Annotated in this window: 102 protein-coding genes, 3 tRNA genes and 1 pseudogene (1 of these 106 running past the window's edge); 56 read left to right on the forward strand and 50 right to left on the reverse strand. The window is 71.4% G+C overall.

Features of this window, described 5'->3' with window-relative positions; translation table 11 throughout:
* Positions 1-275: 275 nt before the first annotated feature.
* Positions 276-1,463, forward strand: coding sequence for a 4-hydroxybenzoate 3-monooxygenase (locus tag ACZ4XX_RS04030; RefSeq protein ID WP_468506414.1), 1,188 nt, complete (start codon positions 276-278; stop codon positions 1,461-1,463).
* A gap of 194 nt (positions 1,464-1,657) precedes the next feature.
* A complete protein-coding gene (locus ACZ4XX_RS04035; protein WP_468506415.1) occupies positions 1,658-3,397 on the forward strand; it encodes a methyltransferase in 1,740 nt (579 codons plus the stop codon).
* Positions 3,398-3,420: 23 nt separating this feature from the next.
* Here the strand turns inward: ACZ4XX_RS04035 and ACZ4XX_RS04040 are convergent, their stop codons facing one another.
* Both ACZ4XX_RS04040 and ACZ4XX_RS04045 read right to left on the reverse strand, forming a co-directional pair.
* Complete coding sequence (locus ACZ4XX_RS04040; RefSeq protein WP_468506416.1) at positions 3,421-4,515, reverse strand: HAMP domain-containing sensor histidine kinase; 1,095 nt, start codon at positions 4,513-4,515, stop codon at positions 3,421-3,423.
* Entirely contained in the window at positions 4,512-5,168 is a 657-nt protein-coding gene (locus ACZ4XX_RS04045) for a response regulator transcription factor (RefSeq protein WP_468506417.1), read from the reverse strand. The genes ACZ4XX_RS04040 and ACZ4XX_RS04045 overlap by 4 nt, the downstream gene beginning before the upstream one ends.
* 88 nt (positions 5,169-5,256) lie before the next feature.
* On the opposite strand from ACZ4XX_RS04045, the gene metG reads away from it, so the two are divergent.
* Positions 5,257-6,864 carry a methionine--tRNA ligase gene (metG, locus tag ACZ4XX_RS04050; protein ID WP_468506418.1) on the forward strand — a complete coding sequence of 536 codons (1,608 nt, stop codon included), beginning with the start codon at positions 5,257-5,259 and terminating at the stop codon, positions 6,862-6,864.
* A 75-nt stretch (positions 6,865-6,939) separates the two neighbouring features.
* Here the strand turns inward: metG and ACZ4XX_RS04055 are convergent, their stop codons facing one another.
* The 3 genes from ACZ4XX_RS04055 to ACZ4XX_RS04065 form a co-directional block, all read right to left on the reverse strand.
* Complete coding sequence (locus ACZ4XX_RS04055; RefSeq protein ID WP_468506419.1) at positions 6,940-7,293, reverse strand: DoxX family protein; 354 nt, start codon at positions 7,291-7,293, stop codon at positions 6,940-6,942.
* A 222-nt stretch (positions 7,294-7,515) separates the two neighbouring features.
* Complete coding sequence (locus ACZ4XX_RS04060; protein WP_468506420.1) at positions 7,516-7,725, reverse strand: DUF397 domain-containing protein; 210 nt, start codon at positions 7,723-7,725, stop codon at positions 7,516-7,518.
* Complete coding sequence (locus ACZ4XX_RS04065) at positions 7,722-8,597, reverse strand: helix-turn-helix domain-containing protein (RefSeq protein WP_468506421.1); 876 nt, start codon at positions 8,595-8,597, stop codon at positions 7,722-7,724. Before ACZ4XX_RS04065 ends, ACZ4XX_RS04060 begins: the two co-directional genes overlap by 4 nt.
* Positions 8,598-8,751: 154 nt before the next feature.
* Here ACZ4XX_RS04065 and ACZ4XX_RS04070 point away from each other — a divergent pair, with 154 nt between their 5' ends.
* From ACZ4XX_RS04070 to ACZ4XX_RS04110, 9 genes are all read left to right on the forward strand, one after another.
* Positions 8,752-9,183, forward strand: coding sequence for an ATP-binding protein (locus tag ACZ4XX_RS04070; RefSeq protein ID WP_468506422.1), 432 nt, complete (start codon positions 8,752-8,754; stop codon positions 9,181-9,183).
* Positions 9,184-9,476: 293 nt separating this feature from the next.
* Positions 9,477-10,346 (forward strand): helix-turn-helix domain-containing protein, encoded by an 870-nt coding sequence (locus ACZ4XX_RS04075; RefSeq protein ID WP_468506423.1) that lies wholly within the window; start codon positions 9,477-9,479, stop codon positions 10,344-10,346.
* A gap of 18 nt (positions 10,347-10,364) precedes the next feature.
* On the forward strand, positions 10,365-10,928 hold the full coding sequence (locus ACZ4XX_RS04080) for an SseB family protein (protein ID WP_468506424.1): 564 nt from the start codon (positions 10,365-10,367) through the stop codon (positions 10,926-10,928).
* Positions 10,925-11,572: a hypothetical protein gene (locus tag ACZ4XX_RS04085; RefSeq protein WP_468506425.1), complete on the forward strand. Its 648-nt coding sequence runs from the start codon at positions 10,925-10,927 to the stop codon at positions 11,570-11,572. Before ACZ4XX_RS04080 ends, ACZ4XX_RS04085 begins: the two co-directional genes overlap by 4 nt.
* On the forward strand, positions 11,572-16,215 hold the full coding sequence (locus ACZ4XX_RS04090) for a putative T7SS-secreted protein (RefSeq protein WP_468506426.1): 4,644 nt from the start codon (positions 11,572-11,574) through the stop codon (positions 16,213-16,215). Before ACZ4XX_RS04085 ends, ACZ4XX_RS04090 begins: the two co-directional genes overlap by 1 nt.
* Positions 16,205-16,948 carry a hypothetical protein gene (locus tag ACZ4XX_RS04095; RefSeq protein ID WP_468506427.1) on the forward strand — a complete coding sequence of 248 codons (744 nt, stop codon included), beginning with the start codon at positions 16,205-16,207 and terminating at the stop codon, positions 16,946-16,948. The genes ACZ4XX_RS04090 and ACZ4XX_RS04095 overlap by 11 nt, the downstream gene beginning before the upstream one ends.
* A 299-nt stretch (positions 16,949-17,247) precedes the next feature.
* Entirely contained in the window at positions 17,248-17,751 is a 504-nt protein-coding gene (locus ACZ4XX_RS04100; RefSeq protein WP_468506428.1) for a hypothetical protein, read from the forward strand.
* Between the two features lie 80 nt (positions 17,752-17,831).
* Positions 17,832-18,152: a hypothetical protein gene (locus tag ACZ4XX_RS04105; RefSeq protein WP_468506429.1), complete on the forward strand. Its 321-nt coding sequence runs from the start codon at positions 17,832-17,834 to the stop codon at positions 18,150-18,152.
* Between the two features lie 84 nt (positions 18,153-18,236).
* The gene (locus ACZ4XX_RS04110) at positions 18,237-18,770 is read left to right on the forward strand and encodes an SMI1/KNR4 family protein (protein ID WP_468506430.1); all 534 of its coding nucleotides are present in this window, start codon (positions 18,237-18,239) and stop codon (positions 18,768-18,770) included.
* A gap of 53 nt (positions 18,771-18,823) precedes the next feature.
* On the opposite strand, the gene aspS is transcribed toward ACZ4XX_RS04110, so the two are convergent.
* Positions 18,824-20,632: an aspartate--tRNA ligase gene (gene aspS, locus ACZ4XX_RS04115; protein WP_468506431.1), complete on the reverse strand. Its 1,809-nt coding sequence runs from the start codon at positions 20,630-20,632 to the stop codon at positions 18,824-18,826.
* Between the two features lie 172 nt (positions 20,633-20,804).
* Between aspS and ACZ4XX_RS04120 the strand changes: the two genes are divergently transcribed.
* Together ACZ4XX_RS04120 and ACZ4XX_RS04125 are read left to right on the forward strand one after the other, a co-directional pair.
* Positions 20,805-22,925, forward strand: a complete 2,121-nt coding sequence (locus tag ACZ4XX_RS04120; RefSeq protein WP_468506432.1) for a SpoIIE family protein phosphatase — start codon at positions 20,805-20,807, stop codon at positions 22,923-22,925.
* 272 nt (positions 22,926-23,197) lie between these two features.
* Positions 23,198-24,013 carry an MBL fold metallo-hydrolase gene (locus ACZ4XX_RS04125; RefSeq protein ID WP_468506433.1) on the forward strand — a complete coding sequence of 272 codons (816 nt, stop codon included), beginning with the start codon at positions 23,198-23,200 and terminating at the stop codon, positions 24,011-24,013.
* A 39-nt stretch (positions 24,014-24,052) separates the two neighbouring features.
* Here ACZ4XX_RS04125 and ACZ4XX_RS04130 read toward each other — a convergent pair whose 3' ends face one another.
* From ACZ4XX_RS04130 to ACZ4XX_RS04140, 3 genes are all read right to left on the reverse strand, one after another.
* The gene (locus tag ACZ4XX_RS04130) at positions 24,053-25,129 is read right to left on the reverse strand and encodes an AI-2E family transporter (RefSeq protein ID WP_468506434.1); all 1,077 of its coding nucleotides are present in this window, start codon (positions 25,127-25,129) and stop codon (positions 24,053-24,055) included.
* A 195-nt stretch (positions 25,130-25,324) separates the two neighbouring features.
* Positions 25,325-26,287, reverse strand: coding sequence for a pirin family protein (locus tag ACZ4XX_RS04135; RefSeq protein WP_468506435.1), 963 nt, complete (start codon positions 26,285-26,287; stop codon positions 25,325-25,327).
* 138 nt (positions 26,288-26,425) lie between these two features.
* A complete protein-coding gene (locus ACZ4XX_RS04140; protein WP_468506436.1) occupies positions 26,426-26,929 on the reverse strand; it encodes an SseB family protein in 504 nt (167 codons plus the stop codon).
* Positions 26,930-27,336: 407 nt separating this feature from the next.
* On the opposite strand from ACZ4XX_RS04140, the gene ACZ4XX_RS04145 reads away from it, so the two are divergent.
* A complete protein-coding gene (locus ACZ4XX_RS04145) occupies positions 27,337-29,175 on the forward strand; it encodes an acyl-CoA dehydrogenase (protein WP_468506437.1) in 1,839 nt (612 codons plus the stop codon).
* A gap of 122 nt (positions 29,176-29,297) precedes the next feature.
* Here ACZ4XX_RS04145 and ACZ4XX_RS04150 read toward each other — a convergent pair whose 3' ends face one another.
* Positions 29,298-29,921, reverse strand: coding sequence for a YciI family protein (locus ACZ4XX_RS04150; protein ID WP_468506438.1), 624 nt, complete (start codon positions 29,919-29,921; stop codon positions 29,298-29,300).
* Between the two features lie 89 nt (positions 29,922-30,010).
* On the opposite strand from ACZ4XX_RS04150, the gene ACZ4XX_RS04155 reads away from it, so the two are divergent.
* Both ACZ4XX_RS04155 and ACZ4XX_RS04160 read left to right on the forward strand, forming a co-directional pair.
* Positions 30,011-31,318, forward strand: a complete 1,308-nt coding sequence (locus ACZ4XX_RS04155) for a M18 family aminopeptidase (protein ID WP_468506439.1) — start codon at positions 30,011-30,013, stop codon at positions 31,316-31,318.
* 76 nt (positions 31,319-31,394) lie between these two features.
* Complete coding sequence (locus tag ACZ4XX_RS04160; protein WP_468506440.1) at positions 31,395-31,739, forward strand: hypothetical protein; 345 nt, start codon at positions 31,395-31,397, stop codon at positions 31,737-31,739.
* A 7-nt stretch (positions 31,740-31,746) separates the two neighbouring features.
* Here ACZ4XX_RS04160 and ACZ4XX_RS04165 read toward each other — a convergent pair whose 3' ends face one another.
* Entirely contained in the window at positions 31,747-33,555 is a 1,809-nt protein-coding gene (locus ACZ4XX_RS04165) for a thioredoxin-like domain-containing protein (RefSeq protein WP_468506441.1), read from the reverse strand.
* A gap of 131 nt (positions 33,556-33,686) precedes the next feature.
* Here ACZ4XX_RS04165 and ACZ4XX_RS04170 point away from each other — a divergent pair, with 131 nt between their 5' ends.
* Together ACZ4XX_RS04170 and ACZ4XX_RS04175 are read left to right on the forward strand one after the other, a co-directional pair.
* Complete coding sequence (locus tag ACZ4XX_RS04170; RefSeq protein ID WP_468506442.1) at positions 33,687-34,343, forward strand: hypothetical protein; 657 nt, start codon at positions 33,687-33,689, stop codon at positions 34,341-34,343.
* Between the two features lie 171 nt (positions 34,344-34,514).
* Positions 34,515-35,006, forward strand: a complete 492-nt coding sequence (locus tag ACZ4XX_RS04175; protein WP_468506443.1) for an LURP-one-related/scramblase family protein — start codon at positions 34,515-34,517, stop codon at positions 35,004-35,006.
* A 79-nt stretch (positions 35,007-35,085) separates the two neighbouring features.
* Here ACZ4XX_RS04175 and ACZ4XX_RS04180 read toward each other — a convergent pair whose 3' ends face one another.
* On the reverse strand, positions 35,086-36,420 hold the full coding sequence (locus ACZ4XX_RS04180) for a trans-sulfuration enzyme family protein (RefSeq protein ID WP_468506444.1): 1,335 nt from the start codon (positions 36,418-36,420) through the stop codon (positions 35,086-35,088).
* A gap of 63 nt (positions 36,421-36,483) precedes the next feature.
* On the opposite strand from ACZ4XX_RS04180, the gene ACZ4XX_RS04185 reads away from it, so the two are divergent.
* From ACZ4XX_RS04185 to ACZ4XX_RS04205, 5 genes are all read left to right on the forward strand, one after another.
* Positions 36,484-38,118 carry an aminotransferase-like domain-containing protein gene (locus ACZ4XX_RS04185; protein ID WP_468506445.1) on the forward strand — a complete coding sequence of 545 codons (1,635 nt, stop codon included), beginning with the start codon at positions 36,484-36,486 and terminating at the stop codon, positions 38,116-38,118.
* A 140-nt stretch (positions 38,119-38,258) separates the two neighbouring features.
* Complete coding sequence (locus tag ACZ4XX_RS04190) at positions 38,259-38,663, forward strand: hypothetical protein (RefSeq protein ID WP_468506446.1); 405 nt, start codon at positions 38,259-38,261, stop codon at positions 38,661-38,663.
* A gap of 14 nt (positions 38,664-38,677) precedes the next feature.
* On the forward strand, positions 38,678-40,135 hold the full coding sequence (locus ACZ4XX_RS04195) for a hypothetical protein (protein ID WP_468506447.1): 1,458 nt from the start codon (positions 38,678-38,680) through the stop codon (positions 40,133-40,135).
* A gap of 49 nt (positions 40,136-40,184) precedes the next feature.
* The gene (locus tag ACZ4XX_RS04200; RefSeq protein WP_468506448.1) at positions 40,185-40,793 is read left to right on the forward strand and encodes a hypothetical protein; all 609 of its coding nucleotides are present in this window, start codon (positions 40,185-40,187) and stop codon (positions 40,791-40,793) included.
* A gap of 88 nt (positions 40,794-40,881) precedes the next feature.
* Positions 40,882-41,733: a histidine kinase gene (locus ACZ4XX_RS04205; RefSeq protein WP_468506449.1), complete on the forward strand. Its 852-nt coding sequence runs from the start codon at positions 40,882-40,884 to the stop codon at positions 41,731-41,733.
* Positions 41,734-41,953: 220 nt separating this feature from the next.
* Here the strand turns inward: ACZ4XX_RS04205 and ACZ4XX_RS04210 are convergent, their stop codons facing one another.
* A complete protein-coding gene (locus ACZ4XX_RS04210; RefSeq protein WP_468506450.1) occupies positions 41,954-42,751 on the reverse strand; it encodes a carbon-nitrogen family hydrolase in 798 nt (265 codons plus the stop codon).
* A gap of 155 nt (positions 42,752-42,906) precedes the next feature.
* Here ACZ4XX_RS04210 and ACZ4XX_RS04215 point away from each other — a divergent pair, with 155 nt between their 5' ends.
* Complete coding sequence (locus ACZ4XX_RS04215) at positions 42,907-43,734, forward strand: maleylpyruvate isomerase family mycothiol-dependent enzyme (protein WP_468506451.1); 828 nt, start codon at positions 42,907-42,909, stop codon at positions 43,732-43,734.
* A gap of 36 nt (positions 43,735-43,770) precedes the next feature.
* Here the strand turns inward: ACZ4XX_RS04215 and ACZ4XX_RS04220 are convergent, their stop codons facing one another.
* From ACZ4XX_RS04220 to pdhA (ACZ4XX_RS04240), 5 genes are all read right to left on the reverse strand, one after another.
* Positions 43,771-45,087: an MFS transporter gene (locus ACZ4XX_RS04220; protein ID WP_468506452.1), complete on the reverse strand. Its 1,317-nt coding sequence runs from the start codon at positions 45,085-45,087 to the stop codon at positions 43,771-43,773.
* The gene (locus ACZ4XX_RS04225) at positions 45,084-45,725 is read right to left on the reverse strand and encodes a GntR family transcriptional regulator (protein ID WP_468506453.1); all 642 of its coding nucleotides are present in this window, start codon (positions 45,723-45,725) and stop codon (positions 45,084-45,086) included. The genes ACZ4XX_RS04220 and ACZ4XX_RS04225 overlap by 4 nt, the downstream gene beginning before the upstream one ends.
* Positions 45,726-45,929: 204 nt before the next feature.
* On the reverse strand, positions 45,930-47,360 hold the full coding sequence (locus tag ACZ4XX_RS04230) for a dihydrolipoamide acetyltransferase family protein (RefSeq protein WP_468506596.1): 1,431 nt from the start codon (positions 47,358-47,360) through the stop codon (positions 45,930-45,932).
* Positions 47,361-47,391: 31 nt separating this feature from the next.
* Positions 47,392-48,372 (reverse strand): alpha-ketoacid dehydrogenase subunit beta, encoded by a 981-nt coding sequence (locus tag ACZ4XX_RS04235; protein WP_189833063.1) that lies wholly within the window; start codon positions 48,370-48,372, stop codon positions 47,392-47,394.
* 2 nt (positions 48,373-48,374) lie between these two features.
* Positions 48,375-49,553 carry a pyruvate dehydrogenase (acetyl-transferring) E1 component subunit alpha gene (gene pdhA, locus ACZ4XX_RS04240; RefSeq protein ID WP_468506454.1) on the reverse strand — a complete coding sequence of 393 codons (1,179 nt, stop codon included), beginning with the start codon at positions 49,551-49,553 and terminating at the stop codon, positions 48,375-48,377.
* Between the two features lie 338 nt (positions 49,554-49,891).
* On the opposite strand from pdhA (ACZ4XX_RS04240), the gene ACZ4XX_RS04245 reads away from it, so the two are divergent.
* From ACZ4XX_RS04245 to ACZ4XX_RS04255, 3 genes are all read left to right on the forward strand, one after another.
* Positions 49,892-50,551 carry a response regulator gene (locus ACZ4XX_RS04245; RefSeq protein WP_468506455.1) on the forward strand — a complete coding sequence of 220 codons (660 nt, stop codon included), beginning with the start codon at positions 49,892-49,894 and terminating at the stop codon, positions 50,549-50,551.
* Positions 50,552-50,760: 209 nt separating this feature from the next.
* The gene (locus ACZ4XX_RS04250; protein WP_468506456.1) at positions 50,761-51,213 is read left to right on the forward strand and encodes a pyridoxamine 5'-phosphate oxidase family protein; all 453 of its coding nucleotides are present in this window, start codon (positions 50,761-50,763) and stop codon (positions 51,211-51,213) included.
* Between the two features lie 132 nt (positions 51,214-51,345).
* Positions 51,346-52,344, forward strand: a complete 999-nt coding sequence (locus ACZ4XX_RS04255; RefSeq protein WP_468506597.1) for a phosphotransferase — start codon at positions 51,346-51,348, stop codon at positions 52,342-52,344.
* Positions 52,345-52,378: 34 nt separating this feature from the next.
* Here ACZ4XX_RS04255 and ACZ4XX_RS04260 read toward each other — a convergent pair whose 3' ends face one another.
* A complete protein-coding gene (locus ACZ4XX_RS04260; protein ID WP_468506457.1) occupies positions 52,379-53,998 on the reverse strand; it encodes a protein kinase domain-containing protein in 1,620 nt (539 codons plus the stop codon).
* A gap of 275 nt (positions 53,999-54,273) precedes the next feature.
* Here ACZ4XX_RS04260 and ACZ4XX_RS04265 point away from each other — a divergent pair, with 275 nt between their 5' ends.
* Positions 54,274-55,944, forward strand: coding sequence for a protein kinase domain-containing protein (locus tag ACZ4XX_RS04265; protein WP_468506458.1), 1,671 nt, complete (start codon positions 54,274-54,276; stop codon positions 55,942-55,944).
* 162 nt (positions 55,945-56,106) lie between these two features.
* On the opposite strand, the gene ACZ4XX_RS04270 is transcribed toward ACZ4XX_RS04265, so the two are convergent.
* Entirely contained in the window at positions 56,107-56,586 is a 480-nt protein-coding gene (locus ACZ4XX_RS04270) for a hypothetical protein (protein ID WP_468506459.1), read from the reverse strand.
* A 157-nt stretch (positions 56,587-56,743) separates the two neighbouring features.
* Between ACZ4XX_RS04270 and ACZ4XX_RS04275 the strand changes: the two genes are divergently transcribed.
* The 5 genes and pseudogenes from ACZ4XX_RS04275 to ACZ4XX_RS04295 all read left to right on the forward strand — a co-directional run bounded on the left by ACZ4XX_RS04275 (position 56,744) and on the right by ACZ4XX_RS04295 (position 62,126).
* Entirely contained in the window at positions 56,744-56,866 is a 123-nt protein-coding gene (locus tag ACZ4XX_RS04275) for a hypothetical protein (protein WP_468506460.1), read from the forward strand.
* A gap of 95 nt (positions 56,867-56,961) precedes the next feature.
* Positions 56,962-57,591 (forward strand): annotated as a pseudogene (locus tag ACZ4XX_RS04280) (PadR family transcriptional regulator); the annotation flags it as partial.
* A 290-nt stretch (positions 57,592-57,881) separates the two neighbouring features.
* Entirely contained in the window at positions 57,882-58,616 is a 735-nt protein-coding gene (locus ACZ4XX_RS04285; RefSeq protein WP_468506461.1) for an ABC transporter ATP-binding protein, read from the forward strand.
* Positions 58,613-61,480 (forward strand): ABC transporter permease, encoded by a 2,868-nt coding sequence (locus ACZ4XX_RS04290; protein WP_468506462.1) that lies wholly within the window; start codon positions 58,613-58,615, stop codon positions 61,478-61,480. The genes ACZ4XX_RS04285 and ACZ4XX_RS04290 overlap by 4 nt, the downstream gene beginning before the upstream one ends.
* 97 nt (positions 61,481-61,577) lie before the next feature.
* The gene (locus ACZ4XX_RS04295) at positions 61,578-62,126 is read left to right on the forward strand and encodes a bacterial proteasome activator family protein (protein WP_093875180.1); all 549 of its coding nucleotides are present in this window, start codon (positions 61,578-61,580) and stop codon (positions 62,124-62,126) included.
* A 165-nt stretch (positions 62,127-62,291) separates the two neighbouring features.
* Here ACZ4XX_RS04295 and ACZ4XX_RS04300 read toward each other — a convergent pair whose 3' ends face one another.
* The 7 genes from ACZ4XX_RS04300 to pdhA (ACZ4XX_RS04330) all read right to left on the reverse strand — a co-directional run bounded on the left by ACZ4XX_RS04300 (position 62,292) and on the right by pdhA (ACZ4XX_RS04330) (position 70,544).
* On the reverse strand, positions 62,292-63,278 hold the full coding sequence (locus ACZ4XX_RS04300) for an NAD(P)H-quinone oxidoreductase (RefSeq protein WP_468506463.1): 987 nt from the start codon (positions 63,276-63,278) through the stop codon (positions 62,292-62,294).
* A 48-nt stretch (positions 63,279-63,326) separates the two neighbouring features.
* Positions 63,327-64,412, reverse strand: coding sequence for a potassium channel family protein (locus tag ACZ4XX_RS04305; RefSeq protein ID WP_468506464.1), 1,086 nt, complete (start codon positions 64,410-64,412; stop codon positions 63,327-63,329).
* The gene (locus tag ACZ4XX_RS04310) at positions 64,409-65,824 is read right to left on the reverse strand and encodes a molybdopterin molybdotransferase MoeA (protein ID WP_468506465.1); all 1,416 of its coding nucleotides are present in this window, start codon (positions 65,822-65,824) and stop codon (positions 64,409-64,411) included. Before ACZ4XX_RS04310 ends, ACZ4XX_RS04305 begins: the two co-directional genes overlap by 4 nt.
* Positions 65,821-66,750, reverse strand: coding sequence for an NTP transferase domain-containing protein (locus tag ACZ4XX_RS04315; protein ID WP_468506466.1), 930 nt, complete (start codon positions 66,748-66,750; stop codon positions 65,821-65,823). The genes ACZ4XX_RS04310 and ACZ4XX_RS04315 overlap by 4 nt, the downstream gene beginning before the upstream one ends.
* A 163-nt stretch (positions 66,751-66,913) precedes the next feature.
* On the reverse strand, positions 66,914-68,323 hold the full coding sequence (locus tag ACZ4XX_RS04320; protein ID WP_468506467.1) for a dihydrolipoamide acetyltransferase family protein: 1,410 nt from the start codon (positions 68,321-68,323) through the stop codon (positions 66,914-66,916).
* Positions 68,323-69,384, reverse strand: a complete 1,062-nt coding sequence (locus tag ACZ4XX_RS04325) for an alpha-ketoacid dehydrogenase subunit beta (RefSeq protein WP_468506468.1) — start codon at positions 69,382-69,384, stop codon at positions 68,323-68,325. The genes ACZ4XX_RS04320 and ACZ4XX_RS04325 overlap by 1 nt, the downstream gene beginning before the upstream one ends.
* Positions 69,384-70,544: a pyruvate dehydrogenase (acetyl-transferring) E1 component subunit alpha gene (gene pdhA, locus ACZ4XX_RS04330; RefSeq protein ID WP_468506598.1), complete on the reverse strand. Its 1,161-nt coding sequence runs from the start codon at positions 70,542-70,544 to the stop codon at positions 69,384-69,386. Before pdhA (ACZ4XX_RS04330) ends, ACZ4XX_RS04325 begins: the two co-directional genes overlap by 1 nt.
* A gap of 177 nt (positions 70,545-70,721) precedes the next feature.
* On the opposite strand from pdhA (ACZ4XX_RS04330), the gene ACZ4XX_RS04335 reads away from it, so the two are divergent.
* The gene (locus ACZ4XX_RS04335) at positions 70,722-71,324 is read left to right on the forward strand and encodes an Lrp/AsnC family transcriptional regulator (RefSeq protein ID WP_106975873.1); all 603 of its coding nucleotides are present in this window, start codon (positions 70,722-70,724) and stop codon (positions 71,322-71,324) included.
* A gap of 256 nt (positions 71,325-71,580) precedes the next feature.
* Here ACZ4XX_RS04335 and ACZ4XX_RS04340 read toward each other — a convergent pair whose 3' ends face one another.
* Together ACZ4XX_RS04340 and ACZ4XX_RS04345 are read right to left on the reverse strand one after the other, a co-directional pair.
* Positions 71,581-72,174, reverse strand: a complete 594-nt coding sequence (locus ACZ4XX_RS04340) for a TetR/AcrR family transcriptional regulator (RefSeq protein WP_468506469.1) — start codon at positions 72,172-72,174, stop codon at positions 71,581-71,583.
* Entirely contained in the window at positions 72,171-73,775 is a 1,605-nt protein-coding gene (locus tag ACZ4XX_RS04345; RefSeq protein WP_468506470.1) for a 3-hydroxyacyl-CoA dehydrogenase, read from the reverse strand. Before ACZ4XX_RS04345 ends, ACZ4XX_RS04340 begins: the two co-directional genes overlap by 4 nt.
* Before the next feature lie 124 nt (positions 73,776-73,899).
* Between ACZ4XX_RS04345 and paaN the strand changes: the two genes are divergently transcribed.
* Positions 73,900-75,597, forward strand: a complete 1,698-nt coding sequence (paaN, locus tag ACZ4XX_RS04350) for a phenylacetic acid degradation protein PaaN (RefSeq protein ID WP_468506471.1) — start codon at positions 73,900-73,902, stop codon at positions 75,595-75,597.
* A 112-nt stretch (positions 75,598-75,709) separates the two neighbouring features.
* Here the strand turns inward: paaN and ACZ4XX_RS04355 are convergent, their stop codons facing one another.
* The 3 genes from ACZ4XX_RS04355 to ACZ4XX_RS04365 are packed head-to-tail and all read right to left on the reverse strand — an operon-like array spanning position 75,710 to position 78,566.
* Positions 75,710-76,387, reverse strand: a complete 678-nt coding sequence (locus ACZ4XX_RS04355; protein WP_468506472.1) for a TrmH family RNA methyltransferase — start codon at positions 76,385-76,387, stop codon at positions 75,710-75,712.
* The gene (locus tag ACZ4XX_RS04360; RefSeq protein ID WP_468506473.1) at positions 76,384-77,682 is read right to left on the reverse strand and encodes an HTTM domain-containing protein; all 1,299 of its coding nucleotides are present in this window, start codon (positions 77,680-77,682) and stop codon (positions 76,384-76,386) included. Before ACZ4XX_RS04360 ends, ACZ4XX_RS04355 begins: the two co-directional genes overlap by 4 nt.
* Positions 77,679-78,566 carry a DUF5819 family protein gene (locus tag ACZ4XX_RS04365; RefSeq protein ID WP_468506474.1) on the reverse strand — a complete coding sequence of 296 codons (888 nt, stop codon included), beginning with the start codon at positions 78,564-78,566 and terminating at the stop codon, positions 77,679-77,681. The genes ACZ4XX_RS04360 and ACZ4XX_RS04365 overlap by 4 nt, the downstream gene beginning before the upstream one ends.
* A gap of 112 nt (positions 78,567-78,678) precedes the next feature.
* Between ACZ4XX_RS04365 and paaA the strand changes: the two genes are divergently transcribed.
* The 6 genes from paaA to ACZ4XX_RS04395 all read left to right on the forward strand — a co-directional run bounded on the left by paaA (position 78,679) and on the right by ACZ4XX_RS04395 (position 83,602).
* On the forward strand, positions 78,679-79,731 hold the full coding sequence (gene paaA / locus ACZ4XX_RS04370; RefSeq protein WP_468506475.1) for a 1,2-phenylacetyl-CoA epoxidase subunit PaaA: 1,053 nt from the start codon (positions 78,679-78,681) through the stop codon (positions 79,729-79,731).
* Entirely contained in the window at positions 79,728-80,015 is a 288-nt protein-coding gene (gene paaB, locus ACZ4XX_RS04375; protein ID WP_055599070.1) for a 1,2-phenylacetyl-CoA epoxidase subunit PaaB, read from the forward strand. The genes paaA and paaB overlap by 4 nt, the downstream gene beginning before the upstream one ends.
* The gene (paaC, locus tag ACZ4XX_RS04380) at positions 80,012-80,752 is read left to right on the forward strand and encodes a 1,2-phenylacetyl-CoA epoxidase subunit PaaC (protein ID WP_468506476.1); all 741 of its coding nucleotides are present in this window, start codon (positions 80,012-80,014) and stop codon (positions 80,750-80,752) included. Before paaB ends, paaC begins: the two co-directional genes overlap by 4 nt.
* Positions 80,746-81,243, forward strand: coding sequence for a 1,2-phenylacetyl-CoA epoxidase subunit PaaD (gene paaD, locus ACZ4XX_RS04385; protein ID WP_468506477.1), 498 nt, complete (start codon positions 80,746-80,748; stop codon positions 81,241-81,243). The genes paaC and paaD overlap by 7 nt, the downstream gene beginning before the upstream one ends.
* Positions 81,244-82,347 carry a 2Fe-2S iron-sulfur cluster-binding protein gene (locus ACZ4XX_RS04390; RefSeq protein ID WP_468506478.1) on the forward strand — a complete coding sequence of 368 codons (1,104 nt, stop codon included), beginning with the start codon at positions 81,244-81,246 and terminating at the stop codon, positions 82,345-82,347.
* Positions 82,348-82,468: 121 nt separating this feature from the next.
* On the forward strand, positions 82,469-83,602 hold the full coding sequence (locus tag ACZ4XX_RS04395) for an acyl-CoA dehydrogenase family protein (protein ID WP_468506479.1): 1,134 nt from the start codon (positions 82,469-82,471) through the stop codon (positions 83,600-83,602).
* 82 nt (positions 83,603-83,684) lie between these two features.
* Here ACZ4XX_RS04395 and ACZ4XX_RS04400 read toward each other — a convergent pair whose 3' ends face one another.
* The 6 genes from ACZ4XX_RS04400 to ACZ4XX_RS04425 all read right to left on the reverse strand — a co-directional run bounded on the left by ACZ4XX_RS04400 (position 83,685) and on the right by ACZ4XX_RS04425 (position 90,170).
* The gene (locus tag ACZ4XX_RS04400; RefSeq protein ID WP_467711088.1) at positions 83,685-84,029 is read right to left on the reverse strand and encodes a rhodanese-like domain-containing protein; all 345 of its coding nucleotides are present in this window, start codon (positions 84,027-84,029) and stop codon (positions 83,685-83,687) included.
* A 57-nt stretch (positions 84,030-84,086) separates the two neighbouring features.
* Entirely contained in the window at positions 84,087-85,073 is a 987-nt protein-coding gene (locus ACZ4XX_RS04405) for a hypothetical protein (RefSeq protein ID WP_468506480.1), read from the reverse strand.
* Between the two features lie 261 nt (positions 85,074-85,334).
* The gene (locus ACZ4XX_RS04410) at positions 85,335-86,828 is read right to left on the reverse strand and encodes a DUF2252 domain-containing protein (RefSeq protein WP_468506481.1); all 1,494 of its coding nucleotides are present in this window, start codon (positions 86,826-86,828) and stop codon (positions 85,335-85,337) included.
* 208 nt (positions 86,829-87,036) lie between these two features.
* The gene (locus ACZ4XX_RS04415; protein WP_468506482.1) at positions 87,037-87,696 is read right to left on the reverse strand and encodes a response regulator transcription factor; all 660 of its coding nucleotides are present in this window, start codon (positions 87,694-87,696) and stop codon (positions 87,037-87,039) included.
* Between the two features lie 37 nt (positions 87,697-87,733).
* Entirely contained in the window at positions 87,734-89,512 is a 1,779-nt protein-coding gene (locus tag ACZ4XX_RS04420) for a sensor histidine kinase (protein WP_468506599.1), read from the reverse strand.
* Between the two features lie 208 nt (positions 89,513-89,720).
* Entirely contained in the window at positions 89,721-90,170 is a 450-nt protein-coding gene (locus ACZ4XX_RS04425; protein WP_468506483.1) for a MarR family winged helix-turn-helix transcriptional regulator, read from the reverse strand.
* Positions 90,171-90,408: 238 nt separating this feature from the next.
* Here ACZ4XX_RS04425 and ACZ4XX_RS04430 point away from each other — a divergent pair, with 238 nt between their 5' ends.
* From ACZ4XX_RS04430 to ACZ4XX_RS04440, 3 genes are all read left to right on the forward strand, one after another.
* Positions 90,409-91,371, forward strand: coding sequence for an aldo/keto reductase (locus tag ACZ4XX_RS04430; protein ID WP_468506484.1), 963 nt, complete (start codon positions 90,409-90,411; stop codon positions 91,369-91,371).
* Positions 91,372-91,508: 137 nt separating this feature from the next.
* On the forward strand, positions 91,509-92,156 hold the full coding sequence (locus tag ACZ4XX_RS04435) for an MBL fold metallo-hydrolase (RefSeq protein WP_468506485.1): 648 nt from the start codon (positions 91,509-91,511) through the stop codon (positions 92,154-92,156).
* A gap of 88 nt (positions 92,157-92,244) precedes the next feature.
* Positions 92,245-92,318, forward strand: a tRNA-Met gene (locus ACZ4XX_RS04440).
* Positions 92,319-92,648: 330 nt separating this feature from the next.
* On the opposite strand, the gene ACZ4XX_RS04445 is transcribed toward ACZ4XX_RS04440, so the two are convergent.
* Positions 92,649-92,735: transfer RNA gene (locus tag ACZ4XX_RS04445), tRNA-Leu, on the reverse strand.
* Between the two features lie 684 nt (positions 92,736-93,419).
* On the opposite strand from ACZ4XX_RS04445, the gene ACZ4XX_RS04450 reads away from it, so the two are divergent.
* The 6 genes from ACZ4XX_RS04450 to pknB all read left to right on the forward strand — a co-directional run bounded on the left by ACZ4XX_RS04450 (position 93,420) and on the right by pknB (position 101,585).
* Positions 93,420-94,289: an FhaA domain-containing protein gene (locus ACZ4XX_RS04450; RefSeq protein WP_468506486.1), complete on the forward strand. Its 870-nt coding sequence runs from the start codon at positions 93,420-93,422 to the stop codon at positions 94,287-94,289.
* Positions 94,290-94,299: 10 nt separating this feature from the next.
* Positions 94,300-94,827 (forward strand): FHA domain-containing protein FhaB/FipA, encoded by a 528-nt coding sequence (locus ACZ4XX_RS04455; protein ID WP_468506487.1) that lies wholly within the window; start codon positions 94,300-94,302, stop codon positions 94,825-94,827.
* 179 nt (positions 94,828-95,006) lie between these two features.
* Positions 95,007-96,500, forward strand: coding sequence for a Stp1/IreP family PP2C-type Ser/Thr phosphatase (locus tag ACZ4XX_RS04460; protein ID WP_468506488.1), 1,494 nt, complete (start codon positions 95,007-95,009; stop codon positions 96,498-96,500).
* 26 nt (positions 96,501-96,526) lie between these two features.
* Positions 96,527-97,948, forward strand: coding sequence for an FtsW/RodA/SpoVE family cell cycle protein (locus tag ACZ4XX_RS04465; protein WP_468506489.1), 1,422 nt, complete (start codon positions 96,527-96,529; stop codon positions 97,946-97,948).
* Positions 97,945-99,411 (forward strand): peptidoglycan D,D-transpeptidase FtsI family protein, encoded by a 1,467-nt coding sequence (locus tag ACZ4XX_RS04470; protein WP_468506490.1) that lies wholly within the window; start codon positions 97,945-97,947, stop codon positions 99,409-99,411. Before ACZ4XX_RS04465 ends, ACZ4XX_RS04470 begins: the two co-directional genes overlap by 4 nt.
* Positions 99,412-99,566: 155 nt before the next feature.
* A complete protein-coding gene (pknB, locus tag ACZ4XX_RS04475; protein WP_468506491.1) occupies positions 99,567-101,585 on the forward strand; it encodes a Stk1 family PASTA domain-containing Ser/Thr kinase in 2,019 nt (672 codons plus the stop codon).
* A 142-nt stretch (positions 101,586-101,727) separates the two neighbouring features.
* On the opposite strand, the gene ACZ4XX_RS04480 is transcribed toward pknB, so the two are convergent.
* The 6 genes from ACZ4XX_RS04480 to ACZ4XX_RS04505 form a co-directional block, all read right to left on the reverse strand.
* Positions 101,728-102,402 carry a class E sortase gene (locus ACZ4XX_RS04480; protein WP_468506492.1) on the reverse strand — a complete coding sequence of 225 codons (675 nt, stop codon included), beginning with the start codon at positions 102,400-102,402 and terminating at the stop codon, positions 101,728-101,730.
* Between the two features lie 37 nt (positions 102,403-102,439).
* Entirely contained in the window at positions 102,440-103,678 is a 1,239-nt protein-coding gene (locus ACZ4XX_RS04485) for a class E sortase (protein WP_468506493.1), read from the reverse strand.
* Positions 103,675-104,313 carry an aminodeoxychorismate/anthranilate synthase component II gene (locus ACZ4XX_RS04490; RefSeq protein WP_017240376.1) on the reverse strand — a complete coding sequence of 213 codons (639 nt, stop codon included), beginning with the start codon at positions 104,311-104,313 and terminating at the stop codon, positions 103,675-103,677. The genes ACZ4XX_RS04485 and ACZ4XX_RS04490 overlap by 4 nt, the downstream gene beginning before the upstream one ends.
* Entirely contained in the window at positions 104,310-104,471 is a 162-nt protein-coding gene (locus tag ACZ4XX_RS04495; protein ID WP_024760376.1) for a hypothetical protein, read from the reverse strand. The genes ACZ4XX_RS04490 and ACZ4XX_RS04495 overlap by 4 nt, the downstream gene beginning before the upstream one ends.
* A 64-nt stretch (positions 104,472-104,535) precedes the next feature.
* Positions 104,536-105,204 carry a class E sortase gene (locus tag ACZ4XX_RS04500; RefSeq protein WP_468506494.1) on the reverse strand — a complete coding sequence of 223 codons (669 nt, stop codon included), beginning with the start codon at positions 105,202-105,204 and terminating at the stop codon, positions 104,536-104,538.
* A gap of 54 nt (positions 105,205-105,258) precedes the next feature.
* Positions 105,259-106,026, reverse strand: coding sequence for a DUF881 domain-containing protein (locus ACZ4XX_RS04505; protein ID WP_468506495.1), 768 nt, complete (start codon positions 106,024-106,026; stop codon positions 105,259-105,261).
* 140 nt (positions 106,027-106,166) lie between these two features.
* Here ACZ4XX_RS04505 and crgA point away from each other — a divergent pair, with 140 nt between their 5' ends.
* Positions 106,167-106,421 (forward strand): cell division protein CrgA, encoded by a 255-nt coding sequence (crgA, locus tag ACZ4XX_RS04510; RefSeq protein WP_351894796.1) that lies wholly within the window; start codon positions 106,167-106,169, stop codon positions 106,419-106,421.
* 315 nt (positions 106,422-106,736) lie between these two features.
* On the opposite strand, the gene ACZ4XX_RS04515 is transcribed toward crgA, so the two are convergent.
* A complete protein-coding gene (locus tag ACZ4XX_RS04515) occupies positions 106,737-107,621 on the reverse strand; it encodes a rhomboid family intramembrane serine protease (RefSeq protein ID WP_468506496.1) in 885 nt (294 codons plus the stop codon).
* Between the two features lie 23 nt (positions 107,622-107,644).
* On the reverse strand, positions 107,645-108,172 hold the full coding sequence (locus ACZ4XX_RS04520; RefSeq protein WP_187621946.1) for a peptidylprolyl isomerase: 528 nt from the start codon (positions 108,170-108,172) through the stop codon (positions 107,645-107,647).
* Positions 108,173-108,348: 176 nt separating this feature from the next.
* Here ACZ4XX_RS04520 and ACZ4XX_RS04525 point away from each other — a divergent pair, with 176 nt between their 5' ends.
* Positions 108,349-109,059, forward strand: a complete 711-nt coding sequence (locus tag ACZ4XX_RS04525; RefSeq protein ID WP_468506497.1) for a DUF5324 family protein — start codon at positions 108,349-108,351, stop codon at positions 109,057-109,059.
* Between the two features lie 367 nt (positions 109,060-109,426).
* On the opposite strand, the gene ACZ4XX_RS04530 is transcribed toward ACZ4XX_RS04525, so the two are convergent.
* The gene (locus ACZ4XX_RS04530) at positions 109,427-109,813 is read right to left on the reverse strand and encodes a DUF6344 domain-containing protein (RefSeq protein ID WP_468506498.1); all 387 of its coding nucleotides are present in this window, start codon (positions 109,811-109,813) and stop codon (positions 109,427-109,429) included.
* Positions 109,814-109,938: 125 nt separating this feature from the next.
* On the opposite strand from ACZ4XX_RS04530, the gene ACZ4XX_RS04535 reads away from it, so the two are divergent.
* Positions 109,939-110,334 carry a hypothetical protein gene (locus tag ACZ4XX_RS04535; RefSeq protein WP_468506499.1) on the forward strand — a complete coding sequence of 132 codons (396 nt, stop codon included), beginning with the start codon at positions 109,939-109,941 and terminating at the stop codon, positions 110,332-110,334.
* Here the strand turns inward: ACZ4XX_RS04535 and ACZ4XX_RS04540 are convergent.
* Positions 110,308-110,380: transfer RNA gene (locus ACZ4XX_RS04540), tRNA-Ala, on the reverse strand. The genes ACZ4XX_RS04535 and ACZ4XX_RS04540 overlap by 27 nt on opposite strands.
* Positions 110,381-110,508: 128 nt before the next feature.
* Here ACZ4XX_RS04540 and ACZ4XX_RS04545 point away from each other — a divergent pair.
* Together ACZ4XX_RS04545 and ACZ4XX_RS04550 are read left to right on the forward strand one after the other, a co-directional pair.
* Positions 110,509-111,057, forward strand: a complete 549-nt coding sequence (locus ACZ4XX_RS04545) for a helix-turn-helix domain-containing protein (RefSeq protein ID WP_055601717.1) — start codon at positions 110,509-110,511, stop codon at positions 111,055-111,057.
* A gap of 61 nt (positions 111,058-111,118) precedes the next feature.
* Entirely contained in the window at positions 111,119-112,546 is a 1,428-nt protein-coding gene (locus tag ACZ4XX_RS04550; RefSeq protein WP_468506500.1) for a serine/threonine-protein kinase, read from the forward strand.
* Between the two features lie 48 nt (positions 112,547-112,594).
* Here ACZ4XX_RS04550 and ACZ4XX_RS04555 read toward each other — a convergent pair whose 3' ends face one another.
* Positions 112,595-113,031 carry the 3' end of a hypothetical protein gene (locus tag ACZ4XX_RS04555; RefSeq protein ID WP_468506501.1) on the reverse strand. The gene runs 850 nt beyond the window's last position, so only the last 437 of its 1,287 coding nucleotides appear in the window; its start codon lies beyond the right edge, outside the window — the gene reads right to left on this strand; the stop codon is at positions 112,595-112,597.

A 113,031-nucleotide genomic window follows, 5' to 3' on the forward strand; every position in this document is an offset into this window, starting at 1 on the left:
TTGGGGAGCCGCGCCAGGTGGGGGCCCCTGCAGTAGCCTTCCCCGTACGGTTTTCTCGTCGTTCTTCCTTTCGGACCCCCCGGGCACTTCTTTCTCCCTCGACTCCCCCCCCCTCTCCCCCCCCCCCCCCCCCCGCGCGCGTATGTGAGGATCTTCCTCGGCAGAATCCTTTTCTCCTGTGCGGCATTCGGGTGATATTCAGCATCCGCTGAGTTTCGCCACCCCTAAGATCCATTCTCGTGACAGAACGTCAAAGTCCTTTATCCGCACCGGACATGACCCGTTCCGCCGATGTGGTCATCCTCGGCGCGGGCCCCGCCGGGCTGGTGCTCGGGAACATCCTCCTGCGCAGCGGCGTCGACTGTGTCGTCCTGGAGCGGGCGAGCCGCGAGCACGTGCAGCAGCGGGCGCGGGCCGGTTTCCTCGCCCCTCACACCGCCCGGGTACTGGCGCGGCACGGCCTCGACGAGGGGCTGCGGAAGCGCGGGCAGGAGCACGGCGTCTGCGAGTTCCGCACCGAGGGCGGGCGGTTCCGGCTGGACTACGGCCGGCTCGGCAGGCGCGAGCCGCACACCGTCTATCCGCAGCACGATCTGGTCACCGATCTGATCCGGCTCTTCCTCGGGGCCGGCGGGCGGATCCGCTTCGACACCGAGGCCGTCGAGGTGACCGGCCTCGACGGGCCGCGCCCCTCGGTGGCCGTACGGGCGCCGGACGGCCGCACCGGGCACTGGCGGGCGCGGTACGTCGCCGCCTGCGACGGACGGTACGGAGCGGGGCGCCGCTCGCTGCCGCCCGGCGCGGTACGGCACCACCACCGCGACCACGGGGTCTCGTGGCTCGGACTCCTCGCCGAGGCGCCCCCGAGCCTCGACGCCGTCGGATACGCCACGCACGCCCGGGGATTCGCGGGCCACATGGCTCGCTCGCCCGAGGTCACCCGGTACTACCTCCAGTGCCCACGCGGAACCGTGCCGGACGACTGGCCCGACGAGCGGGTGTGGGACGAGCTCGACCTGCGGATGCGGGCCGGGGAGTTCGGGCCGCTGAGGCGGGGGAGCATCCTGCAACGGACGGTGGTCGACTTCGAGTCGGACGTCCTCGAACCACTCCGCCACGGCCCGCTGTTCCTCGTCGGCGACGCCGCGAGCCTGCTCAGCCCCTCCGCCGCGAAGGGGGCCAACCTCGCCGTGCTGGGGGCCGACCTCCTCGCGCGCGCCCTCGCCGACGATCTGCTGCACGGGGACTCCGCGGGACTCGACGCGTATGCGGCGCGCTGCCTGGCACACATCTGGCGCGCCCAGGAGTTCTCGCACTGGATGATCCAGCTCCTCCACCGCGTGCCCGGCGCCGACGGCGCCGCCTCCCCCTTCCAGGAGGGGCTGCGGCGCGCCCGTATGGAGGCGCTGCGGAACTCCCGTGCCCAACAGGACTGGTTCGCCGAGAACTACGTCGGCGTCTGACCGTCGGCCCTTCCGCCCGTCGGTCCTTCCGCCCGTCTTCCCGCTTTCCGCCCATCCGTCCTTCCGCCCTCCCTCCCGTCCTTCCTCCCTCCCGTACGACCACAGAGAGCCCCGGTCCCGCCCCACGGGCCGTGGCTCCGCCCTCCCCTGCCCGTATTCCGCCGTCCCTTCCCCTCCCCGAAGGAACCCCCGCGATGACGACCACCACCCCGGCCCCCACCACCGGCCGCCCGACACCCGCCGCCGACGCCGACGCCGCTCCCGCGTCCGACGTCGAGCGTCTGCGGGCCGCCGCCGATTTCGTACGGGAGCAGGAGACGCCCGACCTGTTGGCGCGCGTCCTGCCCGGACTCGACGGCCCCGAGCTGCGGGCGACGGCCGAACGGTGCCGGTTCGCGCACGCCGCGCTCCTCGTCTTCCCGCCCGACGAACAAGCCCTCCGTGCGGGGCTGGCCGCCGCCGGGCTGCCCGCGGACGGCGAGGCGCGGCCGAGCGTCGTGGTGCGGGAGCGGCTGGCAGCACGGCACGGACTGGGCGTCGGGGAGCTGGACGTACGGATCCTCCGTCCGGCGGTGCACGGGCCGGGCGGCGAGCGGCGTGCGGTGGAGGTGTTCGCGCTGACGGCCCCGGCGGGGTCGGCGGCGGCCGCGGTCGCCGCCGAGGAGCGGGCCGTGGACCGGGAGGCGCACGTGGCCTTCGACGTCGAGCGGCCGGACCCGCTGGTGCTGCGCGGGCTGCGGGCGGGCTTCCTTCGGCACGGCGCGGCGCCGGACGGGGGCGGTTACAACCCGCACGAGGACGGGACCGTCTTCTACTTCGCCGCGCCCGACGAGACGAAGACGCCCTACCGGCGGGTGGAGCTGTACGCGCGCGGTGACCACCGGGACGTCCTGGCCGAGCACCTCGCCGGGCGGCCGTCCGCGCAGCCGGCGGAAACGCTCCTCCGCCTGCTGACCGGGGCCTGGACGACGCAGGCGCTGGCGGCCTGCGCGGAGCTGCGGCTGCCGGAGGCGATGAGCCCGTCCACCGCGCGCGGGGCCGAGGCGCTGGCGCCGGTGGTGGGGGCCCGGCCGGAGAGCCTGGCGACGCTGCTGCGGTACCTCGCCATGGTGGATGTGGTGGCGGAGGAGCCCGGCGCGCGGGGCACGTTCCGGCTGACGGAGGCGGGGCTGCTGCTGCGCGAGGACGCCGAGGGGTCGGTGCGGGCGCTGGCGCTGATGTACGGGGGGCCGTTCTACGAGTCCTTCGCCCGGCTCGCGCACACCGTACGGACGGGACAGCCCGGGTTCGAGGACCGGTACGGCGAGAACCACTTCGACCACTTCGCGCGCGATCCCGAGCTGGCCGCCCGGTTCGACCGGTCCATGACGGCGAGCGCCCCGATGTTCGACCCGCTGCCGCGGCACCCGGTCGTCACGGCCGCGGCCGCCGCCCCCGGCGGCCGTACCGTCGTGGACATCGCCGGAGGCACCGGGGAGCTCCTCGGGCGTCTGCTCACCGCGCACCCCTCCCTGCGCGGGGTCCTCCTCGAACGCGCCCATGTGGTCGAGGCGGCGCGGGCCCGGCTCGGCGCGGTCGCGGAGCGGTGCTCCTTCCGGACCGGTGACTTCGCGGACGTGCCGCAGGGCGGGGACGTGTACGTGCTCTCCCGGGTCCTGCACGACTGGGACGACGAGCGGTGCCGGGCGATCCTGCGCCACTGCGCGGCCGCGATGCCGCCGGAGGCCGACCTGCTGATCGTGGAGCGCCTCCTGCCGGTGGACCCCTCGCCCTCGCTGGCGACGGCGTGGGACCTCCACATGATGTGCAACACGGGAGGGCGGGAGCGCACGGCCGCCGCGTACGGCCGGCTGCTCGCGGACGCCGGGCTCGACCTCGTGGGCCACAGCCCGCTGCCCCTGGAGGCGCACGTGCTGCACGCCCGTCGGCGGTAGGGGCGGGCCTGACCGACAGGGCTTCAGGCCGAGGAGGCGGCGGTGACCGGCAGGGTCACCGTCACCACCAGGCCGCCGCCCTCCCCCGCGCCGCGGGCCACCGCCCGCGCCCGCCCCCCGTGGGCCTCCGCGATCGACCGCACGATCGACAGTCCGAGTCCCGCGCCCGGCCCCATACGGTCCCGCCCCTCGCCGCGCCGGAAGGGTTCGAAGAGCCCGGCCGCCTCGTCGGGCGGGACGACCGGTCCCGTGTTGGTGACCGTGAGGACCCCGCCCTCGGCCCGTACGTCGACCGTGCCGTCCGGCACGTTGTAGGCGACCGCGTTCGCGACGAGATTCCGGACGAGCTGCCCGAGCAGCACACGGCTGCCCCGAACGACGCCGCCGTCGGCCACCACGTACGCGTCCGCCCACTCCTCCTCGGCGAGCTCCCCGAGCCGCACGTCCTCGCGTTCGGCGAGGCCCCGCTCGCTGCGGGCGAGCAGGAGCAGACCGTCGATGAGGCGTTCGCTGCGACGGTTGCTGTCGAGGAGGACCTGTCGCACGTCGCAGCTGTCGTCCAGACCCACCTGGATCGCGGCACGCTGAGTGGCGAGGGGGGTGCGCAGCTCGTGGGAGGCGTTGGCGATGAACCGGCGCTGGCTGTCGAAGGCGGTCTCCAGGCGGCCGAGGAGCGCGTCGATCGTGTCGCCGAGTTCCTTGAGCTCGTCGTCGGGCCCGGTGACGGCGATCCGGTCGTGCAGGTTGCGTTCGGAGAGGCGCCCGGCGCGGGCGGTCATCTCGTGCACGGGCCGGAGCACGCGGCCGGCGGTCCACCACCCCACGACGACGGCGCAGCAGGCCATGACGAGCAGGGCGAGGCTCGACCACATGAGCATCTGCTCGCCGGCGGCGCGGCTGATGTCGTCCCCCAGCTCGTACGCCTCCACGACAGCCACGCCGTCGGCGCGGGCGACGATCGCGTCGGTCTCGTCGTCCGTCCCGGCGAGGACGAGCAGGTTCACGACGAGCAGCAGCACCGTCCCGAGGACCAGGAAGGCACCGCCGTACACGAGCGCGATCCGCGTCCGGATCGTCGAGCCGGATCCCAGGTATCCCGCGTCACCACCCGGTTTCACAGCTGGTACCCCACGCCCTGCACCGTCCTGATCAGCGCGGGCTCGCCCAGCTTCGCGCGCAGCTTGCTCATGCAGACGCGTACGGCGCCGGTGAAGGGGTCGGTGTGGGCGTCCCAGGCGCGGTCGAGGAGCACCTCGGCGGAGACGGCCGCCCCGTCGGACTCCAGGAGGATCTGGAGGACGGAGAACTCCTTGGGGGAGAGATCGAGGTCCCGTCCGTCGCGGGTGGCGGTCCGCCGGACGGTGTCCACGCGGAGCCCGTACCGCTCCAGGAGCGGGGGCAGCGCCGCGCGGGCGGAGCGGCGCCGCAGGGCGCGGACGCGGGAGACCAGCTCGGGGAACTCGAAGGGCTTGCCGAGATAGTCGTCGGCGCCCAGGTCGAGGCCGGTGACACGGTCCTCGGTGGCGGTGGCGGCGGTCAGCATGAGGATGCGGGTCGGGGAGCCCTCGGCGACGAGGCGGCGGGCGACGTCGTCGCCGTGGACGCGCGGCAGGTCGCGGTCGAGGACGAGGACGTCGTACGGGTGGAGCCCGAGGTGGTCGAGGGCGGCGTCGCCGCTGTGGACGGTGTCGACGGCGAAGCCCGCGCGCCGCAGTCCGGTGGCGACGAGCTCGGCGAGGGGTCGTTCGTCCTCGGCTACCAGTACACGCATGCCCGCCATCCTCCCCGGGCCCGGCCCGTCGTCCGGCCCCGGGTTATCGATGTGAGTGGATCTTCGTACGACCGTTAGGATTTCGACCATGGCGGCCACTGGATCCGAGAAGCAGGGGGCGAAGGCGTTCTACGTCACGACCCCCATTTACTACGTCAACGACGCTCCTCACCTGGGCCACGCCTATACGACCGTCGCAGGCGACGTGCTCACGCGCTGGCACCGTCAGCGCGGCGAGAAGGTGTGGTTCCTCACCGGCACGGACGAGCACGGTCAGAAGATCATGCGCACGGCCGAGGCGAACGACGTCACGCCCCAGGCCTGGTGCGACAAGCTCGTCGAGGAGGCGTGGAAGCCCCTCTGGGAGCACCTGAACATCGCGAACGACGACTTCATCCGCACCACGCAGAAGCGTCACACCGACCGCGTCCAGGAGTTCGTGCAGGACCTGTACGACAAGGACGAGATCTACAAGGGCGGCTACGAGGGCCCGTACTGCGTGGGCTGTGAGGAGTACAAGCTCCCCGGCGACCTCATCGAGGCCGAGGACGGCACGAAGCTGTGCGCCGTCCACAAGAAGCCGGTGGAGATCCTCAAGGAGGAGAACTACTTCTTCAAGCTGAGCGAGTACGGCCCGAAGCTCCTGGAGTTCTACGAGGCGAACCCGGGCTTCATCCAGCCGGAGTCGGCCCGCAACGAGGTCGTGAACTTCGTCAAGCAGGGCCTGGAGGACCTCTCCATCTCGCGCTCGACGTTCGACTGGGGCGTCCCGGTGCCGTGGGACGAGAAGCACGTCATCTACGTGTGGATCGACGCGCTGCTCAACTACGCGACGGCCGTCGGCTACAACGAGAACCCGGAGAAGTTCGACGAGACCTTCCCGGCGAACGTCCACCTCATCGGCAAGGACATCCTGCGCTTCCACGCGGTGATCTGGCCGGCGATGCTGATGGCGCAGGGCCTGCCGGTCCCGGGCCGGGTCGCGGCCAACGGCTGGCTGATGGTCGGCGGCGAGAAGATGTCGAAGTCGAACCTGACCGGCATCAAGCCGCAGGACCTGACCTCGCACTTCGGCGTGGACGCGTACCGCTGGTACTTCCTGCGGGCGATCGCGTTCGGCCAGGACGGCTCGTTCTCGTGGGAGGACTTCTCCGCCCGCTACACGTCCGAGCTGGCCAACGACTACGGCAACCTCGCCTCGCGCGTCGCGGCCATGGTCGGCAAGTACTTCGACGGCGCGCTGCCGGCCTCGGCGGCCGACGGCGACGCGGAGAAGGCGATCCACGAGGGCCTGGCCAAGGCCGTCGCGACGGCCGACGCGAAGATCGGCGAGGAGCTGGACTTCCAGGCCGGCATCCTGGCGATCTTCGACTTCGTGAAGCAGGTCAACGGCTACATCACGGAGCAGGAGCCGTGGAAGGTCGCGAAGGACGACAGCGAGCAGGGTCGCGCCCGCCTCGCCACGATCCTGTACACGGCCGCCGAGTCCCTCCGCGCCGTCGCGGTCCTGCTGAACCCGATCATGCCGGAGACCTCGCAGGCGCTCTGGGAGTCCCTGGGCGCCGAGGCGTCCCTGGGCGCCCTGGCCACCCAGCCGGTCCAGTCCTCCGCCACGTGGGGCCAGCTCCCCGCGGGCGCGACGGTGACGAAGGGCGCGGTGCTGTTCCCGCGCCTGGAGGAGCCGAAGAAGGACTGACGTCCGACTACGTCCGACTACGTACGAAGAAGGCCGCCGTCCCTGCACACAGGGCGGCGGCCTTTTCCGTGCTCGTCACCAGGTCAGAGCGAGGGCGGCGACGGCGGGGGCCATGTAGACCAGCGGGAAGGGCACGTGGCGGTACGAGCGGGCCCGGAGGATGGTGATCACGGCGCCGGCGAAGTAAAGGATCAGCCCGATCGCGGCGAGGGTCCCGATCGCCGGCAGGTAGAACCCGACGACGAGCCCGACGGCCCCGGCGGCCTTGGCGGCCCCGAGCCGGTTCCACCAAGAGCGCGGCACGCCGTACTGGGCGAGGGGCTCGACGACGAACGCGGCCCGGAAGAAGATCGCCGCTGCGGAGAACCCGGCCATGAAGGCGGCGACGGCGGTGACGACGACAGCGGTGGTGGACATCTCGGTGAACATCGCGACGGCTCCTTCAGCCTCTCCCGTGTCCGCCTCGACCGAGCCGGACACAGCACTGACGGAGCCCGGACGGGATGTGTGACGGCACGCGCGAAGAAGGTTCAGCCCGCGCGGCCGGGTTCGTCGCTGTCGCCATGCCGACACCGTGGCATATGCCAAGAGCCCGGGATCGAGAGATCCAGGCTCTTCACACGTGTGGGTTACGGAGGCGGGGTGGCGGGATCAGCCGGCCGTCGCGTACGAGACGAAGCCCGCCCAGGCGCCGGGCACGAACGCGAGCTGCGGGCCGTCGAGGCACTTGGAGTCGCGGACGTGGACGGTGGCGGGGGTGGTGGCGATCTCGATGCAGGAGTCGCCCTCGCTGCCGCTGCTGTAGCTGCTCTTGAACCAGACCAGTTCGGAGGCGTCCCCGGCCGAGGTGTTGCGGATCATGTCTCTCCCAGCAGTTGCTCGATGAGGGCCGACGACTCACGAGGGGTGAGAGCCTGAGCCCGGATGATGCCATACCGCAACTCCAGGATATGGAGCTGTTTCCGCTCGGTCACCGGCCGACCGTTGGCCACCACCGGCGAGCGCCCGACCACCGATCCGTCATCGAACTTCAGCACCTCGATCCCGCCGTCCACTCCGGCGTGCTCCTCGCGGTCCATCGGCATCACCTGGAGCTCGACGTTCCGCAACCGTCCTACCTCCAGCAGCCGCTCCAGTTGGGGGCGCCGCAGGCTCCGCCCGCCCAGCGGGCGGCGAAGCGTCCACTCCTCCAGGACGAAACTGAGCTCAGGGGCAGGATCCCGCTGGAAGATGCTCTGCCTGGCCACACGACCGGCCGCCATCCGCTCCACCTCGTCCTGCGTGTACGCCGGTCGCCTCATCAACAGCAGCCCACGCGCGTACTCCGGCGTCTGCAAGAGGCCATGGATGTTGAGCGGGTCGTACAGCTGGATCTCCACCGCCTTCCCCTCCATCTTCGCCAACGCCCGCACCTTCTTCGGGTACCGGACCTTCGCCACGTCCTCCTTCATGGCCGAGAGCAGGCCACCCGCCCCCAGCACCTCGTCCGCCTTGTCCAGGAACTCGGGGCGCGGGATCCGCTTCCCGCTCTCGATCTTGTAGACGAGGTCCTCGCCGTAGCCGGTGGCCGTCCCGAGCTCGGCGGCCCGCATCCCCACCGACTCTCTCCGGAGCCTCAACTGCCGCCCCACGGTGGCGACCACGGCCACGCCCCAGTCGTCGTCCGGGTCGACCTCCCACCCCGGTTCGTCCGCCTCGGTCTTGAGCCGCTGTGCCGCACCATCCACCGACATTCCGCACCCTTCCCTCGCCCCTTCGTGGCGCGACGCCCCTACCCGTGAAGAGGGTCCGGACAGCCCGGACAGCAGTGGACAAGGTCCGGACAGTCACCCTACGCATCGACACCGTCACTGTTCACGGTAGGCATCGGCGGCCACGCTCGGTGACGTGAATCAGCAGAACACCACCCAAGTACCCCCGTCGACACGTCACTTCAGCGTGCTCCTGTCGCCCACGCGACGCGGGGCCCGGCTCGCCCGGCTGCTCGCCGTCGAGTGGATGCGGGATCACGAGGTGCCGTACGGCGCGAGGGAGGCCGCCACCCACGTCGTCGCCGAACTCGCCGCGAACGCCGCCACGCACGGCCGGGTAGCCGGCCGAAGCTTCCGGCTGGCGCTCCTGTCGCAGCCGGAGGTCCTTCGCATCGAGGTGACGGACACCCGGGGCGAGAGCCTCCCGCGCCTCCAACCGCCCTCCCCCGAGGGCGACTCCGGACGCGGGCTGCTCCTCGTCGAGGCGCTGGCCGACCGGTGGGGCGTCGTGCTCGGCCCCGTACCGAGGAAGACCGTATGGGCCGAACTCGACCTGCCATACCCCTGACCTGCACAGAGAGAGTGGTCACCGAAACCCGGAAATGCGAACTCCGGCGGGGCGGACGGTCTCCTCAAGGACGACCACTGAGAGAAAGAACCCCACCAAGCCCCACCCCTCCGCCCCGCTCGGGCCGGACTCACTCACTCGGGTGAAAAACCCCAAGTCGGCTGGCTTTGGACCGGGTTGCTTGATCTACGCTCGGCGCGACAGACCACATCACCGCTGACATGCGTCGGCCCCCGCCGGGACCGCAAATCCCAAAGGCGAGGGCCTGACCATCAAGGAAGTAGAGCTTCCCGATGGGTACCCAGAACACTAGCGCGCGCCCGCGCTCCCAGTCCCGTAACGACGGGAAAAACCACTCCTCCTCTCGTAGTGCCCGCAGGCACTACGGCGGCGGCGTCGTCCACGACAACGCCCGTCACACCAGCCGCTTCACGGTGGTCGGCAATCACCTCGCCCAGCACGACGCCCTGTCGCTGACGGCCATCGGCCTGGCCCTGCACATCCAGTCGCTCCCGACCGGCGCCCAGGTCGACATCGACAGCCTCGCCGGCCGCTTCCCCGAGGGAAAGACCCGGATCGCGGCCTCCCTCCGAGAACTCGAAACCCACGGCTATCTGCGACGTACCCGCGTACGTACCGACGGGGGCCGCATGGTCACCCGTACGGTCTCCTGCAACCAGCCGGGCAGGACGGGCGGCGCGGACGAACCGAGCCCCCGGCCCCGACGGGTCGCGGAGACACCACCGCGCCGCCGCGCCCTGCCCGCCGTACCGCAGCCCGTGTACCCCACCCCGGACCTGCTCCGGACCGCCCTCGGAGTCCTCTCCGGACTCCGCCGCGAGGACCCCCGGCTCCTGATCTCCGCCACCGATGCCGAACACCTCGTCCCGGGCGTCGCCGCCTGGCTGGAGCGGGATCTCACCCCCGAGGCCGTCCACCGCGCCCTGACCCACGGCCTGCCCCCGGAAACGCTGCACCGCCCGGCCGCACTCCTGGCCCACCGCCTCACGGCCCAACTCCCGCCCCTACCGCACTTCCGCACCCCCGGCGAGAGCCCGGCGGCCAGGCACCCCCTCCAGAACTGCGACACCTGCGACCGCGCCTACCGCGCCCCCGAACCGGGCGACTGCGGGTCCTGCGCGGCAGTGGCGGGATCGGACTGACGTTCGTTGCTCGTGTGAATGAACACGTGGCAGCATGCGCGGGTGAGTGAGAACGGGGACGACATACCGAGGTCTCGGCAGGTTTCGAGACTTACGGATCTGACGGACGCACCTGCCGAGGCGTCGGGTCGGGGTGGCGAAGCGACCCCGGGGGACCCGCCCGCACAGGCCGTGCCGCAGGCGGAGCAGGCCCACGGGATCGCCGAGGCCCGGCGGGAGTTTGCGCGGTTGCTGGGCGAATTCCGGCGTACGGCCGTGCTGGTGCCGTTCGATGACCAGGACAGTCTGTGGACCGCGGACTTCAACGGGGTGCGGTGGATCTGCGCGTTCTCGGACGAGGAGGCTTTGGGCAGGTTCGCGGCGGCCCGGGGAGAAGCCGGGCGGGAGTGGACGTACCGGACGATCCTGGGCGCTCGGCTCCTCGACGTGATGGTGCCGATGCTGCCCGGTCCGGGCGGAGTCGCGCTGGACGCGGGCAGTACGGACGGAACGCTCTTCCCGCCGGTGGCGGGGATCGTCCCGGACGAGGTGGCGGTGGACCTGGAAGACACAGTGGATCTCGGGGGAACGGGGACGCGATGAGTGGGGACAAGCCCGACCTGGCAGCGCCGGCGGCGGCGCTGTCGGAGATAGCGAAGGGCATCGACCTGGCGCATGCCGAGCTGAAGGAGCTCGGGATGATCGGTGAGGCGTCGACGGGCCGCGGCTTCTCCGATCTGGCGCTGTCCGGAATGGAGTTGGGGCACGGCGGCCTGACCTCGGAGTTCGACACCTTCTGCGGCCGGTGGGAGTGGGGCGTACGCGCGCTCACCCTGCGAGGGAACGGCTTCGCGCAGGCGGTCGGCCTGTCGGCCGGATCGTTCGCGGAGCAGGAGCAGTACATCAAGGACTCGATCAAGATCGGTGTGAACTCCCTCAACGGGAACCCGCACCTCTCCGAGGACGAGGTCAAGCAGAAGAGCTGGGACACCATCCGCGACCAGCACATGTGGGACGGCGCGGACTGGAGCGGGGAGTCGTTCAGCGACGCTCACGACGAGGTCAAGCAGACCTGGAAGAACACCGGTTACGACGTCATGGACGCACAGCTGGACTCGATGGAGCGCAGCGGAATGATCGACGCCGCGGTGCGTGACCGCCTGGACGGTCGGCTCAAGGAGGACCTCGACCCCGACAAGGCGACCATCGAGCAGGCCGAGCAGCCGCGCTGGGGGGAGAACCGCTGATGGTGGACTGGGGAGGCCTGGTCGACAAGGGCATCGACAAGATCGGTGACGGCGTCGACAAGGGCAAGGAACTGCTCGGCGAGGGCATCGACCACGCCACCGACAAGATCGGCCAGGGTCTGGAGAAGATCGGTGCGCACGAGATCGCGGACAAGGTCGAGGACTGGGGCGACGAGACCGCGTCCTCGCTCGGCGCGCAGGTCGGGGAGCAGCAGCTCGGGCAGACCGAGGAAGCGAACGAGCTGATCCACGGCAAGCCGGAGAAGATCGCCGAGGCGGTGAAGAACCTCCGGGACTTCCAGAAGGCATTCGACCTGGTCGGCAGCGGCATGCGGAAGCTGGACTCCGGTCACTGGAAGGGCGAGGCGGCCGACGCGTTCCGGGAGAAGTTCTCGACGCTGCCGACGGACTGGCTGCACGCGGCGGACGCCATGGAGAACGCGGCCAAGGCGCTGGAGACGTACTCCAAGGCGGTGGTGAGCGCGCAGGGCAAGGCGCGCGAGGCGATAGCCCTCTACAAGGAGGGCGACGGGGACTCCAAGGCGGCGGTCGACACGTACAACAAGAAGGTCGACGCCTACAACGCGGCTCGCACCGGGGACAGTCCGCTGCCGGACCCCGGGCCCTTCTCCGACCCCGGCAAGGCCAAGCGGCAGCGGGCCAAGGAGATCCTGAACGACGCGCGGAAGGCGCGCAACGAGGCCGGGGACACCGCGAAGGCCGCGGTCGGGGCCGCCCTCGCGCACGCGCCGAAGGAGCCGACGGGCCGCGAGCGGGCCAAGCTGGAACTGATGGACTACGGCCTCGGCCAGGGCATCGAACTGGCCCACTTCGGCGGCGGCATCGTCAAGGGCACGGCGGGCCTCCTCAACTTCGTCCGCTCGGTCAACCCGGTGGACCCGTACAACCTGACGCACCCGGCGGAGTACTACAAGGGCGTCAACATGACGCTCGCCGGCCTGGTCTCCACGGTGGCGAACCCGGACCGGGCGCTGAAGAACGCCTGGGACGCGGCGAAGGGCGACCCGTCGGAGTTCTTCGGCCGACTGGTGCCGGAACTGCTGGGCACGAAGGGCGCGGGGGTGATCCGGGGAGGGCTGCGCGCGGGCCTGAAAGACGCGACCAAGCACCTGCCGGACACGAAGAAGCCGGGCGGCAGCCGCGGGGACCAGGAGAAGGACCCGCCCAGCAACGGCAAGACGTGCGGCCAGACGGCCTGCAAGAACGACCCGATCGACATCGCGACGGGCCGCATGCTGCTGCCCCAGACCGACATCACGCTCCCCGGCTCTCTGCCCGTCGTCTTCCGGCGCACCTTCGACTCCTCGCGCCGGTCGGGCCGCTGGTTCGGACCGGCGTGGTCGTCGACGGTCGACCAGCGGCTCGAGATCGACTCGGAGGGCGTGGTCTTCAGCTGCGACGAGGGCAGCCTGCTCGCCTACCCGCACCCGGCACCCGGCGTCCCGGTCATGCCCACGCACGGCCGGCAGTGGCCACTCGACCGGGTCGAGGACGGCTACACGATCACCGACCCGGACAGCGGCACGGTCCGGCACTTCGCCAACCACGGCGACGAACTCGCGCTCCTGGCCCAGATCGACGACCGCAACGGCCGCTGGATCGCCTTCGAGCACGACGAGACGGGCGCCCCGACGGCGATCGTGCACCACGGCGGCTACCACCTGAAGCTCACGACGGACGAGGGCCGGGTGACGGCCCTCCACCTCGCGGGCGCGGCAGCGGACGGATCCGACCAGGAGATCCTGCGCTACGGCTACACCGCGGGCCACCTCACCGAGGTCACCAACTCCTCCGGGCGCCCGCTGCGCTTCGGCTGCGACGAGCACGGCCGCATCACCTCGTGGACGGACACGAACGGCAGCCGCTACGACTACGTCTACGACGACCGGGACCGCTGCACCTACCAGTCGGGTGCCAACGGCCACCTCGAAGCCACCTTCACCTGGGACGATATCGACCCGGCGACGGGCCTCCGGCTGACGACGTTCACCGACGGCCTGGGGAACACCGAGCGGCACCTGATCAACGACCGTGCGCAGGTCGTCGCGGAGATCGACGCACTGGGCGCGGTCACCCGCTACGCGTACGACCGCCGCAACCGGCTCCTGTCCCGGACGGACCCGCTGGGGTACGTCAGCCGCACCACCTACGACGAGCAGGGCCGCGCAACCGTTCTGGAACGCCCGGACGGACGGCAGGCCCGGGCCGAGTACGACGAGGGCGGGTTCCTGGTACGCATCGTCGGCATCGACGGCAATGTCACCCGCCAGACCTTCGACGAGCGCGGCAACCGCACGTCCGTCACCGATCCCGCAGGCCCCCGGACGGAGTTCGCCTACGACGAGGCGGGCCGACTCACCTCGGTGACGGACCCGCTCGGCGCCACCACCCACCTGGTTCTGGACAGTCGCGGCCTCCCCAGCGAGGTCACCGATCCGATGGGTGCCACCACCCGCTACGAGCGCGACGCCTTCGGACGTGCGATCCGGGTCACCGACCCCCTCGGCGCGGTCACGGAGCTGGCGTGGACGATCGAGGGCCGCCCGTTGCGGCGCATCGCACCCGACGGAACGGTGGAGACGTGGACGTACGACGGCGAGGGCAACTGCCTCAGCCACACGGACGCGATGGGCGGCACGGCCCACTTCACGTACGCCGACTTCGACCTGCTGACATCCCGCACGGGCCCGGACGGCGCACGGTACGAATTCGCCCACGACACGAACCTGCGACTGACGCGGGTGACCGACCCGCGGGGCCTGACGTGGGACTACGCCTATGATTCGGCGGGCCGGCTGGTCACCGAGTCGGACTTCGACGACCGGTCGGTGAACTACGGGCACGACGCGGCGGGCCGGCTCGCCTCCCGCGCGAACGGCCTTGGCCAGACAGTCCGGTTCGAGCGCGACAGCCTCGGACGGATCGTCCACAAGGATGCCGAAGGGGCGTCGAGCACCTACGAGTACGACGTCTTCGACCAACTGTCTTCGGCGACCGGCCCCGACGCGACACTGCAGCGCCTCCGGGACCGCTACGGCCGCCTCGTCTCCGAGACGGTGAACGGCAGGACGCTCTCGTTCAGGCACGACGCCGTGGGGCGGCGGACGGGTCGGACGACTCCAGGCGGCGCGACGAGCACGTGGTCGTACGACGCGGCGGGCCGCCGCACGGAACTGACATCGTCGGGCCGGACGCTGGCCTTCACCCACGATGCCCTCGGCCGTGAAACGGCGCGCCACATCGCCGACTTCGCCGTCCTGAACTCGTCGTTCGATGCGATGGGCCGACTCAGCGGTCAGGAGGTCACCGGCGGTTCGGGGCGCCGGCTCCAGCACCGGGCGTATACGTACCGCGCGGACGGCGGTCTCACAGGCGTCACCGACGCGCTCTCCGGCGCGCGCAGCTTCGACCTGGACGCGGCCGGCCGGGTCACGGCCGTCCAGGCACGGGGCTGGTCGGAGCGGTACGCATACGACGAGGCGGGCAACCAGATGGAGGCGTCCTGGCCGTCCACGCACCCGTCCCGGTCCGCAACGGGCAGGCGCGCCTACGAGGGCACCCGTATCACCGGAGCGGGCGCTGTCCGCTACGAACACGACGCCCAGGGCAGGATCGTCCTCCGCCAGAAGACCCGTCTGTCCCACAAGCCCGACACCTGGCGCTACGAGTGGGACGCGGAGGACCGCCTGACCTCGGTGACCACGCCGGACGGTGAGGTCTGGGGGTACGCGTACGACCCCTTGGGCCGCCGCATCTCCAAGCAATCCCCCCTGGAGACGGTCCACTTCACCTGGGACGGCGCGACCCTCTGCGAACAGACGACGTCCGACGTCACCCTCACCTGGGACCACGCGGGCTTGCGCCCCCTGGCCCAGACGGAACGCCGTACGGACCCGGGCTCCACGGACGAGCGCTTCTTCGCCATCATCACCGACCTGATCGGCACCCCGACGGAACTGGTGGACGAGTCGGGCGAACTGGCCTGGCGCACCCGCACGACAGTCTGGGGCACGACGACGTGGAACAGGTCGGCCACCGCGTACACCCCCCTGCGCTTCCCCGGCCAGTACTTCGACCCGGAATCGGGCCTCCACTACAACTACTTCCGCTACTACGACCCGGAAAACGCCCGCTACCTCTCCCCGGACCCCCTGGGCCTCGCCCCGGCACCGAACCCGGCGACGTACGTCCACAACCCGCACACGTGGAGCGACCCGCTGGGGCTGTCGCCCTGTCCGCCCGGCGGCCCCGAAAAACATCTCCCGCTCGATGCCGAGCGCGGCGACGTCCTGTTCCCGGACCATGACTCAGCCCTCGCCGAGGTCCTGCGCCGCTATGACATCGACGATCCCTCATACATTGCGAGAGTCGAACAGTGGGGCAAGAACCCGAACCTCTTCGGCCCCAAGGGGGAACCGTGGGAGCTGATACAGGGGATCGACTCCAAGGGGAATGAACTGGAGTTCCATCACCACGCGAACGGGCATTATTTCAAGAACAAGGATCCGGAGCTGGAGGAGTGGTCGCTACCCCATTACCACGGCCCCAAGGGCGAGCACATCTATTATGGCGACATGCAATCGGGATACGGGCTCAGAGGAGTACCGAGAAATGCTGGATGAGCGATACCTCATCGCGGGACAACCGCGTTGGGATCCGGAGGAGATCGGCTCCGTCGTCTCATCCTTGGACGGGCCGTTGGGCGATGTAGGGGCTGTGTGGGTCTTCTGCGACCCGAGCGAGGAGGGAAACGCCTGGGCCAACGCCCTGACCGCCCTCCACCAAGGCGGCATCTTCACGTGGTCGGCGAAGCTGCGCCCGGGGGGCTGGGAGCCTCCGGGCGAGAGGGACGAGCACTCCATTCTGTGGAGATCCGGGCAGCGGGCAGCAACCGAGCAGTTCCCGCGGCTTCCACGATTCGAGTCCAAGTACCAGGTTTTTCCGAACACGGAGCCGTTGGTGCGCGATGTCATCGGCGATCTGGGCGCCCGTAGCTCGGGATTCGCATGCGCCGTGGGAGACAGCGAAGAACCGAGGGATTCCTGGGTCCAGTCGGCACAGATCATGGAGACCCACTTCTCGCTCTCCAGAGACTTCAAGAACTCGGTGGACCTGGAGTCACGACGCAGAAGAATCGCCTCACTCTATGTGATGTTCTCCATCGAAGCAGGCTTCTATCCTGTCATTCCGCTCAACAAACATCCGCACGCGGGGCTGGTCCTCTTCTGCCCTGCGGAAAGATACCCGGATATTTTCCGAAGAATGGCAAGAGGCGTGACGGCCCTCGAAGGCAGCAAGGCGACAACGCAGATCAAGGACTTCCTCGGGCAGGGCGGAGATCTTGCCTACCTTTGAGCAATTCCCAGCGCGGCAGCCGAGGGGAGCACAGGAGCGAACCCGGCGTCCTCTGACAGTGCCCCGGGGGCACACGGCCGCACCGAAGGCCGTGTTTGGTGCACAGGCAGCTCGCTGGAGAGCCTGGAGCGGTTCCCGCTGGAGCCTGAGGCGAGATCCTGCCCGCCAGAGCGTTGGGAACAGCTGCGTGACCTCGCTGTCGGAGGTATGCAGCGCCGTGATCTGCCCGCCGAGGCCAGGTTGCGGTGGGGCCGGCTCGCGTGCGCGCGTACATGATCAAGGAAGTTGGTGCTCGGGCTGTGAGCGGCGTCGCTTTCCTCGCCTCTTTCCTCACCACCGGAGAGCTGCACGGCCTCCACATCGGCTCGACACTCGAAGAGGTCGACCGGACCCTCCGCCATCCCTTCGTCGATGTCGTCGACGAGGAGGGGGAATCGCTGCGGCGGGACTACGGACTCGTCGAGTTCGCCTTCAACCCGGAGCCGGAGTGGGTCATGGCCACCGCTTCGATCCAGTTGCACCGCCTCGCGCCGGACGACGACCTGGCTCGGACCTGGGCGCGGAGCACGGGTGTCGAGTTCTCCCGGTACACCTCCTGGAAGGAGGTGCACGACGAGCTCTCCCGTACCCACGGTGTCCCGGAGCTGAAGATCACCGACCAGGGCGGAATCCTCCAGTACCGGGCCGCGTCGTCGAACGTCTCCGTCCTCGTCGTGGACGGCGAGGACGAGGAGCGCGGTTACCGCGTCGGCAATGGCGACGTGTGGAGCCTCGATCTGTGGGCACCGTTCCGGGCGGGCTGACGACCGCCCCGCACCAGGTGGCCCTCCCTGAATCGAAGACGGAGGGTGGGATCCGCCCCCGCTGTCCTAAGGTGACCCGCGTGTCCATCTCCTCTTCCCAGCTTCTCGAATTCGTGCGAAGTCTTGCGGCCCCCGACTCGAAATCCCGCGAGCTGGCGGCAGATCTGGTCACCGATTCGGTGTCCAACTACTCGCCGGTCGACGGGAGAATCCTCACCGGCGTCCTCGTGGCAGCCGCAGTGAGCGAGAGCGACCCGAGCGCTCTGGAATCGCAGCTGAACGCGATCATCCAGCTCGGTTCCCTGGCCGAACCGGAGATGGTCGCAGGTTTGCGAGTTCTTGATGTCGAAAAGCTTCCCGGTGAACTCGGCGACTACGTGAGGGACATCCTGGAGGACTAGGCGCCTCGGCCGAGAAGCCTGGGGTCCGAGGCTCCCAGGCCTCCCTCCAGGTCTGTCCACGATCTCGGAGACAGGATCCTGACCATGACCAACGCCCTTCCACGTCTGCTTGAGATCTCCCCGGCGCCGAGCGAACCCCGGCGCACGGACTGGGAGGGAGTCGAGCGCAGCCTCGGGGTGGTGCTTCCCGCCGACTACAAGGAGCTCATTCACGTCTACGGGGGAGGCAACTGGGACGACTACCTGTACGTCCTGGAGCCCGGCTGCCCCAACGCGAGCTACGACCTGATCACTTGGGCGAAGCAGCAGGCCGAAGACCTGGAAGGCCTGTGGGAGTTCGAGAAGAAGCCGGCGGAACTGACCGTCGACGGGGCACGGGTCGTCCCGTGGGCGACCACGGACAACGGAGAGTGCCTCTACTGGCTCGCCCGACCCGGCTTCGGCGCGGACGAATGGACCGTCATGGTGAACGAGGCACGGGGCGACCGGTGGGAGCATTTCGCCGTGTCCTGCACGCAGTTCCTCGCGTCCGCCCTGGCCGGAGAACTGCGTTCGACCCTTCTCTCGTCCCGGTTCCCCCTCGCCACCCATGAGTTCCGCCGCATCGGTGTGGCATAGCCGAAGGGCCCGGAATCCGTGAGGATTCCGGGCCCTTCCGGGCGTTCCGACGACTACCGCGCCGCGTCCGGGTGGACCGCGTCCGCGATGTCGACCGTCTTCTTCTCGACCGGCTTGCGGAGCTGGATGTTCAGCTCGCGCAGGCGGGACTCGTCCAGCTCCGTCGGGGCGCCCATCAGGAGGTCCTGGGCGTTGCCGTTGAGCGGGAAGGCGATGGTCTCGCGGATGTTCGGCTCGTCGGCCAGGAGCATCACGATGCGGTCCACGCCCGGGGCGATGCCGCCGTGCGGCGGGGCGCCGTACTCGAAGGCGCGGAGCATGCCCGCGAACTCGTGCTCGACGGTCTCCTTCGAGTAGCCCGCGATCTCGAAGGCCTTGAACATGATCTCGGGCTCGTGGTTCCGGATGGCGCCGGAGGAGAGCTCGATGCCGTTGCAGACGATGTCGTACTGCCAGCCGAGGACGTCCAGCGGGTCCTGGGTCTCCAGGGCCTCCAGGCCGCCCTGCGGCATCGAGAACGGGTTGTGCGAGAAGTCGATCTTGCCGGTCTCCTCGTCCCGCTCGTACATCGGGAAGTCCACGATCCACGCGAAGCGGAAGACGTTCTCCTCGAACTGGCCGGCGCGCTTGGCGGCCTCGACCCGGACCGGGCCCATGATCTTGGAGACCTCGTCGAACTCGCCCGCGCCGAAGAAGATCGCGTGGCCGGGCTCCAGGCCGAGGCGCTCGGTGAGGACCTTGACGTTCTCCTCGGTGAGGAACTTGGCGATCGGGCCGGTGAGGGCGTTGCCCTCGCCGACGCGGACCCAGGCCAGGCCCTTCGCGCCGAGGGAGACCGCGAAGTCGCCGAGCTGGTCGAAGAACTTGCGCGGCTGGTCACCGGTGTTCGGGACGGCGAGCGCGCGGACGTGCTTGCCGGCGAACGCCTTGAACTCCGAGGCCTCGAAGACGTCGGAGATGTCGACGAGTTCGAGGGCCGTGCGCAGGTCGGGCTTGTCGTTGCCGTACTTCAGCATCGACTCGCGGAACGGGATCCGCGGGAACGGCGAGGTGACGTGGCGGCCGCCGCCGAACTCCTCGAAGAGCTCCGTCATGAGCTTCTCGATCGGCTGGAAGACGTCCTCCTGCTCGACGAAGCTCATCTCGACGTCGAGCTGGTAGAACTCGCCCGGCGAACGGTCCGCGCGGGCGTCCTCGTCGCGGAAGCAGGGCGCGATCTGGAAGTACCGGTCGAAGCCGGAGATCATCAGCAGCTGCTTGAACTGCTGCGGCGCCTGCGGCAGCGCGTAGAACTTGCCCGGGTTCAGACGGGACGGGACGACGAAGTCGCGGGCGCCCTCGGGGGAGGTCGCGGCGAGGATCGGGGTCGCCATCTCGTTGAAGCCGAGGGCCACCATCTTGGAGCGGATGGAGGCGATGACGGCGGACCGCAGCATGATGTTGCGGTGCATGCGCTCGCGGCGCAGGTCGAGGAAGCGGTACTCCAGGCGCCGCTCCTCGTTCACGCCGTCGTCGGTGTTGATGGTGAAGGGGATCTGCTTGGCGGCGCCCAGGACCTCGACCGTGACGGCCTCGATCTCGATCTCGCCGGTGCCGAGCTCCGGGTTGACGTTCTCCGCGCCACGCGAGACGACCTTGCCGTCGACGCGGACGACGGTCTCCTTCGTCAGCTTGTCGAGGACCTCGGCGGCGGCGGTGCCGGGCCGGGCGACGAGCTGCGTGATGCCGTAGTGGTCGCGCAGATCGATGAAGAGGATGCCGCCCAGGTCGCGCCGATTGTGCAGCCAGCCGCTCAGCCGGACGTCGGTGCCGACGTCAGAGGCGCGGAGCTCGCCGCAGGTGTGGGACCTGTACCGATGCATCGTCGTTTCATCCAGTCTTCGGGATCTGTGGTCGTGGAGCGCCGCCCTGTGGCCCCTGTCACAGATGTCACAGGACACGCGGGCAGACCCACCCAGAGTACCGGCCGGGCCAAGATCGGTTTTCGAATACGCTCAGTGGCGATCTGGTGTCCGATATTCATAAAGTGGGGCAATGCGCACCGAGGACGTCCTGGCCGCGATCGCGACCGGCCTGTGGCGCTGGGACAACGCGTCCGGGATCGTCTCGCTCGACGCCGAGGCCGCCCGGCTGCTCGGGCTGCCCGCGGAACCCGTTCGGCTCACCGAGGCGGCCGTGCGCTCGCGTTTCCACCCCGTCGACTGGAACGAGATCGACGGGGTCGTGAACCTCGCCGTCGCCGAGGGGACGCTCGCCGAGGCGCGGCTGCGGATCATGGACGTGCACGGCCGGGTGATCCGTACCGTACGGAGCAGGTCGAAGCCCCTCATCGAGGGGAACGACTACCAGCTGGTCGGCACCCTCCAGGAGGTCGCCGAGCAGGGGCCGGGGAGCGCCGCGCACACCCCCGTCACGGGTGACTGGCGCCGGTCCCGCGAGGCGTTCCTCCTCGACGCCGGGCGGGCGCTCGCGGAGGCCCGGTCGACGGCCGAGGTGCTGCGGGTGGCCGCCTCCCTGTCGATGCCCGGGTTCTCGCCGGACGGGCTCGCGGTCTTCGGGGTGGCGGGCGACCGACTGACCGTCATCGGGCACCACGGGCACAGCGAGGGCGACGAGGGGCCGTTCTCGTCGATGTCGCTCGACACCGACTACCCGGCGGCGGAGGTCGCGCGGACCGGCCGGGCGATCTATCTGCCGAGCCCCGACGAGTACCTGCGCCGCTTCCCCGTGACCTGGCCGCTCGCACAGCGCTTCGACCGCCGTTCCTGGGCCTTCGTGCCGCTGGTCGTCGCCGGCCGCACGATGGGGGCCTGGATGGCGGCCTTCAAGCACCCGGTGGCCTTCACCCCGGACGAGCGGTCGGTGCTGACGACGGTCGCCCGGATGCTCGCCCAGGCCCTCGCACGCGCGGGCGTGGCCGAGTCCGAGCGGGAACTGTCGCTCGGACTGCAGCGGACGATGATGCCGGTCCTCGGGCCGGGCATCCCCGGCATCCAGGTGGCCGCGCGGTACGTGCCGACCGGCGGCGGTCTCCAGGTCGGCGGCGACTGGTACGACATGATCCGGCTGCCCGGCGGCACCTCCCGCACCGGCGGGCGCGGCGCCGGACGCATCGCCCTCGTGATCGGCGACGTCCAGGGCCACGACGTGCGGGCGGCGGGCCTGATGGGGCAACTGCGGATCGCCCTGCGCGCGTACGCATCCGAGGGCCACCGGCCGGACGCCGTCCTCTCCCGCGCCTCGCGCTTCCTGTACGGGATCACCGACGGCGACGACGGGGAGGGCGAGGCGGGCCCGCGCTTCGCCACCTGCCTCTATCTGGAGGTCGACCTGGAGGACGGGACCGTCGACATCGCACGGGCCGGGCATCCGGACCCGGCGGTACGGATGAACGACGGAACGGTCCTTCTGAGGCCCACCGCGGGAGGCCTGCCCCTCGGCATCGACCCCGACACCGACTACCCCACCACCCGGCTCACCCTCGAACCCGGCGAGACACTGATGATCTGCACCGACGGCCTCCTGGAGACCGGCGGGCACGACCTCGACACCGGCTGGGAGCGGGTCCGCGCGCTCCTGGAGTCCCATGACGGCGAGGACCTGGAGGCGCTCGCAGACACCCTCGTGGAGGCCGTCCACGGCCCCGGCTCCCACTACACGACCGGGCCGCTCGCCGACCGCCGCGAGGACGACATCGCCGTCCTGCTGCTCTCCCGCCGGCCCGTCGGCACGATCCCGGAGGCCCCGCGCCGGACCCTGATGACGATCGCGCAGGCCGAGCCGGAGCGGATCGCCGAGGCGCGCGAGCAGGTGCGGCAGCTGCTGCACGACTGGCGGGACGAGGACCAGCTCGACTCCGCGGTCCTCATGGTCTCCGAGATGGTCACCAACGTCCTCGTGCACACGGACGGCGACGCGCTCCTCGTCGCCGAGGTCGCCTGCGGGGAGAAGTCACGGCGGCTGCGCGTCGAGGTCTCCGACGGGAGCGACGAGCTGCCGCACAAGCGCCACCCGGGCGAGATGGCGTCGAGCGGGCGCGGCCTGGTCCTGATGGAGATGCTCGCGGACGCGTGGGGCGTCGACCCGCGCGGCGAGGGCAAGGCGATCTGGTTCGAGCTGAACGAACCGGACTCGGGGCAGGGCTGCTGCGGGTAGCCCTGCCGAGGGCGGCCCGCTGCAGACGGTCGGGCGTGGGCGGCTCGCCGCACGCGCGGGGGTGGGCGGCTCACCAGGTGGGCGGGCGTGGACGGCTCACCGGGTGGGCGGGCGTGGACGGCTCGCCGCACGCGCGGGCTCCCCGTGTGCGGGGCTCTCCTGTGCGGCGCAGACTGGTGTCGTACGGCCGCCCGGGGGAACCGCGCCCTCGGAGACGCGCGCTCTGGAGGCCACGTCGGGGGACCCACGCCGGGGGGACCACGGAGCACGCCATGGACACCCACAAGGTCGGCAGCGACACCACCGTGCTGGCCGACAGCCTCGAAGTCCCGGGCATCGGGCACCTGCCCGTCAACGCCTATGTCGTCACCGCCGCCGAGCCCGTCGTCGTCGACACCGGCGTCTCCCTCCCCGACCGTGACTTCGTCGCGGCGCTCGGCGAGGTCGTCGACCCGGCCGACGTGCGCTGGATCTGGCTCACCCACCCCGACCGGGACCACACCGGCGGCATCTTCGACCTCCTCGACGCCGCCCCGGACGCGCGGGTGATCACCACGTTCCTCGGGGCCGGCGAGATGATGACCGAACGCCCGCTGCCCATGGACCGGGTGTACTTCCTCAATCCCGGCCAGTCCCTGGACGTCGGCGACCGTTCCCTGCAGGCCTTCCGGCCGCCGCTCTTCGACAACCCCGCCACCGTCGGCCTCTACGACGACCGCACCCGTTTCTGCTTCAGCTCCGACTGCTTCGGCGGGCCCATGCCGAGCGCCGAGGTCGCGGAGAGCGGGCACGCGAGCGATCTCAAGCCGGAGGACCTACGGCAGGCGCAGCTGCTGTGGGCGACGATCGACAGCCCCTGGGCGCACCTCGTGGACCCGGAGAAGTACCGGGCGACGATCGAGCCGATACGGGAGATGGACCCGGAGATCGTGCTGTGCACGCATCTGCCACCGGCCGTGAGGATGTTGGACCGGATGATCGAGACGATCGCGATGGTCCCGGACTCCGACCCCTTCGTGGGACCCGACCAGGCGGCCCTCGAACAGCTCCTGGCCTCGTTCCAGCCGGACGGCCCGGTCCCGGCCTAGGCGGTCCCGGCCTGGGCGGTCCCGGCCTGGGCGGTCCGTCTACGCGGTGCCCGGGGTGTCCTCGGGGGAGGCGCGGGGAGTTCCGTACCGCGTCCGCAGTTCGCCGAGGATTCCCGTCGCCGCGGCCGTCAGCGGTACGGCGAGCAGCATGCCGAGGATGCCCGCGACGGACGCCCCGGCCGTGATCGCCAGCATCACCGCGGCCGGATGCATCTGCACGGTGCGGCTCTGCACCATCGGCTGGAGCAGGTAGCCCTCGATCATCTGGACGGCCAGGACGATGCCGAGCACCCACAGCGCGATGGCGAAGCCCCGGTCCGCGAGCGCGACGAGGACGGCGATCGCGCCGGAGAGGAAGGCGCCGAGGTACGGGATGTAGGCGGTGACGAAGACGAGCGCGGCAAGCCCCACCGCGCCGGGGACGTCGAGGACGACGAGTCCGAGGCCGATGAGGATCGCGTCGACGAGGGCGACGAACGTCGTCCCGCGCATGAAGCCCTCGACGGCCTCGAACGCACGGCGCGCCATGGCCTCGACGAGGTCGCCGGTGTCGCGGGGGACGAGGGCGCGCAGGGCACCGGCGGCCCGGTCCGAGTCCCGCAGGAAGAAGAAGATCAGGACCAGGGAGAGGGCGGCGGTGGCGAGCATCCCGCCGACGACACTGAGGCCCGTGAGCACGCCCGAGGCGGCCGTGCCGCCGAACTGCTTCAGGAGGCCCTCGGCGTTCTTGGCGAGGTCGTCGAGGGAGGTCCCGGCCGGGCCGAGGTGCTCGGCGATGTCGGTGGCGGCCTGCCGGAGCGAGGCGATGATCTGGTCGCCGGTCTTGATGAGCGCGGCGACGACGATGTACGTGGCTCCGCCGACGACCGCGAGGACGGCGACGACGGTGAGCGCGGCCGCGAACGACTTCCGCACCTTCATCCGGAGCAGGCGTCGGTAGAGCGGCCCGAGGAGGGCGGCACCGAGGATCGCGAGCAGGACGGGGGTGACGACCGTCTCGAAGACGACGCACAGCCAGATGCCGACGGCGGCGACCCCGGCGGCGAGGAGCAGGACGGCGCACCAGGCGGCGACCCGGCGGACGGGTTCGGGAAGGAGCGGGGACGACGTCTGCACCCGACCACCGGACCACGCTCTCCGGCGTGTCGTCGCGCGCGGACCGACCGTACGGGTGACGGAGCGTCAGCGGGCCCGCCCGTGCGGACACCCACGCGCGCGTACGGGCGGGAAGCCCGCTCCGTAGCGACGTCCACGCGCGCGTACGGGGCCGGGCGCTTCGCCCGGCCCCGTACGCGGTCCTGCCGTTCCTGCCTACTCGCCCATCCCGTGGACCGCCGGGATCGTCCCGAGGCGGCCCGCCTGGAAGTCCTCGAAGGCCTGGCGGAGTTCGGCCTGGGTGTTCATGACGAACGGGCCGTAGTGGGCCATCGGCTCACGGATCGGCTGTCCGCCGAGGAGCACGATCTCCAGGTCCGGGGTGTTCCCGTCCTGCTTCTCGTCGGCGCGGACGGTCAGCGAGCCGCCCTTTCCGAAGACGGCGGTCTGGCCCGTGTGGACCGGGCGCCGCTCCGCGCCCACGCTGCCGCGGCCCGCCATGACGTACGCGAGGCCGTTGAAGTCCTCGCGCCACGGCAGCGTGATCTCGGCGCCCGGTCGCAGGGTCGCGTGGATCATCGTGATCGGGGTGTGGGTGATGCCCGGTCCGTCGTGGCCGTCGAGCTCGCCCGCGATGACGCGGAGCAGCGCGCCGCCGTCGGGAGAGGTGAGCAGCTGCACCTGGCCGCCGCGGATGTCCTGGTAGCGGGGGGCCATCATCTTGTCGCTCGCGGGCAGGTTCACCCACAGCTGGAGGCCGTGGAAGAGGCCGCCGCTGACGACGAGGGACTCCGGCGGCGCCTCGATGTGGAGGAGGCCGGAGCCGGCCGTCATCCACTGGGTGTCGCCGTTGGTGATGGTGCCGCCGCCGCCCTGGGAGTCCTGGTGGTCGAAGGTCCCGTCGATGATGTAGGTGACGGTCTCGAAGCCCCGGTGGGGGTGCCAGGGCGTGCCCTTGGGCTCTCCGGGCGCGTACTCCACCTCACCCATCTGGTCCATCATGATGAACGGGTCGAGGTACTGGTAGTTGATTCCCGCGAAGGCGCGGCGGACCGGGAAGCCCTCGCCCTCGAAGCCCGAGGGAGCCGTGGTCACGGCGAGCACCGGGCGCGGACTGGCGTCGGCCTGGGCGGCCACGCGCGGCAGGGTGAGCGGGTTCTCGACAGTCACTGCAGGCATGACGGACCTCCTAGAGCGGCCTTCTCCGACCGTGTACGTCCACTTTAGTTGAACGATGAACTTCTTGCCACCCGTAACGCGGAACGCCCGGGAGGAATTCCTCCCGGGCGCTCTCCCACGTCTTGGGCCAAGCCTGCGTCAGCCGTACATCCGGCGCATCGCGAAGTCGACCATCTGCTCCACGGCCTTCGCGTCGAAGACCATACGGTGATCGCCCTCCATGTCGAGGACGAAGCCGTAGCCGGTCGGCAGCAGATCGATCACCTCGGCACCGGTGATCACGAAGTACTTCGACTCCTTGCCCGCGTACCGCCGCAGCTCCTTGAGCGAGGTGAACATCGGGATGACCGGCTGCTGGGTGTTGTGCAGGGCCAGGAAGCCGGGGTTGTCGCCGCGCGGGCAGTAGACCTTCGAGGTCGCGAAGATCTGCTGGAAGTCCTCCGGTGCGAGCGTGCCGGTCGTGAACGCGCGGACCGCGTCGGCGAGGGAGGGCGGCGAGGGCTCCGGGTAGAGCGGGGGCTGCTGCCCGTACCCGCCCTGCACGCCTCCCTGCATCCCGCCCTGCATGCCGGCCTGCATCCCGCCCTGCTGCGGCGGGGCGTACTGCTGCTGGGCACCCGGATTCTGCTCGTAGCCGTACATGGGGGCCAGCCTATCGACCCGGGGCCGGTCGCAGCACTGCACAGGGGCGACTCGGGGCCCACCCCGCCGTCCGGCGCGGGACGCGGTGCGGACCGCGCCGTCGGACGGGTCGTCCGGGGCACACGGGACCCGTCGCCCCCGGCCGCTTCCCCGCCCCGAGGGGACGGACGGGAGCGGACCTGAAGGACCTGCACCGAGACGGCGCGCACCGCGCGAGGGAGGCCCCTGGCACATGCCCCGGGCCCTTTTTCTGCGGCTCGTGTCACAGATGGCCGGATAGGGGTTGCTCTTATTACCGGTGGGTAGCATCATCGTAGAGAAGCGTGGGCTACTCACCGGTAGTACGAGCACGGCCCCGCTCGCGTACCAGGACATCCTCCTCCCCGAGCCTTTACGGAGCCGTCGCCATGGGGCACTACAAGTCGAATCTCCGCGACATCGAGTTCAACCTCTTCGAGGTCCTCGGCCGCGACAAGGTGTACGGCTCCGGGCCGTTCGAGGAGATGGACGTCGAGACCGCCAAGAGCATCCTCGACGAGATCCGCCGCCTCGCCGAGAACGAGCTCGCGGAGTCCTTCGCCGACGCCGACCGCAACCCGCCGGTCTTCGACCCCGAGACCAACACCGCCCCCGTGCCGGCCACCTTCAAGAAGTCGTACAACGCCTTCATGGAGTCCGAGTACTGGCGTCTTGGCATCCCCGAGGAGATCGGCGGCACCGTCTCCCCGCGCTCCCTGATCTGGGCGTACGCGGAGCTGCTCCTCGGCTCGAACCCGGCCATCTGGATGTACTCCTCCGGCCCGGCCTTCGCCGGCATCCTCTACACCGAGGGCAACGAGGCGCAGAAGAAGGCCGCGCAGATCGCCGTCGAGAAGCGCTGGGGCTCCACCATGGTGCTCACCGAGCCCGACGCGGGCTCGGACGTCGGCGCCGGCCGCACCAAGGCCACCCAGCAGGAGGACGGCTCCTGGCACATCGAGGGCGTGAAGCGCTTCATCACCTCCGGTGAGCACGACATGGAGGAGAACATCCTCCACTACGTCCTCGCCCGCCCCGAGGGTGCCGGCCCCGGCACCAAGGGCCTCTCCCTCTTCCTCGTCCCGAAGTTCGAGTTCGACTGGGAGACCGGCGAGCTGGGCGAGCGCAACGGCGTCTACGCCACCAACGTCGAGCACAAGATGGGCCTCAAGGCCTCCAACACGTGCGAGATGACCTTCGGCGACCAGCACCCCGCCAAGGGCTGGCTGATCGGCGACAAGCACGACGGCATCCGCCAGATGTTCCTCATCATCGAGTTCGCCCGCATGATGGTCGGCACGAAGGCGATCTCCACCCTCTCCACGGGCTACCTCAACGCCCTGGAGTACGCCAAGGAGCGCGTCCAGGGCACCGACCTGGCCAACTTCATGGACAAGGCCGCGCCCAAGGTCACCATCACGCACCACCCCGACGTCCGCCGCTCGCTCATGACGCAGAAGGCGTACGCCGAGGGCATGCGCTCCCTCGTCCTCTACACGGCCTCCGTGCAGGACGAGATCGCGATCAAGGAAGCGGCCGGCGAGGACTCCAAGGCCCTGCACGGCCTGAACGACCTGCTGCTCCCGATCGTCAAGGGCTACGGCTCCGAGAAGGGCTACGAGCAGCTCGCGCAGTCGCTCCAGACCTTCGGCGGCTCCGGCTTCCTGCAGGAGTACCCGATCGAGCAGTACATCCGGGACGCCAAGATCGACACCCTCTACGAGGGCACCACGGCCATCCAGGGCCAGGACTTCTTCTTCCGCAAGATCGTCCGCGACCAGGGCGCGTCCCTGAACGCGCTGTCCGAGGAGATCAAGAAGTTCCTCGCGGTCGGCACCGGCGGCGAGGACCTCGCCGTCGCCCGCGACGCGCTGGCCAAGGCCGCCGTCGACCTGGAGAGCATCGTCGGCACGATGATCACCGACCTCACCGCCACCGGCGAGGACGTCAAGAACATCTACAAGGTCGGCCTCAACACCACCCGCCTGCTGCTGGCCTCCGGCGACGTCGTCGTCGGCTACCTGCTGCTGCGCGGTGCGGCCGTCGCCGCCGAGAAGCTGGCCGCGGGCGCGGCGGACAAGTCCGCCAAGGAAGCAGCCTTCTACCAGGGCAAGATCGCGGCCGCGAAGTTCTTCGCCGCCAACGTCCTGCCGGGCGTGAGCGCCGAGCGCGCCCTCGCCGAGGCCGTCGACGGCTCGCTGATGGACCTGGACGAGGCCGCGTTCTAAGAACGCCTCGAAGGCGCCCCCGGGCGCCTCTCGTCCACACCGGCACGGCCCGTCCCCGGGGAGGGGGGCGGGCCGTGCCTGTTTCTCACCGACGGGCGTGCACGACGAGGTACGGGCGCGCGCTACGAGCGACGGCCGCCGAACTGCCAGTCGTGGACCTCGACGACGGCGTACGCGTCCGGGTTCGGGAGCACGGCACGCGCCGCCTCGGGGCCGGACGCCCGGACCAGGGCCGCCGTGCCCAGCCGGCTCCCGCCGTCGTCGGAGAGCAGCGGCCCGTAGGCGATCAGGTCGCCCCGTTCCTCCCAGTCGGCCGGCGCCTCCAGGTCGACCGTTTCCAGGTCCGCGACCTCCAGGTCCACGGCCCGCCCCGTCGCAGTCACCGTCGCCGTCTCAGTCGACGCACCGAGGCCGATCACCAGGAAGCGGTCACCGCCCTCCCGACCGCCGGGAAAGTCCCACATGGTGCGCCCGAGGACGTTGCGCCACCGGCGCAGCAACACGTCCCGGTAGACGCCGGCCTGGTAGTTGGGCTCGTCGAAGGCGAACGCCCGGGCCGCGCCGACATCCGGCAGGTCGAGGATGTGCACGCTGCCGCTGGGCGTCTCGCCGTCCTCGCCGAAGGTCGGCCCCCGGGCGATCATCTCCTCGGCGTACCGGTCCATATAGGCCCAGTGGGCCTCCAGCAACGCGTCGCGCAACGGCAGGGACCCGGCCCGGTCCCGGTGGTAACAGAGGAATTCCATGGCCGAAGGATCTCCTCACGGAGCGGCCCGGGGCGAGCGGTTTGCGGGGCCCCGTATTCGTATACCGGGCTCTGCGTAAGGTGGAACCCATGAGCAGCGCAGCCTCCCGTCCCACCGCCGGCCCCTTCGACCGCGGACACACCGACGACCTCATGGCCTTCCTGACGGCCTCGCCCTCGCCGTACCACGCGGTCGCGAGCGCCGCCGAGCGGCTTGAGAAGGCCGGCTTCCGCCGGGTCGAGGAGACCGCGGCCTGGGACGCGACGAGCGGCGGGAAGTACGTCGTCCGCGGCGGCGCGATCATCGCCTGGTACGTGCCGGAGGGCGCCTCCGCCCACACCCCGTACCGGATCGTCGGCGCCCACACCGACTCCCCCAACCTGCGCGTCAAGCCGCAGCCCGACATGGGCGCGCACGGCTGGCGACAGGTCGCGGTCGAGATCTACGGCGGCACCCTCCTCAACACCTGGCTCGACCGCGACCTCGGCCTCGCCGGACGGCTCACCCTCCGCGACGGCAGCCACCACCTGGTCAACGTGGACCGGCCGCTGCTGCGCGTCCCGCAGCTCGCGATCCACCTCGACCGGGGCGTCAACGACGGCCTCAAGCTGGAGCGCCAGCGCCACATGCAGCCGATCTGGGGCATCGGCGACGTCCACGAGGGCGACCTGATCTCCTTCGTCGCCGCCGAGGCCGGCGTCGACGCCGAGGACGTGAGCGGCTGGGACCTGATGGTGCACGCCGTCGACGCCCCCGCCTACCTGGGCCGCGACCGCGAACTGCTCGCCGGGCCCCGCATGGACAACCTGCTGTCCGTGCACGCCGCCGTCGCCGCGCTCGCCTCCCTCGCGGGCCGCGACGACCTCCCGTACATCCCGGTCCTCGCCGCCTTCGACCACGAGGAGAACGGCTCCGAGGCCGACACCGGTGCCCAGGGCCCGCTCCTCGGCAACGTCCTGGAGCGCTCGGTGTACGCGCGCGGCGGCGCCTACGAGGACCGCGCCCGGGCCTTCGCCGGCACCGTCTGTCTCTCCTCCGACACCGGCCACGCCGTCCACCCGAACTACGCGGAGCGCCACGACCCGACGCACCACCCGCGCGTCAACGGCGGCCCGATCCTCAAGGTGAACGTCAACCAGCGGTACGCCACCGACGGCAGCGGCCGCGCGGTCTTCGCCGCCGCCTGCGAGAAGGCGGGCGTGCCGTGGCAGTCGTTCGTCTCCAACAACGACATGCCCTGCGGCACGACGATCGGCCCGATCACCGCCGCCCGCCACGGCATCAAGACGGTCGACATCGGCGTGGCGATCCTCTCCATGCACAGCGCCCGCGAACTCTGCGGCGCCGAGGACCCGTACCTCCTGGCCAACGCCCTGGTCGCGTTCCTGGAGGGCTGAGCCGGGAGGACCGGGCTCGGGAGGACCGGGCTCGGCGAAACATCCGCGAAAGGCCCCGCCTGACAGCGTCCTCCTCATGCACCGTCATGAGGGTCCCTCACGGGGGAAGTTCGCCGTAGGTCTCGCCGTCGCCGTCGTGCTCGCCACGGCGGCGACGGCGTTTCTGATCAGTACGTACAACGAGCGGCCCCCGTGGGGGACGGACATCGCCTACGAGGGCGGCTTCGTCCAGGCCTCCCGCATCCGCGGGTACGACGTGGACGGCTCCCGCACCAAGGCGCTGCTCGCCGGGGAGTGCGCGCTCATGGAGCGGCAGGGGATGGGCGGCGACCGGGCCGTCCACGACCCGGCGGCCTGGGTCGCCGGGTGCCTGGACGGGGCCGCGGGGCGCCCGTCCAGGAACCAGGGACTGATCCGATGAACAGAACCTAGGCGTCGAGCCCCGCGAGGATCAGCGGAAGACGGGCCACGCCCGACTCCGCGACCTTCACCGGCACGCCCCAGTCCTGCTGGTGGACATGGCAGGCCGGGTACTCGTTCGCCGGGTCGTCGTCGCAGGACGCGGCCATCGCCGAGACGTGCAGGACGCCCTCGGTGAGCTCCGGGTTCAGGTCGAGCTCACGGAAGAGGTCCGTACCCGTGCCCTCGCCCGCGAGGAGCAGTTCCGGCGGGGTCGAGGAGACCAGGAGGCGGGTCGAGGGGCCGTACCGCTCGTCCAGCTTCTGTCCGTTGGGCGCCTGGAAGACCACGTCCAGCCGGAGCCGGCCCGGGGCGACCTCGGTGGCCTCGCGCCGGGTGCGGTGGGCGACGGCCTCGACCTGGACGGCCTCCTCGGGGAGGCGCAGCCGGGTCAGCCGGTGCCGGGCGGACTCGACGACCACGATGTCGCCGTCGACGAGGACCGCGTCGCTGGCCTCCCGCAGGTCCGTGGCGAGCGTCGTCACCTCGCCGGACGCCGGGTCGTAGCGGCGCAGGGCGTGGTTGTACGTGTCGGAGACCGCGACCGAGCCGTCCGGGAGGGCGGTCACACCCAGCGGGTGCTGGAGCAGCGCCTGGTCGGCGGCGCCGTCGCGGTGGCCGAAGTCGAAGAGGCCGGTGCCGACGGCGGTGTGGACCACGCCCTCCGTGTCGACCCAGCGCAGGGCGCTGGTCTCGGAGTCGGCGACCCACAGCCGGTCCTCGGTGGCGGCGAGCCCGGAGGGCTGCGCGAACCAGGCCTCGGCGGCGGGCCCGTCGACGAGCCCCTCGTTGGTGGTGCCGGCCGCGACCTCGACGGCCTTCGTGACCGGGTCGTACGTCCACAGCTGGTGGACGCCGGCCATGGCGATCCACACCTTGCCCTGCCACCAGGCGACGTCCCAGGGCGAGGACAGGTCGACGTCCAGGGCGGGCCCGGACGTGGGGGAGCCCTGCCACCACTGCTTCCCGGTGCCCGCGATCCGCTCGATCGCGCCGGTCGCCGGGTCGAGGACGCGCAGGGCGTGGTTCACGGTGTCCGCGACGACGACGGTGCCGTCGGGCAGCTGCGCGAGGCCCTGCGGCTCCCGGAAGACACCCTCGCCGATCCGGCGTACGACGGTCTCGCCGTCGGCGGCCAGTTCGACGAGCTGGTGCCGGGTGGTGTCGGAGACCAGGAAGTTCCCGGAGGGCAGCAGGATCGCCTTGCCGGGGAAGCGCAGGTCGGTGGCGACGGGCTCGGGCGCCACGTACGGCCCGTCGCCGCGCCGCAGCGTCCCCTTGGCCTCGTGCTCGGCCTCCAGCTCCTCGACGAGCGTCCGGATCGCGTTGGCGTGCCCCTCACCGGCGTGCTGGGCGACGACGTACCCCTCGGGGTCGATCACGACGAGCGTCGGCCACGCGCGCACGGCGTACTGCTTCCAGGTCGCGAGCTCCGGGTCGTCGAGGACGGGGTGGTGCACCTCGTACCGCTCGACGGCGTCGACGACGGCCTGGTGCTCGGCCTCGTGCACGAACTTCGGCGAGTGCACGCCGACGATGACGAGCGTGTCGCGGTGCTTCTCCTCCAGATCGCGCAGCTCGTCGAGCACGTGCAGGCAGTTCACACAGCAGAACGTCCAGAAATCGAGCAGAACGATCTTTCCTCGGAGGTCGGCGAGGGTCAGATCGTCCCCACCCGTGTTCAGCCAGCCGCCCTTGCCGATCAGCTCGGGGGCACGGACACGGGCACGCTTGCGGGGTGCGGGCGCGGGGGTGGGCGCCTGGGCAGCATCGTTCATCCTTCAAGCTTGCCATCCTGGTACGAAGGTCGGATCACACGCGTACGGCAGTGCCTACGGCAGGGGGGCGGATGGCTTTGGACGGGAACGGGACGGCGGCCGACGGGGCAGCGGGGGCAGCAGCGGGATTCATGGCGTTGCCGGTACGTACGGAGCAGCGGCGGGAGGCATTCGCCGAGTGCTTGGCGGACGTCGTACGCGCCCTCTCGCTCGACCTTGCTCCCGAGTCGGAGTCCGACGATCGGGGGGCCTGGGTGTCACGGGTCCGTACGGCAGTGCGCAAGGCCTGCCGGCAGGGCCTGACGGTTTCCGGGGAGTCGTTCGACGCGTTGATCAGGGCGGCCGTCCACGACCCCGACCCGAGCTTCAATCGCGTGTTCCTTGAGCCCGCGCTGAACGCGTTCGGGCGCGGGCGCGTCCAGGTCGCGCTGCTCGGGTACCTGCGAACGGGCACAGACCTTGAGCGGGCGGGAGCCGCGCGCGCCTGGTACTGGTCAGCCCTGCCCTTGCGGATGCCCGTCGTGCGGGCGGAGAACAGCGGAGCCGACAGCCGGCCGGAGACCGATGACCGCTCGGCCGTGGTCGCCGAGTGGAACGAGGCTGCTCTGCGCGAGTTCGTGAGAAACGAGCATGTGGACGTCCGACGCTGCATCCTGCCGGGGCTGTCGCTCCGGAAGTCTGTCCATCCGCCGGAGCTGCACGACCTGGTGGACGCGGCGGTGGCGACAGCACGGTCTCATCCGGACGAGTACATCCGCCACCGCGTGGAACACCAGGTCGGCGACTGACCCCCGTCACCGGGCACGCTCGACCCGCGCGGCGCGGCCGGGAGGCGGCGGCGCAGGAGCGGCTCTCCCCCGTGCTGTGGACGGGGTGACGACCGGGGTGACGACCGGGGTGACGATCCAGCAGGGTGACGATCCGGGTGAAGCGCCGGCCGTACGGGCAGGCATAGCGGCGTGAAATATCTCGTACGGGACAAGATCTTCGCGATCGGCGACGACTACTGGATCGAGGACGAGCAGGGCCGCCACGCCTTCCTCGTCGACGGCAAGGCCCTGCGCCTGCGCGACACCCTGGAGCTGAAGGACCCCGACGGGCAGGTCCTGATCACTCTGCGGCAGAAGATGTTCAGCCTGCGGGACGCCATGACGATCGAGCGCGACGAGCGGCCGCTCGCGACCGTCCGCCGCAAGCGGCTCTCGCTGCTGCGCAACCACTACCGGGTGACGCTGGTCGAGGGCACGGAACTCGACGTCAGCGGCCGGATCCTGGACCGGGAGTTCATCGTCGAGTACGAGGGTGAACTCCTGGCCCACATCTCCCGGCAGTGGTTCCACGTCCGCGAGACGTACGCGGTGAACGTGGTCCGCGAGGACGCGGACACCGCGCTGCTCGTCGCGGTCGCGGTGTGCGTGATCCGGATGGCCGAGCGGGAACGGGAGGACTGACGCGACGGCCCGCCCGGACGGCCTTCTCCAGCGCCTGCTCCAGCGCCTCGTCCGGTGCCTTCTCCGGCGCCTCGTCCGGCTACTTGCCCAGTGCCTGGTCCAGCGCCTGCCCCAGGTCGGCCCACAGGTCCTCGACGTGCTCGATGCCGACCGAGATCCTGACCGTGCCGGGGCCGATCCCCGCCGCTTCCAGGGCCGCCGCGTCGAGCTGGTGGTGGGAGGTGGAGGCCGGGTGCATCACCAGGGTCTTCACATCGCCGAGGGAGACGCTGAGGGAGGCGAGCCGGACCGCCTCGACGAAGGTACGGCCGGCCTCCCGGCCGCCCGCCAGATCCACCGAGATCACGCCGCCTCCTCCGTCGGGCAGCAGGCGCGCGGCGACCGCCCGGTCCGGGTGGTCGGCGAGGGCGGGGTGGCGTACGGCCGCCACGGCCGGGTGCCCGGCGAGCCGGGCCGCCAGGTCGGCGGCGCTCGCGCACTGGCGCTCCATGCGCAGGGAGAGGGTCTGCATGCCGCGCAGGGTGAGCCAGGCGGCGAACGGGTCGGTGGACGCGCCCTGTTCGACCGCGTGGTGACGGATCCGCCCGTACAGTCCGGCGTCCTTGAAGACGGCGATCCCGCCGAGGACGTCGGCGTGCCCGGACAGGTACTTGGTCGCGGAGTGGATGACGATGTCGGCGCCGTGGTCGAGCGGCCGGAAGAGGAGCGGCGAGGCGAAGGTGTTGTCGACGGCGACCGGAACCCCGGCCCCGGCGGCGACGGCGGCGAGCGCGGGCACGTCGGATACCCGGGTGGTGGGGTTGGCGATGGTCTCCAGGTAGAGCAGCCGGGTCTCGGGGCGCAGCGCCGCCCGCACCTCCTCCGGGTCGGTGCCGGAGACGTACGTGACGTCGACGCCCCAGCGGGTGGCGAGGTCGGTGAGGACCGCGTACGTGCCGCCGTACAGGCAGGTCTGGGCGATGACGTGGCCGCCGCTGGCGAGCAGGCCGAGGAGGACGGCGTTCACCGCGCCCATGCCCGAGGCGAAGGAGACGCCTGCGGTACCGCCTTCGAGACGGGCGACGGCGTCCTCGAGGGTGCGGACGGTGGGGTTGCCGAGGCGGCTGTAGAGGAAGGCGTCGGCGGACGTGAAGGCGGTGGCGAGGGCGTCGGCCGAGTCGAAGGCGAAGACGTGGCCCTGGTGGAGCGGGACGCCGAGGGGCCGACTGCCGGTGATCTCCACGTGCGGCGGGTGGACGGCGAGGGTCTCGGGGCGGGGAGCCGGCGAGGAGGACGCCGTGGGGGAGGAGCCGGGGGAGGCGACGGGGCCGGAGCCGGGGGACGAGACGGGACCGGGGCCGGGGGAGGCGACGGAGGAGGCCGTACGGGACGCGGCGGGGACGTCGGACGCGACGGACGTGGAGTCGGTGCTCATGAACCCAGTCTGTGGACGGGGCGTTTGCCTTCCCAGATCCAATACCGGCAGATTGGTTCGGCCATGAAGCCAATCGTTCACTCCCCCGATCCCGACGACCTCGTCTCACGGCTCGGTCGCTGGTCCGCCGGCCGCGGCCCCCTGTACCTGCTGCTCGCGGCCCGGCTGCGCCGCCTCGTCGACGACGGCGCGCTGCCCCCCGGCAGCCTGCTGCCGCCCGACCGACGCCTCGCGAAGGCCCTGTCCGTGGGCCGTACGACGGTGGTCGCGGCGTACGACACCCTGCGCCAGGAGGGGCGGCTCGTACGGCGGCAGGGCAGCGGGACCCGGGTCGCGCGGGCCGCGCTCGCACCGGAGGCGCCCCGGGCGGGGGACGCGCCCCGCGTGACGGAGACGTCCAACCCGCTGTTCCTGCACCTCCTGGAGGCGCCGGACGACGTCGTCCTGCTGAGCTGCGCCGCCCCCGTGGAGCCGCCGCCCGACCTGGCGGAGGCGTACCGCTCGCTCGTCCTGCCAAGCAGGGACCTCGGCTACCACCCGGCCGGTCTCGGCGTGCTGCGGGAGGCGGTGGCCGCGCGGTACGCGGAGCGCGGCGTGCCGACCGGTCCCGGGCAGATCCTGGTCACCACCGGCGCGCAGCAGGGGCTTTCGCTGCTCGCCCGGCTGCTGTTGGCGCCGGGGGACGGGGTGCTGGTGGAGGCGCCCACGTATCCGGGGGCGCTCGACCTGTTCCGGGAGGCAGCGGCCGTTCCGCTGCCGGTGGCGGTCGGGCCGGACGGGATCGACGTGGCGGAGGCGGTCCGGGTGATGGAACGCCACCGGCCCGCCCTGGCCTATGTGGTGGCCCGCTTCCAGAACCCCACGGGCACGGTGCTCCCGCCGCTCGCCGGGCGCCGGCTCGTGGAGGCGGCGAACGCGTTGGGGGTGCCGCTGGTGGACGACGAGGTGCTGGGCGACCTGGCGTTCGGTACGGCGCGGGAGCCGCTGCCGCTCTCCGGGTACGGCGAGGTGATCGCGGTCGGTTCGCTCAGCAAGGTCGTGTGGGGCGGGCTGCGGATCGGCTGGGTGCGCGGCCCGGCGTCGCTGATCGCCCGTCTCGCCCGGCTGAAGGCCCTGCACGACCTCGGCTGCGACGTGCCGTCCCAGCTGGTCGCGGCGCGGCTCCTCGCCGACTTCGCGTCCGTACGGGCCGCCCGGCTGCGCACCCTTCGCGCGGGTCACGCCCATCTGCGCGGCGAGCTCGCCCGGCTGCTTCCGTCCTGGTCCTGCGCACCGGCGTCCGGCGGCCAGACCCTCTGGGTGCGGCTCCCGCACGGCGACGGCGTCTCCTTCGCGCAGGTGGCGCTGCGGCACGGGGTGGCCGTCCTGCCGGGTGCGACCACCGACGCCCTCGGCGGCAGCGTCCGGCATCTGCGGCTGCACTTCCTGCTGCCGTCGGACGTGCTCACGGAGGCGGTACGGAGACTGGCGGCGGCCTGGGCGGAGTACGCGCCGGCGTCGAGAGCGAAGCCCGATGAGCACCCGGACACCGACCCGGACGCCGGAGCGGACGCCGACCCGGGCGCGGGAGCGGACGACGACCCGGACACCGACCCGAGCGCGGGAGCGGACGCCGACCCGGGCGCGGAACCGGGCGCCGGACCAGGCGTGGAAACGTGTGCAAAACCGGGCGCGTCGCTTCAGGGCATCACACTCTGACCAGGCAGGAGCGATCCAGCCTTGCATCCAGAGCCGCACCACGGAAACATACGGTGCACCTGCAAAGTAATGATCATTCTTTTCCATGGGGGCGCAGCGGCATGGGTTTTGACGAGGACTGGGCCGGCATACGGACCGGCGTGACCGAACAAGCCCCCGTCGGAACGCGGTTGAACCAGCTCGACGGCGGCGGCGGTGGCGGAGGCACGTCCGGTGGGCCGCCCAGTCTCGCTACCGCACCAGCAAAGAAGAAGGCCGCGGCAAACACCATCGAGAACGAGCTGGAACCGGACACGGCCAAGGCGGCCAAGGTGGCCGACGCCGCCACGACCGCCGCCGTCGGCGGCTTCGAGGGCTGGGCGACCGCGGCGGGCCTGAAGACGGTCGAGACCACCTGGGACAGCCAGGTGAAGACCCTCCTCGCGCGGCTCGGCTCCGAGAAGACCGCCCTGCGCGGCACCGCGGTCACGTTCAGCCGGCAGGAGCTCGACACCCGGTCCCGTATCGCCGGGGTCGGGCCGACCTCGCGCATCGAGCAGTACTGAGGGGGCGGACGTACATGTTGACGTACTCCGAGATCATGACCACCGACCTGGGCAAGCTCGCCACCACCGCCGACAAGTGGACGGAGATGGCGGGCGACCTGCACAAGGTGGAGGAGCGCTACCGCGACAGCGTCGAATCGCTGACGACCTCCCAGGACTGGCTGGGTGAGAGCGCGACCGCCGCGCAGACCAACTTCGCGGCCACCCGCTACGAGTACCAGGCGGCCCAGACCCAGGCGAAGGCCACCGCGACGGTGCTGCGCAACGCCCACGAGCAGTTCACCGAGCTGAAGAAGCAGCTGGAGAACGCCCGCGCCGACGCCGTCAAGGCCGGGATGAAGGTGTCCGAGCAGGGCAGGGTGGCCTACGACTACGAGCGGCTCTCGCCGAGCGAGCGCAGCGCGCTGCACCACGACCCGGACGGCGCCAAGAGCGTGCGGGAGGCCGAGACGGCCTGGACCGAGCACCTCGACGGCTGCGTGAAGGCGTTCGACGTCGCCGACCAGGACCTGAAGAAGGACCTGGAGGCCGTGGTCAAGGACGGCTCCGGCAACAAGAACGACGCCACCGCCGGCACCGGGTTCAACGGTGACGCCGGGAAGGTCGCCGCGGCCGACGACAAGGCCAAGGACGACCGGATGAACCTGGCCTGGCTGAAGATGAAGGACAACGAGACGCTCGACGACTACGTCGCGCGGCTCCAGCGCGACGGCATCGCCAAGCTCACCGGCAACGAGAAACTGGCCGACCTGGTCGCGGGGTTCACCAAGGGCACCGTCACGGCGGGCGCGTTCGCGGGCGCCCTGACCGCGGCCGGCCTGTACTCGTACAAGCTGTCCAAGGCGATCCGGCCGCCGTTCGTCCACCCGACCGCGCCCGGCACCTTCCTGTCCAAGCACTTCAACATGCGGCTCGCGGGCGCGGCTCCCGGCAGCCTGCTCAGCAAGATCCCGCCGGGTCTCGCGACCGCGCTGACCGGCTCGGACGAGGCCGCCATGCTCGGCGGGTTCATGCGCAACAACGCCTTCTTCATGCCGACCGCCGCCGAGGCCAACCTCCTGAAGGTCGCGCAGAACGGCGGTCTCGCCAACGCCGCCAAGGCGGCCGGTGTGCTGCGCGGCGTCGGTGTCGTCGGCGGCGTCGCGGCCACCGCGTACGGCATCGCCAACCTCACCACGTACAACTCGGACATGATCAAGGCCGACCCGGCGAAGTTCGCCTCGGACCTGACCGGCACGGCCTTCAGCGCCTCGATGACGATGCTGACCGTGGCCCCGACCCCGGTCACGCTCGGCCTCGCCGTCGGCACCGGCGTGGCCTACGGAGCCGCCCTGATCTGGGACAACCACGAGGCCATCGGGAAGGGTATCGAGCAGGCCGGGGACTGGATCGGCGACAAGGCGTCCGACGTGGGCTCCGGGATCGCGAGCGGAGCGAAGAAGCTGGGCAGCGCCCTGAACCCCTTCGACTGACCCCGGCCGCGAGGCTCCGAGATCCCTGAGACCGAAGAGGAACCCGTTCATGCACACCCAGGTCAGCCCGTTCGAACTCCACGCGTGGAAGGAGGGGAACCGGCACAACTACAGCGCGGGCTGGAAGGGGGTCTCGCCGGAGTTCGGCGAGATCACGCTGACGGCGCCCCTCCCCCGCACCAACCCCGAGACGCTCGTCTCGGAGGTGCGCGGCGGGCTGCTCCCGGTGGCCTCCTTCGAGGCCCGCGGGATGCATGCCGAGGGGCTCAAGCTGCCGACCCTGAACAGGTCCACGCTGCGGGTCGGCGACCGGATGGTGTACGTCTCGCGGAACCGCTTCGGCGCCACGCTCGACCAGCGCGCCCTGACGATGAAGTACGCGGGCGACCGGTACCGGCTCGCGGCCCTCGACAAGAACGCCTACGTCCTGACCCGCGAGCCCGACGACGAGGACCCCGGGGTCAGGATCACCGTGCGCGAGTCCGGGCGCGGCAAGAACCGCCGGCTCTCCGTGCGGGTCGAGGGGCGCGCCGAGGGCGGGGACCTGGCCCTCGGCCTGATCTTCGCGGGCGTCGACCGGTCGGCCCTGACCCGGATCGGCGCGGTGAAGGCGGGCATCTCCCGCGTGACCCACTTCTGGACCGAGGCGACGTACTGAGTCCCCGCCCGGACCCCGTCCGTGGTGCCCGCCGCACCAGCCCTACCCGCTCTACCCGCCCTACCCGCCCTACCCGAGTGAGCGACACATGCCTTCCTTCGACGTGACCCGATCCCGTTTCCGGCTGGCCGACGACGAGGTCTTCGTCCTCGCCCAGCTGGCGACCGGTCAGCCGGTCCCGGAGTCCATGGCGCCCGCCGAGGCGCGGCTCCGGGACGCCGGGCTCATGAGCGCGGCCGGGGAGCTGTCCACGCTCCTGCTGCCCCTGATGCAGACCCTCGTCAACCCCTCCGTGATCCTCTCCCTGGAGGCGGCCGGCCGGCAGGGCACCCTGCACCACGGGCTGCTCATCGGCGACGACCACGTCGTCTGCCACGAGACCTGGCCGGGCGAGGAGGAGGCGGTCTACCGGCTCGTCGAGCCGCGGACCGTGGTGTGGACGCTGGCCGACCTGATCGCCCTGCGCCAGTCCGACGCGGCGGGCGCCGACAAGGCCGAGGAGCAGGTCGTCGAGACGACCGTCGGCGTCCTCGAGGCGGGCCTCCAGGCCCTGGAGAAGGCCGCGTCGACGCCCGGCGCGGACGAGCGGCAGCTGGTCGTCGAGGCGCTGCGGGCGGCCGGGACGGCGGAGGGCACCGCCACGCGGCTCGCACAGCTGATCGTGGAGGTGCGCTCCAACTGGCGGATGACCGCGGCCTGGCAGAGCCACCAGGCGGGCGAGGCGGGCGTGACGGCCCGCGTGGTCGCCGCCTGGGACTGCGGTCCGCAGGGCTACTGGCTGCGCGAGCTGCCCGCCGAGCCGGTGGCGGAGGGCGAGGTGACGGCCGGCAGCCCGTTCCGGCTGCGCCGCGTCGCCCCGAAGCGGATCTGGCAGGAGCTGACCGGCCTGCTTCCGGACGAGTCGGAGATCGTACGGCGAGAGGCCCCTGCGCAGGCCTAGGCCCCGGCCTGCGCCGCGGAACTCGTACGGGAGAAGGCGTCGGGCCCCCGCTTCGGCGGGGGCCGCATGCGGTTCCGGGCACTGGCTCCGGGGCCGGGGCTCCTGCTCCGGAGCTGCTTCCGGGCCCCTGCGGGGCCTGGCTGGGCCTGGCTTGGGCCTGGTGGGGACCTGGCTGGGCCTGGCTTGGGCCTGGTGGGGCCTCAGCCCCGCTTCGGCGGCGTCAGCCCCGCTTCGGCGGCGCGATGCCCAGCACCCGGTCCTTCAGCGCCGGGAACTGCTCGCGGGTCGTCGTGACCTTCGCCGGGTCCAGGACCACCCGGAGGATCTCCTCGTCCGGGCCCGCCTCGGCGACGGTCTCGCCCCAGGGGTCGACGACGATCGAGTGACCGGCCTGCTCCACGCCCGCGTGCGTGCCCGCCGTACCGCAGGCGAGGACGTACGCCTGGTTCTCGACGGCGCGGGCCCGGGCGAGCAGGCTCCAGTGGGCGCGGCGGCGGGCCGGCCAGCCGGCCGGGACGACGAAGGCCTGGGCGCCCGCGTCGACGAGCCCGCGGAACAGCTCGGGGAAGCGCAGGTCGTAGCAGGTGCCGACACCGACGGTGAGGTGCGGCAGGTCGACGGTGACCAGGTCCTCACCGGCGGCCATCATCACCGCCTCGCCCTTGTCGAAGCCGAAGCGGTGGATCTTCCGGTAGGAGGCGGCGAGTTCGCCGTCGGGGGAGAGGACCAGGGACGTGTTGTACAGCGCACCTCCCTCCGCCTCGACGAAGGATCCGGCGTGCAGCCAGACCCCGGCGTCGCGCGCGGCGGCGGCCATATCGCGGTGGGTGGGGCCGTTCAGCGGCTCGGACTCGGCGGCGAAGGACTCGTACGCGAAGGCCCCCATGGGCCACAGCTCGGGCAGGACGACGAGGTCGGCGCGGCCGGATTCCTCCCGTACGAGACGGGCCACGCGGGCGCGTCGGGCGTCGACCGGTTCGTCCGGGTCTACCGCGATCTGGATCAGCGAGGCGCGCACACTACCACCGTCCTGGCATTCGAGCCGTCAACACCGGCCTACGATCGTCACACGAAAGCACTGCCGGGGTGCCTTCGGGCAGCGTAACTTAGCGTCCGAGCCTCCCACCCAGTCGTGTTTTCAGCCCGCGCACCGAAGAACCGCCGAGGGGTCCCGTGACCGTCCATCCCAGCCTCCAGAACTACGCCGACGCCTGGACCCACTCCATCGAGGCGATAGCCGAGCTGGTGCAGCCGCTCGTGGAGGGCGAGTGGAACCGGCCCACACCGTGCCCAGGCTGGTCCGTGCGGGACATCGTGTCCCATGTGATCGGCATGGAGACCGAGATGCTCGGCGACCCGCGCCCGATCCACTCCCTGCCGCGCGATCTCTACCACGTACGCAGTGACTTCGCGCGCTACATGGAGGTCCAGGTCGATGTGCGGCGGCACCACACCGCGCCGGAGATGACCTCGGAGCTCGAGTACATCCTGATCCGCCGGGCCCGGCAGCTCCGCAACGAGAACCGCTCCCCCGAGCACCTGATCCGCGCCCCCCTCGGCGCCGAGCAGTCCCTGGAACTGGCGTACCGGATGCGCGCCTTCGACGTGTGGGTGCACGAGCAGGACCTGCGGGTCGCGCTCGGCGCGCCGGGCAACCTGGACTCCGCGGGCGCGCACGTGACCCGTGACGTGCTCCTGGAGGCCCTGCCGAAGGTCATCGCCAAGGACGCGGGGGCGCCCGCCTCTTCGGCCGTCGTCATCGACGTCAGCGGCCCCGTGGAGTTCCTGCGGACGGTACGGGTCGACGCGGAGGGCCGGGGTTCGATAGACGGTGCGCCCTCGTTGGGCCCCGCGGTGACGCTCGCGACGGACTGGGAGACGTTCGTGCGTCTCGCCTGCGGCCGGGTCCGGCCGGCCGATGTGGCCGACCGGGTCAAGACGGAGGGCGACGACGCGCTGGCGCAGGCCATCCTCGGCAACTTCGCGGTGACTCCGCGCTAGGTCCTGTCGTCGCCGGGCGTCGGGTCGAGGCCCGGCTCACACGGGGACGTGTACGGCTTCCACCCTGCTGGCGACGAGCCGGTCCCGCTCCCTGCGGTGGGTGCGGGCCTTGAGGCGCAGGATCTGCACGACGCCCAGGGCCTCCAGGACGAAGACCGACGAGAACGCGATCCGGTAGTTGTCGCCGGTCGCGTCGAGCAGCACGCCCACGGCGAGCAGCGTCGTCATCGAGGCCACGAAACCACCCATGTTGACGATGCCGGACGCGGTGCCCTGACGCTCCGGCGGGTTCGCCGGGCGGGCGAAGTCGAAGCCGATCATCGACGCCGGTCCGCAGGCCCCGAGGACCAGGCAGAGGGTGACGAGCAGCCACATCGGGGCGTGGTCGCCGGGGTACGCGAGGGTGCTCGCCCACAGCAGAGCGGTGGCGGCGACCGTACCGAGGGCGAGCGGGGCACGGGCCGTGTGGTGCCGGGCGATGATCTGCCCGTACGCGAGGCCGACGACCATGTTCGACAGGACGACCAGGGTGAGCAGGGTCCCCGCGGTCGACCGGGACAGGCCCTGGGCCTCCACCAGGTACGGCAGTCCCCACAGCAGCAGGAAGACCATCGCGGGGAACTGGGTGGTGAAGTGCACCCACATGCCGAGCCGGGTGCCGGGTTCCCGCCACGACTCGGCGATCTGACGGCGTACGAAGGCGGCGCCCGCGTGCGTGGCCGGCTGCGGCTCGTACCCCTCGGGGTGGTCCCTGAGGAAGAGCAGCATCAGGACGAGGACGACGACACCGGCGAGGGAGCTGCCGACGAAGGTGGTCGTCCAGCCGAGACCGTGCAGGGCGCGAGCGATGAAGACGGTGGAGACGAGGTTGCCGGCCATGCCGAAGAGCGCGGCGACCTGCCCGATGAGCGGGCCCCTGCGGGCCGGGAACCAGCGGCTGCCGAGCCGCAGGACGCTGATGAAGGTCATGGCGTCGCCACAGCCGAGCAGCGCCCGGGAGGCGAGCGCGGTGCCGTACGAGGGGGAGAGCGCGAAGCCCAGCTGGCCGAGGGTGAAGAGGACGACACCGAGGGCGAGGACCTTCTTGGTGCCGAGCCGGTCGACCATGAGGCCGACAGGTATCTGCATGCCCGCGTAGACCAGCAGCTGGAGTATGGAGAAGGTGGAGAGCGCGGAGGCGTTGACGTCGAAGCGGTCGGCGGCGTCGAGTCCGGCGACACCGAGGGACGTACGGAAGATGACGGCGACGAAGTAGACGGCGACACCGACGCCCCAGACGAGGGCGGCCCGGCGGCCGCCGGGCGGATCGCCGGGGAGGGTGACGGCGGAGCCGTAGCCGTTGCGGTTGCTCATCGGTCCTCGCCCCGGACCAGGACCTTGACCCAGCTGAGGTGCTGGCGGACGCAGTGCGCGGCGCCCTCGGCGTCGCCGGCTCTTATCCGGTCGAGGATCTCGGCGTGCTCGGTGATGTTCTTGGCGACGCGGTCGGGCTGGGACTGCATCACGGCGACGCCCATGCGCAGCTGGCGGTCGCGGAGCTGGTCGTAGAGGCGGGAGAGGATCTGGTTGCCGGCGTGCTGCACGATCTCGGCGTGGAAGCACCGGTCGGTGACCGCCACCTCCGCGAGGTCCCCGGCCGCGGCCCGCAGCTTCTGCTCCTCCAGGAGCTCCTCGAGACGCTCGATGAGCGAGGCGGGCGCGGGCACGGCCCGGCGGACGGCGAACTCCTCGACGAGCAGCCGCGTCTCGACGACGTCGGCGATCTCCTGCGCGGAGACGGCGAGGACGAGGGCGCCCTTCTTCGGGTAGAGCTTGAGCAGCCCTTCCATCTCCAGCTTGAGCAGCGCCTCCCGGACGGGCGTCCGCGACACCCCTACGGCGAGGGCGAGTTCACCCTCGGTGAGGAGGGTGCCTCCCTCGTAGCGCCGGTCGAGTACGGCCTGCTTGACGTGCATGTAGACACGGTCGGCTGCGGGGGGTGCGGATGCCATGGACACAGCATAGATACAACAGAGGTGCAACAGGGACCCCGGTCCGCATCCTGGACGAGGGGCGGCTACCGGAGCCCGTGGCCGTCGTGGTCCGTGCCGCCGACGAGGACCGAGGCGAGCCACACGTCCACCCTCGGAGAAAGACGTCCGGCGGCGGCCGAAGCCACCGCCGGATGTTTCACGTGAAACAGGTCAAGCCGTCCGTCACGCCCAGCTGATCAGGCGCTTCGGCTGCTCCAGGATCGCGGCGACGTCCGCAAGGAACTTGGAGCCGAGCTCGCCGTCGACCAGTCGGTGGTCGAAGGAGAGCGCCAGCGTGGTGACCTGACGCGGCTTCACCTTGCCCTTGTGGACCCACGGCTGGAGCTTGATCGCACCGACCGCGAGGATCGCGGACTCGCCGGGGTTCAGGATGGGGGTACCGGTGTCGACGCCGAAGACGCCGACGTTGGTGATGGTGAAGGTGCCGCCCTGCATCGCCGCCGGGGTCGTCTTCCCGTCCCGCGCGGTGGAGATCAGCTCGCTCAGCGACGCCGAGAGCTCGGGCAGGGTCTGCGCGTGCGCGTCCTTGATGTTCGGCACGAGCAGACCGCGCGGGGTGGCCGCGGCGATGCCCAGGTTCACGTAGTGCTTGAGGACGATCTCCTGCGCCGCCTCGTCCCAGGCCGCGTTGATCTCCGGGTTGCGCCGGACGGCGACCAGGACGGCCTTGGCGATGAGGAGCAGCGGGTTGACCCGCAGGCCCGCCATGTCCGTACCGGACTTGAGCTCCTCGACCAGCTTCATCGTGCGCGTGATGTCGAAGGTCACGAACTCGGTGACGTGCGGGGCGGTGAAGGCCGAACCGACCATCGCCGCCGCCGTGGCCTTCCGTACGCCCTTGACGGGGACACGGGTCTCCCGGGCGTCGGTCGACACCACGGGAGCCGGCTGCACGGCCGCCGGGGCGGCCACGGGCTGGGCGACGGGCGCCGGGGCCGGGGCCTCGACGACCGGCGCGGGCGCAGGAGCGGCCGCCGCGTGGACGTCCTCACGGGTGATGATGCCGTCCGGGCCGGTCGGGGTGACCGTCGCCAGGTCGACGCCGAGGTCCTTCGCGAGCTTCCGGACCGGCGGCTTGGCCAGCGGGCGCCCGGCGCCCGGACCGTGCCCGTTGAGCTGCTCCGGTACGGAGACGGGAACGGCGACCGGCACGGCGACCGGAGCGGCCTGCGCCGGAGCGACGGGAGCGGCCGGGACCGCGCCCTGTGCCGCCTTGCGCGGGCGACGCTTGGTGGAGCTGGCGGCCACGCCGTAGCCGACGAGGACCGGCGTGCGGCCCTGCGGCTCGGCCTCCTCCTCGGCGACCGGTGCGGGCGCCGCGGTCTGGGCGACCGGAGCGGCCTCGGCCACCGGCGCCTCGGGCGCGGCCCCGCCGCCGACGTTCACCGAGATGATGACCTGGCCGACGTCGACCGTGGTCCCCTCGGGGAAACGCAGCTCGTGGACCGTGCCGTCGAAGGGGATCGGCAGCTCGACCGCTGCCTTGGCCGTCTCGACCTCGCAGACGACCTGCCCGTCGGTGACGGTGTCACCGGGCTGGACGTACCACTTGAGGATCTCGGCCTCGGTGAGGCCCTCGCCCACATCGGGCATCTTGAATTCGCGGATCGTCACGGTGCTCTCCTCAGTACGCCAGCGAGCGGTCGACGGCGTCGAGCACGCGATCGAGACCCGGCAGGTACTCCTCCTCCAGCCGCGCCGGCGGGTACGGCGCGTGGTAGCCGCCGACCCGCAGGACGGGGGCCTCCAGGTGGTAGAAGCAGCGCTCGGTGATCCGGGCGGCGATCTCCGCGCCGGAGCCGAAGAACACCGGCGCCTCGTGGACGACGACCAGACGGCGGGTCTTCTCGACCGAGGCCTGGATGGTGTCGAAGTCGAGTGGGGAGATCGAGCGCACGTCCACGACCTCGATCGACTTGCCCTCTTCGGCGGCGGCCGCGGCCACCTCCAGGCAGGTCTTCACCATCGGGCCGTAGGCCGCCAGGGTGAGGTCCGTGCCCTCGCGGGCGACCCGGGCCTTGTGCAGCTCGCCGGGGATGGCCTCGGTGTCGACCTCGCTCTTGTCCCAGTAGCGGCGCTTGGGCTCGAAGAAGATGACCGGGTCGTCGCTCTGGATCGCCTGCTGGAGCATCCAGTAGGCGTCGTTGGAGTTGGCCGGGGTGACGACCTTGAGGCCCGCGACGTGCGCGAAGAGCGTCTCGGGGGACTCGGAGTGGTGCTCGACGGCGCCGATGCCACCGCCGTACGGGATGCGGATGACGATCGGCATCTTCACCGTGCCGAGCGAACGGGCCCGCATCTTCGCCAGCTGGGACACGATCTGGTCGTACGCCGGGAAGACGAAGCCGTCGAACTGGATCTCCACGACCGGGCGGTAGCCGCGCAGGGCGAGACCGATCGCGGTGCCGACGATGCCGGACTCGGCAAGCGGGGTGTCGATGACCCGCTCCTCGCCGAAGTCCTTCTGCAGCCCGTCGGTGATCCGGAAGACACCGCCGAGCTTGCCGACGTCCAGGCCCATGATCAGGACCTTGGGGTCGGTCTCCAGGGCCTTGCGCAGCGACTCGTTGAGCGCCTTCGCGAGGGGAAGCTTCTGAACAGCCATGATTACTCGGCCTCTCCGCCCTCGAAGGACGCCTGGTAGGCGGCGAACTCAGCCCGCTCCTCGTCGACGAGCGCGTGCCCGTCCGCGTACACGTTGTCGAAGATCGCCATGTGCTCCGGGACGGGCATGGCGCGGACGACCTCGCGGACGTGCTTGCCGAGCGTCTCGCTCTCCGTCTCCAGCTCCTCGAAGAAGGCCGCGTCGGCGTGACCCTCGTTCTCCATGTACGTCTTGAGGCGCTGGATCGGGTCCTTGGCCTCCCACTCCTCGCGCTCCGCGTCCCGGCGGTAGCGGGTCGGGTCGTCGGAGGTGGTGTGGGCGGCCATGCGGTAGGTGTACGCCTCGATGAGCGTCGGGCCCTCGCCGCGGCGGGCGCGCTCCAGCGCCGACCGGGTCACGGCCAGGCACGCGAGGACGTCGTTGCCGTCGACGCGGACGCCGGGGAAGCCGAAGCCGCGGGCGCGCTGGTAGAGCGGGACGCGGGTCTGCTTCTCGATGGGCTCGGAAATGGCCCACTGGTTGTTCTGACAGAAGAACACGACCGGGGCGTTGTACACCGCGGAGAAGACGAACGACTCGTTCACGTCACCCTGGCTGGAGGCGCCGTCACCGAAGTACGCGATCACGGCGGAATCCGCGCCGTCCTTGGCGATGCCCATGGCGTAGCCGGTGGCGTGCAGGGTCTGCGCGCCGAGAACGATCGTGTACAGGTGGAAATTGTTGGTGCTCGGGTCCCAGCCGCCGTTGTTCACACCGCGGAACATGCCGAGAAGGTTGGTGGGGTCGACCCCGCGGCACCACGCGACGGCGTGCTCACGGTAGGTGGGGAAGACGTAGTCGTCGTCCCGCAGGGCACGGCCGGAGCCGATCTGGGCGGCCTCCTGGCCGAGCAGCGAGGCCCACAGGCCCAGCTCGCCCTGGCGCTGGAGCGCGGTGGCCTCGGCATCGAAGCGACGGCTGAGGACCATGTCGCGGTAGAGACCGCGCAGCTCCTCGGCGCTCAGGTCGATGTCGTAATCGGGGTGCTGGACGCGCTCTCCCTCGGGCGTCAGCAGCTGGACGAGCTCGGGCTCGGAGCCCTGTGCTGCCGGTGCCTTCTTCGCGCTTGCGGCGCTGGTGGTGCGCTTGGCGCCGCTGCTGCGTCGCGTCGTCTTGCGCGCGGCAGTGCTCTCCACGGTCACGTGCGTGCTCCTCCGTCGGTCCGGCCTCCGGGTTCGCCGGTAAGCCAGTGCGGCTCCGCCTTATCCGTACCCTTCGCACGGGGTGGGTGCGACGCGGCCGGAGTCGGGCGTGACAGGTGCCCCGGCGAGCGCCGTCATAGGCACGTTACCCATAGTGCGGCATTCCCGCGAAACCCCACTTGACCTGCGATTTTGCTTGGATTTCCAAGTAAATCGAGAAAAGGGGGACTCGCTGCTGGTCAGCGCATGGACAACGGCCCGACGCCGTCGTCGGAACATCCGGCACGTTATCCCGCGCACCCCGGGCGCGGGAAGGGCCAATATGTGAGACTGACTGCGTGCGCGAAGATGGAAAAATCCGGGTATTTCTGTTGGACGACCACGAAGTCGTCCGGCGTGGCGTCCACGAGCTGCTCTCCGTGGAGGACGACATCGAGGTGGTCGGAGAGGCCGGAACGGCGGCGGACGCACTGGTCAGGATCCCTGCGACCCGCCCCGACGTCGCCGTGCTCGACGTCCGGCTGCCGGACGGCAGCGGGGTGGAGGTGTGCCGCGAGATCCGTTCGCAGGACGAGGGCATCAAGTGCCTGATGCTGACCTCGTACGCGGACGACGAGGCGCTCTTCGACGCGATCATGGCCGGGGCCTCGGGTTATGTCCTCAAGGCCATTCGCGGCAACGAACTCCTGAACGCGGTGCGGGACGTGGCGGCCGGCAAGTCGCTGCTCGACCCGGTGGCGACCGCCCGCGTCTTGGAGCGGCTGCGCGACGGCAACAATCCGAAGCGTGACGACAAGCTCGCCAATCTGACGGATCAGGAGCGCAGGATCCTGGACCTGATCGGCGAGGGTCTGACCAACCGGGTCATCGGCGAGCGCCTCCACCTCGCGGAGAAGACCATCAAGAACTATGTCTCCAGCCTGCTGTCGAAGCTGGGCATGGAGCGGCGCTCGCAGGCCGCCGCCTACGTGGCGCGGCTCCAGGCGGAGCGCCACTGACGCACGGCGGGACCCCGGAGCCGGCCTCCGGGCGTCGACGGGGCCCGGAGCCCGCCTCCGGGCGTCGGTGACGCCGGGGCGGCCGGTCGGGCCCCTCACCCGTACGGGCCGGGGCGCGGCCGACCGCCCCGATTCGGGACCTACGTCCCCGCGAAACCGGGGCAGGGGCCCCTTTTCCGACACGGTGCCGGTGGCGGAGAGTGGATGCCATGCCCACCGACGAGATCCGCGCCATCGAGCTGCTCAGCCGCGTGTCGTACGGCCGGGTGGCGACGAGCATGCGGGCGATGCCGTTCGTCGCCCCCGCCCGCCACATCGTGACCGACGGCCGCGTCCTGCTCCGGCTGCACCGGGGCCTCGGCTACCACCGCGCCTGCAACGGCAGCGTCGTCGCCTACGGCGCGGACAACTTCAGCTCCGGATCCGCGAGCCTCTGGTCCGTGCAGTTCACAGGAACCGCCGAGATCGTCGAGCCGACCGCCGAGGAGCTCGCGGACTTCGGCACCGAGCCGGAGCTGGTGGACGGCGAGGCCTTCGACCCGGTCTACATGCGGATCGAACCGCAGTTCGTGACGGTGCACGCGCTCGACTACGCGAGCGAGACCCCGGTGACCCGTCCCGCCGCCCACTCCGTCCGGCGACACCTCCACCACGTAGCGTGATCTAACATCTGGCGGGTGCCGCGCTCATCTGAACCGCTCACTCCACCGGCCGAACCGCCCGCCCCACGGACCGATGGTCGACCGGGCGCCACCCGACCCGCCGCCGCCCCACCCGCACCACCGGTCGGCGCCCTGCTCCGCCGCCACCGGCACGCCGGAGAACCCCTCTCCTGCGTTCCCGTCGCCGAGGGGCTCCTCAACCGCGGCTTCCGCCTCTCCACGACCCGCGGCACCTACTTCCTCAAGCAGCACCTCGACGCCCCCACCGCCGACCGCGCCACCATCGCCCGCCAGCACCGCGCCACCCAGCGGCTGCACGCCCTCGGCCTGCCCGTCGCCCCGCCGCTGCCCGACACCACCGGCCGCACGGTCGCCGTCGTCGACGGCCACTGCTACGCCCTGCACCCCTGGATCGACGGCCGCCACCGCGACGGCACCCAGCTCTCCACGGGCTGCTCCCGGCGCCTCGGCACCCTCCTCGGGCAGGTCCACACCGCCCTGGACCGGGTCATGGAGCCCTCGGGGCCCGACGGGGCGCCCGGCACGGCCGACGACGGCGTCTGCGCCAGCGCCGACCTCCAGGACACCTTCCGGGCCATCGACGAGCTGATCCGCCTGGCCCGCGCACACCGCCCCCGCGACAGCTTCGACGCGCTCGCCGAGCACCGGCTCAGGGAGCGCCGCCGACTCCTCGCCCAGCACGCCCACCACCGGCCGCCGCCCGCCGCGGCCGCCGGCTGGGTGCACGGCGACTTCCACCCGCTGAACCTGCTCTACCGGGGCGCCGAGCCCGCCGCGATCGTCGACTGGGACCGGCTCGGGGTCCGCCCGAGGGCGGAGGAGGCGGTCAGGGCGGCCGCCATCTTCTTCGTACGGCCGGGGGGTGAGCTGGCGCTGGAGAAGGTGCGGGCGTACGCGCGCGCGTACCGGCGGGCGACCGGCGCCGACCGCGCCGAGCTGGCTGCGGCGGCGCACCGGGTGTGGTGGGAGCGGCTCAACGACTTCTGGACCCTGCGCTGGCGCTACCAGCTGCACGACCGAAGGGCCGACCCGCAGTTTCCTGCGGTGTCGGCCCTGGCGGTCTGGTGGACCCGCGAGTACGAGGCGGTGAGCGACGCCTTCGCGGGGTGAGGCGGGTCCGGGCCGGGGTCCGGGCCGGGCCCGGTCAGCCGGTCTCGGTGCCGTCCGTCGGCGGCGGGTCCGTGTTGTTGCCACCGCCGGTGGGGTCGGTGGGCGTCTCGGGCGTCGGCGAGTCCGTGGGATCCGTGGGCTGATCCGTCGGCTCGGTCGGCTCGTCCGTGGGATCCGTGGTCGGCTCGGTCGTCTTCGACGGCTCGGTCGTCGGCGGAGTCGTGGTCGGCTGCTGGGTCGGCGGCTGGTACGTGGTCTGCGGCGGCCACGGAGCCTCCGTGACGCCCCCGTCGGACGTGCCCTGGTCGGTCGACGGCTCCTCGGAGGGCTCCTCCGAGGGCGTCGGCTCCTCCGAGGGCGTCGACGGCGAGGTGCTGACCGTCGGCGTCGGCGTGCGGCCCTTCTGGTTGCCCGGGTCGCCCGCCTTGTCCAGGGCGTAGACGACACCGGCGACGACCGCGACCAGCGCGAGCGCGGCGAACAGCAGGATCTTGCCGCGGCGGCCGTTGCCACCGCCGTGCGAGCCGTCCTGGCCGTAGCCGCCGTTCCCGCCCGTACCGCCGTCGTAGCCGTTGTACCCGCCGACGCCGCCGTCGTCCGGGTTCCGCGGGGGAAGGATCGGGCCCTGGGAGGTCTCGCCGTGCATGGGGTGGCCCATCGCGGTCGTCGCGGCCATGCCGCCGACCGGGGTGTGACCACCGTCGTGCGCCTCGACCGGCCCGGTGTTCCACATGCCGGTGTGACCGCCCTGCTGCTGGAGCATCTGCAGGCCGTACTGGATGAGGCCGCGCATCTCCTCGGCGCTCTGGAACCGGTCGTCCGGGTCCTTCGCGAGCGAGCGCATCACCAGACCGTCCAGCTCCGGCGGCACGGACCCCGTGACGTCGGACGGCGGGACCGGCACGTCCTGGACGTGCTGGTACACGACGGACAGCGGGGTCTCACCGGTGAACGGGGGCCGCAGCGCCAGGAGTTCGTAGAGGAGGCAGCCCGTCGCGTACAGGTCGGAGCGGTGGTCGACGGCCTTGCCGAGCGCCTGCTCCGGGGAGAGGTACTGCGGGGTGCCCATGACCATGCCGGTCTGGGTCATCGTCGACTGCGCGCCGTGCAGGGCACGGGCGATGCCGAAGTCCATGACCTTCACGGCGCCGCCGTGGGTGATGATCACGTTCGCCGGCTTGATGTCGCGGTGCACGATGCCGTGCTGGTGCGAGTAGGCCAGCGCCTCCAGGACTCCGGAGACGATGATGAGGGCCTGCTCGGGTCCGGGGGCCTCGGCGCTGAGCAGCAGGTCGCGGATGGTGCGGCCCTCGACCAGCTCCATCACGATGTACGGCACGGGCCGGCCGGCCACGAGGTCCTCGCCGGAGTCGTAGACCGCGACGATCGCGTGGTGGTTGAGCCCGGCGACCGACTGCGCCTCGCGGGTGAAGCGCGCCTTGGAGACCGGGTCCTCGGCGAGATCGGCGCGGAGGAGCTTGACCGCGACCGTACGGCCGAGCCGTACGTCCTCGGCCGCGAAGACCTCCGCCATGCCGCCGCGTCCCAGACGGTGCGTCAGCCGGTAGCGGCCGTCGCCGACGACCCCGCCGACGCCCCAGGACTCAGCCGACGAGTCCGGCGCACCGCCGCCTGCTCCGGATTCGGGTGCCATCAGTCCTCGCCGTCGTCTGTCGTGCCGTGTCCAGTCGTCACGCTACAGGCTCCGTACGACACCACGGTCCGAGATGGACCGGCCATCCAACCCCTTCCACGTACACCTGTGCAAATTCGGCAGGATTCCTCCGCCCCCGCGGAAACGGTTCGGAGAACCTTCCTGTGCGGAGGGTCACGGAACGGGCACCCGGCTTGACGTGTCACTGCCCTCGGGCAGACTTGGCCAGGAAATTCCGGATCAACGCCGCCACGCGCGCGTAGGGGGAAGCACAGATGAGCCAGGACGGCGCACAGGGCCGCTATGCGGGCGGTTCGGTCGCGGGCGGCCGGTACCAGCTGCGCGACCTTCTCGGCGAGGGCGGCATGGCGTCGGTCTACCTGGCCTACGACAGCGCACTCGACCGCCAGGTCGCCATCAAGACGCTGCACACCGAACTCGGCCGGGAAGCGTCCTTCCGCGAGCGCTTCCGCCGCGAGGCGCAGGCGGTCGCGAAGCTGTCGCACACCAACATCGTCTCGGTCTTCGACACCGGCGAGGACACCCTCGACGGCGCCGTCATGCCGTACATCGTCATGGAGTACGTGGAGGGGCAGCCGCTCGGCTCGGTCCTCGCCTCGGACATCCGGCAGTACGGCGCGATGCCGGCCGACAAGGCGCTGAAGGTCACGGCCGATGTGCTCGCCGCCCTCGAGGTCAGCCACGAGATGGGCCTGGTCCACCGCGACATCAAGCCCGGCAACGTGATGCAGACCAAGCGCGGCGTGGTCAAGGTCATGGACTTCGGCATCGCGCGGGCCATGCAGTCCGGCGTCACGTCGATGACCCAGACCGGCATGGTCGTCGGCACCCCTCAGTACCTCTCCCCCGAGCAGGCCCTCGGGCGCGCGGTCGACGCCCGCTCCGACCTCTACTCGGTCGGCATCATGCTCTTCCAGCTGCTGACGGGCCGGCTGCCCTTCGACGCCGACTCCCCGCTGGCCATCGCCTACGCGCACGTACAGGAGGAGCCGGTCGCCCCGTCGACCGTCAACCGGGCGGTGACGCCGGCGATGGACGCGCTCGTCGCCCGCGCGCTGCGAAAGAACCCGAACGAGCGGTTCCCGAGCGCGGCCGCGATGCGCGACGAGTGCCTCCGGGTGCTCTCCGCCGGTCAGACCGGTGCCCCGGTGATCGTCCCCGGCGGTCCCGTCAGCAGCGGTGCGGGCGTCGGCTCGGCGGTCTTCCCGCCCGTCGGCCAGGCCCCGCCGCCGGTCCCGCACACCGGGCCGCACGGGGTCCAGCACCCCTATCAGCCGCCGACGCCGCAGCCGGGACCGTACGGTCCGGCCACCCCGGCGCCCGCCCCCTCGTACGGCTACCCGCAGCAGGTGCCGACGCACGCTCCGGCCTACCAGACCCCGTCCCCCGCCCCGCAGCCCTCGTACCAGGCGCCCACCCCCGCGCCGTACGCCCCGGTGCACACGCCGGCGCCCACCTCGACGGGCGGCGGTTCGCGGCGGAACACCCCGGTGATCGTGGGCGCGGCCGTCGTCGCGCTGCTCGCGATCGGCGGCCTCGTCGTGGCGCTCAACCTCAACGACAAGGAAGACCCGAAGGCCGGCGGCACGGGCGGCACGGAGACCCAGCAGAGCCAGTCGGCGGCCCCCGGCCACAAGGGCCCGGACCTGACCAAGACGATCGACCCGAAGAAGTGCAGCCAGCCGACGGAGTCGAGCGACGACCCGGAGAAGTTCGAGGTCCCCAACTTCACCTACAAGAACCTCCAGTCGGTGAAGGACTGCGTCCAGGCCGCCGGCTGGAAGATCATGACCCAGACCCCGGTGGACGAGTCCACCTACGGCGAGGGCACGGTCCTGGAGCAGTACCCGCCGGCCGGTGAGGACATCACCGACAAGGACGCCGAGTTCACCCTGAAGGTCTCGACGGGCAACCCGCCGCAGTAGAACGGACCCGTCCTCACTTCGTCGCCGCGTTCCTCCTCGGGTGAGCCCCGTCTTCACTCCTCCTGACGCCCCTTTACGTCTACTGCCCCTGTCCCGGATGCCGGAAGCCGCCCGACATGTGACGCTGAGTTCACTATCTCGGCGGCTCGGTACGGGAGGGGGTCACCCGGTGACTCCAGCACTCCGCAGGGCACGGGCGCAGGTCCTCGGACCCGCTCTCACCTGCTTGTTCGCCTGCGCGTGCGTCCTGTACGGGGAGCCGCTCGCGTACGGAGCCGAGGCGCCCGTCAGCTCGGTGGGGGCCACGGCCCCGACCGCGCCGTCGGCCCCCACGCCGCTCCCGTCCTCGCCCACCGCGACGCCCGTCACCCCGTCGCCCTCCTCCGTCACGCCCTCCGCGACGGTCACGGCCTCCCCGTCCGCCTCCGCCCCGGCCTCTCCTGGGCGGACCTGGGGTGCCGGTACGCCCGCGCCGCCCGCCCCCGCGCCCACCGGTACCGGGGCGGCGTCCTCCGCCCCGCCGCGCCCCGAGCCCAGCGACGCACCCTCTCCCGAGGGCTCCGCGTCGCTGGCGGGCCGGCCCGCGGGTGAGGGGCGGCCGAGGCCCGGGCGCTCCGTGCCGCCGTCTCCGGCGGGCGACACAGCCCCGTCGTCGGAGGCCTCTCGTACCGAAACTGCAACAGACCCGGAGAGCCCCGAGGCCCCCGAAGGCGTCGGACAGGAGGCCGAGGAGGTACGCGAGGAGGAGGCCCTCGTCCCGGAGGCGGCACCCGCCAGCCGGCCGGGCGCCCAGCCGCGGATGGCGTCCGAATCCGCGTCGCCCCTCGTCGACCAGCGGATTCCCGTGCTCACGCTGGGGGTCGGCCTGGCCCTGATGGGGCTCGGAATCGGATTCCTCGGGCTCCGGATGCGGCGCCGCTGAGCCTCTCGGCCCGCCCGGGTCCCCCTTGAGACGGACGTGGCCCTTCCGTCTCAGGACGGTTGTCCGCGACGGCATACCCGGTATACATACTGAGTATGTCGATCCGCCACGGGCTTCTCGCCCTCCTCGAACGCGGCCCTCGGTACGGCTCCCAGCTCCGTACGGAGTTCGAGTCCCGCACCGGTTCCACCTGGCCGCTGAACGTGGGCCAGGTGTACACGACCCTCAGTCGGCTCGAGCGCGACGGCATGGTCGCCCAGGGGGGCGAGGACGCGGCCGGACACGCGCTCTACGCGATCACGGACAGCGGCCGCGCCGAACTCAGGACCTGGTTCGAGAAGCCCGTGGACCGCACCAGCCCCGCCCGTGACGAGCTGGCCATCAAGCTCGCCATGGCCGTCGGCGCTTCCGGCGTCGACATCCGCGACGTCATCCAGTCCCAGCGCCGGCACACCGTGAAGGCCATGCAGGATTACACCCGCCTCAAGGCCCAGGCGCTCGTCGCCGTCGAGAGCGGCGGGGCGCGGGAGCGGGACGACGTCGCCTGGCTGCTCGTCCTGGAGCAGCTGATCTTCCAGACCGAGGCCGAGGCACGCTGGCTGGACCACTGCGAGTCCCGGCTGATCCGCCTCTCGGCGACGACCGCGGGCACCGGGTCCGCCACGGCGACCACGGCCGCGGGCGCTGCCGGGGGCACTCTCGGAGGCACCGCCGGGGGAACTGCCGGGACCGGGAGCACCGCCGAGACCCGGACCGCGGAGGCGTCGACCGCGACCGCCCCGACCGGCGCCGACGCAGCGCCCACCGAAGCCGCACCACCCGAGACCGCACCACCCGAGGCCACGCCCCGCGTGGCCGGGGCGCACTGACCGCACGGTCGCGCCCCGCCCGCACCGCCCGCGCCTCACCCGCCGTACGGCCCGCGCACCGCACGCCGTACCACTCCCACATCACCTTTCCACCGCTCGCTCCCGTACCCGGCCGACCGCCGGGTACGCCCAAGGGGGGACCCCTCATGTCCGCACAGCAGCCCGTGCTGCAACTCCAGAACCTGACCCGCGTCCATGGCGCGGGTGCCACCGAGGTGCATGCCCTGCGCGGCATCGACCTCGCCGTGTACCCGGGTGAACTCGTCGCCGTCATGGGCCCGTCCGGCTCCGGCAAGTCCACGCTCCTCACCATCGCCGGCGGGCTCGACACCCCCACCTCGGGCCGCGTGACGGTCGAGGACACCGACATCACCACGGCGAGCGTCAAGGAGCTCGCGGCCCTGCGCCGCCGCAGCATCGGCTACGTCTTCCAGGACTACAACCTCATCCCCGCGCTCACCGCCGCCGAGAACGTGGCCCTCCCGCGCGAGCTGGACGGGACCTCCTCCCGCAAGGCGCGCGTCGAGGCCCTCAAGGCGCTGGAGGAGATGGGCCTCGGCCACCTCGCCGACCGCTTCCCCGACGAGATGTCCGGCGGCCAGCAGCAGCGCGTGGCCATCGCCCGCGCCCTCGTCGGCGAACGCCGGCTCGTCCTCGCCGACGAGCCGACCGGCGCCCTCGACTCCGAGACCGGCGAGTCCGTGCTGGCCCTGCTCCGCAGCCGCTGCGACGCCGGCGCCGCCGGTGTCCTCGTCACCCACGAGCCGCGGTTCGCGGCCTGGGCGGACCGGGTCGTGTTCCTGCGGGACGGCGCGATCGTCGACCAGACCGTGCGCAGCGAGGCCGATTCCCTGCTGTCGGGCCAGGTGGCTGAGGCGTGAAGAGCTGGCTCCACTCCTGGCGGGCCGCGATCCGGATCGCCCGCCGCGACGCCTGGCGTTCCAAGGGCCGCAGCGCCCTCGTCCTGGCCATGATCGCCCTGCCGATCCTGGGTGTCAGCGCCCTCGATCTGACCTTCCGCAGCTCGGAGCTGTCCCCCTCCGAGCGGGCGGACCGCATGATCGGCGCGGCCGACGCCCAGTTCACGGACTCCGGCTACGGCGGGGTACCGATCTTCCAGGACCCGCTCGGCGAGATGAACACGCCGGCCAAGGACTACCAGGACACGGCGTGGCCGAGCGGCCCCACCGATGTCACCAAGACCTTCCCCGCGGGTTCCACGGTCCTCACGGACAGCTCCGGCACGGCCAAGCTGACGACGAAGCACGGTCTGCTCGTCTCCCAGGTGCGTGAGCTCAAGGCGGCCGATCCGATGGCCCGCGGCATCACGACCCTCCTGGAGGGTCGCTACCCGGAGAAGAACGACGAGGTCGTCGCGACCGCGCACTTCCTGGAGAGCAGCGGTCTGTCCGTCGGCGAGACCCTTTCCGCACGCAACTTCGACCGCCCGTATCGGATCGTCGGCTCCTACGAGATTCCGGACGATCTGAACGCCGACCAGGTCAACGCGCTCCCCGGGGCCTTCCTCGCCCCGTACGCGAAGGCCGCCGAGAAGGCCGGTCTGCAGAAGCCCGACACCAGCACCACGTACCTGGTGCGCGCGTCCGGTGGTTTCACGTGGAACATGGTCAAGGAGCTCAACACCAAGGGTGTCATCGTCTCCTCGCGTGCCGTGATCCTCGATCCGCCCGCCGATTCCGAGGTCCCGCTCTACCAGAAGGACGGTTGGGCCAACTTCGAGGCCAGCGCGGGCGCCAACGCCGGCGAACTCGCCGCCCTCGGCACCGTCGTCGGTCTGGCGATGCTGGAGATCTGTCTGCTCGCCGGACCCGCCTTCGCGGTCGGCGCCCGTCGCTCGCGCCGTCAGCTCGGTCTGGTCGGTGCCAACGGCGGTGCCCGCAGCCACATCCGGGCCATCGTGCTGAGCGGCGGCCTGGTCATCGGTGTCGCCGCGGCGGTCACCGGTACGGTCCTCGCCGTGATCCTCACCAAGGCGCTCCAGCCGTACCTCGAGGAGACCATGGGGCAGCGGTTCGGAGCCTTCGACGTCCGGCCGCTCGAAATCCTCGGCATCGCGCTGCTCGCCGTGCTGACCGGCCTGCTCGCCGCCATCGTGCCGGCGATCACCGCCTCCCGGCAGACCGTCCTCGCCTCGCTCACCGGCCGGCGCGGTGTCCGCCGCAGCAGCCGGGTACTGCCCCTGGTCGGCCTCGCGGCCCTCCTGATCGGCGGCGCCATCGCACTCTTCGGCACCATGGTCAGCCAGCAGTTCATCGTGGTGGCCGGCGGCTCGGCCCTCGCCGAGCTGGGCGTCGTCGCCATGACCCCGGCCCTGGTGGGCCTGTTCGGGCGGGCCGGGCGCTGGCTGCCGCTGTCGCCGCGGCTCGCGCTGCGGGACGCCGTGCGCAACCGGGGCCGTACGGCACCCGCCGTCGCCGCCGTCCTCGCCGCCGTCGCCGGTACGGTCGCCGTCTCCACGTACATGGCCAGCGAGGAGGCCCAGCGCCGGGCCGAGTACACCGCCCAGATGCCGCACGGAACCGTCGCCGCGTTCGTCAACGAGGAGGGCGGCCGGGACGTCCCCGCGGTCCGCGAGGCGATCCAGCGGTTCGTTCCCGTCGACGTCCGCGCCGATGTCTCGCGCATCACCGTCGGCAAGCCCAGCTGCCAGCCGTGGGACAGCGCCCCCGGCTGCGGACGCTTCGAGATCGTCGTCCCGCCGGCGAACGAATGCCCCATGTACGCGTCGGTCCCCGGCGGCGGAGACCCCTCGGAGAAGTTCACGCCCGAGCAGCGCCGGAAGATGCTCACCGAGGACTGGCGGTGCAAGGAGGGCGTGAGCAGCGGAAGGATGTACGTCTCCGACGGCGGGCTGCTCGTCGGTGACGCCGCGCTCCTGAAGGTGCTCGGCCTCGACGCCCCCGCGACCGTGAAGGCGCTCGAGGACGGCAAGGTCGTCAGCTTCAACCCCGTCAACATCGACAAGAACGGCACGTACGGGATCAAGCAGATCACCGACGTCGCCGCCGCCGACAAGGCTTCCGAGCAGGGCAGGCCCACTCCCGGCAAGGTCACCTCCCTGCCCGCCTACCAGGTGCCCGGCGACAAGAAGTCCTACGGGGTCCAGGCCCTGATCACTCCGGCCACCGCCAAGGCCGCCGGTCTCGCGACGGTGCCGCTGGGCACGTACGCCAGCACCGACCGGCTGCCCGACACCGAGGCACGCCAGAAGCTCGACGGCGAGCTCACCAAGCTCGGCAGCAACGTCGAGCTTTATGTGGAGGAAGGATTCGTCAACGCCTACAGCCTGATCCTGCTGTCGCTGGCGATCTTCGCGGGGCTCGTCACCATCGGCGCCGCCGGCATCGCCACCGGGCTCGCCCAGGCCGACGCCGAGGCCGACCTGAAGACGCTCGCCGCCGTGGGCGCCCCGCCCCGGGTCCGCCGGACCCTCAGCGGCTTCCAGTGCGGCGTCGTCGCCGCGATGGGCGTGATCCTCGGCTCCGCCGCCGGAGTGCTGCCCGCGATGGGTCTCCGGCTGAGCGACGAGCGGCAGCAGATCAGCTGGCACGAGGACGCCGTCGCCCAGGGCTGGAGCGCGGCCTCGGACGTGCCGTACGTTCCGATCGTCATCCCCTGGGAGACCCTCGTCGGCCTGCTGGTCGCCGTACCCGTGGGTGCCGCGCTGCTCGCCGCCCTGGTGACCCGCTCGCGCGGCGCGCTCTCCCGGCGCGAGGCGACCTGACGGTCTTCGTTGTCGTCCTGTGCCCCCGCACGAGGGTGGATCACCCTCGTGCGGGGGCACACCTCGTGGTGACGCATGTGTACGAGAGAATGGCGGCATGGAGATGCCGAGGAATGACAGGTCGCAGGAGAGCCCCCAGGTCCTCATCGTGGGACAGGACGGGATGGCGCTCGGCGGCACTCAGGGCGACGACGAACCCCGCGAGGTCCCGGTGACGGAAATGGTCGAGCAGCCTGCGAAGGTCATGCGGATCGGCAGCATGATCAAGCAGCTCCTGGAGGAAGTACGCGCGGCACCTCTCGACGAGGCCAGCCGGGTGAGGCTCAAGGACATCCACGCCAGCTCCGTGAAGGAGCTGGAGGACGGGCTCGCGCCCGAACTGGTCGAGGAACTGGAGCGGCTCTCCCTGCCCTTCACCGATGAGGCGATCCCCTCCGAGGCGGAGCTGCGCATCGCGCAGGCGCAGCTGGTGGGCTGGCTGGAGGGCCTCTTCCACGGTATCCAGACGGCGCTCTTCGCCCAGCAGATGGCGGCCCGCGCCCAGCTGGAGCAGATGCGCAGGGCGCTCCCGCCGGGTGCGTCGCACGACGATGACGACGACGACCACGGCCATGGGCACGCGGTCCGCTCGGGGCCGTACCTGTAGGCCACGGCGGAGGACGTACGAGAGGGGCCCGGCACTCTGTGTGCCGGGCCCCTCCTCGCGAGGCCGCGCCCGTCAGCCCCGAGGGGCCACGAGCAGGACCTGCCCTTGCGCCGCCCCGTCAGCCCCGAGGGGCCACGAGCAGGACCTTGTCCTTGCGCCGCCCCGTCAGCCCCGAGGGGCCACGAGCAGGACCTTGCCCACGTGGGTGCCGGACTCCAGCGCCCGGTGGCCCTCGGCGGCGTCGTTCAGCGGGAGCGTCCGGTCGACGACAGGCCTGACCGTGCCCGCGCCGATCAGCGGCCAGACGTGCTCCCGTACGGCGGCCACGATCGCCGCCTTCTCGTCCGCCGGGCGGGCCCGCAGCGTGGTCGCCATGACCGCGGCGCGCTTCGCGAGCAGCGCTCCGAGGTCCAGCTCGCCCTTGACGCCGCCCTGGAGGCCGATGACGACGAGCCGGCCGTTCACGGCCAGCGCCTTCACGTTCCGCTCCAGGTACTTGGCGCCGACGATGTCCAGGATGACGTCCGCACCCGCCCCGTCCGTCGCCTTGGCCAGCTCCTCGACGAAGTCCTGCTCGCGGTAGTCGATGAGGATGTCCGCGCCGAGCTCGGCGCAGCGCGCCAGCTTCCGGGGGCCACCGGCGGTGACCGCGACCCGAGCCCCGATCGCCTTCGCCAGCTGGATCGCCATCGTGCCGATCCCGCTCGCACCGCCGTGCACGAGCAGAGTCTCGCCGGGCCGCAGGTGCGCGATCATGAAGATGTTGGACCAGACGGTGCAGGCGACCTCGGGGAGCGCCGCGGCCGTGACGAGGTCGACGCCCTCAGGCACCGGAAGCAGCTGCCCCGCGGGGACGACGACCTTCTCCGCGTAGCCGCCGCCGGCGAGAAGCGCGCAGACCTCGTCGCCGACGGCCCAGCCGGCCACCCCCGGGCCGAGTGCGGCGATCCGGCCCGAACACTCCAGGCCGGGGTACGGCGAGCTGCCCGGCGGCGGGTCGTAGAAGCCCTGGCGCTGCAGCAGATCAGCGCGGTTGACGGCGCTCGCCACCACCTCGACGAGGACCTCGCCCTCGCCGGGCGCGGGATCGGGCACCTCGGCCCAGACGAGGGCCTCGGGGCCACCGGGTTCCGGAATCGTGATCGCATACATGGCGGCGAGGCTACTCCCGGCACCGGCCGGGGGCGCGGTGCACCGGGCTCAGTCCTCCGGCGGCGTCCTGAGCGGGGTGACCGGCGCGGCACGCACGATGGTGATCACCCGGTCGGTGAGCTGGAGCGGGCTGGCCGCGGGATCGTCGTAACCGAGCAGCCGGTGGCCGCGGAGCACGCTCACGACCAGGTCGCCGGTCTCCCGCACGCTCTTCCCGACCTCGCTCTTGGTCACCGGGCGTTCCACCAGGTCGAGGCCGGAGCCCTGCTGGATGAGGTCCTCCATCACCGTGCCGGCGCTGGGGCTCAGCACGGACAGACCGAGCAGGCGCCCGGCGGCGCTGGCGCTGGTGATGACCGCGTCCGCGCCGGACTGGCGCAGCAGCGGCGCGTTCTCCTCCTCGCGGACCGCGGCGACGATCTTCGCGCCCCGGTTGAGCTGTCGGGCCGTGAGGGTGACCAGGACGGCCGTGTCGTCGCGCTGGGTGGCGATCACGATCTGCCGGGCCCGCTGGACCTCGGCCCGGAGCAGCACGTCGCTGCGGGTCGCGTCGCCGACCACGCCGACGAAGCCGTCCGCGTTGGCCGTCTCGATCACCTTGTTGGAGGGATCGACGATGACGATCTGGTCCTTGCTCAGGCCGGTCGCGCAGAGCGTCTGGATAGCGGACCGCCCCTTGGTGCCGAAGCCGACGATGACGGTGTGGTCGCGCAAGGTGGACCTCCAGCGGTTCAGCCGGAACTCCTCGCGGGTCCGCTCCGTGAGGACCTCGAGGGTGGTGCCGACCAGGATGATCAGAAACAGCACGCGCAGGGGCGTGACCAGCAGGATGTTGGCGAGCCGCGCCGTGTCGCTGTACGGGACGATGTCGCCGTATCCGGTGGTGGAGAGCGTGACGGTCGCGTAGTAGGCGCAGTCGAGGAAGTCGAGCGTCTCGTTCGCGTTGTCGTGGTAGCCCTCGCGGTCGACGTAGACGATGAGGATCGTCACGGCCAGGACGCCGAGGGCCATCAGGAGCCGCTTGCCGACCTGGCGCAGGGGCCGCTCGACCTGTCGGCGCGGCAGCCTGATCTGCGGACCGGAGATCCGCTCGTCCGCGTTGCGGGCCATCGCGTCGCGACTGGGAAGTTTCACGTGAAACACGCTCCTTGGGCCGGTACGGCCCCCTCGGCCGCCGGCCAGGGAAGGTCGAGGACATCCAACTCTTGGCCGGGGCGGGCGCCGCCGGGCGGGACGACGGCCAGGCCGTCGGCGGCGGCGATGCCCCGGAGCATGGCCGGTCCGTTGTAGCGCAGGGGCACGGCACGTCCACCACGGCGGACGACCGGGACGAGCCGTGTGTCGTACGGGTGCCCGTGCACCTCGTCCCGGACGGGTACGCGGAGCGGGGCGGGCGCCTCTGGCGCGGCCCCGGTCAGGGCGGCCAGGAGAGGCTGCGCCAACGTCAGAAGCCCGGAGACGGCGGCGAGCGGGTTGCCGGGGAGCCCGACGAGATGCCGCACGTGCGCGGGCCGTACGTCCGCGGGCCGGGTGGGCTCGGGCGGGGTGTGCGCGGGCGGGGCGGGCTCGGGCGGGGTGGGCTCGGTGGCGAGGCGGGCGAGCAGCATCGGGTGGCCGGGCCGCACCTTCACACCGTCGACCAGGAGGGTCGCGCCGGCCTTGTCCAGCACGCCGTGGACGTGATCCACGGGCCCGGCGGCGGTCCCGCCGGTCGTGAGGACCAGGTCGGCGGCGGAACCGGTGACGGCCGTGTACAGCTCCTCGGCCTCGTCACCGATCCTGCGGGTGGCGAGGACCTCGGCACCGAGCGCCGTCAGCCACGGGCCGAGCATGGGGCCGAGGGCGTCGCGGATCAGGCCGTCGTGGGGGAGCCCCGACGTGAGCAGCTCGTCGCCGAGGACCAGGATCTCGACCCGGGGGCGCGGCGGTACGGGGAGCTCGTCGTAGCCGGCGGCCGCGGCGAGGCCGAGCACGGCGGGCGTCACGACGGTGCCCGCGGGCAGCAGCTCGTCGCCCGCACGGCACTCCTGGCCGCGGGGCCGGATGTCCTGACCCGGCACGACCTCGCGCAGGGCGTGCAGCAGCGCTCCCTCGGTACGTGAGCGCTCGGTCTGTGAGTGCTCGGTACGTGAGTGCTCGGTCTGTGAGTGCTCGGTACGGACGACGGCGGTGGTCCCGGCGGGGACGCGGGCGCCGGTGGCGATCCGTACGGCCTCGCCGTCGGCGGCCACGGCCGCGGACGTCTGTCCGGCGAGGACGGCGCCCTCCGCGCGTACGGTCCAGGGCCCGGGACCCGCGACCGCCCAGCCGTCCATGGCGGAGGTGTCGAAGGGCGGCAGGTCGGTGAGGGCGAGCAGCGGCTCGGCCAGGACCTGGCCGAGTGCCTGCCCGAGGGGTACGCCGAGCGTCGCCCGGCCGGCCCGCGCGGAGGCCCCGGCACGGACGGCCGCGGCGCGGGCTTCGGGCCAGGCGGTGGCCCGGTGCGGCTGCCCGGCCTTCGCGGCGTCGGTTCCGGGGCCCACCGGGAGGGGCTCCTTCAGGGTCATCCGGCCTCGTCCTGCTCGGCGGCCCAGCGCTGGGCCAGCGCGGCGGCCTTGCGGGCGGCCTCGGCGACCGCCTCGGGACCGCCCTCGCTGCCCGCGCGCGCCGCCGCGTATCCGACCAGGAAGGTGGTCAGGGGTGCGGCGGGGCGGGCCACTCCATGAGCGGCGTCGCGGGCCAGATCGAGCAGTACGCCGGTGTCGACGTCCAGCTCGATGCCCAGTTCGTCCTTGACTGCGGTGATCCATTCATCCAGCACGGTCCCATGCTCCCTGATGCGGGCCCGGGCCGTGGCGATGTCCTCCCAGGTGTCGCAGTCGAAGGAGGCGAGGGGCCCGGCGGCGACCCGGGTCAGGCGCAGTGCGCCGGTGAGCTGCCGCAGCGGTCCGCCGGCGAGGGTGCCGCGTTCCTCGGTGATCCGCGCCAACTCCCGCCGGAGCGGGGCCGTTCGGTAGGCGCCGACGAGCGGTTGGTCCCGTCCCCCGGCGTCGGTGAGGAGCGCGGCCTCGGCGTCGGGGGCGTCGGCGAGTGCCCCGAGCAGTCGGCGGACGGTGTCCTCGTCGAGGAAGGGCAGGTCGGCGGAGAGAACGAGCAGAACATCGGCCCCGGTCTCCCCGACCTCGGCACCGCTACGGGTTCCGGCACCGCCACCGGCTCCGGCACCGGCGCGGGTGCCCGCACCGATCTCCCGTACTCCCGCGTCGAGGGCGGCGAGCGGCCCTCCGCCGGGCGGGTCCTCCCTGGTCCAGCGGACGGGCCGGACGGTCGGGCGGCGATCGCCGACGACCACGGTCCGGTCCGCGCCGCGGCACGCGGCGAGGACCCGGTCGAGGAGCGCCCGGCCGCCGACCCTCACGCCGGGCTTGTCGGCACCGCCGAGTCTCCGGGCGGCGCCGCCGGCGAGTACGACGGCGTCATGGGGGGTGGTCACCCCAGCAGTATGGTCCGCCGCCCCTTCCCGCCGTCGGGCGCGTCTCCCTTGGTGAGACGGCGCGGGTGGCGGACCGGACGTCGGACGGGTCCCCGGACCGTCCGAGGAACGGTCCGGGAAGGAATCCGGCGGGACCGGGCAGGTCCCGCCGGAGTACCGGCCGTCAGAGCGTGCGGAGCAGGACCGCGGGCTGCTCGACGCAGTCCGCCACGTACCGCAGGAAGCCGCCCGCCGTGCCGCCGTCGCAGACGCGGTGGTCGAAGGTGAGCGAGAGCTGCACCACCTGGCGTACGGCCAGTTCACCCTGGTGCACCCAGGGCTTGGGGATGATCCGGCCGACGCCGAGCATCGCGGCCTCGGGGTGGTTGATGATCGGCGTGGACCCGTCGACCCCGAACACCCCGTAGTTGTTCAGGGTGAACGTGCCACCCGTCAGATCGGCCGGCGTGAGCGCCGACTCCCGTGCGGCCTCCGTCAGCCGGGCGAACTCCGCCGTCAGCGACTCGGCCGTCCGGCTCCCCGCGTCCTTGACCACGGGGACGACCAGGCCGCGCGGGGTCTGGGCGGCGAAGCCGAGATGCACGGCCGGCAGCCGGACGATCTCCCGGGCCGCCATGTCCACGGTGGAGTTGAGCTCGGGGAACCGTGCCAGGGCGTGGACGCAGATCCGGGCGAGGAGCGCGAGCAGGGAGATCTTCGAGCCGCCCGCCGCGTTCATCGCCGCCCGCGCGGCCATCAGCTCGGTCGCGTCGGCGTCCACCCAGCAGGTCGCGTCCGGGATCTCCGTACGGCTGCGCGACAGCTTGTCCGCCACGGCGCCACGGACCCCGCGCAGCGGCACCCGCTCACCGGCCGAAGCGACCGCGGAGGGCGCCGACGCGGGCGCCGCGGCCCGGGCGGGCGCCGACGCGGCGACGGGCCGCTCCAGGGACGCGATGGCCAGCTCCACATCGGCCCGCAGGATCAGGCCCTCGGGCCCCGATCCACGCACCTCACGCAGATCGAGCCCCCGGTCCCTGGCCAGCTTCCGCACGAGCGGCGAGATGACCGGCACCGGACCCTCCTGGCCCGAGACGGGCACCGAGACGGGAGCCGGAGCGGCCACCGCGGCGGGCGCCGCGGCAAGGGCGGGTGCGGGGGTGGGGGTCTTCGCCACGGCGTGGCTCTCGTGCCGTACCCGGCGGCGCCGGGCCGCGGGCTCGGCCGTGCCGTACCCGACGAGCACATTGCCCGAGTGCTCGGACGACACGGCGGACCCGGCGGCGGTCCCGCCCACCGTGGGGGCCGTACCCGGAGCCGCCTCCGCGAGCTCCTCCGGCGCGCCCGTGCCGCCCACCGCGACGGTCAGGAGCGGGGCGCCGACGGGCAGTTCGGTGCCCTCCTCGCCGTACCGGGCGGTGACGACTCCGCCGTACGGGCAGGGCACCTCGACCATGGCCTTGGCCGTCTCGACCTCGACGACCGGCTGGTCGATGGCGACGACGTCGCCGACGGCGACCAGCCAGCGGACGATCTCCGCCTCGGTGAGTCCCTCACCGAGGTCGGGCAGCTTGAACTCGAGCACCTGTGCCATCAGCTTCCCGCCTCCCACTGCAGTCGCGCCACCGCGTCCAGGACCCGGTCGACGCCCGGCAGATGGTGCCGTTCCAGCATCGGCGGCGGGTACGGGATGTCGAAGCCCGCGACCCGCAGCACCGGCGCCTCCAGGTGGTGGAAGCAGCGCTCCGTCACGCGCGCGGCGATCTCCGCACCGGGGCCGCCGAAGCCCGTCGACTCGTGGACGACGACCGCGCGGCCGGTGCGCCGCACCGAGGCGCAGACCGTCTCGTCGTCGAAGGGGACGAGCGAGCGCAGGTCGACGACCTCCAGGTCCCAGCCCTCGGCCTGCGCGGCCTCCGCCGCCTCCAGACAGACGGGCACGGAGGGACCGTAGGTGATCAGCGTGGCGCCGGTGCCCCGCCGTCGCACCACGGCCCTTCCGATCGGTTCCACGGCCGCGGGGGCCTCGGGGGACCAGTCGGACTTGGACCAGTAGAGCCGCTTGGGCTCCAGGAAGACCACCGGGTCGTCGGAGGCGATGGCCGCGCGCAGCAGCCCGTAGGCGTCCTCGACGGTGGCCGGGGTGACGACATGGAGTCCCGGGGTGGCCATGTAGTAGGCCTCGGAGGAGTCGCTGTGGTGCTCGACGCCGCCGATCCCGCCGCCGTACGGGACGCGGATGACGATCGGCATCGGCATCGCGCCGCGCGTCCGGTTCCGCATCTTCGCCACATGGGAGATCAGCTGCTCGAACGCCGGGTAGGCGAACGCGTCGAACTGCATCTCGACGACCGGCCGCAGGCCGTACATGGCCATGCCGACGGCCGCGCCGAGGATGCCGGCCTCGGCCAGCGGGGTGTCCGTGCAGCGGTCCTCGCCGAACTCCTTCGCGAGCCCGTCGGTGACCCGGAAGACCCCGCCGAGGGTGCCGACGTCCTCGCCCATCACATGGACGGTCGGGTCCTCGGCCATCGCGTCCCGCATGGCGCGCTGGAGCGCCTGCGCCATCGTGGCGGGCTTGGCCTTCCCGGCCCCGCCCTTACCGGCGTTCCCGGCGGTCCTGCCCGCCGTGGATCCGGTCGTCGCCGTCGTCATCACGCCTCACCCTCGGCTTCGAGCTCGGCGCGCAGCTGCGCCGCCTGTTCCCGCAGCTGCGTGGTCTGCTCCGCGTACACGTGCGAGAAGAGGTCCATCGGGTTCAGCACCGGGTCGGCGTTCATCCGCTCGCGCAGCTCCGCGGCCATCGTCTCGGCGGCCTCGGCCGCCGCGCGCCTGCCGTCCTCGTCGAGCAGGCCCCGCTCCGTCAGTTCCCTTTCGAGGATCAGGATCGGGTCGTGCGCCCGCCAGGTCTCGACCTCGCCGGCCGCACGGTAGCGGGTGGCGTCGTCGGCGTTGGTGTGGGCGTCGATCCGGTACGTGATCGCCTCGACGAGGGTGGGGCCGCCGCCGCGCCGCGCGCGGGCCACGGCCTCGCTGAGCACCTGGTGGACGGCGATCGCGTCGTTGCCGTCGACGAGCCGGCCGGGCATCCCGTATCCGACGGCCTTGTGGGCCAGGGACGGGGCGGCGGTCTGCTTGGCGAGCGGTACGGAGATCGCGAAGCCGTTGTTCTGCACGAGGAAGACCACGGGGGCCTGCCAGACGGCCGCGAAGTTCAGAGCCTCGTGGAAGTCGCCCTCGCTGGTGCCGCCGTCGCCGACCATGGCGAGCGCGACGACGTCGTCGCCCTTGAGCCGCGCGGCGTGGGCGAGGCCCACAGCATGCGGGAGCTGGGTGGCCAGCGGCGTGGAGAGCGGCGCGATGCGGTGCTCGTGCGGGTCGTACCCGGTGTGCCAGTCGCCGCGCAGCAGGGTCAGGGCCTGCACGGGGTCGAGGCCCCGGGCGACCGCGGCCAGGGTGTCGCGGTACGAGGGGAAGAGCCAGTCCCGCTTCTCCAGGGCGAGGGCGGCGGCGATCTCGCACGCCTCCTGGCCGTGGGTGGACGGGTACACGGCGAGCCGGCCCTGCTTGGTGAGGGCGGTGGCCTGCGTGTTGTACCGGCGGCCGCGGATCAGCTCCGCGTAGAGCCGGAGCAGCAGCGCGGGGTCGGCGTCGGCCACGGCGTCCGTGCCGAGCACGCGCAGCGGCTCGGTGTCGGGCAGCAGCGGGGCGGGGTCGGTACGCGGCTGCCACGCCGGCGGCGGGGTCGGCCGGTAGGCGGGAACGGCACCGGGCGGCTCTTGGACTGTCGAACTGCGCTGTTGCAACGAGTCCACCTCCTCGTGGGAGCGGGCATAAGACCCGAAGGCGGGTGGCGCGAGTGTGGCGCGCCTCACCTACCGATTGTTCGGTCGTGGAGGCATTTTGGCTACAGGCACCTGCAGCCTGTGGACAAACGGTTCTCCACAGCCTGGGATGAGTACAGGTCGTCCACCGGAGAGAGGCGGGGGGACATGGCGGATGAACAAATGGCCGTCGACCGGAGCGGGGCTCCGGACGACGAGACGGGCGGCGACCCGGGCGGCGCGCTCCGCGGGACCGGGAGCGAGGTGCCCGGCGAGGCCCTGAGCGCCCCGATCGGCACGCCGACGGGCGCCCTTCCGGCACGCCCGCTGGACGCGATCGACCGGGACATCCTGCGACTGCTGCAAACGGACGGTCGCGCCTCGGTACGCTCCGTCGCCGAGCGGGTGCACGTCTCCCGGGCCAACGCCTACGCGCGCATCAACCGGCTCATCGACGACGGGGTGATCCGCGGATTCAGCGCCCGGGTCAACCACGAGCGGGCGGGCCACGGCGCCTCCGCCTACATCACGCTCAAGATCGTCCAGAATTCCTGGCGCACGGTACGCGAGCAGCTCGGCGCGCTGCCGGGGGCCACGCACATCGCGCTGGTCAGCGGCGATTTCGACGTGCTGCTGCTGGTGCACACGCCGGACAACCGGACGCTGCGCGAGCTGGTGCTCACCCGGATCCAGGCGATCCCCGAGGTGCTGTCCACGCGCACGCTGCTGGTCTTCGAGGAGACGGACCTCAACACGGACCCGCACGCCTGAACGCCGGGTGCCGGGCGGCCCGGAACCCGGCGTCCGCCCACGACGGAGGACGGCCCCTCGACGGGCCGTCCCGGGCCGTCCTGAGCCGTCCTGAGCCGTCCTGGGCCGTTCCTGGGCCGTCCTGAGCCGTCCTGGGCCGTCGAGGGGCCGTCCTGGGCCGTCGAGAGGCAGGAAGGGTCTCCGCGACAGGAAGGCCGTCCGCATAGGAAGGCCGTCCCTGCCCCGGTCCCCGGCCCCGTCGGCCCCGACCGGGCCCTCAGCGAACCGTCCGCAGCCCGTCGAACGCCAGGTGCGCGACGGTCTCGGCGAGCTGCTCGCGCTCCGCCGTCGCGTCCGGATGCGGCCGGTACCACTCCACCAGCGAGTTGATCATGCCGAAGAGCAGTCGGGTCGCGAGCCGGATGTCCACATCGGCCCGCAGGTCGCCCTCCTCGGCGGCCGCCTTGAGCAGGTCTGCCACCTTGTGGTCGAACTCGCGCCGCCGCTCCATGGCCCACCGCTCGGTGCCGGTGTTGCCGCGCACCCGCAGCAGCAGCGTCACGTACGGCAGCTCCGCGATCAGCACCTCCACCGTGCGGCGCGTGACGTACTCGACCCGCTCGACGGCCCGGCCGCGTCCCGCGTCCGGCTCGTCGAGGATCGCGAAGAGCCCGTCGAGCGCACGGCTGACCGCCCGCCGCAGCAGCTCCTCCTTGCCGGACACGTGGTGGTAGATCGACGACTTGGAGATCCCGGCCGCCTTGGAGAGGTGCTCCATGGACGTGCCGTCGTAGCCGCGCTCGTTGAACACCCGCACGGCGACCGAGAGCAGCGTCTCGGGGGTGTACGTGTCGCGCTTGACGGTGGTCATCGGGAGTCCTCCGCGTCCTCGGCGCAGCCCCGGCGCGCCGTGGCCAGGCTCGGCGCGTACCGGCCCGTGGGGTAGCGGTCGTGCATCGCGTCGAGGAGGCCCCTCACGCGCGCGTGGCCCACCTTCCCGGCCCACTCCAGCGGGCCGGCCGGGTAGTTGACGCCGAGCCGCATGGCGGTGTCCACGTCCTCGGCGGTGGCGACGCCCCGGTCGACGGCATCGGCCGCGAGGTCGGCCAGCATGGCGACCGTACGGCCGACGATCATGCCCGGCACATCGCCGATCACCGACACCTGCTTGCCGAGCGCCTGGAAGAGACCGACCGCCTCCGCGAGCGTCTCGTCCGAGGTCCCCTCACGGGCGGAGAGCACGATCCGGGACGCGCGCGCGTAGTCGAGCGCCAGGTCGAAGTAGATGATCTCGTCGGTGTCGTACTCGAAGGAGGTCTCGCCGTCGACGAGGCAGAGCCTGCCGCCGCCGGGGAGCAGGATGTACCCGTTGCCGCCCTTGCGCCGGACAGTGATCCCGGCCGCCTCGAAGAGCCCGATCAGCGGCTCCGCGGGCCCGAGGTCACCCCGTACCGCGATCCGCTCCGGCGCCTCCGCGGGCGCCGCCGTGTGCGGCTCGGGCCGCTCGGCGCCCTCCGCGTACGAGAACCAGCCCCGGCCCGTCTTGCGGCCGAGGCGCCCCGACTCCACGAGCCTCCGCTGCGCGAGCGAGGGCGTGAACTTGGGGTCCTGGTAGAAGGACTCCCAGACGGAGCGGGTGACGGCCTCGTTCACGTCCTGACCGATGAGGTCGGTCAGCTCGAACGGACCCATCCTGAAGCCGCCGCACTCGCGCAGGGCCGCGTCGATGGTGGCCGGGTCGGCCGCGCCCTCCTCGAAGACCCGCAGCGCCTCCGCGTAGAAGGGGCGGGCGACCCGGTTCACGATGAAACCGGGGGTGTCCGCGCAGCGCACCGGGGTCTTGCCCCAGCCCTTCACCGTCTCGTACGCGCGCGTGGCGACGTCCGGCTCGGTGGCGAAGCCGCTGACGACCTCGACGAGGGGCAGCAGCGGCGCCGGGTTGAAGAAGTGCAGTCCGACGAACCGGCCGGGCAGCCGCAGGCCTCCCGCGATGGCGGTGACGGAGAGCGAGGAGGTGTTGGTGGCGAGGACGGTGTCGTCGCCGACGACCTTCTCCAGGTCGGCGAAGAGCTGCTGCTTGACGGGCAGCAGCTCGACGATCGCCTCGACGACGAGTGCCGCGTCCGCGAGCTCCGCGAGGTCCTGGGCGGCGTACAGGCGGCCGACGGCCGCCTCGCGCGCGGTGGCGTCGAGACGCCCCTTCTCGACGAGGCGGTCGAGGCGGGCGGTGAGGGCGGCCACGGCCTCCTCGGCGCGGCCGGGAGCGCTGTCGTACAGCCGCACGGGGTGGCCGGCTACCAGCGCGACCTGGGCGATGCCCTGGCCCATGGTGCCGGTGCCGACGACGGCGACGGTCCGGTCGCGCCCGACGGGCAGGGCCCCTCCGGCTGCGGCTTCGGATGCTTCCACGGCGGCGGCAGGCTCACTGGCGGTCACGTCGTCGCTCCCCCTGACGGTCACGTTGGCGCTCATAGGAGTGATCCTCCCCGATGGGTTCTCCACAGGATCGACAGGCCCCCTTGTCCCGACCGATCGTTCGGTTACTCTAACTCCGTACGTGTCTCCCTGCCCAGCTCGACGAGGAGTTGGTCCACCCATGGCCACCGCTCTGCCGACCACCGACCGACTGGCCGAGAAGCACCGGTCCACGCTCGACCAGGCGCTCGACACCATTCGGACCCGTGCCTACTGGTCGCCGTACCCCGAGCACCCGAAGGCGTACGGGGAGGACGGCTCGCTCGACGCGGCGGCCGGCCTCGCCGCCCACCAGGCCCTGCTGAACACCCGCTTCGAGCTCGACCAGCCCGGCACGGACGGCTGGACCGGCGCCGAGACCTCGCCGTACGGCCCCGAGCTCGGCATCGAGTACCCGCACGCCGACATCGACGTCCTGCTCCCCGCGATGCGCGCGGGTGCGGGTGCGTGGCGCGACGCCGGGGCCGAGACCCGCGCCCTGGTCTGCCTGGAGATCCTCGCCCGGATCTCCGCCCGCACCCACGAGTTCGCCCACGCCGTCATGCACACCAGCGGCCAGGCGTTCATGATGGCGTTCCAGGCCGGCGGCCCGCACGCCCAGGACCGCGGCCTCGAGGCCGTGGCGTACGCGTACGCGGAGCAGACCCGCACCCCCGCGGGCCGGGCCGACTGGTCCAAGCCGCAGGGCAAGCGGGACCCGCTGGAGCTGAGCAAGGAGTTCACCCCGGTCGGCCGCGGCATCGCCCTGGTGATCGGCTGCAACACCTTCCCCACGTGGAACGGCTACCCGGGCCTGTTCGCCTCCCTCGCCACCGGCAACCCGGTCCTGGTCAAGCCGCACCCGCGCGCGGTGCTGCCGCTCGCGCTGACCGTGCGGGTCGCCCGTGAGGTGCTCGCCGAGTCCGGCTTCGACCCGAACCTGGTCGCGCTCGCCGTCGAGCGGCCGGGCGAGGGCATCGCCAAGACCCTGGCCGTGCGCCCCGAGATCCGGATCATCGACTACACGGGCTCGACCGCCTTCGGCGACTGGCTGGAGACCAACGCCCGCCAGGCGCAGGTCTACACAGAGAAGGCCGGCGTCAACACGGTGGTGGTCGACTCCACCGACAACTACAAGGGGATGCTCGCCAACCTGGCCTTCTCGCTGTCCCTGTACAGCGGCCAGATGTGCACCACCCCGCAGAACCTGCTGATCCCGCGCGACGGCATCACCACCGACCAGGGCCCCAAGTCGTACGACGAGGTCGTCGCCGACCTCGCCGCGGCGGTCGGCGGTCTGCTCGGCGACGACGCCCGGGCGAACGGTCTGCTGGGCGCCCTGGTCAACCCGGACGTGAAGGCGCGGCTCGAGGCCGCCGCCGGCCTCGGCGAGGTGGCGCTCGCCTCCCGCGAGGTCGTCAACCCGGAGTACCCGGACGCCGTGGTGCGTACGCCGGTCGTCGTGAAGCTGGACGGCTCCAAGCCGGACACCGAGGCCGCGTACTTCTCGGAGTGCTTCGGCCCGGTCTCCTTCGCCGTCTCGGTGGACTCCACCGCCGACGCCCTGGAGCTGCTGCGGCGCACGGTCCGGGAGAAGGGCGCGATGACGGTCGGGGCCTACACGACCTCGGCGGACGTCGAGCGCGCGGTGGAGGAGGTCTGCCTGGAGGAGTCGGCGCAGCTGTCGCTGAACCTCACGGGCGGGGTCTACGTGAACCAGACCGCCGCGTTCTCCGACTTCCACGGCTCCGGCGGCAACCCGGCGGCGAACGCCGCCCTGTGCGACGGCGCCTTCGTCTCCAACCGCTTCCGGGTGGTGGAGGTCCGCCGCCAAGCCTGAGGCACACCCGCGTGGAGGCTCCCAGGGGCCTCCACGCGGCTCCCCGGGCGACCTCCCGCACGGGCTCGATCCCGCCCGGAGGCTCGATCCCCCGCCCAGGGCTCGATCTCCGCTAGGGAGACTCGATCTCCGCGTAACGCTGGACCCACGCGTGCATGGCGATGGCGGCGGCCGCTCCCGCGTTGATCGAGCGGGTCGAGCCGAACTGGGCGATCGAGCAGACCGTCTCCACATGGGCGCGGGCCTCCTCGGTGAGCCCCGGGCCCTCCTGCCCGAAGAGCAGCACACACCGGCGGGGCAGCACGGTCCGCTCCAGCGGTACGGCTCCCGGCAGGTTGTCGATGCCGATGACCGGGATGCCCTCGGCCGCCGCCCACGAGGTCAGCGACTCGGTGTCCGGGTGGTGCCGGACGTGCTGGTAGCGGTCGGTGACCATGGCGCCACGCCTGTTCCAGCGCCGCCGGCCCACGATGTGGACCTCCTTCGCCAGGAACGCGTTGGCCGTCCGTACCACCGAACCGATGTTGAAGTCGTGGCCCCAGTTCTCCACGGCCACGTGGAAGTCGTGCCGCCGGGTGTCCAGGTCGGCGACGACAGCCTCCCGCGTCCAGTACCGGTAGCGGTCCACGACATTGCGCCGGTCGCCGTCGGCGAGCAGCTCGGGGTCGTACCGCTCGCCCTCGGGCCACGGCCCGGGGTGCGGACCGACGCCGATCTCGTGGCCGAAACCCTCGTCGTACTGGACCGGCTCCGACGCCTCGGGCGCTGCCGTCTCTTCGGTGGTGCTCACCCGACGAGGGTACGGGGACCGTGCTCCTCACCCGTACGGCGCTGCTCGGGCACCGTCCCTGCGGGCGTCCGCCGCCACAGCCGGTCCCTGCCCCGTACGACCTGGGCGCCGAGCGCCACCAGGAACGGTGTCGGCAGGAACACGGCGTCGGCGGAGATCATCGCGAGCGAGAAGACCGGCAGCCCGAGGAGCACCGCGATCCCGGCGTGCTCCAGCATCATCACGACGAGCAGGACGTTCTTGACCTTGCGGTGGAAGAGCGTGAACGGGAAGGCGACCTGCACGATCACCGTGCCGTAGGTCAGCAGCATCACCATGACCCCGCTGGTCCCGAGCAGCTCGGAGAGGGCGGGCCAGGGCGTGAAGTAGTCGAGGTTGAGCGGGTAGAACAGCGCGGTGCCGTCCTGCCAGCGCGAACCCTGGATCTTGTACCAGCCGGCCGTGGCGTAGATCAGACAGACCTCCGCCATGATCACGACGAGGGCGGCGTTGTGGGCGAGGTTCGCGAGGGCGTCGAGGAGCGTGCGCGGCTCCCCGGGCGCGAACCGGCACACCAGCCACCACAGGCCGTTCCCCAGCCACAGGACCCACAGCAGCACCGGCAGCCACCACTCGCCGGTGACCTGGCTGAACCAGGTGGTCGCGAGGAGGAACCCGCCGAGCACCGTCCACAGGAGGGGGCCGACGCGATCGTGGCGCGGGGGTTCACCGGCGTGCGCGGCGCGGGCCTCCCGGGCGGCCCGCCGGGCGTCGAGGGACCACACCTGGGAGCAGCGGGTCAGGACGAGGTAGATCGCGGCGAGGTGGAGGACGTTGTCGCCGCCGTCGCCGACGAAGACGGACCGGTTCTGCAGCGAGAGCACGCCGGCCATGAAGACCACCGACACGGCGCGGGTGCGCCAGCCGAGCAGCAGCAGCACGGCCGAGAGCACGGCGAGCCCGTAGACGAGCTCGAACCAGAGTCGGCCGTCCGACCACATGAGCACGGTGAAGGACCGGTTGTCGGCGATCAGCCGGCGGGCCATCTCCCAGGACCAGGGGCCGTCGGGGCCGTACAGCTCGTGCCGGAACGGCAGCTCGCGCAGCAGGAAGACCAGCCAGGTCAGCGAGAAGCCGATCCGCACGATCGCGGTCTGGTACGGGCCGAGGGAGCGGCCCGTGACGTTCTGGACGGCGCGGGCGAGCCGACGGTCGAAGGGCTCGCGGGCGCGGCCACGCGCGGGCGTGGAGGCTGCGGAGGGGGAGGCAGGGGTGGGGCCGGGGGCAGGAGTGGGGCTGGGAGTGGGAGTGCTCATCGGCCCGCCTCCGTGCGGCTCCGGTCGGCCCCGAGGGGCCGGTCGGCGTCGGTGACCGGCCACCACGGGAAGTCACGGTGGACGGGAGCGGTGTCGGTCTTCTCGGAACTCCAGTCGGGGGCGGGGACGGCCCGGGTGAGGGTACGCAGCTGGACCCGCTCCACGACACCGGACCGGTCCGCGAGGCGCAGCATCGCGAACCGGCGCATGTACTCCTCCGAGAGGCGGCCGCGCATCCCGTTGGGGGTGTGGTCCTCGGAATGCGAGTTGGAATAGAAGTCCACGGCCCGCCGGAGCTCGTTCTGCTGGGCGTGGCTGGGCATCGGATTGTGCCGGATCGCCTCGGCGTCCTGGGCGGTGAGGTCGATCCAGCCGGTGGTGCTGCGGCTGCCGTCGGCGGCGACGATCTCGGCCCGGACCTCGACGGAGATGTTCTGCTGGAGCGGGTTGGGCGCGAAGAGCTTCCAGTTCTGTTCGAACTCGGGATAGATCCAGTCGTCGACGGCCTGGCCGTGCCGCTTGGTCAACGTGTTGGACGGCGCGACGTGCAGGAAGACCATCGCCAGATGGACGCACGCGAAGACCCCGGCGACGGCGAGCGCCACGGCGAGGACGACCTGGTAGGGCATCGAAAGGGCCATGATCCCGACGCCCGCGCGCTCCGCCGAGGGAGACGCGGCCGAACCATCGGCCGGAGAACCCGCGACGGGTTCCGTCACGGGACCCGACGGGCCGACGTTTCCGATGTCCGCCAGGCCGACGTTTCCGATGTCCGCCAGGCCGACGTTCCCGGTGTCCGCCAGGCCGACGTTCCCGGTGTCCGACGGGGGTGTCGGACGGCCGTCGTCCGCGTCGGCGGCGCCTTTTTCGACGTACGCGTCCATCCCGCCCCGATCCCGATCGGCCCACCTCGGTTATCCACAGGGTTGACACCATACGGGCCGCCGACTCACCATTGAAGTCATTCAACCGAACGATCGGTCGGTAGGGAGTCCGATGACCGCAGTGACGGCAGGGACGGCAGAGACCACGGGCGCGCCCGGCGTGTCGGACGCGGCCGTGGCGGCGGAGCAGGCCGCCTACGAGGCCGTGTTCGACGCCGCAGTGGCCGCCGACGAGCGGATCGAGCCGCGCGACTGGATGCCCGAGGCCTACCGGGCCTCACTCGTCCGGCAGATCGCGCAGCACGCCCACTCAGAGATCATCGGCATGCAGCCGGAGGCGAACTGGATCACCCGCGCGCCCTCGCTGCGGCGCAAGGCGATCCTCATGGCCAAGGTCCAGGACGAGGCCGGCCACGGCCTGTACCTGTACAGCGCCGCGGAGACCCTCGGCACCAGCCGCGACGAGCTGCTCGACAAGCTCCACTCGGGCCGCCAGAAGTACTCCTCGATCTTCAACTACCCCACGCTGACCTGGGCCGACGTCGGCGCGATCGGCTGGCTGGTGGACGGCGCCGCGATCACCAACCAGGTCCCGCTGTGCCGCTGCTCCTACGGGCCGTACGCCCGGGCCATGGTCAGGGTCTGCAAGGAGGAGTCCTTCCACCAGCGCCAGGGGTACGAGGCACTGCTCGCCCTCTCCCGCGGCACCGAGGCCCAGCACGCCATGGCGCAGGACGCGGTGGACCGCTGGTGGTGGCCCTCGCTGATGATGTTCGGCCCCCCGGACGACGAGTCCACCCACACCGCCCAGGCGATGGCCTGGAAGATCAAGCGGCACTCCAACGACGAGCTGCGGCAGCGCTTCGTCGACATCGCCGTGCCCCAGGCCGAGGCCCTCGGACTCACCCTCCCCGACCCCGACCTCAAGTGGAACGAGGAGCGCGGGCACTACGACTTCGGCGCCATCGACTGGGCCGAGTTCTGGGACGTCCTCAAGGGCAACGGCCCCTGCAACGAGCAGCGGCTGAGCCGCCGGCGCCAGGCCCACGAGGACGGCGCCTGGGTCAGAGAAGCCGCGGCGGCCTACGCCGAGAAACACCGCGTGGACAAGCACCACGCCGAGCAGCACCAGCACACCGGCAAGCACGGGGAGGCACAGGCATGACGAGCGACGGTTGGCCGCTGTGGGAGGTGTTCGTGCGCTCCCGCCGCGGACTGTCCCACACCCACGCGGGAAGCCTCCACGCACCCGACGCGGAGATGGCCCTGCGCAACGCCCGTGACCTGTACACCCGCAGGAGCGAAGGCGTCTCGATCTGGGTCGTGCCCTCCGCCGAGATCACCGCCTCCTCGCCCGACGAGAAGGACCCGTTCTTCGAGCCGGCCGCGGACAAGCCCTACCGCCACCCGACGTTCTACGAGATCCCGGAGGGGGTGAAGCACCTGTGAGCACCACCCCGGCCCCGAGCGGGGCAGCCGTGATCACCGGCGCCGCCCTCGCCCTCGGCGACGACGCCCTCGTGCTCTCCCACCGCCTGGGGGAGTGGGCGGGCTCCGCCCCCGTCCTCGAGGAGGACGTCGCCCTGGCCAACATCGCGCTCGACCTCCTCGGCCAGGCCCGCGTCCTGCTCTCCCTCGTCGGCGACGAGGACGAACTGGCCTACCTCCGCGAGGAGCGCTCCTTCCGGAACGCCCAGCTGGTCGAGCAGCCGAACGGCGACTTCGCCCACACCATCGCCCGACAGCTCTACTTCTCCACCTACCAGCGACTTCTGTACGGTCAGCTGGCCTCCGGCGACGGACCCTTCGCCGGCCTCGCGGCCAAGGCCGTCAAGGAGGTCGCCTACCACCAGGACCACGCCGAGCACTGGACGCTGCGCCTCGGCGACGGCACCGACGAGAGCCACCGCCGCATGCAGCAGGCCTGCACCGCCCTCTGGCGGTACACGGGCGAACTGTTCCAGCCCGTCGAGGGAATCGACGTGGACCACGCGGCCATGGAGAGCGCCTGGCTGGCCTCGGTGACCGACGTCCTCGGCAGGGCCACGCTCACCGTGCCCGAGGGGCCGCGCACCGGCGCCTGGGCAGCGGGCGCCGGCCGGCAGGGCCTGCACACCGAGTCGTTCGGACGGATGCTCGCCGAGATGCAGCACCTCCACCGCAGCCACCCGGGGGCGACATGGTGACCACGACGGCCCTGGAGGAGGAACTGAGCCGGATCGCCGGCGCCGTCCTCGACCCCGAACTGCCCGTCCTCACCCTGGCGGAGCTCGGCGTCCTGCGCGGCGTCCACGTCACGGGACCCGGCCGGGTCGAGGTCGCCCTCACTCCCACGTACACGGGCTGCCCCGCCGTCGAGACCATGTCCTCGGACATCGAGCGCGCACTCCACGAGCACGGAGTACCGGAGGTCTCCGTCGTCACGGTCCTCGCCCCCGCCTGGTCCACCGACGACATCAGCGAGGAAGGGCGCCGCAAGCTCGCCGAGTTCGGCGTCGCGCCGCCCCGCCCCCAGGGCCCGGCCGGCGGCCCGGTACCGCTGACCCTCGCGATCCGCTGCCCCAACTGCGGCTCCACCGAGACCGAACTCCTCAGCCGATTCTCCTCCACCGCGTGCAAGGCCCTGCGCCGCTGCACCGCCTGTCGCGAACCGTTCGACCACTTCAAGGAGCTGTAGATGGAGTCCTCAGGCGTGGGCGCCCGGGTCGGCGGACGGGCCGGGTTCCATCCCCTCAGGGTGAGCGAGGTCGAGCAGCTCACGGACGACTCCGTGGCGGTCACCTTCACCGTCCCGCCCGAGCTCCACGACACGTACCGGCACCTCCCCGGCCAGCACCTCGCCCTGCGCCGCACCGGCGAGAACGGCGAGGAGATCCGGCGCACGTACTCGATCTGCGCCCCCGCCACCCCGGCCGGCGAGGCCCCCGTCCTGCGCGTCGGCATCCGGCTCGTCGACGGCGGCGCCTTCTCGACGTACGCCCTCAAGGAACTGGCCGTCGGCGACCTCGTCGAGGTCATGGAACCGATGGGCCGCTTCTCGCTCACCCCGCGCCCCGGCCACTTCGCGGCCGTCGTCGGCGGCAGCGGCATCACCCCGGTCCTGTCGATCGCGGCCACCCTGCTCGCCCGCGAGCCCGAGGCCCGGTTCTGCCTGATCCGCAGCGACCGCACCGCCGCGTCCACGATGTTCCTCGACGAGGTCGCCGACCTGAAGGACCGCTACCCCGGCCGCTTCCAGCTGGTCACAGTCCTCTCCCGGGAGGAACAGCAGGCGGGCCTGCCGTCCGGACGGCTCGACCGCGAGCGCCTCACCTCGCTCCTGCCCTCGCTGCTGCCCGTCGAGACCATCGACGGCTGGTTCCTCTGCGGCCCCTTCGGACTCGTCCAGGGCGCCGAGCACGCCCTGCGCGGCCTCGGGGTCGACCGCGGCCGGATCCACCAGGAGATCTTCCACGTCGACGATGGCTCCGCGCCCACCCCGGTCCCCTCCGCCGAAACCCCTGCGCACGCCACTCTGACCGCCACCCTGCACGGCCGGTCCGGCACCTGGCCGGTGGACCGCGGCGAGACCCTCCTCGACACGGTGCTCCGCTCCCGCGCGGACGCCCCGTACGCCTGCAAGGGCGGCGTGTGCGGCACCTGCCGCGCCTTCCTCGTCGGCGGAGAGGTGCGGATGGACCGCAACTTCGCGCTGGAACCGGAAGAGACCGAAGCCGGCTACGTCCTGGCCTGTCAGTCCCACCCGGTCACCCCGGACGTGGAGCTGGACTTCGACCGCTGACACAGGAGAAGCCGGCGCCACGCCCCGACCCGACTGTGGCGCCGCCATTCCCTTCCACTAGAACCTGTTCTATCTTGACGAACCGTCAGGAACAGCAGGGGCACAACGGGAGGGCAGGGCAGTGGACTTCACCTTCACCGAAGAACAGCAGGCGGCCGTCGAGGCCGCCAAGGCGGTCTTCTCGGGCGTCACGCCCGACGCGGTACCGAGCCCCGCCCTCACCGCGGGCGCCGTGTCCGAGGACCTCGACCGACCGCTCTGGTCCCGCCTCGCCGCCGCCGACCTCCTCGGCCTCGTGGTGTCCCCGGAGCACGGCGGCGGCGGGCTCGACCCCGTCGCCCTCTGCCTCGTCCTGCGCGAATCGGCCCGCGTCCTGGCCCGCGTCCCCCTCCTGGAGACCAGCGCCGTCGCCATGACCGTCGAGCGGTACGCGCCCCCGAACACGGCCGCCGTACTGCTTCCCCGCGTGAGCCGCGGCGAACTCGTCCTCACCGCCGCCTCCCAGGGACGCACCGGCCACGACCCCGCCGAACGCGCCGTCACCGCACGCCGCGACGGCACCGACTGGGTCCTCGACGGCCTGCAGACCGCCGTCCCCTGGGCCCATGGCGCCGACCTCATCGCCGTACCGGCACACACCCCCGACGGCGCCACCGTCCTCGCCCTGCTGCCCCGCGCACACGACGGACTGACCCTCACCGCGCAGTACTCCACCAGCGGCGAACTCCTCGCGGAACTACGGCTCGACGCCGTCCGCCTCGACAGCACCGACGTCATCGACACCGAAGGCGCCTGGGACTGGCTGCGCGGACTCCTCACCACCGGCACCTGCGCGCTCGCCCTCGGCCTCGGCGAGGCCGTCCTCACCATGACGAGCCAATACACCGGCAAGCGCGAACAGTTCGGCCACCCCGTCGCCACCTTCCAGGCCGTCGCCGTCCAGACCGCCGACCGCTACATCGACCTGCGCGCCATGGAGGTCACCCTCTGGCAGGCGGCATGGCGTCTGGCCGGCGGAGCCGAAGCGGCACTCCCCGCCGAAGGGGACATCGCCGTCGCGAAGATCTGGGCCTCCGAAGGCGTACGTCGGGTGGTGCAGACCGCCCAGCACCTGCACGGCGGCTTCGGCGCCGACACCGACTACCCGCTGCACCGCTTCCACGCCTGGGCCAAACACCTGGAGCTGTCGCTCGGCCCCGCCGCGGCCCACGAGGAGGCCCTGGGCGACCTCCTGGCCGCCCACCCTCTCGACTGAGCCCCGACCGGAGCCGGTCGGATCCGGTCGGATCCGGGCAGGGCGGGGCGGGGCCGGTCGAAGCCGGTCGGGCCCGGTTCCGTCAGAGAACGAAGGCCGGGTTTCCGGTACCCGCCACCATCGGGCGCCCGGCACCGTCCCAGGCGAGCATGCCGCCCTCGACGTTCACCGCGTCGAAGCCCTGCTGCACCAGGTACTGCGTGACCTGCGCCGACCGGCCACCCACCCGGCACATCACATACGCGCGACCGCGCTCGGCCACCGCCTCGGTCACCTCACCGAAGCGCGCCACGAAGTCGCTCATCGGCACGTGCAGCGCGCCGTCGACATGCCCGGCCGCCCACTCGTCGTCCTCCCTGACGTCCAGCACCAGGGCATCGGCCGGCACGGAAGCCGCGTCCACCGAGGGCAGAGGGGAGAAATTCATGGGACCGGCCTTCTCTCGATCAGTACCGCCCGAAGGGTCTCGAGCGCACGGAAAAACCTACTGCACCAGCCCGGCCAGCTCGCTCTCCCGCTCGGAGACCTGTGCGAGCAGCTGCTCCGCGATCTCCTCCAGGAGACGGTCCGGGTCTTCGGGCGCCATCCGCAGCATCGCGCCGATGGCACTCTCCTCCAGATCGCGCGCCAGCGCCGACAGCATGTCCTTGCGCTGCGCCAGCCACTCGAGGCGCGCGTACAGCTCTTCGCTCTCGCTGAGCCGTTCCTCGGCCGGCACGGGACCGGCCTCCCACTCGGCGGACAGCTCGCGGAGGACGGCCTCGTCGCCGCGGGCGTAGGCGGCGTTCACCCGGGTGATGAACTCCTCGCGCCTCTTCCGCTCGTCCTCCTCGCGGGCCAGGTCGGGGTGGGCCTTGCGGGCCAGTTCCCGGTAGAGCCTGCGGACCTCCTCGTTGGGACGGACCCGCTTCGGCGGCCGCACCGGGCGGTCGGTGAGCATGGCCTCGGCCTCGGGGGAGAAGCCGTCGGAGTCGATCCAGTCGTGGAACAGCTCGTCCACCCCGGGCATCGGCATGACCGCGGCCCGCGCCTCCTGTGCACGCCGAAGGTCCTCGGGATCACCGGTCCGCGCCGCCCGCGCCTCGGCGATCCGGGCGTCGAGCTCGTCGAGCCGCGCGTACATCGGGCCGAGCTTCTGGTGGTGCAGCCGCGAGAAGTTGTCCACCTCGACGCGGAAGGTCTCGACGGCGATCTCGAACTCGATCAACGCCTGCTCGGCCACCCGAACGGCCCGCTCGAGCCTCGCCTCGGGCCGCTCGTCCTGCTCGCCCCGCGGCGTCTCGCCGACCGGCGCCTCGTCCCGGCCCGTCTCCTGCTGCGGCGACCCGCTCGCGGACGACTGGTCCTGAGGCAGCTCGCTCTCGGACGACTGGTCCTGAAGCGGCTGGTCCTGAAGCGGCTCGCTCGCGGACGGCTCGTCCTGAGGCAGCTCGCTCTCGGGGTTCTCGTTCGCACCCTGGTGCACGCTCACGTCTACGCCCGCCCACGTCCTCGTTCCGGCTCGTCCCACCCAGCCTACGGTCCTTCCGAGGGGGCCTCCCCCCCTCCCCTCCCCCTCCCCACCCTCCCCCTCGTGCCCCGGACCGGGGCATCACGCCGCAGCGCTCGTCCTCCCCGTGCCGTGGCGTCGCGCCGGCGCGGACCGCTGTGCCGTCGAGGCGTCGCGCCGACACGGACGGCTCCGCCGTCCGGCGTCGCGTCGGCGCGGCCTCCGGCCTTCTCGGGTCGGCGGTCAGACGCCCAGTTCTGCCGCGATCCGGCCCGCTCGGACGGCGGTGAGCAGGTCGGCGTGGTCGGCGGTGGTGCGGTCCGCATAGGAGACGGCGAACGCGGCGACGGCCTCGTCGAACTCCTCGTTCTTCCCGCAGTACCCGGCTATCAGGCGCGGGTCGGCACTGTGGGCGTGAGCGCGGGCGAGCAGCGCTCCGGTCATCCGGCCGTAGTCGTCGACCTGGTCCACGGTGAGCGCGGCGGGATCGACACTGCCCTTGCGGTTGCGGAACTGGCGCACCTGGAAGGGGCGCCCCTCCACCGTGGTCCACCCGAGCAGGATGTCGCTCACGACCTGCATGCGCTTCTGTCCGAGCACCACACGGCGTCCTTCGTGGCCGGCGTCCGGTACATCGAATCCGGCGGTCGGCAGGTGGGGCAGCAGCGCGGACGGACGGGCCTCCTTCACCTGGAGGACGAGTGCCTCGCCCCGGTGGTCGAGGAGCAGCACGACATAGGAACGGGTGCCGACGCTTCCGGTGCCGACGACCCGGAAGGCGACGTCGTGGACGGCGTACCGCGCGAGGAGCGGCAGCCGGTCCTCGGACACGGTCTCCAGGTAGGGGCCGAGGGAGGCGGCGACTGCGGCCGCCTCGGCGTCCGGGACCCTCCGCAGGACCGGGGGAGCGTCCACGAAGCGGCGGCCGCCGCCCTCGGCGTCGGTGACGGCCTCGGTGGAGCGGGCGGCGAACCGGGCGCTGGTGTTGTTGCGGGCCTTCGCGGAGACCCGTTCCAGGGTGCCGAGGAGGTCGCGGGCGTCGGTGTGGGAGACGAGTTCCTCGTCGGCGATCGCGTTCCAGGCGTCGAGGGCGGGGAGCCGGGCGAGCAGCCGCATGGTCCGCCGGTAGGCGCCGACGGTGTCGAAGGCGGCGGCCCGGCACACGTCCTCGCTCGCGCCCACTTCCCGGCCGACGAGGACGAGGGAGGTGGCGAGCCGCTTGAGGTCCCATTCCCAGGGGCCGACGACGGTCTCGTCGAAGTCGTTGAGGTCCATGACGAGCCGGCCGCGCGCGTCTCCGTAGAGCCCGAAGTTGGCCGCGTGGGCGTCGCCGCACAGCTGGGCGGCGATCCCGGTGACGGGGGTGCCTGCGAGGTCCTGGGCCATGAGCCCGGCCGCTCCGCGCAGGAAGGTGAAGGGGCTGGCCGCCATCCTGCCGACCCGTATCGGTGCGAGTGCGGGGACGCGGTCGCGGTTCGACTCCTCGACGGCCCGGACGGCGTCGGGCCGGTCGGCGGCGAGGGCGGGCTGGCGGTGGGCGGAGCGCGGAACGCGCTCGCGGAGTGCCTTGCCGCGCTGCTTGGGGGAGGCTGCGGCTGTCCTGCCGTCGACGGCGGCGCGGCGGGCGAAGCCCGGCACGTGCGGCACGCGCACGTCGTCCGAGCCGCTGTCCGACCCGCCGTCCGGTGCTCCGGCCATGCCGCGCTGTCCCGGCATGACGACCTGGTTGTCGTCCATGGCCTGCCCTCCCCCGATGAGAAAGTCCAACATCATCCGGCCTGAAGGTACCGCCGCACCCGAGGGGTCGTCTCCCCCTGTGGACAAGCACCTGTGGATAACTCCTCGGAGGGAAGCAGCGTCCTCCGTCTCCTCCGCTGACCCACTCTCTGTCCCCCCGTGAGCGGCGCATCGCGGGCAGCGCATGCAAGCGGCCTCGTACGGCCCGCTACAGCCCCGCGTCCCGTGCGAGCAGTGCCGCCTGGACCCGGTTCTCGCAGTCCAGCTTGGCGAGGATCCGGCTCACGTACGTCTTCACCGTGGCCTCGCTCATGTGCAGCCGCTTCCCCGCGTCCGCGTTGGAGAGCCCTTCGCCGAGCAGCGCCAGCACATCGCGCTCCTTGTCGCTCAGGCCCGCGACCCGCCCCCGCGCCTCCTCGGCGCGGGCCGCCTCCCGGCCCGTGGCGAGCCGCTCCACGACATGCCGGGTCGCCGCCGGTGACAGATACGCGTCGCCCGCCGCGGCGGCCCGGACGGCCCGGATCAGCTCCGCGGGTGCCGTGTCCTTCAGCAGGAACCCGGCGCCCCCGTGCTCCAGGGTGCGCAGGACGTTGTCCCGCTCTCCGAAGGTCGTCAGGACGATCACCCGGGCCGTCGGCGCCGCCCGGCGCAGCTCCGGAAGCGCGGAGAGGCCGTCGAGCACCGGCATCTGGATGTCGAGCAGCACCACGTCGGCGGCGTGCGCCCGGGTCGCCTCGACCGCCTCCCGGCCGTTGGCGGCCTCGGCGACGACCTCGATCTCCGGGTCAGAGGTGAGGATCATCCGGATCCCGGCCCTGATCAGCGGCTCGTCGTCGGCGATCACGACCCTGATGGGCTGCCCTGCCACAGCTACTCCCCACGGCTCCGGTACGGGCGGGTCGGCGCTAACGCGCCTCGACCTCGTACGACTTCTTCTCGATCAGCTTGCCGTCCTTGAAGCAGAACCGGAAAACGGGCTCCTTCTCGAAGGTGTCGCTCAGCTCCGAGGACATCAGCACCAGGCAGTCGGCGCCCTCCGGCTGTGCCGGTCCCTTGCCGCTGAGTCCGGCCGTGGCGATCGTGTCGCCGGACGGGAGCTGGCCGCGTACGTCCTTCTCCGGGGCCCCGACCTTCACCGCGTCGTACTGCGCGGGCTCGATCATCCCCTCCTTCACCGATCCCATCAGGAAGTAGATGCCGAGGCCCGCCGCCACCACCAGCAGGACGAGCGCCGCGAACGCGATCCCGCAGCCGAGCGCGATCGAACCGCCCGTGCTTCTGCCTCTTCCCCCGCGTACCGCCATGGCCAGCTCCCGCTCGGTGAATGTCCAGTCGGCCGGTCCGACCACGACCGGACGACCATCGCCCACCAGCGGTTTCGTGGTCTGCTGCCGGAAGTCGTCGGCCGCATCGACCAAAGGCGCTGCTTCCGCGAGGGGCGCCGCCCCGTAGGGCAGCATCCCGGCCACCCGGAAGCCGCCGCCGTCGGCCGGACCCGCATGGCACATGCCGCCCACCAGTCGGGCCCGCTCGGCGAGACCGGTCAGCCCCTGTCCGCCGCTCACCACGTCCTTCGCCGGCTCGTCCGTGGGTCTCTCGTTGAGGACTTCGACGACGAAGGTGTCCGGCTCGTACCGCAGGTCGACGCCGATCGCCGCCCCCGGCGCGTACTTGTAGGCGTTGGTGAGGGCCTCCTGGACGATCCGGTACGCGGCGTGGTCGGCGGCCGGAGCCAGTGACCGCTCCTCCCCCGACCGTCTCAGGCCGACGGAGGTGCCGGCCGTGCGTGCCGCCTCCACGAGCCCCTCGATGCCCGCGATCCCCCGCGCCGCGCGGCCCGTCTCGTCCCCGGACCGACCGGGCGCCGCCGCCGAACCGTCGGCGGCCTCGATCCCGTCGCGCAGGATCCCGACGACCTCCCGCAGCTCGTGCATCGCGGTCACCGACGCGTTCCGCAGGACGCCGACGACCTCGCGCTGGCGCTCGCTCAGCTCCCGGTCCACCTCCAGGGCTCCGGTGTGGACGGCGATCAGGGCCAGTTGGTGCCCGAGGCTGTCGTGCATGTCCTGGGCGATCCGCTGCCGCTCCCGCAGCCGCGCCTGCCCGACCACCATGGTCCGCTCCCGCAGCAGCTGGGCGTTGCGCTCCTGGAGCGCGTGCAGCAGGGTCCGCCGCTGGGTCCAGTAGCGGTGGGCGAGCCCGGGGGCCAGGGTGGTGCCCAGGTAGTAGAGGGTCGCCGTGAGGGCGATGGTGAGGAGTCGGCCCCCCTCCCAGGGCCCCACGAGACTCCCCCCGACGTTCAGGACGAAGGCGGCGATGAACGCGGCGAGCGCGCGGCCCGCCCCCGCGATGTACCGGCCGGAGGACCAGCCGACGACCAGCAGCAGGGGCCCGAAGCCGGGCACGAAGGGCGTGAGTCCCGCGGTCAGGACGAGGACGCTCGCGGGAAGTCTGCGCCGCACGAGGGACAGCAGGGCGGACCCGGCGGCGACGGCGCCCAGCACCCATCCCTCGCCGCCCAGGAGGTCCTCGGTCCCGGCGCCGAGCAGCGCGACGACCGCGGCGAGCGCCACCTCACCGGTGGTCCTGCGCCCCGACCACTGCCCCGGCACCGCGAACCACGCCCACCCTGCGGCGAGCGCGGCCGCGATCCGGTGCGCATTCCGGGTCCCCGACTTCGACATAACGTCCACGCTCGCACCGTAGGCGGCAGCCCGGCCCCGGGTCGTCCCACTTTCGTCGCACCCCTCGTCGACAAAAGTCGCACCCCTCGGACGCCCACCCGCAGCGCGCAGCACCACCTGCCACCGCAGCGCGCAGCACTACCTGCCACCCGCGGCTCTCAGCCCAGAGCTCGCGGCCCACGACTGTCCACTCGCGGCCCACGGCCGTCTATTCGAGCGCTCCCAGAACGGCGACCGCCCGCTCCAGGTACTCCTCGAACCGCGCCCTCTCCTCGGGCGTGAACTCGGCGCCCAGCGCCCCCTCGACGCGAAGCGCCGCCTTGTCGGCCTTCTTCACGACGGCCCGGCCGGCCCGGGTCGCCCTGTTCACCACGACCTTCTGGTGCAGTTCCGAGGGCTCCCTGACCACCAGGTCGGCCTTCTCCAGGTTGGTCAGAACCGTGGCCATCGTCTGCGGCGTGACCATGCACTCGCGTGCCAGCTGCGCCGCGGACATGCCGTCCGAGACCGACAACAGCATCAGGACCGCGTACTGCGGCACTGTCAGACCGAACTCCCGCAGCGCCTCCGTCTTGCGCCCGATCAGGGCCTGCTCGGCCCTCTTGATCGTGTGCCCGAGTCGACCTGCGGCGACCGTCTCCGTCGTCGTCTTCGCCATGTCAGCAGTCTCCCATAGGACAGAGGACGAACTAAGGGGCCGCGTCACGGCCACCGGCCCCCTCTCCCACCCCTCTCCACCAGCGGACCGCTATGCCAGAGTTCTGTCATAAAAACGAAGACTGCCACTAGTGAATGTCCATGTCTTATGGCAGAGTCCTGCCTGAACATGACGGGGCGTCCGGAACGCGGAACGAGCGCACGGACTCCACGGGGGCACAACGGGAGAGGCGGTGCGCATGACCATGCGCAGAATCCGACTGGGCTGCTCGGGACGGACCTTCGCGTCCGTCGGCATCGGCTGCATGGGCATGTCGTGGGGATACGACGAGCTCGGCCGGGACGAGACCGAGTCCGTCGCGGTCGTACGGCACGCCCTCGACCTCGGCGTCGACCTGATCGACACAGCGGACCAGTACGGCCCGTTCACCAACGAACTGCTGGTCGGCAAGGCGCTCAAGGGGTATCGCGAGAAGGCGCTGCTCGCGACCAAGGGCGGGCTCGTCGTCGACGACCCGGCCACCTACAGGAGCCACCGCGACGGCCGACCCGCGCATCTGCGCGCCGCCGTCGACGCGAGCCTGCGGCGGCTCGACGTGGACCACATCGACCTCTACCAGCTCCACCGCATCGACCCCGAGGTGCCGGTCGAGGAGAGCTGGGGCGCGCTCGCGGAGCTGGTGCGGGAGGGAAAACTCGGCGCGATCGGGCTCTCCGAGGCCTCGGTGGCGGAGATCGGCCGGGCCCACGCCGTTCACCCGGTGGCGTCCGTGCAGAGCGAGCTCTCGCTGGGTAGCCGGGACGCCCTCAAGAGCGGAGTGGTGGAGTACTGCGGGCGCGAGGGGATCGCGTTCATCGCGTTCGCCCCGCTCGGGCGGGGCTTCCTTTCCGGCCTGATCCGCAGCCCGCAGGACCTGCCGACGGCGGACGGACGGCACAGGATCCCGCGGTTCCAGCCCGAGGCCATCACCGCCAACCAGGCGATCGTCGACCGGGTCCGGACCCTGGCCGACTCCCTCGGTGCGACGGTCGCCCAGGTGGCGATCGCATGGGTGCTGGCCCAGGGCCAGCACGTGGGTGTCATCCCGGGCACCAAGACCCGCCGCTACCTGGAGGACAACGTGGAGGCCGGCTCCCTGACCCTCCCGCCGGAGGCCCTGGCCGAGCTCGCCGCCCTGCCGGAACCGGTCAGCGCGCGCTGAACACAACCACAGCCGATCGCCGCGCTGAACCCAACCCGCAGCCGGCCGGCGCGCGCTGAACACCACCACAGCCGATCGCCGCGCTGAACCCAACCCGCAGCAGGCCGGCGCACGCTGAACACCAAGGGTCCCAAGCCATGCGCATGCTCGTCCTGTCCGCCACCACCGGCAGGTTCGGAACGAACGTCCACATCGTCGCCGCCGGACCGGGGAGTCCCTGCCTCGTCGTCGATCCCGGGCACGACTCCCACGACGCGGTTCTGCAGGCCGTCCGCACCCACCGCCTCGAACCCGAGGCCATCCTCATCACCCACGGCCACATGGACCACACCTGGGACGCCGTTCCGCTCGCCCGGCACTACCGCGTCCCGGCCTGGATCCATCCGGCCGACCGCTACCAACTCGGCGCTCCCGCCGAAGGCCTGCCCGACTCGTTCCCCCGCGATCTGCTCGTGGGACACCCGGACCGGGAGCCCGACGAGGTACGCGAACTTCCCGAGCAGGGCGGAGAGCTGGCCTTCGCCGCAGGCACCGTCACGGTGCTGCACACGCCCGGGCACACCGGCGGCTCGGTGATGTTCCGCTTCGACGGCGGCGACGAGCCCCTGCTCGCCACCGGAGACACCCTGCTCGCGAGCGGCCGGGGCCGTGCGGACGCGCCGACCGCGAGTCCGACGAGCATGGAGGACTCCCTCCACATGGTCACCGGGCTCTGCCCGGAGAACACCCTGCTGCTCACCGGACACGGCCCCATGTCGTTCCTCGACCGGACGGGAATCCGATGACCCGCACCATCGCCGGGCGGTGGGTGTGACGTTGGTCATGGCGTGTGGGCGGGGGCGGGCTCGGACTTGTGTAGAGTGGCATTACCGACGCGGGGTGGAGCAGCTCGGTAGCTCGCTGGGCTCATAACCCAGAGGTCGCAGGTTCAAATCCTGTCCCCGCTACGAGAAGAAAGGGGCCCGGCATCAGCCGGGCCCCTTTCGCATTCCTCCGGCCCCGAACTCGATCCCCCGCACCGGAGTGCCTCCGAACTCGGCCCCGAACCCGCGTCTCTGCCCTCCGGGCCTCCGGCCTCTGCCGCGCGGCTGCCCGGCCTCTGCCGCGCGGCTGCCCGGCCTCGGCCTCACGGCCCCCTGACCGCGACCCGGGCTGCAGGTGTGCGAGCTACCTCACACCCCACACGGTCAGTCCACCCGAGGCCGCATGCCGCACCCCGTCACATCGGGGGAAAACGAAACGGTCGGCATCGTGATCACGATGCCGACCGTTCCTACTGGTGCGCGAGGGGGGAGTTGAACCCCCACGCCCTTTCGGGCACTGGAACCTGAATCCAGCGCGTCTGCCTATTCCGCCACCCGCGCATTGGGTGTGCTCCGGACACTCTCACTTTTCGGTGCGAGCGCCTGGCGACATCAGAAGATTAGCACGTCGCAGACCGTGGATTCACATCCGTTGTTTGGCCTCCGCTCACGCAGACCAAGGTGAGGGAGGGACAGATGCTCGTAGGGGGGAAGGAGGGTCGGGAAGGCCCCCGGGAGACGGGGAGAAAGGGAGACGCGAAGGAAGCCAGAGGGATGAAGGGGAGGAAGAGGGAGAAGAGGGAGGAGGGTCAAGAAGAGGGATGCATCACCCGGAACCCGTCCGGGGCCGCCCCCCGAACCAGCCCCGGCTCCACGCCGATCCGCCCCGAACCAGCCCCGAACCCGCTCCAGAGCCGCCCCGAACCAGCCCCACACCAGCCCCGAACCCGCTCCGAAACGGCCCCGAACCAGCCCCACACCAGCCCCGAACCACCCCCGGATCCACCCCGAACCGGCCCCGAACCGGCCCCGAACCGGCCCCGAACCCCCCAAGACCTCGACCGAGCCCCCGCTCCCACAGCCGGGTGCGGGACACTGTCCACAGGCCGCCTCTACGATCCGTGGGGAAAGCCTGTGAGAGGTGACACTCGTCCACAGGGCAGAGAAGGGGAACCAGCCGATTTCCCGACGCGTGGATACGATCAGTAAGCAGTACCAGGACGACAACGACGGAGGAGGTGCCCTATGGGAGTCATGAAGCGTTTCGAGCAGCGTCTCGAAGGTCTGGTCAACGGCACCTTCGCCAAGGTCTTCAAGTCCGAGGTCCAGCCGGTCGAGATCGCGGGCGCGCTCCAGCGGGAGTGCGACAACAACGCGCAGATCTGGAACCGCGAGCGGACCGTCGTCCCCAACGACTTCATCGTGGAGCTGAGCGCGCCGGACTACGAGCGCCTCAGCCCCTACTCGGGTCAGCTCGGCGACGAGCTCGCCGGCCTGGTCAGGGACTACGCGAAGCAGCAGCGGTACACCTTCATGGGACCGATCAAGGTCCACCTGGAGAAGGCCGAAGACCTCGACACCGGTCTTTACCGCGTCCGCAGCCGCACCCTGGCGTCGAGTACGTCACAGTCCCAGCCGCCCGCGGGCGGCCAGCAGCAACCCCACCAGCAGCAGGGCCAGGGACAGGGCCGCGGCGGATACGGGTACCCCCCGGCCGGCGCCCCGCCCATGCCCGCCTCCCCGCCTCCCGGCGCTCCCGGCCACCGGCCGGGAGCCGCCGCCGCAGGCCGTCCGGCGGCCCCCGGCCCCGGTACGCACGGGGGAGCGGGCGCCCAGGTGCGCCACTGGATCGAGATCAACGGCACCCGCCATCAGATCTCCCGCCCGACCCTGGTCCTCGGCCGCAGCACCGACGCGGACGTGAGGATCGACGATCCCGGCGTCTCCCGCCGGCACTGCGAGATCCGGACCGGAACGCCCTCGACGATCCAGGATCTGGGTTCCACAAACGGCATCGTGGTGGACGGGCAGCACACCACCCGCGCTACGCTCCGCGACGGCTCGCGGATCGTCGTGGGCAGCACCACCATCGTTTACCGGCAAGCCGAAGGGTGAAGCGGGGGCAATGTCAGAGCTGACCCTTACGGTCATGCGGTTGGGTTTCCTGGCCGTTCTGTGGCTGTTCGTCATCGTGGCCGTTCAGGTCATCCGCAGCGACCTCTTCGGTACGCGGGTGACCCAGCGCGGTTCACGGCGCCAAGAGGCGCGACCCCAACAGCAGCAGCAGGCGCGGCAGGCCGCCGCGCCTCCGCAGCAGCGCGGCCAGCAGACCGCGGGCGGTGGTCGGCAGCGCCGCGGCGCCCCGACCAAGCTGGTCGTGTCCGAGGGCACCCTCACCGGCACGACCGTCGCCCTCCAGGGACAGACGATCACGCTGGGCCGGGCCCATGATTCGACGATCGTGCTGGACGACGACTACGCGTCCAGCAGGCACGCCAGGATCTATCCGGACCGGGACGGCCAGTGGATCGTCGAGGATCTCGGGTCCACGAACGGCACGTATCTCGACCGGGCCCGCCTCACCACCGCCACACCCATTCCGCTGGGCGCGCCGATCCGCATCGGCAAGACCGTCATCGAGCTGCGGAAGTAGTGCTACATCATGAATAGGCGCGAGCGGAGCGAGCGAGTCGGGACGGTCCCCGCCAAAGGCCGTGCCGGGCTCCCGACCGGAGCGACTGGAGCGACCGGTGTGACCGGAGCGACCGGAGGGTGGGCAGTGTGGGTCGAGACCGGCTGTACCCCGATGCAGCGTCGACAGGGCAGGTGCGCATGACTCTGTCCCTGCGATTCGCCGCGGGCTCGCACAAGGGCATGATCCGCGAGGGCAACGAGGACTCCGGCTACGCCGGCCCCCGGCTGCTCGCCATCGCGGACGGCATGGGCGGCCAGGCCGCCGGTGAGGTCGCCTCCTCCGAGGTGATCTCCACCCTCGTCACGCTCGACGACGACGTCCCCGGCTCCGACATCCTCACCTCGCTCGGTACGGCGGTGCAGCGCGCCAACGACCAGCTCCGGATGATGGTCGAGGAGGATCCGCAGCTCGAAGGCATGGGCACCACGCTCACCGCCCTGCTGTGGACCGGCCAGCGACTCGGTCTGGTGCACGTCGGCGACTCGCGCGCCTATCTGCTGCGCGACGGTGTGCTGACCCAGATCACCCAGGACCACACCTGGGTCCAGCGGCTCGTCGACGAGGGCCGGATCACCGAGGAAGAGGCCACCACCCACCCGCAGCGCTCGCTCCTCATGCGCGCGCTCGGCAGTGGCGACCACGTCGAACCCGACCTCTCCATCCGTGAGGTCCGGGCCGGCGACCGCTACCTAATCTGCTCCGACGGCCTGTCCGGCGTGGTCTCGCACCAGACGCTCGAGGACACCCTCGCCAGCTACCAGGGCCCGCAGGAGACCGTGCAGGAGCTGATCCAGCTCGCCCTGCGCGGTGGCGGCCCCGACAACATCACGGTGATCGTCGCCGACGTCCTGGACGTCGACGGCGGCGACACCCTCGCCGGTCACCTCAGCGACACCCCGGTCATCGTGGGTGCGGTCGCCGAGAACCAGGCCGCCCAGCTGAACGACGGCGGGGCGATGCAGACCCCGGCAGGCCGCGCCTCCGGACTCGGTCGCCCGGCCCCGCACCAGCAGCCGCCCGCCGGCGGGTTCGGCCCGCCCGGAAGCGGCGACGGCCACGGCTACGGCGGAATGCCCCCGGAGGGCTCCTTCGAGTCGTACACCGACGACGACTTCGTGAAGCCGCGCAAGGGCCGCAAGTGGCTGAAGCGCAGCTTCTTCCTGATCCTCGTCCTCGCGATCATCGGCGGCGGTCTGTACGGCGGCTGGCGCTGGACGCAGACCCAGTACTTCGTCGGGTCCAAGGACCAGCACGTGGCGCTGTACCAGGGCATCAGCCAGGACCTGGCCTGGGTCTCGCTGTCGAAGGTCGAGAAGGACCACCCCGAGATCGAACTCAAGTACCTCCCCGCGTACCAGCAGAAGCAGGTCGAGGACACGATCACGGGCGGCAGCCTCGCCAAGGCCGAGACGAAGATCGCCGAGCTGGCCGTGCAGGCCACGGCCTGCAAGAAGACCGCGGAGCGCCGCGCGGCCGCCGAGAAGGCGGCCGACCAGGCGAGCAAGCCGCCGGCCGAGACGCCGGACGGCGCCGCCACCCCTGACCCCAAGCCCACCACAGCCGCTCCGACCCCGGGTCCCACCCTCACCGCGGAGGAGCAGAAGCTGGCCTCGAACTGCGGCAAGCAGTAAGCACCCGTAGGGGGCCTTTCACCACCATGAGCGTTGTCACCAACACGACCACCATCGGCGCGATCGAGGCGCCGAGCCGCCGCAACACCGAGCTGGCGCTGCTGGCGTTCGCCGTCATCATCCCGGTGTTCGCCTACCTCAACGTGGGCCTGGCCATCGACGGCAAGGTCCCGGCCGGCATGCTCGGGTACGGGCTCGGGCTCGCCCTGCTCGCGGGCGTCGCCCACCTCGTGGTGCGGAAGTGGGCCCCGTACGCGGACCCGCTGCTGCTGCCCCTGGCGACCCTGCTCAACGGCATGGGCCTGGTGCTGATCTGGCGGCTCGACCAGTCGCCGCGGCTGATCGCGAAGTCCATTCGGGACTTCGGGAGCTTCAGCCCCGACGCGCCGAAGCAGATGCTGTACTCGGCGATCGGCATCGCCATGTTCGTGGGCGTGTTGCTGCTGCTCAAGGACCACCGCGTCCTCCAGCGCTACACATACATCTCCATGGCGGCGGCCCTGGTCCTGCTCCTGCTGCCGCTCGTTCCCGGCCTCGGCACTCCGGTCTACGGTGCCAAGATCTGGATCAACGTCGCCGGATTCTCCATCCAGCCCGGTGAGTTCGCGAAGATCGTGCTCGCGGTCTTCTTCTCCGGATATCTCATGGTGAAGCGGGACGCCCTCGCGCTGGCCAGCCGCCGCTTCATGGGTCTCTACCTGCCGCGCGGACGCGACCTGGGTCCCATCCTGACCATCTGGGCGATCAGCCTTCTCATCCTGATCTTCGAGAACGACCTCGGCACCTCTCTGCTGTTCTTCGGCATGTTCGTGATCATGCTGTACGTGGCGACGGAGCGGACCAGCTGGATCGTCATGGGTCTGGGCATGTCGGTCGCCGGCGCGGTCGGCGTGGCCTCCTTCGCGAGCCACGTCCAGGCACGTGTCGACGCCTGGGCCGACCCCTTCGCCTGCGCCAAGACGGTCGCGGCCTGTGACCAGATGACCCAGGTGCTGATGTCGTTCGGCTCCGGCGGCATCCTCGGCACCGGCCTCGGCCAGGGCAACTCCGACCTCATCGGCTTCGCCGCGAACTCCGACTTCATCTTCGCCACGGTCGGCGAGGAACTCGGTCTCGCCGGTGTGATGGTCTTCCTGCTCATCTACGGGCTGATCATCGAGCGCGGTGTCCGCACGTCACTGGCCGCCCGCGACCCCTTCGGCAAAATGCTCGCGATGGGGCTCTCCGGCGCCTTCGCGCTCCAGATCTTCGTCGTCGCCGGCGGTGTGATGGGGCTCATCCCGCTCACCGGTATGACGATGCCGTTCCTCGCGTACGGCGGATCCTCCGTGATCGCCAACTGGGCCCTGATCGGCATCCTGATCCGGATCAGCGACACCGCGCGCCGCCCCGCGCCCGCGCCCGCCCCGTCCCCCGACGCCGAGATGACCCAGGTGGTCCGTCCGTGAACAAGCCGCTGCGGCGGGTCGCGATCTTCTGCGGCCTCCTCGTCCTCGCCCTGCTCCTGCGGGACAACTGGCTCCAGTTCGTCCGTGCCGACGAGCTGAACACCCATGCGTCGAACAAGCGCGTCCAGATCGAGCGGTACGCCAACGTCCGCGGCAACATCATCGTGGACGGCAAGCCGATCACCGGCTCCGTCGACTCCAAGGACCCGTTCTACAAGTTCAAGCGCACCTACACCGACGGCCCCATGTGGGCCCCGGTCACCGGTTACGCCTCGCAGGCCTACGACGCCAACCAGATCGAGAAGATCGAGGACGGCATCCTCACCGGCAACGACGACCGGCTCTTCTTCGACCGCACGCTCGCCATGTTCACCGGCGAGAAGAAGAAGGGCGGCGACGTCGTCACCACCCTCAACGGGGCGGCGCAGAAGGCCGCCTTCGAGGGCCTCGGCAACAAGACCGGTGCCGTCGTGGCCATCGAGCCGTCGACCGGCAAGATCCTCGCGCTCGCGTCGACCCCCTCGTACGACCCTTCCTCCTTCGCCGGCTACTCCGCCAAGGACGAGAAGGCCTGGGTCGCGCTGGAGAGCGACAAGAACAAGCCGAAGCAGAACCGTGCGATCCGTGAGATCTACCCGCCCGGTTCCGTCTTCAAGGTCGTGACCGCCGCCGCCGCTCTGGAGAACGGCAAGGTCAAGGACATCGACGCGGCGACCGACACCCCCGAGGGCTGGAAGATCCCCCTCTCCAACCGGGAGATGGTCAACCACGCCAAGGGCTGCGCCAACGCCAGCCTGAAGCGGGCCCTCGACATCTCGTGCAACTCGGTCTTCGCGAAGCTCGGCGACGACGTCGGCCGCGACAAGATGGTCGAGATGGCGGAGAAGTTCGGTTTCAACGCCGAGCAGTTCACCCCGGTCCGCTCCTCCGCCTCGGTCTACGACAAGAACGCCGACCGCGGTGGAAACGCGCTCTCCTCCATCGGTCAGTTCAACACCGCGACCACCCCGCTCCAGATGGCGATGGTCACAGCGGCGATCGCGAACGACGGCAAGCTGATGAAGCCGTACATGATCGACGAGCTGCGCGCCCCCAACGTCGACCTGCTCAAGAAGACCGAGCCGGAGGAGATGAGCCGCCCGGTCTCGCAGGAGAACGCGCAGCTGCTCCAGCAGATGATGGAGAGCGTCGTCACCAACGGCACCGGTGGCAAAGCCGACCTGAACATGGACGGCGTGAAGGTCGGCGGCAAGACGGGTACGGCCCAGCACGGCGACAAGAACGCGAAGCGCCCCTACGCCTGGTTCATCTCGTACGCGAAGACCGCCGAGGGCTCCCCGGTCGCGGTCGCCGTGATCGTCGAGGACTCGGCGGGCACCTCGCGTGAGGACATCAGTGGTGGTGGTCTCGCCGCCCCCATCGCGAAGGCCGTGATGAAGGCCGTCGTGAAGACCCAGGGCTGACGTCTCGACCCCGTGCGTGCCAGGTACCGGTCAGGTATCAGCTACCGGCCCCGGGCGGAACGTCTTCGCGGGGCCGGTACCGTATCCGCGAACAGCACACACCGCCGGACCACCCATGGGTGCGGTCGGGACAGACGGAGAGGGCTGGATTAGCTATGGAAGAGCCGCGTCGCCTCGGCGGCCGGTACGAGCTGGGCTCGGTGCTCGGCCGTGGTGGCATGGCCGAGGTGTACCTCGGACAGGACACCCGGCTCGGCCGCACCGTCGCCGTGAAGACGCTCCGGGCCGACCTGGCCCGCGATCCGTCCTTCCAGGCCCGGTTCCGCCGTGAGGCACAGTCCGCCGCCTCGCTGAACCATCCGGCGATCGTCGCGGTCTACGACACCGGCGAGGACTACGTCGACGGGGTCTCCATCCCGTACATCGTGATGGAGTACGTCGACGGGTCGACGCTGCGTGAGCTGCTGCACTCCGGGCGCAAGCTGCTGCCCGAGCGCACCCTCGAGATGACGGTCGGCATCCTCCAGGCACTGGAGTACTCGCACCGCGCCGGCATCGTGCACCGTGACATCAAGCCGGCGAACGTCATGCTGACGCGCACCGGCCAGGTCAAGGTCATGGACTTCGGCATCGCGCGCGCCATGGGCGACGCCGGCATGACCATGACGCAGACCGCCGCGGTGATCGGCACGGCCCAGTACCTCTCCCCCGAGCAGGCCAAGGGCGAGCAGGTCGACGCCCGCTCCGACCTGTACTCCACGGGCTGCCTGCTGTACGAGCTCCTCACGGTCCGTCCCCCGTTCATCGGTGACTCCCCGGTCGCGGTCGCGTACCAGCACGTCCGCGAGGAGCCGCAGCCGCCGAGCAACTTCGACCACGAGATCACGCCCGAGATGGACGCCATCGTCCTCAAGGCGCTGGTCAAGGACCCCGACTACCGGTACCAGTCCGCGGACGAGATGCGCGCGGACATCGAGGCGTGCCTCGACGGTCAGCCGGTCGCGGCCGCCGCCGCGATGGGCATGGGCATGGCCGGCGCGCCCGCGTACGGCGGGGGCTACGGCGGCTACCCGGAGGACCAGCCGACGACGGCGCTGCGCCAGGCCGACCCGGCGGGTCAGACCTCGATGCTGCCCCCGATCAACGCGGACGACGGTGGCTACGGCTACGACGACCGTCCGGACCGCCGTCGTGGTGGGCAGAAGAAGTCGAACACCTCGACGATCCTGCTGGCCCTCGCGGGGATCCTGGTACTCGTCGGCGCGATCTTCATCGGCGTCTCGCTGTTCGACAAGAAGGAGGGCACCCGGCAGGTCGCCGTCCCGCAGCTGGTCGGTCAGACGGTCGCGGTGGCGACGGAGCGGGCGACCAACGCGGAAGTGAAGGTGCAGGAGGCCGGCACCGAGCGCTGTGACCAGCCGAAGGGCACCATCTGCCGCCAGGTCCCGATCGCGGACGGCACCGTGAAGATGGACACCGGTGCCACGGTCCAGGTGTTCGTCTCCGAGGGCGCGCCGCTCGTGGAGGTTCCGGACGTCCAGGAGCAGTCCCAGGAGCGCGCCGAGCAGTCCCTGAAGGACAAGGGCTTCAAGGTCAAGGTCGAGCAGCAGGAGTCCGACGAGGACCCCGGCACGGTCCTGCAGCAGAACCCGGACGGCGGCACCAAGGCGGAGACGAACTCCGAGGTGACGATCACCGTCGCGAAGCAGAAGCTGCTGCAGCTTCCCGATGTGAAGACGCGGAGCTACGACCAGGCCGTTCAGCAGCTGAACGGGGTCGGCTTCAGCAACATCAACAAGGAGGAGGTCGACTCCGACCAGCCCGCGGGCACCGTCGTCGACCAGACTCCGACCGGCCCCTCGGACCAGTCCAAGGAGACCCAGATCACTCTGAAGGTCTCCAAGGGCCCGCAGCAGACCCAGGTCACGATCCCTGGCGACCTGGCCAACCGGCCCTTCAAGGACGTCAAGGCGCAGCTCGAGGCGCTCGGCCTGGTGGTCGTCCAGCAGGGTTCGGACAAGGAGGACGCCACGGTCTTCACCACGACCCCGGCCGCGGGTGCGCCGGTGAAGGCCGGGGACACCGTCCACGTCTTCACGATGGGCGGCGGCGGCAATCCGGGTGGCAACCCCGGTGGCGGAGACAACAACGGTGGCAACGGCTTCTTCGACTGACGCCCCCCGCGACCGTCCGGTGCAGTCGGGCCGGTCGATCCGTTCGAAGGGGAGAGCCCCGGCATCCACTGGATGCCGGGGCTCTCCCCTTGTTCCCTTTGTTCCCTTGCGGGTCGCGGTGACGTTTCCCGCTCTGCTCGCCTCAGCGAAGCTCCGCCGGAGGCGTCCGGTCGCGGTCGACCTTCTCCGTGCGCACCAGTTCGCCCCAGACGATGTACCGGTAGTCGGAGGTGTACATGGGGGTGCAGGTGGTCAGGGTGATGAACCGGCCGGGCTTCGTCTTCCCCGACTCCTCGGGGACGGGCTGGAGGACGTTCACGTTGTACTTCGTGGTCTCCGGCAGGGTCTTGTAGACCTTGTAGACGTACCAGGTGTCCTTGGACTCGAAGACGATCGGGTCGCCGTTCTTCAACTTGTGGATGTTGTGGAACTTGGCGCCGTGTCCGTCCCGGTGCGCGGCGAGCGTGAAGTTGCCCTGCTTGTCCTGCGGGAGCGCGGACTTGATCGGGTCGGTGTAGTAGCCGGCGACGCCGTTGTTGAGGATGGCGCTCTTGGTGCCCTGCTTGACGAGGACCTCGCCGTTGTTCATCGCCGGCACGTGGAGGAAGCCGATGCCGTCCTTGGTGTCGAGCGCTCCGGGACCGTCGGCCCAGCGGTCGCGGACCTGGGCGCCGTCCTGGTCGGCGGCGCGGTCGGCGAGGACGTTGGTCCACCACAGGGAGTAGACGACGAAGAGGCCGAGCACCAGGCCCGCAGTGATGAGGAGTTCGCCGAAGAAGCTGATGACTCCGGCGATCCGATTACGCACGCGTGCCACTAGGTCGTCCCGTCGTCCCGTCCGGAGGTGTGGGGTCTCAGCCTACGAGCGCTTTCGGCTTTCCCTCACTGCGCGGGCGTTCCTCGACCAGCCTGCCCCACACGATCATGCGGTACGTGCTGGTGAACTCGGGCGTGCAGGTGGTCAGGGTGATGAACCGGCCGGGCTCGGTGAAGCCGGAGCCCTTCGGCACGGGGTCGATCACGGAGACGTTCGAGGGCGCGGTCTGCGGCAGGATGCTCGCCATCTCGTAGGTGTAGTACGCGTTCCGGGTCTCGACGACGATGGGGTCGCCGGGCTGTAGCCGGTTGATGTAGCGGAACGGTTCACCGTGGGTGTTGCGGTGGCCGGCGACGGCGAAGTTGCCCTGCTTGTCGGAGGGCATGGCCGTCTTGAGCTTGCCGTCGGCGTAGTGGCCGACCATGCCCTTGTCGAGGACCTTCGCCTTGTTGATGCCCTCGGCGACGGGGACGACGACGTCCAGCTTGGGGATGTGCATGATGGCGAAGCCCTCGCCGGGTTCGAACGCGCCCGGCTTGCTGTCGTCCTTGGCGGCGTCGTCCTTGGCCCAGGTGTCCTCGATCTGCTCCTTGGCCCGGTCGGTCTCCTGGCCGGCGAGGACGTTCGTCCACCACAGCTGGTAGGTGACGAAGAGCAGCATGACGACGCCGAAGGTGATGAAGAGTTCGCCGACGGCGCGGCTGGCGATGACGCCGACGCTGTCCTTGGCGGCGCGGGCGGCGCGCCGGGCCTCGACGCGGGAGAGCGGCGCCGCGGGCGGTCCGCCGGGCCGGTCGCCGGGCGTGGTGGCGGGCTGGCCGCCTCGACGGCTCTTGCCGCGGCCGCCGCCCTTGGCCGCGCGGCGGCGTTCTGCCCGTCCGGGCCCGGGAAGGGGCTCCACGGCCTCCAGGACCGTCGTGTCGCCCAGGGAGGGCGGCGGGGCCTCAGGCGCCTCGTGCGGCTCGTACGGGGGCGTGTAGGCGTCCTTGTGGGGAGTCTCGCGGGGAGCGTCGTAGGTGGGCTCGTACGGGGGCTCGTAGACGGGCTCGGGCTCCGGGTACGCCTGCACGGGCTCCGCGTACGTCCGCGGGGGTTCCCGGTACGCCTGCGCGGGGTCCTGGTAGGGCTGCTGGGGCTCCTGGTAGGCCTGCTCGGTGTACGGGTACGGGGCCGGAGCCGGTTCCTGGTAAGCCGAGGGGACCCCGTAGGGGTCCGCGGGTATCGGCTCGGGCTCCGGCTCGTTCGTCTCCCGGAACCACGGAGAGCCCGTCGTCACGCGACGGCCTTGCCCACCACCGGGGCGAGCCCCGCCGACCGTCCGACCGCCCCCTTGTCGCCGCACTGCTCCAGCCAGTTGGCGAGCATCAGGTGTCCGTGCTCGGTCAGGACCGACTCGGGGTGGAACTGGACTCCCTCGACGGGAAGTTCGCGGTGGCGCAGGCCCATGATGATGCCGTCCTCGGTCCGCGCGGTGACCTCGAGCTCGGCCGGCAGGGCGGCGGGCTCGGCGGCGAGCGAGTGGTAGCGGGTCGCGGTGAACGGCGAGGGCAGCCCGGCGAAGACGCCCTGCCCCTCGTGGGTGACGAGGGAGGTCTTGCCGTGCAGCAGCTCGGGCGCCCGGTCGACGACGCCGCCGTACGCCACGGCCATCGACTGCATGCCGAGGCAGACGCCGAACACGGGCACGCCGGTGGCCGCGCAGTGCCGGACCATGTCGATGCAGACCCCGGCCTGTTCGGGCGCGCCGGGGCCGGGCGAGAGCAGGACGCCGTCGAAGCCGTCCTGGGCGTGACTCAGCTCGACCTCGTCGTTGCGGAGGACTTCGCACTCCGCGCCGAGCTGGTAGAGGTACTGAACGAGGTTGAAGACGAAGCTGTCGTAGTTGTCGACGACGAGAATTCGCGCGCTCACTGGCCGTCCACCGTCACATCGTTGAACGGAAGCAGCGGCTCCGCCCAGGGGAACACGTACTGGAAGAGGGCGTACACGACCGCGAGGACCAGCACGATCGAGATCAGGGCCCGCACCCACGCGTTGCCCGGCAGATGCCGCCAGATCCAGCCGTACATGACGTCGACCGCCCCTTCTGTTCGTTACGGGGACCAGAGTACGGGGCGAGGGGACCGTGGGGGGTCAGCTGTCCAAAGCCTGTGGACGGCCGTCGGCGACCGGCCTGGTGGCGTCGAGGTGTGCCCAGACGACGAGCCGGTGACTGCTGCCCCACTCGGGTTCGCAGGTGGTGAGGGTGAGATAGCGGCCGGGCCCGTCGAATCCGGACTTCGCGGGCACGGGGTCGATGACGCCGACGTCGGTGGGCACGGTCCGGTGGGGGGTGCGGTCGACGCGGTACGTGAACCAGGTCGTCCCGTCGGTGAGGACGATCGCGTCGCCCTTCCGCAGCCGGGGGAAGTCCTTGAAGGGGTCGCCGTAGGTCCGGCGGTGGCCGGCGACGGCGAAGTTGCCGGTGGCGCCGAGGCGGGCGGTGCCGGCGTAGTGGCCGAGTCCCTTCTTCAGGGTGCCGACCTCGGTGCCCTGGAGGACGGGCCACTTCCAGTCCTTGCCGAGCCGGGGGACGTATATGACCGCGATGCCCCGGCCGGGGGCGTACGGCGCGGCTCGGGGAGCGGGTGCGGCGGTCCGGACCGGGGTGCCGGTCCACTCGCGCTGGAGGGTGTCGATCTGGCCGGCGCTCGCGCTCGCGGCCTGGACCCCGGTCCAGTACAGGACGTACACGACGAAGAGGACGATCAGGGTGCCGACGGTGATGCACAGCTCGCTGAAGGTCCTCACGACGAGACGCAAGCGCCCCTCCCGCGGTCGGCTGCCGGCGGCGTCACCCCGGCTGCGCGGGTGGTGTCAGCCCACCGGCTTCGCTTGGTGGAGGTCCACTGTGCCCGAGTACCCGGGAAGAGTCACCGCCCTGTGCTCGTCGACTTTCCAGCCGAGCCCGTACGCCTTCACGTACAGCTGGTAGTTCTGGATCGCCGGGGAGTCGGCGAGCGCCCTGTTCAGCTTGCCCCGGTCGCCGACGGCGGTGATCTTGTACGGGGGCGAGTAGACGCGGCCCTGGAGGATCAGGGTGTTGCCGACGCAGCGCACGGCGCTGGTGGAGATGAGTCGCTGGTCCATCACGCGGATGCCCTCGGCGCCGCCCTGCCAGAGCGCGTTGACGACGGCCTGGAGGTCCTGCTGGTGGATGACCAGGTCGTTCGCCTGCGGCTCGGGGTAGCCGGGGGCGGCCTGGGCGTTCGGCGGGGCGTCGTCGAGGGTGACGGTGAGGCCGGAGCCGGAGACCTCGGTGGTGCCCGCCGCCGCCTCGAGCGCGTCGAGTCTCGCGTCCTCCGCGCGCGTGGAGCCGTCGTCGCGGGCGGCGAGGGAGTCGACCTGGGAGCGGAGGGCGGAGGTGGACTCGTCGAGGCCCGCGTTCTTGTGGCTGCGCTCCTCGATCAGGTCGGAGAGCCGCAGGAGTGAAGCGTCGGTGCGGATGTTGGTGCCCTTGGCGGTGTTGAAACTCGTGACGAAGATCAGTCCGGCGAGGGCGAAAACGGCAAGGGTGAGCACCCGGACGGGGCGCCACCTCGCGGTGCGGCCAGGTCCTTCGGGAGTGCCGGCGGAATTGCTCAACGTACCCTGATCCCCTTCGGTGCCGCGGAACCACTACGCTAACGGACGCCTGGGGGACGCAGTCGTCCTCCTTCGTCACATCCCGGCGCCAGCCACAGTTCCCTGCGCGGTCACGCAGCGCATCGACAGGAGAGTCCCTCGTGCCGAAGTCACGGATCCGCAAGAAGGCCGACTTCACGCCCCCGCCCGCGAAGCAGGCCACCACGATCAAGCTGACCAACCGCAGCTGGGTGGCGCCTGTGATGCTCGCGCTGTTCGCCATCGGTCTGGTGTGGATCGTGGTCTTCTATGTCACCGACGGATCGATGCCGATCGAGTCGATCCGGAACTGGAACATCGTGGTGGGCTTCGGCTTCATCGCGGCCGGCTTCGGTGTCTCCACACAGTGGAAGTAGCGAGGAACAGCAGGGGTACGGCGGCCGTTTAGCGCCCGTACCGGCTGCTCGTCAAGCTCTCCCCTGAACTTATCCACAGCGTTGTGCACAGCACTGGATAACTTACGAAGATCTGTGGATAACTCGCACGAGGTTGACGCCGGTATGACCGGAATCACCCTCGCCGGAGACCACAACGCCCCTCGCCTCCCTGGAGAAACACCAGGTCAGAGGCGAGGGGCGCGGTCTTTCCCCACAGAGTGGGGAGAGATCGCCACGCACTGTGGATAACTCTGGGGAAAGCTCACAGGGAAGCTCGTCCACAGCCCTGTGCGCTCAGGTGAGCGCCGCGGTGCGGGCCAGCACGATCCCCAGGTCGAGCAACAGCACCAGAGCCAGCGCCCCGTACTGCACGAGGTCCCGGCGCGCCCTCGGCGCGTGCACGAGCGCGTACGTCACCACGACGCCCGCGACCAGACCACCGACGTGGGCCTCCCAGGAGATCCCCGGTCGGGTGAATGTCATGAGCAGCGACAGGGCCACGAAGAGGATCACCGGCCGCATGTCGTGGCGGCGCCGGCGGGCGAGCACCACCCAGGCACCGATCAGCCCGTAGACGACGCCGGAGGCGCCGAGCGAGGGCTGGTTCTGCGCGGCGACGAGATAGGCCAGCACGGAGCCGGAGAGACCGGAGAGCAGACACAGGGCCGCGTACCGGATCCGGCCCAGCTCGGGCTCGACGATCCCGCCGATCACCCACAGGCCCAGCACGTTGAAGAGGATGTGCCAGACCTCCTGATGGAGGACGGTCGAGGTCAGCAGCCGGTACCACTCGCCGTCGGCGACCCCGACGAGCTCCCCGAGCGCCGGGCTGTAGGCGTAGCCGATGAGCACGAGTTCGTCGACGAGCCGGTCGCCGAACACCAGGACGGCGAGGTAGACCGCGAGGTTGATCCCGATGAGGATCTTGGTGACGAGGCGGTCGTCGGCCGCGACCCGGCCGCCCGCGAGCGTCCGCGGCTGGTTGGCGTCGGCGGCGTGGCCGGTCCCCGAACCGCTGCGCACGCAGTCGGGACACTGGAAGCCGACGGAGGCGGAGACCATGCACGCGGGGCAGATCGGCTTCTCGCAGCGCGTGCAGCGGATACCGGTCTCCACCTCGGGGTGGCGGTAGCAGCGCGGCGGACCGGCGTGCGCGCTCTCGGAGGGTTTCGGATCCATGAGAGGTGCCGTTCCCTTCCGTCTCAGCGCTTCTCGATCACCACGGACTCGATGACCACGTCCTGCAGCGGTCGCTCGGTGTGCGGGTCGGTCGCGGTGGCCGCGATCGCGTCCACGACCTTCCGGCTCTCCTTGTCGGCCACCTCGCCGAAGATGGTGTGCTTGCGGTTCAGCCAGGTCGCGGGGGCGACGGTGACGAAGAACTGCGAGCCGTTGGTGCCCGGGCCGGCGTTGGCCATGGCCAGCAGGTAGGGGCGGTCGAAGAAGAGCTCCGGGTGGAACTCGTCGGCGAACTCGTAGCCGGGGCCGCCTGTGCCGTTACCCAGCGGGTCGCCGGCCTGGATCATGAAGCCCTTGATGACCCGGTGGAAGACCGTGCCGTCGTACAGCGGGTCCGAGGAGACCGTGCCGGTCGCGGGGTGCGTCCACTCGCGCTCACCGCCGGCGAGCTCGACGAAGTTCCTGACCGTCTTAGGGGCGTGGAACGGCATCAGCCGCACCTCGATGTCACCCAGGCTGGTCTTGAGGATCGCGTACAGCTGCTCGGCCACGGTCGCCTTCCGTCCACGTCATGTCGCGTCATGTCACGTCTGTCTCTGGCGTGTCCGATCCTCGCATGCCCCGGATGCCCACCCCACATGCCGGACCTTGCTTTGGGGGGCATGATTCCGAAAAGGATGGAAAGGTGAAAAACCGACATCGTCGCCACCGAGTGAGGAGGAATCCCGTGACCCGCATGGACAGCGTGCGCGCCGCGTCAGATTCGGCGAAGGAGAGCGTCCTGCACGCCGCGGAAGTGGTGGCGCCGTACGCCGGCACGGCCAAGGACCAGGCCGCGCACTACGCCCACGAGGCGCGTGCGGTGATCGCGCCGAAGGTCTCGAAGGCCGCTCAACAGGCCCGGGCGCAGGCTCGCGCGCAGTACGACTCGTACGTCGCACCGCATGTACCGCCGCGGGTCGACGCGGCCGCACAGCGTGCGGCGGTCAAGACCCGCTCGGCCTGCCGTCAGGCGGCCGACTACACCGTTCCGCGTGTCGAGAACGCGGTCGCCGCGACCGGTCCCGTCCTTGAGGAGGCCGGGTCGCGTTCCACTGCCGCCTGGGCCGCGCTGCGCGGTCAGGTGACACCGAGGGAAATCCAGAAGATCGTGAAGAAGCACGAGCGTCGGGCACGGGCCGGACGCGTCGCCAAGGGCCTGTTGGTCTTGGGCGTTCTCGTCGGCGGCGCGTTCGCCGCCTGGAAGTGGTGGGACAAGCAGGCCAATCCCGACTGGCTGGTCGAGCCGCCCGCTGCCACCGAGGTGGAGGAGGGTGCCGTACTGACGACCTACGACGAGGGTGGGGATGTCCTCGACCCGGAGGTGGAGGCCAAGGAGTCCGAGGCCGAAGCCGCGGCCGCAGCCGAAGAGGCCGCCGATCGCGACGAGCGCCGCTGACCGACCGGGGTACCGCTGGGTGCTGCCGAGGTCCTGTCGGGTTCCACCAGGGCCCTGTCGATGTCCGCCGGGGTCCTGGTTCCTGCGGGGTCCTGCCGAGTTCCGTCCACAGAGGTCCTGCGGGGCCCTGCTGCTGACGGGGTCCTGCGGGGCCCTGCTGCCGCCGAGGTCCTGCGGGGTCCTGCTGCCGCCGGGGTCCTGCCGCGATCCGGTTCGGTTCCGCGGAGGTCCTGCCGGCACGTGCCGGGTTCTGCCGGGTGGTACGAACAGAAGTCGTACGAAGAGGTGCGCATCCGAGGACGGACAGGACTACGGGTACAGCTACGGCTACGGGTGCGGGGAGTGCGCATCGTCGTCTCCCCGCGCCCTACGCCGCGGCGGCGAGCGCCAGCTCCGTCAGCGCGGCCGGCTCGTCGCTCTCGGCCGCGGCGGTCACGCCGGCAGCGGAGCGGTTCCGGGTCGCGGGAGAGGAACCGTGGGCCTCGGCGGCGATGCGCTGCTTGATCGTGGGCGGCAGGGAGCGGTCCCCGACGAGCGGCCAACGGTGGGCCCTCTGCGCCGGTACGGAGGCGAGCGCGGCCCGCTTCTCCGCGGCGAGGGGTGCGGCCGTGGTGGGGCCGACCGGCTCCTCCGGCTGCTGGACGGCGGGCTGCTGGGTCGCGGCGGCGGTGCCCGCCAGGCCGACGGAGGCGAGCAGGGCGAAGAGGACGGAGATGAAGGCGGTCCAGAACTGCTTGACCTTGGCGGTGGCCATGGCCCCTCACTTTCGTGACGTTCTCGAATGGTTCATTTCGGTTTGCGCGCTTTACGTACTTTCCTCATGATGTGGATGCGGTCCCGATTTCCACGGAACGTCGCCGCCGTCGCGCAGTTCTTCCGATGAACACCACCCGTCCGGAGCAGCGGCCCCTCCGGGTCGGCCTCTCCGACGTGGTCAGGGCGGCCTCCTTCGTCACCGACGGACGCACGAAGCCGGTGAGCGTGACCTCCGGGACCGACGAGACGGAGGCGCTCACGAACGGGTCCGCCACCCACGTCTGCCTGCGCATCGGCTCGGTCGGGTCGCACATCTTCACGTCCGAGACGGAGTCCGAGAACCTGGAGTACGCGGCGAAGGTCCAGATCGGGCGCGTCAACGAGGTCGCGGCGGGCAAGAACCCCGACCGCTGGCCCCGGACCTCTCCGGCACCAGGACGCGAAACACCCCCTGTGACCTGCGTTTCCGCAGTTCACAGGGGGTGCTTTCCGTGGAGCCTAGGGGAGTCGAACCCCTGACATCTGCCATGCAAAGACAGCGCTCTACCAACTGAGCTAAGGCCCCGGAACGAGAACAGCGTACCGGGTCACCCCCCATGTCCGGCAAAAGGATTGGGACTCCCGGTCGGCGACCACTCTCCGTAAGATGCTGATCGAGGTTCGCAGTGGCGAACCGAGGGATGGGGAGAAGAAATGGACGCAGCGCAGCAGGAAGCCACGGCGCGAGCCAGAGAGCTTCAGCGCAGTTGGTACGGAGAGCCGCTGGGGGCGCTCTTCCGTCGGCTGATCGACGATCTCGGACTCAATCAGGCCAGGCTCGCGGCCGTGCTGGGATTGTCCGCGCCCATGCTGTCCCAGCTGATGAGCGGCCAGCGGGCCAAGATCGGAAACCCGGCCGTCGTCCAGCGCGTCCAGGCGCTCCAGGAACTCGCCGTGCAGGTTGCCGACGGCACCGTCAGCGCCGCCGAGGCCACCGACCGGATGGACGAGGTCAAGAAGTCGCAGGGCGGCTCCGTCCTCACCAGCACCGGTCAGCCGGCGACCGGGTCGGGCGCTCCGACCGTCCGCCGGGTGGTCCGCGAGATCCAGTCGCTGCTGCGCTCCGTAGCCGCGGCGGGCGACATCATCGATGCCGCCGACTCCCTCGCCCCGGCGCACCCGGAACTGGCAGAGTTCCTCCGGGTGTACGGCGCGGGGCGCACCGCGGACGCGGTCGCGCACTACGAGTCGCACCAGAACTGACGCGGTCGGCAGCCGGCCGGCATCGCCCACAGACGAGGCAACGGGGAGCGGACACAGCACGATGGGTGAGGTATTCGCTGGGCGGTACGAGCTGGTCGATCCGATCGGACGGGGCGGGGCGGGCGCCGTGTGGCGCGCCTGGGACCACCGGCGCCGCCGCTACGTGGCGGCCAAGGTGCTCCTGCAGAGCGACGCGCACACGCTGCTCCGCTTCGTCCGAGAGCAGGCGCTGCGGATCGACCATCCGCACGTGCTCGCCCCGGCCAGCTGGGCCGCCGACGACGACAAGGTCCTGTTCACCATGGACCTGGTCGCCGGCGGCTCTCTGGCGCACGTCATCGGCGACTACGGCCCGCTGCCGCCCCGGTTCGTCTGCATCCTGCTCGACCAGCTGCTCTCGGGCCTGGCCACGGTGCACGCCGAGGGGGTCGTGCACCGCGACATCAAGCCCGCGAACATCCTGATGGACGTCACCGGAACCGGACGGCCGCATCTGCGGCTGTCCGACTTCGGCATCTCCATGCGCAAGGGTGAGCCCCGGCTCACCGAGACCAACTACGTGGTGGGCACGCCCGGATACTTCGCGCCCGAGCAGCTCCTCGGTGCCGAACCCGACTTCACCGCCGACCTCTTCGCCGTCGGCCTGGTGGCCCTCTATCTGCTCCACGGCCGCAAGCCGGACTCGCAGGCCCTGGTCGAGCATTTCCTCACGCATGGCACTCCCGGCGCCCCCGAGGGCGTCCCGGAGCCGCTGTGGCAGGTGCTCGCCGGTCTGCTGCAGCCCGATCCGCAGGCCCGCTTCCGGACGGCCACGGGCGCGCGCAAGGCCCTGACCGCCGCCGTCGACATGCTGCCCGAGCCGCGCCCCGACGAGGATCCGGTCGAGATCTTCGACCAACTCGGCCCGCTGCCGCCCGGCTTCGGCCCCCAGGGCCCGACGGGCCCCGCCGACACCACCGCCGCCCCCATCGCCCCCACCGGCCCGGTCGGCGACGCGTCCACGGCCGCCCAGGGCGCCCCCGCGAGTGCTTCCGCGTCCGCCCCGTCCGCCGCACCCGAAGCCGTCCCGACGCCCGCCGCCACGCCCGTACCGCCCCAGCAGCAGCCCCCACAGCCGCCCTACCGGCCCCAGCACCCGGTCACCCCGGCCACGACCCCGCTCGCCGCCCCGGTCACGGCCCCCGCGCCGCTGCCCGGGCCCTCCGAGACGGGCAGCTTCCATCTGCCCCCGCCGGTCGGCCACCCGACCCCCTCCTTCGACCGGGCACCGACCTCGGCGGTGCCGTACGGACAAGCCCCTACTCATCCATACACCGCTCGACCCGTTCAGGTTCCCGCGCAGCACGCGGCCACCGCGGGGACCCCGGCGGCGCCCCCCGTCCCTGCCCCGGTACGCCGACCGGGACCGCCCCCGAAGGTGGCGATCCCGGTCCTGCTGCTCGCACTGGTCTGCTTCGCGGTCGGCTTCTGGGCCCTCGCCCAGACCTGAGCCGCCCCACGGGTCGGAGAAGCCCCGCCCGAGCCCCGCACGGCCGCCCTACGCCGCCCGCCTCCGCGCCACCAGCGTCCACCCGCCGAGGCCGAGCAGCAGGACCGTCCCGCTGCCGATCCCGGCCGCCGCGACGACCCGCATGGAGTCGCTCCCCGAGGCCGCCTGCGCCCCCGAGGTGCCCTTCTCCGCCGCCTTCCTGTCGTCGGCTGTCACGCTGAACCGCCCGGGGTCCCCGTCGTACCCGGGACCGGGCTTCGCGTTGCCCCGGAGCGAGATCCGCAGGGTCAGCGGCACCGTCCTGTCCCCGTACTCCTTGGCCATCTCGGGGTTGAGCGTGGCCGACAGGTAGTACCAGCCGGCGAAGCGCATCCCGCTGGTGGCCTCGTCGTACGAGGTGCGGTTCTCGTGGGCCACGGGCCGCAGCGCGTCGAGCGCGAGCGTCGAGGGCTTGCCGCTGTAGCTGACGGTGTTCTCGTCGACGT

The organism is Streptomyces sp. NPDC029956 (assembly GCF_055574655.1).

Bases quoted from the DNA above. Each gene is read 5' to 3' on its own strand.
- ACZ4XX_RS04125 (WP_468506433.1), top strand. From the start codon at position 23,198: ATGGACACCCACAAGGTCGGCAGCGACACCACCGTGCTGGCCGACAGC.
- ACZ4XX_RS04150 (WP_468506438.1), bottom strand. From the start codon at position 29,921: ATGGAATTCCTCTGTTACCACCGGGACCGGGCCGGGTCCCTGCCGTTG.
- ACZ4XX_RS04550 (WP_468506500.1), top strand. From the start codon at position 111,119: ATGGGTGAGGTATTCGCTGGGCGGTACGAGCTGGTCGATCCGATCGGA.
- paaN (WP_468506471.1), top strand. From the start codon at position 73,900: ATGGCCACCGCTCTGCCGACCACCGACCGACTGGCCGAGAAGCACCGG.
- ACZ4XX_RS04400 (WP_467711088.1), bottom strand. From the start codon at position 84,029: ATGAATTTCTCCCCTCTGCCCTCGGTGGACGCGGCTTCCGTGCCGGCC.
- ACZ4XX_RS04045 (WP_468506417.1), bottom strand. From the start codon at position 5,168: ATGCGTGTACTGGTAGCCGAGGACGAACGACCCCTCGCCGAGCTCGTC.
- ACZ4XX_RS04310 (WP_468506465.1), bottom strand. From the start codon at position 65,824: ATGACCCTGAAGGAGCCCCTCCCGGTGGGCCCCGGAACCGACGCCGCG.
- ACZ4XX_RS04145 (WP_468506437.1), top strand. From the start codon at position 27,337: ATGGGGCACTACAAGTCGAATCTCCGCGACATCGAGTTCAACCTCTTC.
- ACZ4XX_RS04325 (WP_468506468.1), bottom strand. From the start codon at position 69,384: ATGACGACGGCGACGACCGGATCCACGGCGGGCAGGACCGCCGGGAAC.
- ACZ4XX_RS04110 (WP_468506430.1), top strand. From the start codon at position 18,237: ATGACCAACGCCCTTCCACGTCTGCTTGAGATCTCCCCGGCGCCGAGC.
- ACZ4XX_RS04265 (WP_468506458.1), top strand. From the start codon at position 54,274: ATGAGCCAGGACGGCGCACAGGGCCGCTATGCGGGCGGTTCGGTCGCG.
- ACZ4XX_RS04345 (WP_468506470.1), bottom strand. From the start codon at position 73,775: ATGAGCGCCAACGTGACCGTCAGGGGGAGCGACGACGTGACCGCCAGT.
- ACZ4XX_RS04225 (WP_468506453.1), bottom strand. From the start codon at position 45,725: ATGGCATCCGCACCCCCCGCAGCCGACCGTGTCTACATGCACGTCAAG.
- ACZ4XX_RS04075 (WP_468506423.1), top strand. From the start codon at position 9,477: ATGGGTACCCAGAACACTAGCGCGCGCCCGCGCTCCCAGTCCCGTAAC.
- ACZ4XX_RS04360 (WP_468506473.1), bottom strand. From the start codon at position 77,682: ATGAGCACTCCCACTCCCAGCCCCACTCCTGCCCCCGGCCCCACCCCT.
- ACZ4XX_RS04090 (WP_468506426.1), top strand. From the start codon at position 11,572: ATGGTGGACTGGGGAGGCCTGGTCGACAAGGGCATCGACAAGATCGGT.
- ACZ4XX_RS04545 (WP_055601717.1), top strand. From the start codon at position 110,509: ATGGACGCAGCGCAGCAGGAAGCCACGGCGCGAGCCAGAGAGCTTCAG.
- ACZ4XX_RS04275 (WP_468506460.1), top strand. From the start codon at position 56,744: ATGGCGTCCGAATCCGCGTCGCCCCTCGTCGACCAGCGGATTCCCGTG.
- ACZ4XX_RS04340 (WP_468506469.1), bottom strand. From the start codon at position 72,174: ATGACCACCGTCAAGCGCGACACGTACACCCCCGAGACGCTGCTCTCG.
- ACZ4XX_RS04155 (WP_468506439.1), top strand. From the start codon at position 30,011: ATGAGCAGCGCAGCCTCCCGTCCCACCGCCGGCCCCTTCGACCGCGGA.
- paaB (WP_055599070.1), top strand. From the start codon at position 79,728: ATGACGAGCGACGGTTGGCCGCTGTGGGAGGTGTTCGTGCGCTCCCGC.
- ACZ4XX_RS04335 (WP_106975873.1), top strand. From the start codon at position 70,722: ATGGCGGATGAACAAATGGCCGTCGACCGGAGCGGGGCTCCGGACGAC.
- ACZ4XX_RS04300 (WP_468506463.1), bottom strand. From the start codon at position 63,278: ATGTATGCGATCACGATTCCGGAACCCGGTGGCCCCGAGGCCCTCGTC.
- ACZ4XX_RS04060 (WP_468506420.1), bottom strand. From the start codon at position 7,725: ATGATCCGCAACACCTCGGCCGGGGACGCCTCCGAACTGGTCTGGTTC.
- ACZ4XX_RS04295 (WP_093875180.1), top strand. From the start codon at position 61,578: ATGGAGATGCCGAGGAATGACAGGTCGCAGGAGAGCCCCCAGGTCCTC.
- ACZ4XX_RS04450 (WP_468506486.1), top strand. From the start codon at position 93,420: ATGGGAGTCATGAAGCGTTTCGAGCAGCGTCTCGAAGGTCTGGTCAAC.
- ACZ4XX_RS04535 (WP_468506499.1), top strand. From the start codon at position 109,939: ATGAACACCACCCGTCCGGAGCAGCGGCCCCTCCGGGTCGGCCTCTCC.
- paaD (WP_468506477.1), top strand. From the start codon at position 80,746: ATGGTGACCACGACGGCCCTGGAGGAGGAACTGAGCCGGATCGCCGGC.
- ACZ4XX_RS04230 (WP_468506596.1), bottom strand. From the start codon at position 47,360: ATGCCCGATGTGGGCGAGGGCCTCACCGAGGCCGAGATCCTCAAGTGG.
- paaA (WP_468506475.1), top strand. From the start codon at position 78,679: ATGACCGCAGTGACGGCAGGGACGGCAGAGACCACGGGCGCGCCCGGC.
- ACZ4XX_RS04140 (WP_468506436.1), bottom strand. From the start codon at position 26,929: ATGTACGGCTACGAGCAGAATCCGGGTGCCCAGCAGCAGTACGCCCCG.
- ACZ4XX_RS04135 (WP_468506435.1), bottom strand. From the start codon at position 26,287: ATGCCTGCAGTGACTGTCGAGAACCCGCTCACCCTGCCGCGCGTGGCC.
- ACZ4XX_RS04455 (WP_468506487.1), top strand. From the start codon at position 94,300: ATGTCAGAGCTGACCCTTACGGTCATGCGGTTGGGTTTCCTGGCCGTT.
- ACZ4XX_RS04465 (WP_468506489.1), top strand. From the start codon at position 96,527: ATGAGCGTTGTCACCAACACGACCACCATCGGCGCGATCGAGGCGCCG.
- ACZ4XX_RS04235 (WP_189833063.1), bottom strand. From the start codon at position 48,372: ATGGCTGTTCAGAAGCTTCCCCTCGCGAAGGCGCTCAACGAGTCGCTG.
- ACZ4XX_RS04365 (WP_468506474.1), bottom strand. From the start codon at position 78,566: ATGGACGCGTACGTCGAAAAAGGCGCCGCCGACGCGGACGACGGCCGT.
- ACZ4XX_RS04085 (WP_468506425.1), top strand. From the start codon at position 10,925: ATGAGTGGGGACAAGCCCGACCTGGCAGCGCCGGCGGCGGCGCTGTCG.
- ACZ4XX_RS04205 (WP_468506449.1), top strand. From the start codon at position 40,882: ATGCCTTCCTTCGACGTGACCCGATCCCGTTTCCGGCTGGCCGACGAC.
- ACZ4XX_RS04530 (WP_468506498.1), bottom strand. From the start codon at position 109,813: ATGGCCACCGCCAAGGTCAAGCAGTTCTGGACCGCCTTCATCTCCGTC.
- pknB (WP_468506491.1), top strand. From the start codon at position 99,567: ATGGAAGAGCCGCGTCGCCTCGGCGGCCGGTACGAGCTGGGCTCGGTG.
- ACZ4XX_RS04320 (WP_468506467.1), bottom strand. From the start codon at position 68,323: ATGGCACAGGTGCTCGAGTTCAAGCTGCCCGACCTCGGTGAGGGACTC.
- ACZ4XX_RS04515 (WP_468506496.1), bottom strand. From the start codon at position 107,621: ATGGATCCGAAACCCTCCGAGAGCGCGCACGCCGGTCCGCCGCGCTGC.
- ACZ4XX_RS04195 (WP_468506447.1), top strand. From the start codon at position 38,678: ATGTTGACGTACTCCGAGATCATGACCACCGACCTGGGCAAGCTCGCC.
- ACZ4XX_RS04080 (WP_468506424.1), top strand. From the start codon at position 10,365: ATGAACACGTGGCAGCATGCGCGGGTGAGTGAGAACGGGGACGACATA.
- ACZ4XX_RS04180 (WP_468506444.1), bottom strand. From the start codon at position 36,420: ATGAGCACCGACTCCACGTCCGTCGCGTCCGACGTCCCCGCCGCGTCC.
- ACZ4XX_RS04065 (WP_468506421.1), bottom strand. From the start codon at position 8,597: ATGTCGGTGGATGGTGCGGCACAGCGGCTCAAGACCGAGGCGGACGAA.
- ACZ4XX_RS04390 (WP_468506478.1), top strand. From the start codon at position 81,244: ATGGAGTCCTCAGGCGTGGGCGCCCGGGTCGGCGGACGGGCCGGGTTC.
- ACZ4XX_RS04495 (WP_024760376.1), bottom strand. From the start codon at position 104,471: ATGTACGGCTGGATCTGGCGGCATCTGCCGGGCAACGCGTGGGTGCGG.
- ACZ4XX_RS04250 (WP_468506456.1), top strand. From the start codon at position 50,761: ATGCCCACCGACGAGATCCGCGCCATCGAGCTGCTCAGCCGCGTGTCG.
- ACZ4XX_RS04220 (WP_468506452.1), bottom strand. From the start codon at position 45,087: ATGAGCAACCGCAACGGCTACGGCTCCGCCGTCACCCTCCCCGGCGAT.
- ACZ4XX_RS04095 (WP_468506427.1), top strand. From the start codon at position 16,205: ATGCTGGATGAGCGATACCTCATCGCGGGACAACCGCGTTGGGATCCG.
- ACZ4XX_RS04055 (WP_468506419.1), bottom strand. From the start codon at position 7,293: ATGTTCACCGAGATGTCCACCACCGCTGTCGTCGTCACCGCCGTCGCC.
- ACZ4XX_RS04165 (WP_468506441.1), bottom strand. From the start codon at position 33,555: ATGAACGATGCTGCCCAGGCGCCCACCCCCGCGCCCGCACCCCGCAAG.
- ACZ4XX_RS04425 (WP_468506483.1), bottom strand. From the start codon at position 90,170: ATGGCGAAGACGACGACGGAGACGGTCGCCGCAGGTCGACTCGGGCAC.
- ACZ4XX_RS04035 (WP_468506415.1), top strand. From the start codon at position 1,658: ATGACGACCACCACCCCGGCCCCCACCACCGGCCGCCCGACACCCGCC.
- ACZ4XX_RS04285 (WP_468506461.1), top strand. From the start codon at position 57,882: ATGTCCGCACAGCAGCCCGTGCTGCAACTCCAGAACCTGACCCGCGTC.
- ACZ4XX_RS04435 (WP_468506485.1), top strand. From the start codon at position 91,509: ATGCGCATGCTCGTCCTGTCCGCCACCACCGGCAGGTTCGGAACGAAC.
- ACZ4XX_RS04120 (WP_468506432.1), top strand. From the start codon at position 20,805: ATGCGCACCGAGGACGTCCTGGCCGCGATCGCGACCGGCCTGTGGCGC.
- aspS (WP_468506431.1), bottom strand. From the start codon at position 20,632: ATGCATCGGTACAGGTCCCACACCTGCGGCGAGCTCCGCGCCTCTGAC.
- metG (WP_468506418.1), top strand. From the start codon at position 5,257: ATGGCGGCCACTGGATCCGAGAAGCAGGGGGCGAAGGCGTTCTACGTC.
- ACZ4XX_RS04200 (WP_468506448.1), top strand. From the start codon at position 40,185: ATGCACACCCAGGTCAGCCCGTTCGAACTCCACGCGTGGAAGGAGGGG.
- ACZ4XX_RS04030 (WP_468506414.1), top strand. From the start codon at position 276: ATGACCCGTTCCGCCGATGTGGTCATCCTCGGCGCGGGCCCCGCCGGG.
- ACZ4XX_RS04185 (WP_468506445.1), top strand. From the start codon at position 36,484: ATGAAGCCAATCGTTCACTCCCCCGATCCCGACGACCTCGTCTCACGG.
- ACZ4XX_RS04260 (WP_468506457.1), bottom strand. From the start codon at position 53,998: ATGGCACCCGAATCCGGAGCAGGCGGCGGTGCGCCGGACTCGTCGGCT.
- ACZ4XX_RS04160 (WP_468506440.1), top strand. From the start codon at position 31,395: ATGCACCGTCATGAGGGTCCCTCACGGGGGAAGTTCGCCGTAGGTCTC.
- ACZ4XX_RS04420 (WP_468506599.1), bottom strand. From the start codon at position 89,512: ATGTCGAAGTCGGGGACCCGGAATGCGCACCGGATCGCGGCCGCGCTC.
- ACZ4XX_RS04430 (WP_468506484.1), top strand. From the start codon at position 90,409: ATGACCATGCGCAGAATCCGACTGGGCTGCTCGGGACGGACCTTCGCG.
- ACZ4XX_RS04170 (WP_468506442.1), top strand. From the start codon at position 33,687: ATGGCGTTGCCGGTACGTACGGAGCAGCGGCGGGAGGCATTCGCCGAG.
- ACZ4XX_RS04410 (WP_468506481.1), bottom strand. From the start codon at position 86,828: ATGGACGACAACCAGGTCGTCATGCCGGGACAGCGCGGCATGGCCGGA.
- ACZ4XX_RS04460 (WP_468506488.1), top strand. From the start codon at position 95,007: ATGACTCTGTCCCTGCGATTCGCCGCGGGCTCGCACAAGGGCATGATC.